General features: G+C 55.0%; 88 protein-coding genes, 5 tRNA genes and 3 rRNA genes (2 of these 96 cut by a window edge). 57 read left to right on the top strand and 39 right to left on the bottom strand.

Annotation, left to right across the window (positions count from 1 at the left end):
- The 7 genes from WN53_RS01930 to recD all read left to right on the top strand — a co-directional run.
- A protein-coding gene (locus WN53_RS01930) for a prepilin peptidase-dependent protein (RefSeq protein WP_024484284.1) crosses the window boundary here: on the top strand, positions 1-476 show its 3' portion. 97 nt of this gene lie to the left of the window's left edge; 476 of the gene's 573 nt are visible here — the last part of the coding sequence; its start codon lies off the left edge, out of view; it ends in the stop codon at positions 474-476.
- A gap of 2 nt (positions 477-478) precedes the next feature.
- Complete coding sequence (locus WN53_RS01925) at positions 479-925, top strand: YgdB family protein (protein ID WP_024484285.1); 447 nt, start codon at positions 479-481, stop codon at positions 923-925.
- Entirely contained in the window at positions 915-1,268 is a 354-nt protein-coding gene (locus tag WN53_RS01920; protein ID WP_024484286.1) for a prepilin-type N-terminal cleavage/methylation domain-containing protein, read from the top strand. The genes WN53_RS01925 and WN53_RS01920 overlap by 11 nt, the downstream gene beginning before the upstream one ends.
- 288 nt (positions 1,269-1,556) lie before the next feature.
- The gene (gene recC, locus WN53_RS01915; RefSeq protein ID WP_024484287.1) at positions 1,557-4,928 is read left to right on the top strand and encodes an exodeoxyribonuclease V subunit gamma; all 3,372 of its coding nucleotides are present in this window, start codon (positions 1,557-1,559) and stop codon (positions 4,926-4,928) included.
- Between the two features lie 290 nt (positions 4,929-5,218).
- A complete protein-coding gene (ptrA, locus tag WN53_RS01910; RefSeq protein ID WP_024484288.1) occupies positions 5,219-8,110 on the top strand; it encodes a pitrilysin in 2,892 nt (963 codons plus the stop codon).
- On the top strand, positions 8,107-11,658 hold the full coding sequence (recB, locus tag WN53_RS01905) for an exodeoxyribonuclease V subunit beta (RefSeq protein WP_024484289.1): 3,552 nt from the start codon (positions 8,107-8,109) through the stop codon (positions 11,656-11,658). The genes ptrA and recB overlap by 4 nt, the downstream gene beginning before the upstream one ends.
- Complete coding sequence (gene recD / locus WN53_RS01900; RefSeq protein WP_024484290.1) at positions 11,655-13,505, top strand: exodeoxyribonuclease V subunit alpha; 1,851 nt, start codon at positions 11,655-11,657, stop codon at positions 13,503-13,505. The genes recB and recD overlap by 4 nt, the downstream gene beginning before the upstream one ends.
- A gap of 156 nt (positions 13,506-13,661) precedes the next feature.
- Here the strand turns inward: recD and argA are convergent, their stop codons facing one another.
- Positions 13,662-14,987: an amino-acid N-acetyltransferase gene (gene argA / locus WN53_RS01895; protein ID WP_024484291.1), complete on the bottom strand. Its 1,326-nt coding sequence runs from the start codon at positions 14,985-14,987 to the stop codon at positions 13,662-13,664.
- 228 nt (positions 14,988-15,215) lie between these two features.
- Between argA and amiC the strand changes: the two genes are divergently transcribed.
- Positions 15,216-16,466 (top strand): N-acetylmuramoyl-L-alanine amidase AmiC, encoded by a 1,251-nt coding sequence (gene amiC / locus WN53_RS01890; protein WP_024484292.1) that lies wholly within the window; start codon positions 15,216-15,218, stop codon positions 16,464-16,466.
- A 104-nt stretch (positions 16,467-16,570) separates the two neighbouring features.
- On the opposite strand, the gene WN53_RS01885 is transcribed toward amiC, so the two are convergent.
- The 3 genes from WN53_RS01885 to WN53_RS01875 all read right to left on the bottom strand — a co-directional run bounded on the left by WN53_RS01885 (position 16,571) and on the right by WN53_RS01875 (position 16,929).
- Positions 16,571-16,647, bottom strand: a tRNA-Met gene (locus WN53_RS01885).
- A 63-nt stretch (positions 16,648-16,710) separates the two neighbouring features.
- Positions 16,711-16,787: transfer RNA gene (locus WN53_RS01880), tRNA-Met, on the bottom strand.
- A gap of 65 nt (positions 16,788-16,852) precedes the next feature.
- A tRNA-Met gene (locus tag WN53_RS01875) sits at positions 16,853-16,929 on the bottom strand.
- A gap of 237 nt (positions 16,930-17,166) precedes the next feature.
- Here WN53_RS01875 and mltA point away from each other — a divergent pair.
- Together mltA and tcdA are read left to right on the top strand one after the other, a co-directional pair.
- Positions 17,167-18,312, top strand: a complete 1,146-nt coding sequence (gene mltA / locus WN53_RS01870) for a murein transglycosylase A (protein ID WP_024484293.1) — start codon at positions 17,167-17,169, stop codon at positions 18,310-18,312.
- 136 nt (positions 18,313-18,448) lie between these two features.
- A complete protein-coding gene (tcdA, locus tag WN53_RS01865) occupies positions 18,449-19,255 on the top strand; it encodes a tRNA cyclic N6-threonylcarbamoyladenosine(37) synthase TcdA (RefSeq protein ID WP_024484294.1) in 807 nt (268 codons plus the stop codon).
- On the opposite strand, the gene csdE is transcribed toward tcdA, so the two are convergent.
- Complete coding sequence (gene csdE / locus WN53_RS01860; RefSeq protein WP_024484295.1) at positions 19,246-19,680, bottom strand: cysteine desulfurase sulfur acceptor subunit CsdE; 435 nt, start codon at positions 19,678-19,680, stop codon at positions 19,246-19,248. The genes tcdA and csdE overlap by 10 nt on opposite strands.
- Positions 19,681-19,699: 19 nt before the next feature.
- Positions 19,700-20,905, bottom strand: coding sequence for a cysteine desulfurase CsdA (gene csdA / locus WN53_RS01855; protein WP_024484296.1), 1,206 nt, complete (start codon positions 20,903-20,905; stop codon positions 19,700-19,702).
- A 193-nt stretch (positions 20,906-21,098) separates the two neighbouring features.
- Here csdA and WN53_RS01850 point away from each other — a divergent pair, with 193 nt between their 5' ends.
- The 4 genes from WN53_RS01850 (at position 21,099) to rlmM (ending at position 24,304) form a co-directional block, all read left to right on the top strand.
- The gene (locus WN53_RS01850; RefSeq protein WP_024484297.1) at positions 21,099-21,323 is read left to right on the top strand and encodes a YgdI/YgdR family lipoprotein; all 225 of its coding nucleotides are present in this window, start codon (positions 21,099-21,101) and stop codon (positions 21,321-21,323) included.
- 519 nt (positions 21,324-21,842) lie between these two features.
- Complete coding sequence (locus WN53_RS01845) at positions 21,843-22,760, top strand: transcriptional regulator GcvA (protein ID WP_024484298.1); 918 nt, start codon at positions 21,843-21,845, stop codon at positions 22,758-22,760.
- A 52-nt stretch (positions 22,761-22,812) separates the two neighbouring features.
- Positions 22,813-23,208, top strand: coding sequence for a DUF423 domain-containing protein (locus tag WN53_RS01840; RefSeq protein ID WP_024484299.1), 396 nt, complete (start codon positions 22,813-22,815; stop codon positions 23,206-23,208).
- Complete coding sequence (rlmM, locus tag WN53_RS01835; RefSeq protein ID WP_024484300.1) at positions 23,201-24,304, top strand: 23S rRNA (cytidine(2498)-2'-O)-methyltransferase RlmM; 1,104 nt, start codon at positions 23,201-23,203, stop codon at positions 24,302-24,304. Before WN53_RS01840 ends, rlmM begins: the two co-directional genes overlap by 8 nt.
- 30 nt (positions 24,305-24,334) lie before the next feature.
- Here rlmM and xni read toward each other — a convergent pair whose 3' ends face one another.
- The 3 genes from xni to queF form a co-directional block, all read right to left on the bottom strand.
- Positions 24,335-25,093 carry a flap endonuclease Xni gene (xni, locus tag WN53_RS01830; protein ID WP_024484301.1) on the bottom strand — a complete coding sequence of 253 codons (759 nt, stop codon included), beginning with the start codon at positions 25,091-25,093 and terminating at the stop codon, positions 24,335-24,337.
- A 58-nt stretch (positions 25,094-25,151) separates the two neighbouring features.
- A complete protein-coding gene (gene ppnN / locus WN53_RS01825; protein WP_024484302.1) occupies positions 25,152-26,516 on the bottom strand; it encodes a nucleotide 5'-monophosphate nucleosidase PpnN in 1,365 nt (454 codons plus the stop codon).
- A 183-nt stretch (positions 26,517-26,699) separates the two neighbouring features.
- Entirely contained in the window at positions 26,700-27,545 is an 846-nt protein-coding gene (gene queF / locus WN53_RS01820; protein ID WP_024484303.1) for an NADPH-dependent 7-cyano-7-deazaguanine reductase QueF, read from the bottom strand.
- A 63-nt stretch (positions 27,546-27,608) separates the two neighbouring features.
- On the opposite strand from queF, the gene syd reads away from it, so the two are divergent.
- The gene (gene syd / locus WN53_RS01815) at positions 27,609-28,157 is read left to right on the top strand and encodes a SecY-interacting protein (protein WP_024484304.1); all 549 of its coding nucleotides are present in this window, start codon (positions 27,609-27,611) and stop codon (positions 28,155-28,157) included.
- 619 nt (positions 28,158-28,776) lie between these two features.
- Here the strand turns inward: syd and WN53_RS01810 are convergent.
- Entirely contained in the window at positions 28,777-30,015 is a 1,239-nt protein-coding gene (locus tag WN53_RS01810) for an MFS transporter (protein WP_024484305.1), read from the bottom strand.
- Between the two features lie 208 nt (positions 30,016-30,223).
- On the opposite strand from WN53_RS01810, the gene WN53_RS01805 reads away from it, so the two are divergent.
- The 4 genes from WN53_RS01805 (at position 30,224) to pbpC (ending at position 39,714) form a co-directional block, all read left to right on the top strand.
- Entirely contained in the window at positions 30,224-30,550 is a 327-nt protein-coding gene (locus WN53_RS01805) for a YqcC family protein (protein WP_024484306.1), read from the top strand.
- 235 nt (positions 30,551-30,785) lie between these two features.
- Entirely contained in the window at positions 30,786-31,229 is a 444-nt protein-coding gene (locus tag WN53_RS01800; RefSeq protein WP_024484307.1) for a hypothetical protein, read from the top strand.
- Between the two features lie 69 nt (positions 31,230-31,298).
- On the top strand, positions 31,299-37,295 hold the full coding sequence (locus WN53_RS01795) for an alpha-2-macroglobulin (RefSeq protein WP_024484308.1): 5,997 nt from the start codon (positions 31,299-31,301) through the stop codon (positions 37,293-37,295).
- Positions 37,296-37,350: 55 nt separating this feature from the next.
- The gene (pbpC, locus tag WN53_RS01790) at positions 37,351-39,714 is read left to right on the top strand and encodes a penicillin-binding protein 1C (RefSeq protein WP_024484309.1); all 2,364 of its coding nucleotides are present in this window, start codon (positions 37,351-37,353) and stop codon (positions 39,712-39,714) included.
- A 175-nt stretch (positions 39,715-39,889) separates the two neighbouring features.
- Here pbpC and WN53_RS01785 read toward each other — a convergent pair whose 3' ends face one another.
- Both WN53_RS01785 and WN53_RS01780 read right to left on the bottom strand, forming a co-directional pair.
- The gene (locus WN53_RS01785; protein ID WP_024484310.1) at positions 39,890-41,209 is read right to left on the bottom strand and encodes an alpha/beta fold hydrolase; all 1,320 of its coding nucleotides are present in this window, start codon (positions 41,207-41,209) and stop codon (positions 39,890-39,892) included.
- Positions 41,210-41,494: 285 nt separating this feature from the next.
- Positions 41,495-42,529, bottom strand: coding sequence for a linear amide C-N hydrolase (locus tag WN53_RS01780; RefSeq protein ID WP_024484311.1), 1,035 nt, complete (start codon positions 42,527-42,529; stop codon positions 41,495-41,497).
- Positions 42,530-42,793: 264 nt separating this feature from the next.
- Between WN53_RS01780 and truC the strand changes: the two genes are divergently transcribed.
- Both truC and WN53_RS01770 read left to right on the top strand, forming a co-directional pair.
- A complete protein-coding gene (truC, locus tag WN53_RS01775) occupies positions 42,794-43,552 on the top strand; it encodes a tRNA pseudouridine(65) synthase TruC (protein ID WP_024484312.1) in 759 nt (252 codons plus the stop codon).
- Between the two features lie 33 nt (positions 43,553-43,585).
- Positions 43,586-44,035 carry a flavodoxin gene (locus tag WN53_RS01770; protein WP_024484313.1) on the top strand — a complete coding sequence of 150 codons (450 nt, stop codon included), beginning with the start codon at positions 43,586-43,588 and terminating at the stop codon, positions 44,033-44,035.
- A 409-nt stretch (positions 44,036-44,444) separates the two neighbouring features.
- Here the strand turns inward: WN53_RS01770 and WN53_RS01765 are convergent, their stop codons facing one another.
- From WN53_RS01765 to map, 4 genes are all read right to left on the bottom strand, one after another.
- Complete coding sequence (locus WN53_RS01765; protein ID WP_021179904.1) at positions 44,445-44,834, bottom strand: DUF3461 family protein; 390 nt, start codon at positions 44,832-44,834, stop codon at positions 44,445-44,447.
- 186 nt (positions 44,835-45,020) lie between these two features.
- Entirely contained in the window at positions 45,021-45,845 is an 825-nt protein-coding gene (gene dapD, locus WN53_RS01760; RefSeq protein ID WP_021179905.1) for a 2,3,4,5-tetrahydropyridine-2,6-dicarboxylate N-succinyltransferase, read from the bottom strand.
- A 42-nt stretch (positions 45,846-45,887) separates the two neighbouring features.
- Positions 45,888-48,551, bottom strand: coding sequence for a bifunctional uridylyltransferase/uridylyl-removing protein GlnD (gene glnD, locus WN53_RS01755; RefSeq protein WP_024484314.1), 2,664 nt, complete (start codon positions 48,549-48,551; stop codon positions 45,888-45,890).
- 60 nt (positions 48,552-48,611) lie between these two features.
- Positions 48,612-49,406 carry a type I methionyl aminopeptidase gene (gene map / locus WN53_RS01750; protein WP_021179907.1) on the bottom strand — a complete coding sequence of 265 codons (795 nt, stop codon included), beginning with the start codon at positions 49,404-49,406 and terminating at the stop codon, positions 48,612-48,614.
- A gap of 359 nt (positions 49,407-49,765) precedes the next feature.
- On the opposite strand from map, the gene rpsB reads away from it, so the two are divergent.
- From rpsB to WN53_RS01625, 25 genes are all read left to right on the top strand, one after another.
- Positions 49,766-50,491, top strand: a complete 726-nt coding sequence (rpsB, locus tag WN53_RS01745; RefSeq protein ID WP_021179908.1) for a 30S ribosomal protein S2 — start codon at positions 49,766-49,768, stop codon at positions 50,489-50,491.
- 117 nt (positions 50,492-50,608) lie between these two features.
- The gene (gene tsf / locus WN53_RS01740; protein ID WP_024484315.1) at positions 50,609-51,463 is read left to right on the top strand and encodes a translation elongation factor Ts; all 855 of its coding nucleotides are present in this window, start codon (positions 50,609-50,611) and stop codon (positions 51,461-51,463) included.
- Between the two features lie 134 nt (positions 51,464-51,597).
- A complete protein-coding gene (gene pyrH / locus WN53_RS01735; RefSeq protein ID WP_021179910.1) occupies positions 51,598-52,323 on the top strand; it encodes a UMP kinase in 726 nt (241 codons plus the stop codon).
- A 126-nt stretch (positions 52,324-52,449) separates the two neighbouring features.
- Positions 52,450-53,007, top strand: a complete 558-nt coding sequence (frr, locus tag WN53_RS01730; protein ID WP_024484316.1) for a ribosome recycling factor — start codon at positions 52,450-52,452, stop codon at positions 53,005-53,007.
- Between the two features lie 158 nt (positions 53,008-53,165).
- Positions 53,166-54,362: a 1-deoxy-D-xylulose-5-phosphate reductoisomerase gene (ispC, locus tag WN53_RS01725; protein ID WP_024484317.1), complete on the top strand. Its 1,197-nt coding sequence runs from the start codon at positions 53,166-53,168 to the stop codon at positions 54,360-54,362.
- 370 nt (positions 54,363-54,732) lie between these two features.
- A complete protein-coding gene (ispU, locus tag WN53_RS01720) occupies positions 54,733-55,491 on the top strand; it encodes a (2E,6E)-farnesyl-diphosphate-specific ditrans,polycis-undecaprenyl-diphosphate synthase (protein WP_021179913.1) in 759 nt (252 codons plus the stop codon).
- A gap of 9 nt (positions 55,492-55,500) precedes the next feature.
- A complete protein-coding gene (cdsA, locus tag WN53_RS01715; protein WP_021179914.1) occupies positions 55,501-56,349 on the top strand; it encodes a phosphatidate cytidylyltransferase in 849 nt (282 codons plus the stop codon).
- 32 nt (positions 56,350-56,381) lie between these two features.
- Positions 56,382-57,737 carry a sigma E protease regulator RseP gene (rseP, locus tag WN53_RS01710; RefSeq protein WP_024484318.1) on the top strand — a complete coding sequence of 452 codons (1,356 nt, stop codon included), beginning with the start codon at positions 56,382-56,384 and terminating at the stop codon, positions 57,735-57,737.
- A 35-nt stretch (positions 57,738-57,772) separates the two neighbouring features.
- Positions 57,773-60,196 carry an outer membrane protein assembly factor BamA gene (gene bamA / locus WN53_RS01705; RefSeq protein ID WP_024484319.1) on the top strand — a complete coding sequence of 808 codons (2,424 nt, stop codon included), beginning with the start codon at positions 57,773-57,775 and terminating at the stop codon, positions 60,194-60,196.
- A 163-nt stretch (positions 60,197-60,359) separates the two neighbouring features.
- Complete coding sequence (gene skp, locus WN53_RS01700) at positions 60,360-60,857, top strand: molecular chaperone Skp (RefSeq protein ID WP_024484320.1); 498 nt, start codon at positions 60,360-60,362, stop codon at positions 60,855-60,857.
- Positions 60,858-60,861: 4 nt separating this feature from the next.
- Complete coding sequence (gene lpxD, locus WN53_RS01695) at positions 60,862-61,884, top strand: UDP-3-O-(3-hydroxymyristoyl)glucosamine N-acyltransferase (RefSeq protein WP_024484321.1); 1,023 nt, start codon at positions 60,862-60,864, stop codon at positions 61,882-61,884.
- A 161-nt stretch (positions 61,885-62,045) separates the two neighbouring features.
- Positions 62,046-62,501, top strand: coding sequence for a 3-hydroxyacyl-ACP dehydratase FabZ (gene fabZ, locus WN53_RS01690; RefSeq protein ID WP_021179919.1), 456 nt, complete (start codon positions 62,046-62,048; stop codon positions 62,499-62,501).
- A gap of 3 nt (positions 62,502-62,504) precedes the next feature.
- Positions 62,505-63,293 (top strand): acyl-ACP--UDP-N-acetylglucosamine O-acyltransferase, encoded by a 789-nt coding sequence (gene lpxA, locus WN53_RS01685; RefSeq protein WP_024484322.1) that lies wholly within the window; start codon positions 62,505-62,507, stop codon positions 63,291-63,293.
- Positions 63,294-63,296: 3 nt separating this feature from the next.
- Entirely contained in the window at positions 63,297-64,445 is a 1,149-nt protein-coding gene (gene lpxB, locus WN53_RS01680) for a lipid-A-disaccharide synthase (protein ID WP_024484323.1), read from the top strand.
- Positions 64,442-65,050 carry a ribonuclease HII gene (rnhB, locus tag WN53_RS01675; protein WP_024484324.1) on the top strand — a complete coding sequence of 203 codons (609 nt, stop codon included), beginning with the start codon at positions 64,442-64,444 and terminating at the stop codon, positions 65,048-65,050. Before lpxB ends, rnhB begins: the two co-directional genes overlap by 4 nt.
- 152 nt (positions 65,051-65,202) lie before the next feature.
- A complete protein-coding gene (gene dnaE / locus WN53_RS01670; RefSeq protein ID WP_024485575.1) occupies positions 65,203-68,691 on the top strand; it encodes a DNA polymerase III subunit alpha in 3,489 nt (1,162 codons plus the stop codon).
- A gap of 12 nt (positions 68,692-68,703) precedes the next feature.
- Positions 68,704-69,663, top strand: a complete 960-nt coding sequence (gene accA, locus WN53_RS01665) for an acetyl-CoA carboxylase carboxyl transferase subunit alpha (protein WP_021806103.1) — start codon at positions 68,704-68,706, stop codon at positions 69,661-69,663.
- A gap of 163 nt (positions 69,664-69,826) precedes the next feature.
- A complete protein-coding gene (locus tag WN53_RS01660; RefSeq protein ID WP_024485574.1) occupies positions 69,827-71,977 on the top strand; it encodes a lysine decarboxylase LdcC in 2,151 nt (716 codons plus the stop codon).
- Positions 71,978-72,063: 86 nt separating this feature from the next.
- A complete protein-coding gene (locus tag WN53_RS01655; RefSeq protein ID WP_024485573.1) occupies positions 72,064-72,453 on the top strand; it encodes a VOC family protein in 390 nt (129 codons plus the stop codon).
- A gap of 89 nt (positions 72,454-72,542) precedes the next feature.
- The gene (cadC, locus tag WN53_RS01650) at positions 72,543-74,093 is read left to right on the top strand and encodes a lysine decarboxylation/transport transcriptional activator CadC (RefSeq protein ID WP_024485572.1); all 1,551 of its coding nucleotides are present in this window, start codon (positions 72,543-72,545) and stop codon (positions 74,091-74,093) included.
- A gap of 415 nt (positions 74,094-74,508) precedes the next feature.
- Complete coding sequence (cadB, locus tag WN53_RS01645; protein ID WP_024485571.1) at positions 74,509-75,855, top strand: cadaverine/lysine antiporter; 1,347 nt, start codon at positions 74,509-74,511, stop codon at positions 75,853-75,855.
- Between the two features lie 96 nt (positions 75,856-75,951).
- Positions 75,952-78,090, top strand: coding sequence for a lysine decarboxylase CadA (gene cadA, locus WN53_RS01640; RefSeq protein ID WP_024485570.1), 2,139 nt, complete (start codon positions 75,952-75,954; stop codon positions 78,088-78,090).
- 59 nt (positions 78,091-78,149) lie between these two features.
- Positions 78,150-79,610, top strand: a complete 1,461-nt coding sequence (gene dtpD / locus WN53_RS01635) for a dipeptide permease DtpD (RefSeq protein WP_024485569.1) — start codon at positions 78,150-78,152, stop codon at positions 79,608-79,610.
- A 56-nt stretch (positions 79,611-79,666) separates the two neighbouring features.
- Positions 79,667-80,992 (top strand): tRNA lysidine(34) synthetase TilS, encoded by a 1,326-nt coding sequence (tilS, locus tag WN53_RS01630; RefSeq protein WP_046807993.1) that lies wholly within the window; start codon positions 79,667-79,669, stop codon positions 80,990-80,992.
- Between the two features lie 10 nt (positions 80,993-81,002).
- Entirely contained in the window at positions 81,003-81,317 is a 315-nt protein-coding gene (locus WN53_RS01625) for a c-type cytochrome (RefSeq protein WP_021179932.1), read from the top strand.
- A gap of 51 nt (positions 81,318-81,368) precedes the next feature.
- Here the strand turns inward: WN53_RS01625 and rof are convergent, their stop codons facing one another.
- Both rof and WN53_RS27030 read right to left on the bottom strand, forming a co-directional pair.
- Positions 81,369-81,626 (bottom strand): Rho-binding antiterminator, encoded by a 258-nt coding sequence (rof, locus tag WN53_RS01620; RefSeq protein WP_223499701.1) that lies wholly within the window; start codon positions 81,624-81,626, stop codon positions 81,369-81,371.
- Positions 81,619-81,819 carry a YaeP family protein gene (locus tag WN53_RS27030; protein ID WP_024529521.1) on the bottom strand — a complete coding sequence of 67 codons (201 nt, stop codon included), beginning with the start codon at positions 81,817-81,819 and terminating at the stop codon, positions 81,619-81,621. Before WN53_RS27030 ends, rof begins: the two co-directional genes overlap by 8 nt.
- 214 nt (positions 81,820-82,033) lie before the next feature.
- Between WN53_RS27030 and WN53_RS01615 the strand changes: the two genes are divergently transcribed.
- The 3 genes from WN53_RS01615 to nlpE are packed head-to-tail and all read left to right on the top strand — an operon-like array spanning position 82,034 to position 83,727.
- Entirely contained in the window at positions 82,034-82,582 is a 549-nt protein-coding gene (locus WN53_RS01615) for a YaeQ family protein (protein ID WP_021179934.1), read from the top strand.
- A gap of 3 nt (positions 82,583-82,585) precedes the next feature.
- Entirely contained in the window at positions 82,586-82,999 is a 414-nt protein-coding gene (gene arfB, locus WN53_RS01610) for an alternative ribosome rescue aminoacyl-tRNA hydrolase ArfB (protein WP_024485567.1), read from the top strand.
- Positions 83,000-83,040: 41 nt separating this feature from the next.
- Complete coding sequence (gene nlpE / locus WN53_RS01605; protein WP_024485566.1) at positions 83,041-83,727, top strand: envelope stress response activation lipoprotein NlpE; 687 nt, start codon at positions 83,041-83,043, stop codon at positions 83,725-83,727.
- Between the two features lie 75 nt (positions 83,728-83,802).
- Here nlpE and WN53_RS01600 read toward each other — a convergent pair whose 3' ends face one another.
- The 7 genes from WN53_RS01600 to metN all read right to left on the bottom strand — a co-directional run bounded on the left by WN53_RS01600 (position 83,803) and on the right by metN (position 90,392).
- Positions 83,803-84,669: a YaeF family permuted papain-like enzyme gene (locus WN53_RS01600; protein WP_024485565.1), complete on the bottom strand. Its 867-nt coding sequence runs from the start codon at positions 84,667-84,669 to the stop codon at positions 83,803-83,805.
- A 65-nt stretch (positions 84,670-84,734) separates the two neighbouring features.
- Positions 84,735-86,453 (bottom strand): proline--tRNA ligase, encoded by a 1,719-nt coding sequence (proS, locus tag WN53_RS01595; RefSeq protein ID WP_024485564.1) that lies wholly within the window; start codon positions 86,451-86,453, stop codon positions 84,735-84,737.
- A 121-nt stretch (positions 86,454-86,574) separates the two neighbouring features.
- Positions 86,575-87,282 carry a tRNA (N6-threonylcarbamoyladenosine(37)-N6)-methyltransferase TrmO gene (gene tsaA / locus WN53_RS01590; protein ID WP_024485563.1) on the bottom strand — a complete coding sequence of 236 codons (708 nt, stop codon included), beginning with the start codon at positions 87,280-87,282 and terminating at the stop codon, positions 86,575-86,577.
- The gene (gene rcsF / locus WN53_RS01585; RefSeq protein WP_024485562.1) at positions 87,279-87,683 is read right to left on the bottom strand and encodes an Rcs stress response system protein RcsF; all 405 of its coding nucleotides are present in this window, start codon (positions 87,681-87,683) and stop codon (positions 87,279-87,281) included. The genes tsaA and rcsF overlap by 4 nt, the downstream gene beginning before the upstream one ends.
- A gap of 117 nt (positions 87,684-87,800) precedes the next feature.
- On the bottom strand, positions 87,801-88,616 hold the full coding sequence (locus tag WN53_RS01580; protein ID WP_024485561.1) for a MetQ/NlpA family lipoprotein: 816 nt from the start codon (positions 88,614-88,616) through the stop codon (positions 87,801-87,803).
- 98 nt (positions 88,617-88,714) lie between these two features.
- The gene (locus WN53_RS01575) at positions 88,715-89,368 is read right to left on the bottom strand and encodes a methionine ABC transporter permease MetI (RefSeq protein WP_021179942.1); all 654 of its coding nucleotides are present in this window, start codon (positions 89,366-89,368) and stop codon (positions 88,715-88,717) included.
- Positions 89,361-90,392, bottom strand: coding sequence for a methionine ABC transporter ATP-binding protein MetN (metN, locus tag WN53_RS01570; RefSeq protein WP_024485560.1), 1,032 nt, complete (start codon positions 90,390-90,392; stop codon positions 89,361-89,363). Before metN ends, WN53_RS01575 begins: the two co-directional genes overlap by 8 nt.
- A gap of 186 nt (positions 90,393-90,578) precedes the next feature.
- On the opposite strand from metN, the gene gmhB reads away from it, so the two are divergent.
- The 6 genes from gmhB (at position 90,579) to rrf (ending at position 96,767) form a co-directional block, all read left to right on the top strand.
- The gene (gmhB, locus tag WN53_RS01565) at positions 90,579-91,142 is read left to right on the top strand and encodes a D-glycero-beta-D-manno-heptose 1,7-bisphosphate 7-phosphatase (protein WP_024485559.1); all 564 of its coding nucleotides are present in this window, start codon (positions 90,579-90,581) and stop codon (positions 91,140-91,142) included.
- Between the two features lie 403 nt (positions 91,143-91,545).
- Positions 91,546-93,086 (top strand): 16S ribosomal RNA (locus tag WN53_RS01560).
- A 75-nt stretch (positions 93,087-93,161) separates the two neighbouring features.
- Positions 93,162-93,238, top strand: a tRNA-Ile gene (locus WN53_RS01555).
- Positions 93,239-93,346: 108 nt separating this feature from the next.
- Positions 93,347-93,422, top strand: a tRNA-Ala gene (locus WN53_RS01550).
- A gap of 220 nt (positions 93,423-93,642) precedes the next feature.
- A 23S ribosomal RNA gene (locus tag WN53_RS01545) occupies positions 93,643-96,550 on the top strand.
- Positions 96,551-96,651: 101 nt separating this feature from the next.
- Positions 96,652-96,767, top strand: a 5S ribosomal RNA gene (gene rrf / locus WN53_RS01540).
- Together the 16S, 23S and 5S rRNA genes with 2 tRNA genes alongside form the textbook arrangement of a ribosomal RNA operon.
- Positions 96,768-97,111: 344 nt before the next feature.
- Here the strand turns inward: rrf and WN53_RS01535 are convergent.
- The 5 genes from WN53_RS01535 to trxC all read right to left on the bottom strand — a co-directional run bounded on the left by WN53_RS01535 (position 97,112) and on the right by trxC (position 103,138).
- Positions 97,112-97,444, bottom strand: coding sequence for a YfiM family lipoprotein (locus tag WN53_RS01535; RefSeq protein WP_024484855.1), 333 nt, complete (start codon positions 97,442-97,444; stop codon positions 97,112-97,114).
- A 237-nt stretch (positions 97,445-97,681) separates the two neighbouring features.
- Entirely contained in the window at positions 97,682-99,037 is a 1,356-nt protein-coding gene (gene pssA, locus WN53_RS01530; RefSeq protein WP_024484854.1) for a CDP-diacylglycerol--serine O-phosphatidyltransferase, read from the bottom strand.
- A gap of 153 nt (positions 99,038-99,190) precedes the next feature.
- Entirely contained in the window at positions 99,191-101,842 is a 2,652-nt protein-coding gene (locus WN53_RS01525; RefSeq protein WP_024484853.1) for a bifunctional acetate--CoA ligase family protein/GNAT family N-acetyltransferase, read from the bottom strand.
- 55 nt (positions 101,843-101,897) lie between these two features.
- A complete protein-coding gene (locus tag WN53_RS01520) occupies positions 101,898-102,602 on the bottom strand; it encodes a tRNA-uridine aminocarboxypropyltransferase (protein WP_024484852.1) in 705 nt (234 codons plus the stop codon).
- A gap of 116 nt (positions 102,603-102,718) precedes the next feature.
- The gene (gene trxC, locus WN53_RS01515) at positions 102,719-103,138 is read right to left on the bottom strand and encodes a thioredoxin TrxC (protein ID WP_024484851.1); all 420 of its coding nucleotides are present in this window, start codon (positions 103,136-103,138) and stop codon (positions 102,719-102,721) included.
- A 196-nt stretch (positions 103,139-103,334) separates the two neighbouring features.
- Between trxC and WN53_RS01510 the strand changes: the two genes are divergently transcribed.
- Complete coding sequence (locus WN53_RS01510; protein WP_024484850.1) at positions 103,335-104,426, top strand: tRNA/rRNA methyltransferase; 1,092 nt, start codon at positions 103,335-103,337, stop codon at positions 104,424-104,426.
- Between the two features lie 96 nt (positions 104,427-104,522).
- On the opposite strand, the gene WN53_RS01505 is transcribed toward WN53_RS01510, so the two are convergent.
- The 6 genes from WN53_RS01505 to WN53_RS01480 all read right to left on the bottom strand — a co-directional run bounded on the left by WN53_RS01505 (position 104,523) and on the right by WN53_RS01480 (position 111,515).
- Positions 104,523-104,960 carry a hypothetical protein gene (locus tag WN53_RS01505; RefSeq protein WP_037412230.1) on the bottom strand — a complete coding sequence of 146 codons (438 nt, stop codon included), beginning with the start codon at positions 104,958-104,960 and terminating at the stop codon, positions 104,523-104,525.
- A gap of 219 nt (positions 104,961-105,179) precedes the next feature.
- Positions 105,180-106,676, bottom strand: a complete 1,497-nt coding sequence (gene emrB / locus WN53_RS01500; RefSeq protein ID WP_235166970.1) for a multidrug efflux MFS transporter permease subunit EmrB — start codon at positions 106,674-106,676, stop codon at positions 105,180-105,182.
- Positions 106,677-106,732: 56 nt separating this feature from the next.
- Positions 106,733-107,905 carry a multidrug efflux MFS transporter periplasmic adaptor subunit EmrA gene (gene emrA, locus WN53_RS01495; protein ID WP_024484847.1) on the bottom strand — a complete coding sequence of 391 codons (1,173 nt, stop codon included), beginning with the start codon at positions 107,903-107,905 and terminating at the stop codon, positions 106,733-106,735.
- A gap of 21 nt (positions 107,906-107,926) precedes the next feature.
- Positions 107,927-109,378, bottom strand: coding sequence for an efflux transporter outer membrane subunit (locus WN53_RS01490; protein ID WP_024484846.1), 1,452 nt, complete (start codon positions 109,376-109,378; stop codon positions 107,927-107,929).
- A gap of 22 nt (positions 109,379-109,400) precedes the next feature.
- Entirely contained in the window at positions 109,401-109,922 is a 522-nt protein-coding gene (gene mprA, locus WN53_RS01485) for a transcriptional repressor MprA (protein WP_021178983.1), read from the bottom strand.
- A gap of 393 nt (positions 109,923-110,315) precedes the next feature.
- A complete protein-coding gene (locus WN53_RS01480; RefSeq protein ID WP_024484845.1) occupies positions 110,316-111,515 on the bottom strand; it encodes an MFS transporter in 1,200 nt (399 codons plus the stop codon).
- Positions 111,516-111,618: 103 nt separating this feature from the next.
- Here WN53_RS01480 and WN53_RS01475 point away from each other — a divergent pair, with 103 nt between their 5' ends.
- Positions 111,619-112,497 carry a LysR family transcriptional regulator gene (locus WN53_RS01475; RefSeq protein WP_024484844.1) on the top strand — a complete coding sequence of 293 codons (879 nt, stop codon included), beginning with the start codon at positions 111,619-111,621 and terminating at the stop codon, positions 112,495-112,497.
- Positions 112,498-112,530: 33 nt separating this feature from the next.
- Here the strand turns inward: WN53_RS01475 and proX are convergent, their stop codons facing one another.
- The 3 genes from proX to proV form a co-directional block, all read right to left on the bottom strand.
- On the bottom strand, positions 112,531-113,532 hold the full coding sequence (proX, locus tag WN53_RS01470; protein WP_024484843.1) for a glycine betaine/L-proline ABC transporter substrate-binding protein ProX: 1,002 nt from the start codon (positions 113,530-113,532) through the stop codon (positions 112,531-112,533).
- A 72-nt stretch (positions 113,533-113,604) separates the two neighbouring features.
- Positions 113,605-114,714 carry a glycine betaine/L-proline ABC transporter permease ProW gene (gene proW, locus WN53_RS01465; protein WP_024484842.1) on the bottom strand — a complete coding sequence of 370 codons (1,110 nt, stop codon included), beginning with the start codon at positions 114,712-114,714 and terminating at the stop codon, positions 113,605-113,607.
- On the bottom strand, positions 114,707-115,343 hold the 3' portion of the coding sequence (proV, locus tag WN53_RS01460; protein ID WP_021807606.1) for a glycine betaine/L-proline ABC transporter ATP-binding protein ProV. The gene runs 566 nt beyond the window's last position; only the last 637 of its 1,203 coding nucleotides appear in the window; its start codon lies off the right edge, out of view; its stop codon occupies positions 114,707-114,709. Before proV ends, proW begins: the two co-directional genes overlap by 8 nt.

The following is a 115,343-nucleotide window of genomic DNA, read 5'->3' as shown; positions in this document are numbered from 1 at the left end:
TACTGCGTCAGCAGACGGTTGATATGGGCCGTCATTATCGGTTGGATCTGGTGTTACGCCAGCTGGCTTTCGGGATTGAAAAGGATCTGCGCCGCAGCGGGTTTTGTGCCGGGCAGTGTCAGGGGCGCTCGCTGCTGATTGGTCATGCGGCGGGGGAAGCACCGGGCAGCTGTGTGATCGTGGCCTACGATCTTAACCGCAATGGCAACTGGGAAAGCGGTGGCGATGCCGAGTATTTTGGTTACCGCCTGCGGGCCGGTGGGCTGGAGGGGCAAAGCGGCGTGACCCAGTGCCAGGGCAGCGGCTGGGAACGCTTGCTCGATCAGGAAGAGGTACGGATTGAGTCTTTTTCTGTCAGCCAGATTGCAGGGCGCGATGGCAAATCCTTGATGTTGTTTGCCCTAAGTGGCCGCTCAACGGTGCGGGCAAATATAGAACGCCGCCTGGAGTGGGCGGTCAGCATGGAGGCACCCTAGAGATGGATAGGCAGCAGGGGGGCAGCACATTGGCTGCGGTGATGTTGTTGCTGGTAATGGGGCTGATGCTGCTCACCGCCCAGCAGCGGCAATTGGACAGTGCGCTACTGCTGGCCGTCGATCAGCAGCGCTATCTGCGGGCTTACAACCAGGCGGCTTCGGCCCTAAGTTGGGGGCTGGCGCAGCCGTGGCCTCGGGAGTCTCTACAGGCGAGCCACTGGTCTTGTCAGCAGATAAGCGGCGAGGCGTTGCAAGCCTGCGCCCGGCTCTCGGCCCGTACCGGTTTGGTGATGGTGCGTGGGGCTGGGGATTTCGCGGGAGCGGAACCTTTGTGGCTATACCAACTGGCTACACAGCAAGGTGGGGCAGGTAGCCACCTGCTGAAAGCGCAAAAAGGCGGCTGGCTGGATTTTTGTCCGGAAAAGCGGGAAAGCGACTGTGCTGATTAAACCAGCTGGCCGGCATACTCAGCGGGGGTTCAGCCTGCCCGAAGTGTTGATTGCGGCATTGTTGTTCGCCGTCTCGCTGCTCGGGCTGTTACAATATCAGCAGGTGCTGTTGCAAGCTTTTCAACGGCAGTGGCAATATCGACAGGCCTGGTCGCTGGCGCACCAACAGCTGGAAATATTCAGTGCCGGTGCTGAAATAAATCATGCCGTATCGCTACCGCCAAATTGGCACTACCAGGTCGAAACCCACCAGGCGCAAGGCTCATGCCTGCGGCGCACGGTGAAGATACAAACGCCACTGCACCAACAGATTGAACTCAGCCGCTGGTATTGCGGTCAGTAGCGCGGGCGCAGCATGCCGCGCCCCTACGTAGTGAGCCGGTGAGGTTTGTCAGTCGTCTTGATCGGTATATTGGTCGAGGTGTTCTCGATCGGTTCCCTCTCCCTGTGGGAAAGGGTTAGGGTGAGGGCGGTCACTGAAATTACGGCCAGTAGCACGAGTGTTGTTGGGCTTGCCCTGGACTGTTTTGGCCGAAGTATTCTCGATCAGTCCCCTCTCCCTGTGGGAGAGGGTTAGGGTGAGGGGAAACTATGTCGTCGGTAATGCCCTTTTTCGCTTCCAAGGAGCCTCATGTTTACGGTTTATCATTCCAATCAGTTGGACTTGCTGAAAACGCTGACCAGCGCGCTGATAGCCAGAGAACCTTTGGCCGATCCGTTTCAACAGGAAGTGGTGCTGGTGCAAAGCCCCGGTATGGCACAGTGGTTGCAGATGCAGTTGGCCGAGCAGTTTGGCATTGCCGCAAATATCGTCTTCCCGCTCCCGGCGACCTTTATCTGGGACATGTTCACCAAGGTATTGCCAGGCATTCCCAAAGAGAGCGCCTTTAGCAAAGATGCCATGACCTGGAAGCTGATGTGGCTGCTGCCAGGCATGCTGACCCGGCCCGAGTTTGCTCCTCTACAGCATTACCTGACCGATGACGCCGACAAGCGCAAGATCCACCAGCTCGCCGGGCGCGTTGCCGATCTGTTTGACCAATATCTGGTTTATCGCCCGCAGTGGCTGGAAAGTTGGCAGCGTGGGGAGGCGGTAGAAGGGCTGGCGGAGGCGCAAAGCTGGCAGGCCCCCCTGTGGCATCGGCTGGTGGAATATACCCACGAGCTGGGTCAGCCTGAATGGCACCGTGCCAACTTATATCGCCGGTTTATCAGCGCGCTGGAGAATGCCACTCAATGTCCTGCGGGGTTGCCGCCACGGGTGTTTATCTGTGGGATTTCTGCCTTGCCGCCAATTTACCTGGAAGCACTGCAGGCCTTGGGTAAACATATTGATATCCATCTGATGTTTACCAACCCCTGCCGCTATTACTGGGGCGACATTCAGGACTACGCCTTTCTGGCCCGTTTGCAGAGCCGCAAACGCCGCCACTATCACCAGGCGCGGGAGCAAGGCCTGTTCCGCGAGCCGGAACAGGCAGCCCAACTATTTGATGCCGAGGGCGAACAACAGCTGAGTAACCCACTGTTAGCTTCCTGGGGCAAGCTTGGGCGCGACCATCTGTATTTACTGTCGCAGATGGAGGCGGTGCAGGAGGTGGACGCCTTTGTCGAGATCCCGGCTGATAGCTTGCTGCACGCCATTCAGCACGACATGCTGGAGCTGGAAGATCACGCACTGATCGGCACCACGCCGGAAACCCTGGAGCGCAGTGACAATAAACGCCAGCTCGATCCGCAGGATCGCTCCATCAGTCTGCATGCCTGCCACAGCCCGCAGCGCGAAGTCGAGGTGCTACACGATCGGTTGCTGACGATGCTGGCAGAAGATCCCCAACTTACCGCGCGCGACATCATCGTGATGGTGGCGGATATCGACAGCTACACCCCGTATATTCAGGCGGTGTTTGGCAATGCCCCGGCCGGGCGCTATCTACCGTTTGCCATTTCCGACCGCAAGGCCCGTCAGGCGCATCCTGCGCTACAAGCCTTTATTTCCCTGCTAGATTTGCCGCAAAGCCGTTTTACCTCAGAGCAGGTACTGGCGCTGTTGGACGTGCCCGCGCTAGCGGCACGTTTCTCAATTCAGGAAGAGGGCTTAAGCCTGTTACGCCACTGGACTGGTGAATCCGGGGTACGTTGGGGCTTGGATGATGACAACGTGCGTGAGCTGGATCTGCCCGCAACCGGGCAGCATACCTGGCGGTTTGGCCTGACGCGGATGCTGCTGGGCTACGCCATGGACAGCAACGCCGGAGATTGGCAGGGCGTATTACCTTACGATGAGTCGAGTGGATTAGTGGCCGAACTGGCCGGGCAATTGGCCGATCTGCTGGCACAACTCAGCCGTTGGCGGCAAATCCTCAGCGAAGAGCGGCCGTTAGCCGAATGGTTGCCGCTGTGCCGCCAACTGCTTAATAGCTTCTTTGAGACGGACAGCGAAACCGAAGAGGCGTTGGCGCTGATCGAAGAGCAGTGGCAGAAAGTGGCCAGCTTTGGCCTGGCGGCGCGCTATCCCGATGCCGTGCCGTTGACGCTGCTGCGCGATGAACTGGCCGCAAGGCTCGATCAGCAACGCATCAGCCAGCGTTTCCTGGCCGGTCAGATCAACTTCTGTACCCTGATGCCCATGCGTTCCATTCCGTTCAAGGTGGTCTGCCTGCTGGGCATGAACGACGGTGTCTACCCTCGTACTTTGCCGCCGCTGGGTTTTGACCTGATGGCGCAGCAGATTAAGCGGGGCGACCGCAGCCGCCGTGACGATGACCGCTACCTGTTCCTGGAGGCGATCCTCTCTGCCCAGCAGCAGTTGTACATCAGCTTTATTGGCCGTTCCATTCAGGACAACAGCGAGCGCTATCCTTCCGTATTGGTCACTGAACTGTTGGAATATCTGCAGCAAAGCTATTGCCTGCCCGGTGATGAAGGGCTGGATGCAGACGGCAGCGCACGCAGGGTCGGTGAGCACTTGCTTAAACGCCATGCCCGCATGCCGTTTGCTGCGGAAAACTTCCTGCCGGGAAGTGAAGATCAAAGCTATGCGGCAGAATGGTTGGCCGCTGCCGATGGTCGTGGCGCTGCACATCCGGAATTTAATCAACCGCTGGTGGTGGAAGAGAAAACTCAGGTTTCTCTTGATGAACTGCTCCGTTTTTACCGCCATCCGATCCGTGCCTTCTTCCAGCTACGTCTTGGCGTTAACTTCATTCTGGAAGAGACCGATCTGCCGGAAGACGAGCCTTTTACGCTCGATAACTTCAGCCGCTATCAGTTCAACAGCCAATTGCTGAACACGCTGATCGAAGGGGAGGACGCAGGCAAGTTGTACCAACGGGTGCGTGCATCGGGGGGATTACCTTACGGAGCTTTTGGTGAGATTTACTGGCAAAAGCAGCAGGAAGAAATGGCGGAGCTGGCCGAACGGGTGCGTGAACAGCGCCAGGAGAATGGCAGCCTGGAGCTGGATATCGACGTTGCGGGTATGCGCATTACCGGCTGGTTGCATCAAGTGCAACAGGATGGCTTGCTACGCTGGCGGCCAGCAACGCTTTCGGCCGTAGACGGCATCTTACTTTGGTTGGAACACCTGGTGTATTGCTGCGTTGGGGGGGCCGGGGAAAGCCGTATGTTTGGCAGCAAGAATTCCGCCTGGCGCTTCGCTGCGCTGACGAGCGAGGAGGCCCATGAGCAGTTGGCGGAGCTGGTGGCGGGCTACCGCCGTGGCCTGTCGCAGCCGCTGATGCTGCTCAATAAAAGCGGCTGGGCCTGGTTGAGCCAATGTTATCAGGCGCAAACGCAGCAGATAGACTGGGATGAAGAAGTCCAGGTCAAGGCGCGTGCCAAGCTGCTGCAAGCCTGGCAGGGCGATCAGCGGATCCCGGGCGAGGGGGCAGATCCTTATACTCAGCGCGTTTTCCGCCAAATGGATAATGTTCGCCTTGAACAAATCCTGAAAGAAACAGAGCGTTACCTGCTGCCCGTGGCCCGTAATAATCTTGGGTAACAATCCCTCGGTGGCACAGGCCGCAGTGAGGTGATAAAAATTTTACGCTTTTATACTCAACCATTGAGGTTAAGTCTGGTCTTACATAACGTATAGGCATATACGTTATAGAGTGGCGTACGCTGCGCCCCAACGATGTGGGCTATAGTGAGTTGAGTGTTTAAAACCGTAATGCTTTGAGTTAGAAATTGAATTTCATTGGGCATCGCTTTCGGTTGTGTCATTTTGCACCGTGCTGTCACCGTCAGGGAGTTGGCGTGACAGCCAGAGAACAGGGGTTTATTTTGGATATGCGCAGATTGTTGACCCGCATTACCGGGTTGATGTTATTGGTTATGTTTTGGGCGCCGTTAAGCTGGGCCGCACAAGGCTGGCAACCGCTGGCGGAAAAGATCAACAAAAGCGATCACGATCCGCGTGAATATCAGGCTATCAAGCTGGATAACGGCATGACCGTACTGCTGGTGTCTGACGCGTTGGCACCAAAGTCACTGGCTGCCCTGGCGCTGCCGGTAGGCTCACTGGAAGATCCCAACAGCCAACTTGGCTTGGCTCACTACCTGGAACATATGGTACTGATGGGCTCCAAGCGCTATCCAGAACCCGAGAACCTCTCCGAGTTTTTGAAAAAGCACGGTGGTAGCCACAATGCCAGCACCGCGTCTTACCGCACCGCATACTATCTGGAAGTGGAAAACGACGCTTTAGAACCCGCTGTCGACCGCATGGCCGATGCCATTGCCGAACCTATTCTGGATCCTGGCAACGCGGACCGTGAGCGTAATGCGGTGAATGCCGAGTTAACGATGGCGCGCTCCCGTGACGGTATGCGCATGGCACAGGTTGGGGCAGAAACCCTTAATCCGGCTCACCCTAGCGCACGTTTTTCTGGCGGCAACCTCGAGACTTTGCAGGACAAGCCAGGCAGCAAGCTGCATGAAGAACTCGTTGGTTTTTATCAGCGTTACTATTCTGCCAACCTGATGAAGGGCGTGCTGTATAGCAACCAATCCCTGCCTGAACTGAGAGCGCTGGCGGTCAAAACCTTCGGCCGCATTCCTAACCACGATGCGAAAGTGCCACCGATCACCGTTCCTGCGGTCACCTCGGAGCAGCAGGGCATCATTATTCATTATGTACCGGCGCAGCCGCGCAAACAGCTGAAGGTCGAATTCCGTATCGATAACAACAGCGCCGAGTTCCGCAGCAAAACCGATACCTATATCAGCTACCTGATTGGCAACCGCAGCACCAATACGCTTTCCGACTGGCTGCAGAAGCAGGGGCTGGCAGATGCCATCAATGCGGGTGCCGACCCGATGGTCGATCGCAACGGCGGTGTGTTCTCAATCAGCGTTTCCTTGACCGACAAGGGGCTGGCGGAGCGTGACCAGGTGGTGGCAGCGATCTTCAGCTATCTGAAAATGCTGCAGGGCGAAGGGATCAAACAAAGTTATTTTGACGAGATCGCCCATGTGCTGAATCTGGATTTCCGCTATCCGTCGATTACCCGCGACATGAATTACATCGAATGGCTGGTGGATACCATGCTGCGTGTACCGGTAGAGCATACGCTGGATGCGCCGTACCTGGCCGATCGCTACGATCCTAAAGCCATTGCTGAACGCCTGGGTCAGATGACGCCACAAAATGCGCGTATCTGGTTTGTCAGCCCTAATGAGCCGCACAATAAAACGGCTTACTTTGTTGAGGCACCTTATCAGGTCGAGAAAATCAGCGCGGAACGCTTCGCGAAATGGCAACAGTTGGGTAAAGATATCGCGCTTTCTCTGCCGGGGCTGAACCCTTATATTCCGGATGAGTTTACCCTGAACAAGCCTTCACATGAGTTCATCAAACCGGAAATGGTGGTGAATCAGCCAGGCTTGCGGGTGCTGTATATGCCAAGCCGCTATTTTGCCGATGAACCCAAGGCCGATGTGACGGTCGCTTTGCGTAACGCCAAAACCATGGATTCAGCGCGTAATCAGGTGCTGTTCTCGTTGATGGATTATCTGGCGGGGATTTCGCTCGATGAGTTGAGCTATCAGGCCTCGGTGGGCGGGATTAGCTTCTCTACCTCACCTAATAATGGCCTGATGTTTAGCGCCAATGGCTTTACCCAGCGCCTACCGCAGCTGTTGACCTCGCTGATTGAAGGCTACTCCAGCTTTACCCCAACGCAAGAGCAGTTGGAACAGGCGAAATCCTGGTATCTGGAACAGTTGGATTCTGCCGAGAAGGGCAAAGCCTTTGAGCTGGCGATCCAGCCGGTACAGATGCTGTCCCGCGTGCCTTATTCCGAGCGCAGCGAACGCCGTGAAGTGCTGAAAACCATAACGTTGCAGGACGTGCTGGCTTACCGCGACAGCCTGATGGCCGGGGCCACGCCGGAGTTGCTGGTAGTGGGTAATATGAGCAAGCAACAGGTGGACACGCTGGCCTCTTCACTGAAGAAGAACCTGGGTTGTACCGGTGTGGAATGGTGGCACGGTGAAAACGTCGTGATTGCCAAAAACCAGTTTGCCAACCTGCAGCGTCCTGGCAGCAGCACCGATTCGGCGCTGGCGGCGGTGTATGTTCCAACGGGGTATGACGAAGTGACCAGCATGGCCTATAGCTCATTGCTGGGGCAGATCATCCAACCGTGGTTCTACAGCCAATTGCGTACCCAAGAGCAGCTCGGCTATGCGGTGTTCTCCTTTGCGATGCCGGTTGGCCGCCAGTGGGGCATAGGTTTCCTGCTGCAAAGCAACAGTAAGCAGCCAGCCTATCTCTACCAGCGCTATCAAGATTTCTATCCGAAGACGGAAAAGCGTCTGCGTGAGTTGAGTGATGCCGATTTTGCCCAATACAAACAGGCCATGATCAATGAACTGCAACAGCGTCCACAAACCTTGGGTGAAGAAGCGGGCCGCTTCAGTAGCGATTTCGATCGCGGTAATTTCGCCTTCGATACCCGTGAAAAGCTGATCGCTCAGGTACAGACTCTAACGCCTGCCAAACTGGCGGATTACTTCCATCAGGCGGTGATTAAGCCACAGGGTCTGGCACTGTTGTCTCAGGTGAGTGGCAGCAGCCAGCAGAAAGCCGACTTTGCTGCGCCGGGTGAGGGTTGGGTGACCTATCCTAACGCCTCATCACTGCAAAAAACGCTGCCTCGTAAAGTGGCGACGCCATGACGAAAGGCGTTCCTCAGCGGCTTGATCCACTGACGTTGCCGCTGTTTGGTGAACGGCTGATCGAAGCCTCGGCAGGGACAGGGAAGACCTTCACTATCGGCGCTTTGTATCTGCGCTTGCTGCTTGGCTTAGGCCAGGCAGCGGCGTTTCCACGGCCGCTCACGGTAGAAGAGATCCTGGTGGTTACCTTTACCGAAGCGGCGACGGAGGAACTCCGGGGCCGCATTCGCAGCAATATCCACGCATTACGCATTGCCTGCGTACGCGGGCATAGCTCAGACCCGCTGTTTGCCGCGCTGATGGCGGAGATTGGCGATCTGCCAGAGGCCGCAGCGCAATTGCTGGCTGCTGAGCGCCAGATGGACGAAGCGGCGATCTACACTATCCACGGTTTTTGTCAGCGAATGCTTACTCACAACGCATTCGAGTCGGGCATTCTGTTTGAACAAACGCTGGTGCAGGACGAACTGCCGTTGCGCCGTCAGGCCTGCGCCGATTTTTGGCGGCGTCACTGCTACCCATTGCCACTGGGCGTTGCCCGGGCGGTTAGCCAGGAGTGGAGCGGCCCAGAGGCTTTGTTGAGCGATCTCTCGGGCTATCTGCATGGCGAAGCTCCTACTCTGCGTCAGCCACCGAAAGATGAAGAAACGGTGCTGATGCGCCATGAACAGATAGTTGCGCGGATCGATGCCCTCAAGGCGCAATGGCAGGCAGCGGCGGCCGATCTGGAGGCGCTCATCAGCCAGTCTGGCGTCGACAAACGTAGCTACAGCAGCAAGCATTTACCCAACTGGCTGAATAAGGTGGGCGAATGGGCGGGGCAGGAAACCGAAGATTACCAGTTACCTAAAGAGCTGGAGAAGTTCCGCCAATCGGTGCTGCTGGAGAAAACCAAGAAAGGTGAAGCTCCGCGGCATCCGCTGTTTGTGGCGGTTGATGAGCTATTTGCCGAACCCTTGACCCTGCGTGACTTGATCATGGCAAGGGCGTTGAGTGAAATACGCCTTTCTATTCAACAGGAAAAACGCCAGCGTGCCGAACTGGGTTTTGACGATCTGCTCAGCAGGCTGGATGCGGCACTGCAAAGCGCCGGTGGTGAACAATTGGCGCTGGCGATCCGCCAGCGTTATCCGGTGGCGATGATCGATGAGTTTCAGGATACCGACCCACAGCAGTACCGGATCTTCCAGAAACTGTATGTTGGCCGGGAAGAGTGTGGCCTGCTGCTGATCGGCGATCCTAAACAAGCGATTTACGCCTTCCGTGGGGCCGACATTTTTACCTATATGAAGGCTCGTTCAGAGGTAAGTGCCCACTACACCTTAGAGACCAACTGGCGCTCATCACCGGCGATGGTTGGCAGCGTTAACCGCCTGTTTGCTCAGGTGGAAAAGCCGTTCCTGTTTGGCCAAATCCCGTTTATCGAGGTGGCTGCCGCAGCGAAGAACCAGGAACTGGTCTTCGAGTGGCAGAATAAGCCGCAACCGGCCATGCAATTTTGGTTGCAACCCGGGGATGGGGCCGGAGTAAGTGATTACCAACAATTAATGGCGCGCTTGTGTGCAGCCCAGATCCGCGACTGGCTGAGTGCCGGGCAGGCCGGAGAAGCCTGGCTGGTCAAAGGGGATCAACGTCGCCACGTTCAGGCATCGGATATTACCATTCTGGTGCGTAGCCGCGCCGAAGCGGCGTTGGTGCGTGATGCACTCAGCGCGCTGGCCATCCCCTCGGTTTACCTTTCCAACCGTGACAGCGTGTTTGATACGCCGGAAGCCAAAGATTTACTGTGGCTGCTACAGGCGGTGCTGGCTCCCGAACAGGAGCGAACCCTGCGCTGCGCTTTGGCCACTGGGCTATTGGGGTTGGATGCTTTGACGCTGGATGGATTAAACCATAACGAGTCTGCTTGGGATGATTTGGTCAACGAGTTTGATGAATATCGTAGCCATTGGCTGCGCCGTGGCGTGTTACCAATGCTGCGTGAGGTGATGGCCAAGCGGCATCTGGCAGAAAACCTGCTGGCCAGCCCTGGGGGCGAACGCCGTTTGACCGATGTCATGCACCTGGGGGAGCTGTTGCAGGAAGCCACGGCGCAACTGGATGGTGAACACGCGCTGGTACGTTGGTTGGCGCAGCAGATCGCTCAGCCGAATCGCCAGTCGGACAATCAGCAACTGCGGCTGGAAAGCGACCGCCATCTGGTGCAGGTGATCACCATCCACAAGTCGAAAGGGTTGGAGTTCGATCTGGTGTGGCTGCCTTTTGTGGGGAATTTCCGCCAGCAGCAGCAGGTGCTGTACCACGATCGCCAGACCTTTAAAGCCCTGCTGGATCTCAATGCCAACGAAGAAAGCGTGGCCTGGGCGGAAGAAGAACGGTTGGCAGAGGATTTGCGCCTGCTGTACGTGGCGCTGACCCGTTCGGTGTATCACTGCAGCATCGGTATTGCGCCGTTGTTCCTCGGCACGCGCAAGAAACAGGGCGATACGGATTTGCACCGCAGCGCGCTGGGATATCTGGTACAGGCGGGGCAGGCGGGCGATGCGGCCTATCTGCAAACCTGCCTGCAACAGCTGGCAACCCAAGGCATCGCGCTGTCGCTGGTGGATGCGCCGGGTGAACAGAGCTGGCAGCCCCAGATGGCCGACGCTGCAGAACTGACGGCCAGGCAGTTTCCACGCAGGATGCAGGATTTCTGGCGAGTAACCAGCTATACCGGCTTGCAACAGCATGGCGCAAGCCGGATGCAGGAGCTGTTGCCGCGCCTGGACGTTGATGCTGTTGGTGAGGGCGATACGGCTACACCACCCGCATTTACTCCCCATACTTTTCCGCGTGGCGCGGCTCCTGGCACCTTCCTCCACAGCCTGTTTGAGGAGCTGGACTTTACCCAACCTCTAGATGAACAGTGGCTGTTGGAGCAGTTGCAACAGCAAGGGCTAGAGGAGCATTGGTTGCCGGTATTATCCGGCTGGATGCAGGTGCTGTTGAATGCGCCGCTTAATAGCAGCGGCGTCGCGCTATCCGCCTTACCGTCGGGGGCCAGGCAGGCAGAGTTACAGTTCTATCTGCCGATCGGCGGCCTGCTGCAAGCGCAGCAACTGGATGAGTTGGTAAAACGCTACGATCCCCTTTCTGCTGGCTGCCCGGCGCTGGATTTTCAACAGGTTCAGGGCATGCTGAAAGGCTTTATCGATCTGGTATTCTGCTGGCAGGGAAAATACTACCTGCTGGATTACAAATCCAACTGGCTGGGCGAAGACAGCAGCGCCTATACCCAAGAGGCGATGGCGCGGGCGATGGCGGAACACCGTTACGATCTGCAATACCAACTCTATACCTTGGCGCTGCACCGCTATCTGGGGCATCGTCTGGCGGATTACGATTACCAGCGCCATTTTGGCGGGGTGATTTATCTGTTTTTACGCGGGGTGGATGCCGAGCATGAAGGCAACGGTATTTTTGCCTGTCGCCCGGAGTTCGCTCTGGTTGAAGGAATGGATCGCCTGTTTAGCGGTGAAGCGGCCAACGTTGAGGATGGGCAATGATTGAGATTTTGCATCAGGCGTTGGCTCTGGGCGCCCTGCGACCGTTAGACGTGCAATTTGCCCAGGTGGTCGCCAACGATGATGAACCGGATATCCTGCTGGCCGCCGCCTGCCTGAGCTCGGAGGCCGGTGCGGGCCACGTTTGTCTGTTGCTCGAACAGCTATTGCCGGAGAATCTGTTTGGTGGCCGCCAGCCGGAGTTGGCCTTGGCCGCGTGGCAGGCTTGTGGGCAACCGGACGTGGCGAGTTGGCAACAGCGTCTGGCGGTCTCGCCAGCGATTAGCGATGGCAGTACGGCAACGCCGATGGTCCTGCAACAGCAGCGGCTGTATCTGCAACGCATGTGGCAGAGCGAAGGTGACGTCGCCACTTTTATCAGCAGCGACAGCGTGCCACAGGAACTTGAAGAGGCACAGCTACGCACTATTCTCGATCGGTTATTTGGCGCGGCCACGGACGAACCTGATTGGCAAAAAATTGCCGCAGCGGTAGCGGCCACGCGCCGCATCGCGATTATTTCCGGCGGCCCCGGTACTGGCAAAACGACCACCGTTGCCAAGCTGTTGGCGGCGCTGGTGCAGTTGGCGGCCGGGGAGCGTTTGCGTATCCAGCTTGCTGCGCCTACCGGTAAAGCAGCGGCTCGTCTAACCGAATCCTTGGGAAGCGCTAGCCGTCAGTTGGACTTAACCCCGGAGCAACGGGCCTTGTTTCCTACGGAAGCGGCGACGTTACACCGCTTGCTGGGGGCCCAGCCAAACAGCCAGCGCATGCGCTATCACCGGGGCAACCCGCTGCATCTGGATGTGCTGATAGTGGACGAGGCTTCGATGGTGGATTTGCCCATGATGGCAAGGTTGATTGCCGCCTTGCCCCCCAAGGCGCGAGTCATCTTCCTTGGCGATCGCGATCAACTGGCCTCAGTGGAGGCTGGCGCCGTGCTGGGGGATATCTGCCGGTTTGCCGAGCAGGGATATAGCGAAGCCCGTGCGGCGCAGTTGGCGCGCCTGACCGGTTGCCCTTTGCAAGGGCAGCCAGCGCAGGCCGAGGCAGCGGTGCGCGACAGCCTGTGTCTGCTGCGCAAGAGTTACCGGTTTGATGCCAAATCCGGCATTGGCCAGTTGGCTTTGGCGGTGAATGCTGGCGATAGCAAGCGCGCCCTGGCAGCGTTGAACGGCAGCTATTCTGACGTGGAGGGTTACCCACTGGCAGAAACCGAAGATTATCAACGGCTGCTGGATAGCTGCGTTGCCGGTTATCGCGACTATCTGCAGCTGGTAGCAGAAGGGGCAGGGGCCGTGACGATCCTGGATGCCTTTGGCCGCTTCCAGTTGCTCTGCGCCCTGCGCGAAGGGCCATTTGGCGTTGCTGGCTTGAATGAGCGTATCGAAAGCGGGCTGCAGCGTGCCGGTTTGATCCGGCGTAATCCTGGCCCCGCCGGGCGCTGGTATTTAGGGCGGCCGGTGATGATTGGCCGCAACGATAGCGCGCTGGGGCTGTTTAACGGCGATATAGGCATTGCCTTGCCCGGTGAGGGCGGCGAGCTGCGCGTGCATTTCCAATTACCGGACGGCAGCATCAAATCGGTACAGCCTAGCCGCTTACCGGCGCATGAAACCGCCTATGCGATGACGGTGCATAAATCACAGGGTTCGGAGTTCGACCATACGGCGCTAGTACTGCCGAATCATTTTCTGCCGGTACTGACCCGTGAGTTGGTTTATACCGCCATTACCCGCGCACGCCAGCGGTTGTCGCTGTATGCGGTAGACAAGGTGTTGGTAAGCGCTATCCGCACCCCCACGCAGCGCCGCAGCGGGTTAGCCGAACGCTTGCAGATTGGGAAATAACAACGGGTGGGTGTTTGCTAGTGCCGCCATACAATCAAACATAAAAAATGACAGGTGATGGGGTTTGATATCGTTGACAAACCCTCGCCGGGTTCAGCACGTAGGGGCGCAGCATGCTGCGCCCGTCTAGATAATCAATGGGTTAGCTAGGGGGAGTTAAAGATCGGCCAACAGGATCTTCGAGCGACGCTGGTAGTTATATAAAGCCTGTTTCTGCATCGGCAGCACGTCAACTTCCGCCGGAGTGAAGCCGCGCTCCTGGAACCAGTGGATGCTGCGTGTGGTCAACACAAACAGCTTCTGTAGCCCCATCTGGCGAGCCTGGCTTTCTACCCGCTGCAGCAGCATCTCGCCCCGTGACGAACTGCGGTAATCCGGATGCACCGCCACGCAGGCCATCTCACCAATCTTCTCTTCCAGGAACGGATAGAGCGCCGCGCAGGCAATGGTCAGGTTATCGCGTTCGATAATCGTGAACTTGTCGATCTCCATTTCCAACTGTTCGCGCGAACGGCGGACTAAAATCCCTTGTTGCTCCAATGGGCGGATCAGCTCGAGTATCCCACCGATATCATTGATGGTTGCCCGGCGTACCTGCTCGGCACTCTCCATAACGATTTGGGTACCGATACCGTCGCGTGAAAATAGCTCCTGTACCAGTGCACCATCCTCCTGATAGCTGATCAGGTGGCTGCGGCGTACCCCGCTGCGGCAGGCCTTTACCGCGCCGCGCAGGAAGCGCACGGTGCCGGAATGGTAGTCACCAGTCTCTTCCAACTGCTCAATGCGTTTTTGCGCATCATTGGGGAACAGTTCGGAAAGGATATTGCCTTCCGCATCGGTCACCCCTTGTGATGAACAGAAGCCGATCATTTTCTCGGCCTTCAGCTTGATTGCCAACTGGGTGGCGACTTCTTCCGAGGTCAGGTTAAAGCTTTCGCCGGTCACCGATACCGCCACCGGGCCAATCAGCACGATGGCCTTACTGTCGAGTTGGCGATGAATGGCTTCTTCATCAATACGGCGTATACGGCCGCTATGGCAATAATCGACGCCGTCATCCACGCCCAGCGGTTGAGCGATAATAAAGTTGCCGCTCACTACGTTGATGTGCGCTCCTTGCAATGGGGTGTTATTCAGGCTCATGGAAAGTCGTGCGGTAATATCCAGTTGTAACAAGCCGGCGGCCTGCTTGACCAACTCTAGCGTATGGGCGTCGGTCACCCGGGTATGCTTATGGTAAATCGGCTCGTAGTTATGCTGCGCCAGATTGGCGTCAATCTGCGGCCGCGCACCGTAGACCACCACCAAACGAATGCCCAGGCTATGTAACAGCCCGATATCGTTGACGATACTGGAAAAGTTTTCATGTTCAATAGCTTCGCCACCCAGCATGACGACAAAGGTCTTGCCACGGTGAGTATTGATATAGGGTACTGAGTGACGAAATCCTTGCACCAGCTCTGTACTACGTTCCTTCACGGCAAGACCTCATTTGCATATTTATACGGTATTTTTGTATTTTTATTCCTTTATCGCGTCAAAGGCAAGTAGGAAATGAGAGTGATTTTTCTGACAAATGTGCTAACTGATTAATAAATTGAAAGATCATAAAAAGATTTTCTGATGACAGCGGTGAATGGATTGGGTAAAGTTTTTGCCATTGTTTTTTTTTGCTGTTTTTTTAATCGTTATTTTTACCGGAGCCGCATGCCTAACTCTAATCACAATCCGGGTCGCCGTCGTTTGTTGCAGGGGGTTGCCGCAACCTGGTTGCTGAGTGTGAGTCGCGTTGGTTTCGCCGCTGCTTCTCATGTGATTGCTGTCCGTGTCTGGCCTTCCTCGACCTATACCCGAGTCACGCTGGAATCCAATGTTCCACTGAAATACAAACAGTTTGCCCTGACCAATCCAGAGCGCATCGTGGTGGATGTGGAAGGGGTACAGCTGAATAGCGTGCTTAAAGGGATTGCCGGGCAGGTGCGTAAAGAAGATCCCTATCTGAAGCAGGCGCGGGTCGGCCAGTTCGACAAGAATACCGTCAGGTTGGTGCTGGAACTCAAGCAAAGCGTCAGCCCAAATATGTTTACCCTGACACCCGTCTCCGAATACCGCAACCGCTTGGTGATGGATCTTTATCCAACCAAGGGGGGCAGCGGTGAAGAATATGATCCGCTGTTGGCGTTACTGGAAGATTACAACAAGGGCGATCTGGAGCGGACGTTACCGGCAGAAGCTCCGCAGGCCGGTAAGGCTGGGCGCGATCGGCCGATTGTGATCATGCTCGATCCTGGGCACGGCGGTGAAGATCCGGGGGCTATTGGCAAAAACAAAACCCGTGAAAAAGATATTGTGTTGCAGATTGCCCGTCGTCTCAGTGCGCTGATCAAACGCGAACCCAACATGAGAGTGTTTATGACGCGCAATGAAGACGTGTTTATCCCATTAAAAGTGCGCGTAGCCAAAGCTCGTAAGCAGCGGGCAGATCTGTTTGTCTCGATCCACGCCGATGCCTTCAGCAATCGTTCGGCACGTGGTTCCTCGGTGTTTGCGCTTTCTACCAAAGGGGCCACCAGTAACGCCGCCAAGTTTTTGGCGCAAACCCAGAACGCCGCCGACGACATCGGCGGGGTCAGCAAGAGTGGCGATCGCTACCTGGATCACACCATGTTCGATCTATTGCAGACCGCCACCGTCAATGACAGCCTGAAGTTCGGTAAGGAAGTGCTGAACCGGATGGGTAAAATTAACCGTCTGCATAAGAATCGTGTCGATCAGGCCGGCTTTGCCGTATTGAAGGCCCCGGATATTCCGTCGATTCTGGTGGAAACGGCGTTTATCAGCAATCTGGAAGAAGAGCGCAAGCTGCGCACCAGCCATTTTCAGCAGCAGGTGGCGCAATCTATTCTGGCCGGGATCAAAGCCTATTTCGCCAACGGTGGCGCATTGGCACGGCGGTAAACCAGGCGTAGCCCAAGGAGGGGCGGCGCGGTTAATTGGGAAGGTAGGGGAAATTCAGATACAAAAAAACACCCGTTAAGGTGCTTGTCTGATGTAATCAAGATTGGTTGCGGGGGCCAGATTTGAACTGACGACCTTCGGGTTATGAGCCCGACGAGCTACCGGGCTGCTCCACCCCGCGTCCGTCTTGATACTGATATTATCGAACCAACCCTTCATGTGATACCGCCATTGCCGTATCGGTTGGTTGCGGGGGCCGGATTTGAACCGACGACCTTCGGGTTATGAGCCCGACGAGCTACCAGGCTGCTCCACCCCGCGTCCGTATAATACCTTTTCTTTCATCGAATCCAACACATTTTTGATACCGTTATCACAGTATCGGTTGGTTGCGGGGGCCAGATTTGAACTGACGACCTTCGGGTTATGAGCCCGACGAGCTACCAGGCTGCTCCACCCCGCGTCCGATGGAAGCGCACTATACTCTCCAGGCATTTTGTTGCAAACCCTTTTTGCATATAATTCACCGAAAGCCATTTATATGCTGAATTAGTCCCCAATTTGCGTTTTTTTTCATCATAATCATCTGGCTGGGAATTTTTAGCGGTAGCGATTCCTTTATCTATAGCCGTTTGTTATCGTTCAGCCAGTTTACCCGTATCCATTGGGTATGGAACATATCAGTCTGAGAGAGTGTGCAATGAAAGGACGTTGGGGCAAATACCTGCTCGGTGGGTTAGTGGTTGCGGTACTGGCCGGTTGTTCGTCAAAACCGACCGACCGTGGGCAGCAGTATAAAGATGGTCATCTGGATCAGTCGCTGGAGTTGGTGAATCGTCCCAATGCCAGAGGCGCCCCGATCAACGGCCAGGATTACTCTAACCAGCTGATGGAGATTAAGTACGCTTCGCCGTCGCTGTTTAACCGCAATAACTCCACCTATCAGGCAGTGCAAAACTGGATGGCGGCGGGGGCGGATACGCGCCAACTGAACCAGTTCGGCCTCAGCGCCTATCAGATGGAAGGTGTAGATAGCTATGGCAACGTCCAGTTCACCGGCTATTACACCCCGGTGCTGCAGGCGCGTTATACCCAACAGGGCGAATTCCGCTACCCGCTGTACAGCATGCCAGCCAAAGGTAAGCGCCGCCTGCCGGATCGTGCCGGTATTTACTCAGGGGCGCTGGACAGCCGTTACATCATTGCTTACACCAACTCCCTGATGGATAACTTCATGATGGAAGTGCAGGGCAGCGGCTATGTCGATTTCGGCAATGGCCAGCCATTGGTGTTCTTTGGTTATAGCGGCAAGAACGGCCATGCTTACCGCAGTATCGGCAAGGTGCTGATCGATCGCGGTGAAGTGGCCAAGGCCGATATGTCCATGCAAGCCATTCGCCAGTGGGCGGATACCCACAGCGAAGCCGAGGTGCGCGAACTGCTGGAGCAAAACCCGTCGTTCGTGTTCTTCCACCCGGTGCCTTTCGCTCCGGTGAAAGGGGCCAGCGCGGTGCCGTTGATTGCCAAAGCCTCCGTGGCTTCCGATCGCTCCCTGATCCCGGCCGGTACCACGTTGCTGGCAGAAGTCCCGCTACTGGACAACAAGGGCAAGTTCACGGGAAAATATGAAATGCGCCTGATGGTTGCCCTCGATGTGGGCGGTGCCATCAAGGGCCAGCACTTTGATATGTACCAGGGGATTGGCCCAGAAGCCGGACACTCGGCAGGGTTCTATAATCACTATGGCCGGGTCTGGGTATTGAAAGGCGGTAATCCTGGGGCACAGCTGTTTAGTGCCAATCAACCGTTGACCACCTCAAGTGGTTCCCAGCTGGTTACCCGTTAAATTAGTTCGACCGTAGGGGCGCTGCATGCTGCGCCCGCAAAGCAGCGCCCAACGTTGTGATTCCGGTGGGTTTATGAGCGTCCTCAGGGCCGGATTTCCGGCCCTGACTATTTGCAACCAAGGTAAGTAAAGAGAAATGAGTACAGCCTATTCAGAGGCCTATCTACAGCGTTTTGGCGGTACGGCACGCCTGTACGGCCAATCGGCATTGGCACTGTTTGCCCAGGCGCACGTTTGTGTGATCGGCATTGGCGGGGTCGGCTCATGGGCGGCTGAAGCGTTGGCACGCACCGGCATTGGTGCGATCACCCTGATCGACATGGATGACGTCTGCGTCACCAACACCAATCGGCAGATCCATGCTTTGCGCCAGCATGTTGGCCAATCGAAAACCGAAGTGATGGCAGAGCGGATCCTGGCGATCAACCCGGAATGCCGGGTGACCTGCGTAGATGACTTTATTACCCCGGACAACGTCGCCGAGTTGTTGAACCATAATTTCAGCTATGTGATTGATGCGATCGACAGCGTGCGGCCCAAAGCGGCGTTGTTGGCCTATTGCCGCCGTTTCAAGATCCCGGTGGTCACTACCGGCGGTGCCGGTGGGCAGATTGATCCTACGCAGATCGCCGTGGCCGATCTGGCCAAAACTATCCAGGATCCACTGGCAGCAAAACTGCGCGAAAGGTTGAAGAACGACTTTAACGTGGTGAAAAACAGCAAAGGCAAGCTGGGGATCGACTGCGTCTTCTCCACCGAGCCGCTGGTATATCCGCAGCCGGATGGTTCAGTGTGTGCCTCACGCAGTACCGCAGAAGGGCCGAAGAGAATGGATTGCAGCGCGGGTTTTGGCGCGGCGACCATGGTCACCGCGACCTTTGGCTTTATTGCCGTCTCCCACGCGTTGAAGAAGATGGTGGCAAAGGCGGCACGTCAGGCATAGCTGGCAGCGATAGCGTGCACTCTGGCCGCCAAGGCTGCCAGGCCGCTGGCTCGGGTGGCGCTGAGCTGGGCACGCAGCGCCAAGCTATCAAACAGTGCCAAAGGATCGATAGCTAAGACCTGCTGCGGCGTTTTGCCTTCGACTGCGGTCAGCAGGATCGCCAGCAGGCCGCGCACAATGCGTCCTTCGCTGTCGCCATAAAAATGCAGTGTTCCATCAGCCAACCGCTGGTGCCCCAACCAGACCCGGTTTTCGCAACCGCTCAGTTCCATCTCCGTTTGCCGCAGATCGGCTGCCAGCGATGGCAAGCGTTTCGCCAGCATGATCAGTTGGCGGTAACGGTCTTCCCACTGTTTTAGCGCGCTGAAGGTTGTTATCAGCGTCTCGGCGGTGATTTCACGGCCAAAGGGGTGAGGGGCAAGCATCGGTTCTCCATTTTGCATCTTATTCCGCCAGTAATTCGATGGCATTAGTTAACGCCAGCACCAGAGCATCGACGTCTTGCGGCGTATTATAAGGCGCAAATGACGCACGTAACGTTCCGCTGACCCCTAATGCGGCGATCAAAGGTTGGGCGCAGTGTTGGCCCGCGCGTACCGCGATGTTCTGTTCGGCTAACAGGGTGACGATATCGCTGTGGTGGATCCCGGCGATATCAAAGGCCAGCAGGCTGGAGCCGGAACTGCGGAAGCTGCGAAATCCGGGTAACTGCTGCAAACGCTGTTCGGCATTTTGCGCCAGGGCGCGGCTGTATTGCTCGGCGGCGGCCATATCCTGCGTTTCCAGCCAGCTCAACGCGGCACCCAGCCCCAGCACTCCGGCAATATTCGGCGTACCGGCCTCAAAACAGTGCGGCGGTTTTTGTGGCGTAAAGCCGCTGAAAGAAGCCTGCGTCAGCATTTTCCCCCCGCCTTGCCATGGCCCCATTTGGGCCAGCAACGCGGTTTTGCCATACAACGCACCAATGCCAGTTGGGCCATAGAGTTTATGCGCTGAGAAGGCGTAGAAATCGATATCCAGCCGCTGAACGTCGGCAGGGCAATGCACAATGCCCTGTGCGCCGTCGATCATCACTACTGCGTTGACCGCATGAGCCAACTCAATAGCCAGCGCGATATCCGGGCAGCCTCCCGTGACGTTAGACATTTGTCCCAAGGCCAGAATGCGGGTTTTCTCGCACAACAGCGTAGGGAGCAGCGTCAAATCTGGCAGGCGATCGGGGCCAAGCGGCAGCTTCACCACTTCGGCACCGGTCTGTTCTGCCACCATCAACCACGGGATCAGGTTGGCATGATGCTCCGCCTCGCTAACCAGGATCTGATCCCCGGGCTGCAGGCGTGGGCGAGCATAGCTCTGCGCGACTAAATTGATGGCTTCTGTGGTGCCACGGGTCCAAACGATATCGTCCGCACCGGGGGCATTAATCAAGGTGGCGACCTGCTGGCGTGCCAGCTCAAAGCGCTGGGTCAAATCCTGAGCCGCACGATGTTGGCTACGGTGTACGGTGGCGGCATCTGCGCTGTAAAACTGCTGCGTGGCGTCGATCACCGCCTGCGGTTTTAGCGCGGTAGCGGCACTGTCCAGATAAATTCCCGCCTGTTGAAGGGCCGGGAACTGGCTGCGGAACAAGGTAGGCTCAAAAGGCTTCATCGGCTGATTATCAGTGGCTTTGTCAGCCATTGATCCTGTCCTATTTTGCCGTCAGAGACAAGTTATCCCGAACAATTGTCGCTGTTTCCTGGAAATCTGACGAAAGTTTGTTATGCTGAATATTGGCGTTCGAATGAGTCCCTTAAATAACAGAAATGAGTTTTACAGCATTTTTATCTACAAGGAGTCACAAATGAACAAGACAGCCGCAGTTATCTCTGCCCTGATGCTTACGTTTACCCTATCAGCCTGCTCAAGCAACTACGTCATGCATACCAGCGATGGGCGCACCATTGTCGCCGATGGAAAACCCAAGGTGGATGACGATACCGGGATGATCAGCTACAAAGATGCCAACGGCGTTGAGCAGCAGATTAACCGTGCCGATGTGAAAGAGATGGTGGAAGGTAACCAGTAAACATTGGGCAAAAAAAAGCACCGCGAAGTTGGCGGTGCTGCATAAAATCACTATGGACAGACAGGGTAAATGTACAGGAAGTGAAAAACAGTAGCCTAGCTACCATGTCCGAATTGGCGGACAAATTGCAAACACAACATCACAACCACAAGCCAAAAGTTCATCGGCGTCCTCGACACCCAATCCCTTTTCGTTCCGGCCCAGGAAGTGTCGCCACTATAGGTATTTACTGGCGCATGCTCAACGGACAATTTATAATGGCTCGGATTAAAAAAACTAATGGCAATAGTCCACGCGGATGGGCTAGTGGCGTTATGTATCGTGCAGCCTGATCTCGTTTGCGAAACCCGGCGGCCATTTGTTACATAAATGTAACTAAAGCCGATGAATTGCAGATTGGCCGCTTAGGCGCATCCTTGCGCTCGCGGCATTTGAACATCCCTGTTCGGCACAGCCTGGCGGCGTTAAAGGCGCATTCAGCCGACAACGCCGCAGTTTGCAATACAAAAGGGTTAATTCATGTCTAAACGTCTCCCTCCTCTTAATGCTCTGCGGGTTTTTGACGCGGCAGCCCGCCATTTGAGCTTTACCAAGGCGGCAGAGGAGCTGTTTGTTACCCAGGCCGCAGTCAGCCATCAGATCAAGTCTCTGGAAGATTTTCTGGGGCTGAAACTATTTCGACGGCGTAACCGTTCGCTGTTGCTGACGGAAGAGGGACAGAGTTATTACCTGGATATCAAAGAGATTTTCTCTTCGATCAATGAGGCAACACGCAAGCTTCAGGCACGCAGTGCCAAGGGGGCTTTGACCGTCAGCCTGCCGCCCAGTTTCGCCATTCAGTGGCTGGTGCCACGTCTTTCCAGCTTTAACTCAGCTTATCCGGGGATCGATGTGCGTATCCAGGCCATTGACCGCGAAGAAGAAAAGCTGGCGGATGACGTTGACGTGGCGATCTTTTATGGCCGTGGCAACTGGCCGGGAGTGCGCACCGAGCGTTTGTATGCGGAATATCTGCTGCCGGTTTGCTCTCCCAGCCTGTTAATGGGCGATCATGCACTGAAAGTGCCGGGCGATCTGGCTTATCATACGCTTCTGCATGATACTTCACGCCGCGACTGGTTGGCATACACCCGCCAACTGGGGTTACAGCATATCAACGTGCAGCAAGGGCCAATCTTTAGCCATAGCGCCATGGTGGTTCAGGCAGCCGTTCATGGTCAGGGGATTGCTCTGGTGAACAACGTGATGGCGCAAACCGAGATCGAAGCCGGTCGGCTGGTCTGCCCGTTTAACGATGTGCTGGTAAGTAAAAACGCTTTTTATCTGGTATGTCATGACAGCCAGGCAGAACTGGGTAAAATAGCCGCCTTTCGCCAATGGATCTTGGCGCGTGCGGCCAGCGAACAGGAGAAGTTCCGCTTTCGCTATGAACAATAAGGCCGGCTGCGGTGACGTTGTGGCTGGTGAGTCTCGATTAAGGTGAATAATGATGAGTAGCCGTTCTATGCTGATTTTTGCTGCTATCAGTGGTTTTGTCTATGTTGCTCTGGGCGCGTTTGGTGCGCACGTATTGAGTAGTGCGCTTGGGGTCAATGAAATGGCCTGGATCCGCACCGGGCTTGATTACCAGGGGTTCCATACTCTGGCGATCCTGGGGCTGGCCGTTGCCATGCAGCGTCGGGTCAGCCTGTGGTTTTACTGGAGCGGAGCGCTGTTGGCGCTCGGCACCGTGTTGTTCAGCGGCAGCCTTTACTGTCTGGCGCTGTCTCACCAAAAGGTTTGGGTTTATGTCACGCCAGTAGGCGGGACCTGCTTCCTGATCGGTTGGGCATTGATGTTGATTGGCGCTTTGCGTCTGAGGAAAAAGGCCGAGCGCCATGAATAAGATCGCGTTGTACTGCCGCCAAGGCTTTGAGAAAGAGTGCGCGGCGGAAATTACCGACAAGGCCGCCCAGTTGGAAGTATTTGGCTTTGCCAGGGTTAAAGACAACAGCGGCTATGTGCTGTTTGAATGCTATCAGCCGGACGATGCCGATCGCCTGGCGAAAGAAATCCCGTTCCGTGAGCTGATCTTTGCCCGCCAGATGTTGGTGGTGGGAGAACTGCTGCGTGATTTGCCGCCGGAAGATCGGGTTTCACCGATTGTCGGCATGCTGATGGGCGTGGTCGACCGCGGCGGTGAATTACGGGTCGAAGTGCCAGATACCAACGAAAGCAAAGAGCTGCTGAAGTTCTGCCGCAAGCTGACTGTGCCGCTGCGCGGCGCATTGCGTGAGCAGAAAGTGCTGATGGCGCGTGAGAATCCCTCTCGCCCGGTGGTACACGTGTTCTTTATCGCGCCGGGCTGTTGCTACGTGGGGTATTCCTACAGCAACAACAACTCCCCGTTCTATATGGGGATCCCTCGGCTGAAGTTCCCGTCTGATGCGCCAAGCCGCTCTACGCTGAAGCTGGAAGAGGCTTTCCACGTATTCATCCCGGCAGACGAATGGGATGAGCGTTTAGGCAGCGGAATGTTTGCGGTCGATCTGGGGGCTTGCCCTGGCGGCTGGACCTATCAGTTGGTCAAACGCAGCATGATGGTGCATTCGGTGGACAACGGCCCAATGGCCCAGAGCCTGATGGATACCGGGCAGGTGACCCATCACCGTGTCGACGGCTTCCGCTTTGAACCGACCACCAGCAAAAACTACTGGGTAGTGTGCGATATGGTGGAGAAACCGGCAAAAGTGACCAGCCTGATGATCCAATGGTTGCTCAAAGGCTGGTGCCGTGAGGCGATCTTTAACCTGAAGCTGCCGATGAAGAAGCGTTACGAAGAGGTGTCGCAGAACCTGCAAAGTATCCACGAAGCCTTGGCCAACGAGGGGATTAGCGCAGAGATCCACGCTAAGCAGTTGTACCACGATCGTGAAGAGATCACCGTACACGTGCGCCGCATGTGGTCGGCCATTCCCGGTCGCCGCGACGAGCGCGAGTAAGGCATAAGGGCGTTGCTGCTGGCAGCGCCCTTAGTTTATTGGCAAACGTAACTGTTGCAGATTGCCGTCCAGCGTCAAATCGGTACGCAAAGTGGCGACCTTTTTGCTGATATAGGCCAGCTCGCGGTGCTCTAACAGTTTGCTGTGCCACTTCTCCGGCACCTGCTCCAGGTGTTGATACAGACCATCCAGACTTCCCATCTGTTGCAGTAGCAATACCGCCGTTTTTGGCCCGATACCGGCAACGCCAGGGATCTTGCTGCTACCAATGCCTGCCAGCCCCCAATAATCTGTGAGCTGTTGCGGTAACACGCCAAACTCTTGTTGCACAAACGGCATATCCAACCAGCGTTTCTGGAAGTAGTCTCGGATCTGTACGCTGGGTGCCAGCAGCTGGCAGTAGCCTTTGTCGGTAGAGACAATCGTCACCTGGTGCCCGCCAGCGGCAATTTTGGCCGTCAGGGTCGCAGCCAGATCGTCCGCCTCATTGCCTGCAGAATGCCAACTGGCCACCCCAAGCTCGGCAAACGCTTCGCGCAGCTGCGGCATTTCCTGATGCAGGTTTTCCGGCATCGGCGAGCGTCCGGCTTTGTAATCGGGCAGAATTTGATGGCGCCAGCTCTCGCTACGGTCGTCTTCGTCGAACACCGCCACGGCATGGGTGGGCTGGCTGTGTTGAATCAACTGCTGTAGCGCATGTTTGCAAGCGTTGACACAAGGGGATCCCTGCACAGCATGAATGCGGCGGATTAAGTTCAGAGCATCGACAATCAGTAAATGTATAGGCATAGGCAAGACAACAACGTCAGAAAATAAGGGCGGCTATGACGCCGCCCAGAGGTGATGATCAGGCTACAATCTCGTAGCAAGGTACGTAGGCGGTACCCGGCAGTTTCATCCTGTGCTGGGCGACAAAGCCCTGCAACAGGCTGTCCATCTGCTTCATCATCAACGGATCGCCATGCAGCTTGTAAGGGCCGAACTGTTCGATGGCATGAATGCCGTTCTCCTTCACGTTGCCCGCCACGATCCCTGAGAATGCACGGCGCAGGGCCGCAGCCAACTGTTCTGCCGGTTGATTCGGGTACAGGTTGAGGTTGGCCATGTTTTCATGGCTTGGCTCGAAGGGGAGCTGCAGGTCCGGTGCAATACGCATCGACCAGTTAAAGCTGTAGGCATCACCGGTATTACGGCGGTTTTCTTTCACCAGCGGCATGGCCTTTTTCATCTGACGGGCCACTTCGGCTGGATCGTCAATGATGATGGTGTAATGACGGCGTGCTTCCTCGCCCAGCGTATTCATGATGAATTCGTCCAGCACGCGGAAGTAATCGGCACTCTCTTTTGGCCCGGTGAGGATCAGCGGCAGGACCTGTTCGCTGTTTTCCGGATTCATCAGAATGCCCAACAGATACAGCAGTTCTTCCGCCGTACCGACCCCACCAGGGAAAATGATGATGCCGTGTGCGATACGCACAAAGGCTTCCAGACGTTTTTCGATATCTGGCATGATCACCAGTTCGTTAACCAGCGGATTCGGCGGCTCGGCGGCAATGATGGAAGGTTCGGTCATACCGATAAAGCGGCTGTTGTGGTAACGCTGTTGAGCATGGCCGACGGCGGCCCCTTTCATTGGCGCTTCCATCGCCCCTGGCCCACAGCCGGTACAGATATTCAGCTCGCGCAGGCCCAACTGGCTACCGACTTTACGGGCATACAGATATTCGTTTTCATTGATCGAGTGGCCACCCCAGCACACCACCATATTCGGGTCTTCGTCGAGGTGCAGCGTGCGGGCATTACGCAGGATGGAGAACACCAGATTGGTGATATGAATGGAGTCTTCCGAATTCAGGTGTTGGAAACGCTCGGCGCTGTCAATTTGGCCGTGGACAAACAGGATATCGCGCAGCACCGCAAACAGGTTGGCCTGCAGTGAACGAATAATGCGGCCATCAACGAAAGCCTCTTCTGGCGGGTTCACCAGCTCCAGTTTTACGCCGCGTTCACGGCGCAGCACGTTGATATCAAAGTTTTCGTAACGCGACAGTAGCTGTTTGCTGTTGTCGGTCTGGCTACCGGAATTTAACACCGCCAGGGAGCAGTTGCGGAACAAACGGTACAGGTCGCTGCTGGCGGTACGCTTCAGCATGTCTACTTCCAGCTGCGACAACAAATCCATAGCGCCAAGTGGGCTGATATGTGTAATCAAGGTAACTCCTTTGCGCCCATAAACAGGGCGATAATAATCCTTACCTGTCTCTGTGCACTGCGGTAAGAATTTTGTATTGCCTACTGGAATGCCTGAGCAAAAAGCGGGCACTCTTGATTTAACCTTACCGCCGTCTCCGGATTTTTACCAATACAAACCGCCTGTTAGCTCAGTTGTTGAGCATTATTGGCGGGCTAGACGGCCATGCGACGGCTCGAACGCCACATTGCTGCGCCAAGGGTTGATATCCAGACCACCGCGCCGGGTATAGCGGGCATAAACGCTCAATTGTTGCGGCTGGCAGAAACGCAGCAGATCGTTAAAGATCCGCTCAACGCACTGTTCATGGAATTCGTTGTGATGGCGGAACGAAACCAGATAGCGCAGCAGGGCTTCACGGTTGATCTGCGGACCGCGATAGCGGATTTGCACCGAGCCCCAATCGGGCTGGTTGGTGATCAGGCAGTTGGACTTCAGCAGATGGCTGACCAGCGTTTCCTCAACGATTTGGCTACCGGCTGCGCCTTCCAGGTAGCCCGTATCGAACTCGTAGTTATCAATGCTGATGTCTTGCTGGTCGAGGCATTCGCCCTCCAACCGGGCGATTGGGCTGCCTTCAAGCCGATCGACGCTGAACAGGCTCACGCTGACATCCCCTTGCGCGCAGGCGGCGAGATCGCGTTGTAGCGTAGAGCGCACCGCTTCCCAGTCTGGGAAGTGGGTTTGGTTAAAGCTGTTGAGATAGAGCTTGAAGCTTTTGGACTCAATCAGGTTGATGCTGTTGGCATTCAGGCTGATTTCTCCCACCGCGACCTGCGGCAGCCCCTTGGCATTGAGCCAGGACAGTTCATACAGCGTCCAGATATCGGCACCGTGGAACGGCAGGCTATCGGGATAAAGCCCCAGCGGCTCCCGGTTCATGCTGCGAGGAACAGCTTGTAACAGTGAGGCATCGTAGTAGTCACGGTATGCGGTTGGCTTGCCCAGCGTCAGTGCCGCCAGAGCCTGATGATCTTGATAGGAGGACATGAGCTGTCACCTTGGTCTTAGATAGGTACAATAGGCACCAGTTTACCGTATGCGAGAAAAAATATGGACCATGATGTATCGCACGCCCTGCGTGAATTTACCCAGCGCTATGTCGACAAATGGCAGCAGCAGTATGGCCATGCCCCGGCTAGCCAGGAACTGTACGGCGTGGCTTCCCCCTGTATTGTCGAAAATCGCGATGATACGGTGCTGTGGCTGCCGCAGCCTTTTACGCCAACGGCCAGCCTGGAAAAGGTGGAGCAGGCGCTGGAACTGCAACTACAGCCGGATATCCACATCTTCTATACCCAACAGTATGCCGGTGATATGAGTGCGGAGTTTGGCGAGCATCCGTTGACGCTATTGCAGGTCTGGAGTGAAGACGACTTTATTCGGCTGCAGGAGAATCTGATTGGGCATCTGGTGACGCAAAAACGCCTTAAGCTCTCGCCTACGTTATTCCTGGCGACCACAGAATCGGAAATGACGGTGGTGTCGCTGTGTAATGTCAGCGGCAACGTGCTGCTTGAGCAATTTGGCAGCAAAAAACGCACGCTATTAGCTGCCTGTTTGGGGGATTTTCTCAATGCTTTACGCCCCAGAGTTAATTAATCGGCTAATTTGCCTTTAGTGCGTGTGCGAGATCTCTTACAAAAGCTGTGAGAGATCGCTTTTAATTTTTAACTATATTTAACCTTTTTTTAATTATTAACTATATATATCAATTTGTTATGTGTTTTCGCTGGTGTGGGTTAAGTCTGATTTACTGTAATCCGTCCTACATGCCCTTGTGAACGGAAAGGAAATAAGCGATCTTATGTCTACCGGAAGGAAGCCGGATGGAGCAGGAAAGCGTCAGGATGATGCAGCTTCAGGAAGAAGAAAGGGATGCACTCAGGAAGAGTGGAAAGGATTGGTATCAGGATGATACACAGGATGTTTCAGGATTGAAACCAAGGACACCTCCAGGACGGAGATAGAGAGCCAACACAGGATTGTTGGTGGGTCAGGAAGGCCGAGGAACCGCGTCAGGACGATGCTATAGGATTTTGCGAAGGATTGTTTTGGTCAGGATGGCCGAAAGGAAAAGTTTTCAGGGATTGAGCAGGGAGCACACTTGTAGCGGGATTAGCTATAAAACGAACCGGGGGCACTGTTAACGCAGTGCCCCCAACTTTTTGTCTGGAGCAAAGCCAGACAGCAAATTCTGCCTGACCTCCCCCCTCAAGGTTTACCCGATTGCCCCCAACGTATCGCCCGTGCTTTGTTTCTTCGGTAGCAGGAACAGCGTGGCGAAAATATCCAACAGGTAAATAGCGGCCAGCAGGCTGATCGCAGCGGTAAAGGAAACCTGAGTGACCAGCGCACCGATCACCAATGGCCCCAGCCCACCGACGCCACGGCCCAGGTTGAACAGGATATTCTGCGCCGTGGCGCGAGCCTGTACCGGGTAGGTGTCAGAAATCAGCGCGCCGTAGCCGCCAATCATTCCGTTAACGAACACCCCCATCAGAGCACCCGCAAACAGCATCAGCGTGGGATCGGTGAGCTGCGCATAGCTGATGACCATCACCACGGCACCAACCTGATAAATGACAAAGATGATCCAACGGGGAAAGCGGTCGGCCAATACGCCGAACAGCCAGATACCGAAGGTCATGCCGATCACCGTGACTCCCGTCCAGACGCCGGATTTGGTCAGCGAGAAGCCAAAGTTTTTGGCCAGATAGGTCGGCATCCAGATCATCAGCCCGTAATAGCCAAAGTTCTGCACCGAGCAGAGGATAAAGATCCCCAGGCTGGCCTTGCTGGTGGCGCGATCTTTAAATAGCAGCTTTAATCGTTGAGTAAAGGAGAGTTGCTGTTCGCTGGTTTTTTGCTGCGTAAACTCTTTAGGTTCGCCCATGGTTCGGCGAATAAGGAAGGAAACCAGCGCTGGCAGCAGGCCCACCAGGAACATGCCACGCCAGCCGATATAAGGCAGCAGCAGCGGGGTGAGGAAGGCCGCTGCAAGCACGCCAAGCTGCCAACCCATGCCCACATAGGCCGAGGCGCGGTTGCGCTTCTCTGCGGGCCAGGCTTCGGCGATCAACGCCATACCAATACCGAATTCGCCACCCAGCCCAATCCCGGCCAGGGTGCGATAGGCCAGCAAGTCCCAGTAGCCGACGGCAACGGCGCACAGGCCGGTAAACAGCGAAAACATCAGGATAGTGATGGTCAGCACGCGGATGCGGCCAAAACGGTCGCTGAGATGGCCAAAGATCACGCCGCCAATCACTGCGCCGATCAATGTCCAGGTCACCAGCGAACCGGCTTGTGATGAGGTAAGACCCAGTTCAGTGGTGATCACTGGCAGCATAAAGCCGAGTATCAACAGATCGAAGCCGTCCATAGCATAACCGGTAACCGAAGCCAGCATGGCTTTACCGGGCGTAGCGTGATTTTTATTGAGTGATGTTGCGGGCATGTCTTTTATCATGTGTGATTTTTGGGTGCGCGTATTGTGCCGTGCCAGGCGTGGCGCCACCAGATAAAATTGGGTGCTTTGGGCTTAAATGTTATGCTTTGCGGCTCTCAGCCATAGGCTGATTTTACATACCTATACCCTATAGATTTCAAGTTGTGGCCTAGCCACAGCTTGAAAGATGACGGGGATAAATTGTTCGGGAATGTTGATGAGTATATCCAACCAGGTTCGCCACAATTTACAGGCGATTGAACAGTCCATGCGGGATCTGGCGCTGTGGCAGTTGACGCCGCCGGAAGCCGAGGCTTTTGCCAGCACGGAACCTTTTTGCATCGACAGCATGCAAGCCGAAGAATGGTTGCAGTGGATACTGTTGCCAAGGATGCACGCGCTGCTCGATGCCAATGCGCCACTGCCAACGCGTTTTGCCATTACCCCCTATTTTGAAGAAGCGCTAAAGGATAAACAGCCGAACTGCCTGCCGCTGCTGTTGCTGCTACAACAGCTGGATTCACTGCTCAATATCGAGCTGTAATCGCGCTGTAAGTTAGACCTGCATGTTCGATCTGTATATTAGACCTGTATGTTCGACCGTAGGGGCGCTGCATGCTGCGCCCGCTTAGCCTCTCTGTTGTGGGCTTTACCAGCAATTTCCGATTTATGCGTAGCAATGCGCAATTCACGCGGTATGGCTAAAATAGAGTTTCCACCGCCGTGTGGAACTAGTGGATAATGTGCACATTACCGCGAGTCACCAAGGAGGGTTTCGCTTGCTCAGACAAAATATATTCGGTTGGTCGGGGATCGCGCTAGGCGGTTTGGCGCTGTTATTGGCGATGGTGCATTTCTATGCCGGGCCATTTGCCCCTCAGCAGACGTTGGAAAGCCTCGTTGCGGGCAAAGCAGTGGCTATCAAAGAATCACTGCTGGCCTCATTGGCTGGCCATCAAATCCCTGAAAAGGTCTCGCGGCCTCATTATGATGTGGATCGGATATTGAAGATCGTCACTGCCGTATTGGCGGTGGGTGCCGTGATCCTGGGCGCTATTGCTGGGGCGTGTAAGGAAAACCCGCGCGCGGTTTCTGCTGCGGTAATGCTCGGTATTGGCACGCTGGCTTTTCAAATTGCCATGTTTGCTTTTGGCGTGATCATGACCATTCTTCTTATTGTATTGGTATTGTCACTGATTTCTGGAATTGGTGCAGGCTGTTAGCTGCTTAGGTTCCGCCGTCGGGAACCTTGTCTCTGGGTGTCTTTCAAGGATTAATAAGGTGCTGCAATCATGGATTTGCTGAAGTTTATCCTCCGTTTGCCTTTTACGTTGATAAAAGGCCTGTTCCGCCTGTTGGCCGTGATTTTTGGCCTGTTGGGGCGGCTGTTCAAGCCGGTGGTGGGCAACCTGAACTGGAATGCACCTGCCTGGTGGGCAGAGGTATCCGGCGGGGTGAAGCGTGGCTTCCTGCGGCTGGAAGGTGGGGTAGATAAATATCCCAAAGCCATTAGCCTGTCGTTGCTGGTGCTGTTGTGCGCCGCGGGTGGCGCCTTCTACGGATGGCACTGGTGGCTGAATCGGCCACAGCCGATTGAACCGGCACCGATGGTGTATCAGGAAACCAGCGTGCGGGTATCCGATCCTGAACCGGTTAACTATGCCGTGCAGAAATCTGCGCCACAGCAGGTCATCCTCACTTTTAGAAACTCCGTGGCACCCTTGACCGATGCCGGCAAGGCCGTGGAAAAAGGTATCTCCATCAGCCCGGCCCTTGAAGGGCAGTGGAAGTGGAATAACGCCTGGACCCTGGTCTTCACGCCGAAAAACCCATTGCCGATGGGCAGCAAATATGAGGTTAAGCTCGAACCCGCCGTGTTGCTGGCCCCGCAGATTAAACTCGCCAATACCAACTACAGCTTTAGTGCTCCGGCTTTTGACTACCAACTTGGGCAAGCCGAGTATTATCAAGACCCACAAGATCCGCAAAAGCGCAGCGCTATCTTCAACGTCAAATTCAATGCGCCAGTAGACGTGGCCAGCTTTGAAAAGCAGATCGCCATGGGGTTGATCGAAGCCAACGCCAAATCTGAAAAGAAACTCAATTTCTCCCTGGTCTACGATGCCAAGAAGCTGAACGCCTGGGTGCATTCTGAACCGCTGAAAGCGCTGGATCACGGTGGTAAAGTGCATCTGGTACTGGGTAAGGGCATCAAGTCGGTGGTGTCTGCCAATGAGATCGCTCAATCAAAAGACGGCTGGGTATCGGTGCCAACCCTGTATAGCCTCACGGTGAAGGATGCCAGTGCTCAGGTGGTGGATAGCGATGGTACCAAAGGCCAACGTGCGCTGATCGTCGCCTTCAGCGATGCGATCAAAGACAAAGATGCCGGGCGTGCGGTCAAGGCCTGGTTATTGCCGCAGCATAACCCTAACGATTCCGAAGCCAGTAACGAACCGGATGATTTTTATCAGTGGGGCGGGACTGAGAGCATCGAAAATAGCGTGATGGCCCAGTCTACGCCGCTGACGCTGACCTTGAATGAAGCGGAAGAGACCTATCAACCACAGTTCAGCTTCAAGTTTGACGCACCGGCTCACCGCTTTATGCTGCTGGAGATCACCAACCTGATGACCTCTTCGGGCGGCTATAAAATGCCGGAGAAGGTCTATCGTATCGTCGAAGTACCCGATTTCCCGAAAACCTTGCAGTTTATGTCACAGGGTTCTCTGCTGTCGGTGAATGGTGACAAGCAAATCAGCGTGGCGGCGCGTAACGTGCCCGGCCTGCGTCTGGATATCAAGCGGGTGATCCCAAGCCAGCTGCAACATATCGTCTCATTCAAAAGCAGCGAATACTCTTCGGCCCAGTTCAACCAGCTCAACGATGAATATTTTACCGAACACTTTAAATATCAAACGGTCATCAACAACGATCAGCCGGGTGAAGTGAGCTACAAGGGCATCGATCTCTCACGTTACCTGTCCACCAGCACGGATTCCCATCGCGGTGTGTTCCTGCTGACGCTGTCGGAATGGCAGCCGGAAAAGAAAAAGACGCAGGCCGCAGAGGATGAAGGCTATCAGGGCGAGCAGGAAGGGGATGATTCACCAAGCGTGGGAGATTCACGCTTTGTTGTCGTGACCGATCTGGGGATTATTGCCAAACGTTCGCAGGATAAAACGCGCGATGTGTTTGTCCAATCTATCCACAGCGGTGCGCCAGTCGGTAACGCCAAAGTTTCGGTGATCGCCAAAAACGGTGTGACGCTGCTCAGCCAGGTGACCGATGCCAATGGTCACGTGCGTTTCCCATCGCTGGACGTGTATACCAACGAACGCCAGCCGGTGATGTTCCTGGTGGAAAAAGAGGGCGATGTCTCCTTCTTGCCGACCACCCGCTACAACGACCGCGGGCTGGATTTCTCCCGTTTTGATATTGAAGGGGAAGAGACCCCCATCGATCCACGCACTTTGAGCAGTTACCTGTTCTCCGATCGTGGTGTGTACCGTCCAGGCGATACCTTCAATATTGGTCTGATTACCCGTGCGGCCGATTGGGGCGTTGCCCTGGCTGGCGTACCAGTGCGTGCCGAGATCCGCGATCCGCGCGACAAACTGATGACGACGGTGCCGCTGACTCTCGGTGGCAGCGGTTTCAATGAATTGAGTTACACCACAGATGAGAACTCGCCAACGGGTGAGTGGAACGTCTACCTGTATCTGATTGGCAAAAATAACGACACTTCGACCTTGCTCGGCCATACCGCGGTCAACGTGAAAGAGTTTGAACCAGACCAACTGAAGGTGAAGCTGGAGTTGACGCCGAACCGGCAGCAAGGGTGGGTAAAACCTTCTGAGCTGCAGGCGAACATCGATGTGCAGAACCTGTTTGGCACACCTGCCCAGGATCGCCGAGTTACCTCGAAGCTGACGCTGCGGCCAATGTACCCAAGCTTTGATCGCTTCCCGGATTACGCCTTCTTTGAGAACCGCCAGAATAGCGACGGTTTTGAAACTGAACTGGAAGACCGCACTACCAACGAGCAGGGCGTTGCGAATATTCCGCTGGATCTGAAGTCCTATGCGGATGCTACCTATCAGCTGCAACTGCTGTCGGAAGCCTTTGTGGCCGGCGGTGGACGTTCCGTTGCCGCCACCGCTCGGGTGTTGGTATCGCCATATGACTATCTGGTGGGCGTTAAGCCAGACGGTGATTTAGGCTACATCAACCGGGGTTCGGCGCGAAATCTGAACGTGATTGCCGTCGATCCTGCTCTGAAACAGATTGCACTCGCCGATCTGAAGCAGGTGTTGATCGAGCAGAAATACATCTCGGTGCTGACCAAGCAGGATTCTGGCGTTTATAAATACCAGTCGAAAATGAAAGAGGTGCAGTTGTCCGAGCAGCCGTTGGCGCTGAGCGAGCAGGGCACCGATCTGACCTTGGCAACCGACACCCCGGGGGACTTCGTCCTGGTGATCGAAGATGCACAGGGCAAGGTGCTCAACCGTATCGCCTATAGCGTGGCGGGCAATGCCAACCTCAGCCGTTCGCTGGATCGCAATGCCGAACTGAAGCTGAAACTGAATCAGGCGGAATATCAGCCGGGTGAAGAAATTGAAGTGGCGATCAACGCGCCTTATACCGGCAGTGGTTTGATCACCATCGAAAAAGACCGTGTCTATGCTTGGCAGTGGTTCCACACCGACACTACCAGCTCAGTGCAGAAAATCCGGGTTCCGGCCGGGATGGAAGGCAACGGTTATATCAACGTGCAGTTTGTGCGTGACGTGAACTCCAGCGAGATCTTTATGAGCCCGCTGAGCTATGGCGTCATGCCGTTTAAAATCAGCACGAAAGCCCGGCAAAACGGCTTGGAAATAGTGACGCCTGAGGTGATTAAGCCGGGTGAAAACCTGACGATGACGGTGAAAACCGATGGTCCTCAGCAGGTGGCACTGTTTGCCGTAGATGAAGGGATCTTGCAGGTAGCGCGCTACCGTCTGAAAGATCCGCTGGAGTACTTCTTCCGTAAGCGTGAGCTGAGCGTGGAAAGCTCGCAGATCCTCGATCTGATCCTGCCGGAATTCAGCAAGCTGATGGCGCTTTCGGCGGCACCGGGCGGTGATGCGGGTGAAGGGCTGGATCTCAACCTGAACCCGTTCAAGCGCAAGCGCGACAAGCCGGTGGCCTACTGGTCTGGCATTACCGAAGTCAACGGCGAGAAGCAGTTTACCTATCCGGTGCCGGATTACTTCAACGGCAAGATCCGCGTGATGGCCATTTCGGTTACGCCAAGCAAAATTGGCAAGGCCCAAACCTCCGCGACGGTACGTGACAACTTCATCATGACGCCGAACGTGCCTTACATGGTGGCTCCGGGGGATGAGTTTGATGTCAGCGTCGGGGTTAGCAATAATCTCGAAGGGTTGAACGGTAAACCTGTGGCGATCGCCGTGCAGTTGACGCCACCGCCGCAGTTGGAAGTGGTGGGTAAGGCCGAGCAAAGTCTGTCATTGGCGGAGAAGCGTGAAGGCGTGATCAACTTCCGCCTGCGTGCCAAGGCGGCACTGGGTGATGCTCCGTTGGTGTTTGATGCGCGTTATGGTGATAAAACCAGCCGCCGTACCATTAGCACCTCGGTACGTCCGGCAATGCCTTACCGCACCCAGACGGTGATGGGCCGCATGAGCGGCAGTAGCCAGAATATTGATAATCTGCGGCAGATGTTTGATGCCTATGCGCAGCGTAGCGCGGCGGTCTCTCACTCCCCGTTGGTGCTGACCAACGGCCTGGCGCAGTATCTGGCGGATTATCCGTATTACTGTTCAGAGCAGATCGTCAGCCGTTCCATTCCGCTGATCATGCAAAGCCAGCATCCGGAAATGAAAAGCAGCCTGAGCCAGGCCGAAGTCAGCAAACAGCTGAAAAACCTGCTCGGCGTACTGCGTTCCCGCCAGAACGACAGCGGGGCCATTGGTGCCTGGCGTTCATCGCCGGAAACCGATCCTTTCGTCACACCATACGTGGTGCAATACCTGCTGGAAGCCAAAGCGGCGGGTTATGCCTTGCCGGTAGGGATGCTGGAAGATGCCAACGGCGCGCTGCGTGAGCTGGCAGCCAACCGTTATGATGATATGTATCATCTGCGTCTGCGTACCTGGGCGGTCTACCTGCTGACCTTGCAGGGCGAAATTACCACCAACTCGCTGGCCTCGGTGCAGGATACGTTGCAGAAACTGTATCCAGACAGCTGGAAAACCGATCTGAGCGCCCTGTATCTGGCATCGTCTTACCGTCTGCTGAAAATGGACGATGAGGCCAATGCCTTGCTGGAGCCTAGCTGGAAGCAACTGAGCAAAGCCTATGACAAAGGCTGGTGGACGCAGAATTACTTCGATCCGCTGGTGCAGGACGCAACACGTCTGTACCTGATCGCTCGCCACTTCCCGGAGAAGGTCTCTTCGATCCCTCCGCAGGTGCTGGAGAACATGGTCAAGGCGTTGAAAGAAGAGCGCTACACCACCTATTCTTCGGCGATGAGTATCCTGGCGCTGGAAAGCTACTCGGCTCAGGTGGCGGCGCAGGCCAATGCCACAGATTCGCTGACGATTGCGCAGCTCGGCAAGCAAGGTAACGTCGATCCGCAGGTGATTTCAGAGATGATAGGGCTGTTTGCCAAAGGTCAGTTTACCGCTGAGGCCAAGGCTATTTGCTTTACCAACAGCGCCGACGCTCCGGCCTGGTATGTGGTCACTCAGGCTGGTTACGATCTGGCTGCTCCACAGAAAGCCATTGCTCGCGGTTTGGAAATTACCCGTGATTACACCGATGAACAGGGTAAACCTGTCACTCAGGTGACGCTGGGGCAGAAGATCAACGTTCATCTGAAAATCCGCGCCAATTCGAAAGAAGGGCAGAGCAACCTGGCGATTGTCGATCTGCTGCCTGGCGGATTTGAAGTGGTGCAGCAAACGGCACCAGAGCCAGAATCGACCGGCGAAGACGGTGAAGCCAACGAGGATACGGACGCAGGGTGGCAGTCGCCACTGGCTGCCTCGGGTTCCACTTGGGCTCCTGATTACAGCGATATCCGTGAAGACCGAGTGATCATCTATGGTAGCGCCAGCACCGACGTGCAGGAGTTTGTCTACCAGATTAAAGCGACCAACACCGGTAGCTTTGTGATCCCTCCGGCTTATGGTGAAGCCATGTACGATCGTGAAGTGCAGGCCATGTCGGCCAGCAGCGGTAAACTGGTGGTTGTACCGGCGGAAAGTCAATAAGCCATCGCGATGCCCCGCAGCGTTGAGCTGCGGGGTTCGTGGGTACCGAGACTCCATGAGAATCCTTCCTGCATCTGCTGTGGCAAAACGCTGGCTGCAAAATATCTTGATGGCGGTATTTCTGCTGGCGCTGGGCCTGGTAGGAGCGCGGCTGTGGCCGCATCCTCCTCTTTCGCAGGGCGTGCCCTTCTCCACGGTTTACTACGATCGCCACGGGACGCTGATGCGCCTCACGTTAGCCAATGACGATCGCTATCGCCTGTGGACGCCGCTGGAAAAGATCTCGCCGCTGGCGGTGCAGGGTATTTTGCTGCATGAAGATCGCTGGTTCTATTACAACCCCGGATTTAACCCCGTCAGCCTGCTGCGTGGCTTTTGGCGCAGCTACGTAGCCGGTGGCAAAATGCAGGGCGGTTCGACCATCACCATGCAGTTGGCGCGCATGCATTGGCATCTGAATACCCGCACACCTGGTGGTAAACTGATGCAGGTACTGCGGGCCGTTCAGTTAGAACTCAGCTATTCCAAGCACGATATTCTGGAGGCCTATCTCAATTACGCCCCCTATGGCCGCAATATTGAAAGCATCGGTGCGGCCAGCCTGATCTATTTTGCCAAGGCACCGCAGGATCTCACCTTGCCGGAGGCGCTGACGCTCTCGGTGTTGCCGCAGTCACCCAGCTATCGTATCGACCCTAAAACCGGCGTGTTGGGGCAAGCCCTGACGCAGGCCCGTAACCGCCTGTTTCAACGCTGGCAAGGCGTGTATAGCACCGACAGCAGTCAGCGTGCCCTGTTTCAACTCCCTTTGGCACTGCGCCAGCCAGAACGGATGCCGTACATTGCTCCACACTTTATCGAACAGTTGCGCCAACAAACCCAGCAGTTAGTGCAGTTGGATACCCGTGTGGATACCACGTTGGATGCCGGGCTCCAGCGGCTGATCGAAAGGCAGGTGAACGCGTTTATCGTCCGTAACCAGAGCCGGGGGATCCATAATGCCTCGGTGCTGTTGGTGGACAGCCGTGATATGGGGATAAGGGCGCTGGTGGGCTCTGCCGATTATTACAATCGCGAGATCCAGGGGCAGGTGAACGGGACCAATGCCAAGCGTTCCCCTGGCTCGACCCTCAAGCCCTTTATTTATGCCTTGGGGATGGAGCAGGGCGTGTTGCATCCGATGACCATCCTCAAGGACGTGCCTTCATCCTTTGGTGCTTATGCGCCAGAAAACTTTGACCGACGTTTCCTGGGGCCGGTAACGGCGACAGACGCGTTGAATTTCAGCCGTAATATTCCAGCGGTGTACGTGGCCTCCCAGCTACGGCAGCCGACGTTTTATCAGTTTTTAAGCCTGTCCGGCATCGCCAACCTGGCCAGTGAAAACCATTATGGGCTGTCGCTGGTGTTGGGGGGCGGTGAAATCACTGCCCAGGAACTGGCGAAGCTGTATGCGCTGTTGGCCAACCGGGGCGCATTGCGCCCATTACGGATGCAAAAGAGTGATGCCTATCCGCCACCAATCCGTTTGATTAGTGAAGAAGCCAGCTTCACTACGCTGGATATGTTGCGTCAGCACCGCCGGCCTGGTGACACTTTGGCACAACGCTCATCATCGCTGCCGGTCTATTGGAAAACCGGGACCTCCTGGGGCTTCCGCGATGCCTGGAGCGTCGGGATCTTCGGGCCTTACGTGCTGGTGGTATGGGAAGGGAATTTCGACAGCAGAGGCAACAACGTGTTTGTGGGGGCCGATGCGGCAGCCCCGCTATTTTTCAATATTATCGACAGCATTAACGCCAGCTATCCGGCCTTGCAGGAGCCGAAACATCCCTTCCCGAAACAGTTGAAGCGGGTGGATATTTGCCTGGCCAGCGGCAACCTGCCGACGCAGTGGTGCCAGCAGAAAGGCAAAACCTGGTTTATCCCCGGCAAGTCGCCGATCAAGGTCGATACCGTCTATCGTCCGGTGGTGCTGGATATTAACAGCGGTGAGGTGGCCTGCCCGCCGTATGATAAAACACAAACCCGTACCGAAGTGTTTGAGTTCTGGCCTTCCGATCTGGCTAACGTGTTTGTGCAGGCTGGATTACCCAAGCGGGCTCCGCCGGTAAACCATTGCAAGGATAATGCGGTGGCGATCGGTGGCAGCCCGCCGCGCATTACCTCGCCGCTGAAAAATACCACCTATACCTTGCGGCAATCTCAACAGGGGCGTGACAAAATCTCCTTCAATGCGGTGACGGACGCGGACAGTAAAACGGTGTATTGGTTTGTCGATGATATTTATCTAGGCAGCAGCGCCAGTAAAACCGCCATCGATTGGCGGCCGGTCAACAATGGTCAGTATCGAATCCGGGCGGTGGACGATCATGGCCGGGCCGATAGCCGCCTGATCACCATTGAGTTGGTGAACTAAGATGCCTCTCCCCTCACCCTAACCCTCTCCTTTAGTGAGAGGGGACAGATCGAGCGTGTTTGAAATGGTAGTGACTTACCTTGGATAAAGAAGGTTATTGAGTTTGCTTCTACTTCCAAAACAGCTTTAGAGTTTGCTTGAGATTATCGCTTTACTTGCAAAAGAGCAGGGCCCATCAGCTCGCTATCCTTGCGAAAGAGGGTTGGGATGAGGGGGCGTAAATGCCCGCTTTCTGCGCCATCGTCTGCAAATGACCAAAAACATTACCAACGCGTAAGCCGTTATGCTCATACTCGTTGGTGATCCACGGCGTCAAATTACCCACCTGTTGCGCCGTCGCCAGCGAGAGCTTCAAATCGACATACATATCGCTGAAATAAATGGCGGCAAATACCGGTACCTGATTGTCGAGCAGGCGATCGCTGTCATACAGCGGTGACCACTCGCGGCGATCGGCCAGCAGCTTAGCGGGCTCATTGAAGGGGCGCAGAGCGGCGATCTCGGTGAACATCCAGGGATAGATCATTTCCCCAGTCAGGTAGAGCGGGCGCCGATCCTCGGCGAAAGCATTGAAGTTGCCCCGTTGCCGCTCGGCGGCCCAGTTGGTGGCCTTATCCTGCGCGTAAATACTTTCATGCAGCGCGGCAAACAGAGGATTCTCCGCGTAACTGGTCAACGCCATCACCTGCGACAGGAAGGTGTCGCTGAATTCACCGTCTGGGTTAAAGGCTTCGTCAAACAGCCAAAGTAGCCGCTCGTAACCTTCACTCATGCCAAGATCGATCCCCAGGCTTTGCAGGCGGCGTACGGTCAACCGGTCGCCATCGGGTAACAACACCTCTTCCTGCTCCAGCTTGTCGGCAATCTGGCCAAGCAGCGGCTCCAGATGTGGGTAACGCTGATAGAAGATGCGATTTTTGGCGATCACCTGCGGATAGGTATGAGCGTAGACTTCATCGGCATCAGGCTGCAGGCTGGCCAGGCCGCCGGTCATAAAGCAGCAGTGTAGACCTTCCGGAGCCTGAGAAAGATAGGTCAGCGTGATAAAGCCGCCATAGCTTTGCCCCAGCGTGCTCCACGGGCGATCGCCAAAGCAGTTTTTACGCAGATATTCGGCATCGCTCACTATCGAGTCGGCGCGGAAGCAGGCCAGGTAATCTGCTGCCTGCTGGGCGGTTAGCCCGGCCAGACTCTTGCCTTCAATTCGGCTACTGCGCCCGGTGCCACGCTGATCGAGCAGGATCACCCGATAACTTTTGAGGGCTTCGGCAATCCAACTGCTGCGTGCCGTAGGGCGTGGGCTTTTTCCTCCGGGACCACCTTGTAAAAACAGCAGGCAAGGGAGTTGTTCATCACGGCGTAACGGGTCAACCAACTCACGGGCAAAGATCTCAATGGTGCGGGTATCCTTGCTATTGAACCAATTCAGCGGGACCTGGACCAGGTGTTCACGTACCCAGATCGCTGGCAACAAATATTCTCGTTCAACGCTCATGTTTTCTCTCCCTATTATGGTGTTCTCTTTTTTCTGCCGGTTATTTTAATGCCATATCGGTGTTTACCTGGAGCGTTCAGATCTACTCTATTTTATCGATAAGCAACAATGGTCCGGAGTTTGAAGAGTGAACATCAGCGTAACAGGAGGAAGGAACTTAGCAAATGCACAAATGATTAAATTTTAGTCAAAATAGGCCAGAGTGTGACTGAATAAGTATTCTCATCTGAGAATTTAGAGGGTGTGCTGGTGGCCGTGGGAGCCACCAGTCATCATCGATCGGGCTCAGGCGTTATCTATGACGTCGGCAGCAAGGAACTCAAAGGGAGGGCTGATTTTAAACTCAGCGGAAACCTCACCGGTAAAATCTGCCATCTCATCTTTACCCAGCACCAGCTTTTTAACCGGAGCGCCAGCAGCAAAGTCGACCTGTTTCAGGTCTACCCAAAAAGTACTGCTGCCCAGTGCCGATTCAAAGTAGTACAGCTTGTTCTTTTGATCGGCCAAAGTACGCCAGCGAGTGGAAGAAATATTGGGTTCTTCAGGGGTCGTGATGCCAAAGGGCACAGAAACATTGCGCATAACGCTCAGCACGCTAGAGGCTGCCAGCCTGGCCTGATGATATTTCGGGATAGCGTTGATATAAAACTGTGCGCGTACAAAACGGTCGGCAGCACGGTTTGTGCCAGGCAGCATGACGTTACCACCGATCCCTTGCCAGTACTTGGTGATGGCCAACTGCTGCTCGAAGGTAGGGGAATTGGTCAGGACCTGATAGTCGCGGCTATGGTGAATCACTAATTTGCCGTTAATGTATTCGAAAATGGCACTGTCCCCACTGGCATCGGACAACGACAAATGAAGGGAGGCCAAACGTTCCTGGCCAGGCACACCGCCGGTTACTACGATAAAGGGGGATTTTTCCAGTGCGTTAACCGCTTCTTGCACCGTGGCGAAGTTATCCAATGCATACTGTGCCCATGCTGCCAATGATAAGGTTGGCTGCTGGCCATCGAATGCCGGGTATTGAGATTCAACCAACCACAGCATATTGGCTACCAGGCCTTTTTCATTCATCCCATCGGTGGTTGCAACACCATAGGCGGAAGTCACGACGCTGCCGTATTTGGATGTCCATTTGATTGAGTTGCTGCCTGCATTACCACTGCGCTCCATTCCTTGTGGGAAAATCCACAGGTCAGAGTGCAACTGTTCTTTCCAGTCCATAGTGCGGCCGGTGATCACCAGGTTATCTTCGCCGTGGTAGACCGCGCGAGTACAGGCCATTGCCAACTGGGGTGAAAACAGAATGCCGCACATAGACAGTAAAAGGGGGGCTATCAAAAGCGTTATATTCCAATTCACTGTTATTTCTCCTTGCTACTTTTTGTACAGTGTAGGCACTACTGACCCGTGGGGCAAAAACGAGAGCGCCAAACGGGATTTTCGTTTCGTCATTATTTATGTTTGACGATAGAATCAATCAATTACCTATTTTCTCCCCCCTGCAAACTGGCCAGCAGGCTGCAACTTGCAGGGGCAAGGAGATAAAATGCATGATTAATCTATGGAAAAAATCACTCTATGAAGGTGTTGTACCAGGACGAACATCTGATCGCCGTTAACAAACCCTCCGGTTGGCTGGTGCATCGTAGCTGGCTGGATCGTCACGAGACGAGGTTTGTCATGCAAACCGTGCGTGATCAGATTGGCCAGCACGTATTTACCGTACACCGTTTGGATCGTCCTACTTCCGGCGTATTGCTGATGGCGTTGTCCAGCGATGTGGCTCGGTTATTGTCGCAACAGTTTGAACTGCATCAGGTACAGAAAACCTATCACGCGGTGGTGCGGGGCTATGTTTTAGAGGGCGGCACCGTTGACTATGCGCTGACGGAAGAGCTGGATAAGCTGGCGGATAAACATGCCAACCCAGACAAAGGTCCAAAACCGGCGGTAAGCCATTATCAACCCTTGGCAACGGTAGAGATGCCGGTGTCGATTGGCCGCTATGACACCTCGCGCTATAGCCTGGTTGAGCTGAAACCAGAGACCGGGCGTAAGCATCAGCTGCGTCGTCATATGGTGCACCTGCGCCATCCGATTATTGGTGATACCGCTCACGGCGATCTGCGGCAAAACCGTGGGATGGCCGAACATTTTGGTTGTTCACGCCTGATGTTACACGCCAGCCATGTTCAACTTACTCATCCGGTGAGCGGCCAACCGCTGCATATTTCCGCGCCCTGGGAAGCGGATTGGCAAGGTGTCATGTCACAATTTGGCTGGCATAACGTGCTGCCAGAACTTGAGTTTCAGCAGGCTAGCGGTCAGGATAGCTAATCATTTTTTAACGGTCATAAGGGAGCAGCAACGATGGCTCAGGTCGGCATTTTCGTTGGAACGGTCTACGGTAACTCTTTGTTAGTGGCGGAAGAGGCAGAAAATATCCTGCAACAACAGGGCCATGAGGTCAAAGTGTTTGAGGAAGGGACGCTGGCAGAGTGGCAGTTTTACCGCCAGCATTATGCGCTGGTCGTGACTTCCACCACCGGGCAAGGGGACTTGCCTGACAGTATTGCACCGCTGTTCCAGGCTATCCGCGACCAGGTGGGTTATCAGCCGGAGCTGCGTTATGGCTTGATTGCACTGGGCGATAGCAGCTATGACAACTTCTGCGGTGCCGGGCGTACCTTTGATGCTTTGCTGCAAGAGCAGGGGGCAACGCGTGTAGGTGATGTGCTGGAGATCGATGCGATCGAGCAACCTGAACCGGAAGTGGCTTCCTGCCCGTGGGTAGAGCAGTGGGGCGCCTTGTTGAAATAACCTCTCGATGCCTGGTGGCGAGCAGCCAGGCACGACTTTATTCCTCCTATCTCCTGTGGTGATGATAAAGCAAAAAAAAACCTAATCCCTTAAGCACTCAAGGCCGCAGCCAGCAAGCGTTAAAGAATTAGGTTTTGCCTGCCGGAGCAGTAACAACCCTATCGATTACCGATTTACCCTATCACACAGAAAACCGGCAAAATGTGACCCCCCTCACCCTAACCCTCTCCCACAGGGAGAGGGGACTGAACGTGCCACAATTTACCACCTGTACCTGCCTGCGACTCCGGGCTCGCTCCCTCTCCCAATCTCTGTGTTTATGAGATCCCTGGACTCTACAGCGGGAGAGGGCAGGGGTGAGGGGTGACCAATCGTCCTAAACTGACAAGTATTAGGTCGATGGTGGTGGTTATTTACCGCGTGTCAGCTTTTCCAGATCGGATTCGATCTCGGCAATCTTGTTGGTGACCACGTTTTGCAGATGCTGCAGGTCATCGAGGATCTTGCGTTTCAGATCCACTTCCACCTGATCGCGCTGGCAGAGTTGATCCAGTTCATCGATCACGTAGCGCAGGTTAGGGTTGATCTCATGGATCTCTTTGTAACCCTGGCCGGCATTGTCTGCCACCACGGTTTTGCGCTGGCGTGGATACTTGAACTTCACGCTCTTGGCAAAGAACTCGCCCTTATCTTTGCGGAAGTAAATCTTGAGGATGTCGTTATTGGCCTCCTGACGCAGGCTATAGCGATCGATATCTTCCGGTTGATTGATACCCAAGCTTTTCAGGTTGTCATACATAATAGCGCCACCTTTTAATCAACTATATTTGCCTGATTAGCCAATATGCAGTGTTGTAAGCTGCAAATCGAAACACATCAGGAATATTCCACTGCCAGAGAGTATGGCGAAAACGCCCGTCACAGACTGTGACGGCCCGCGTATTGAAGGCAAAAAAATGGCGGGTAATGCACCCGCCGTTCAAGCTTAGTCGATAGTGCGCAATAACTCATTAATCCCGACTTTGCCACGGGTCTTGGCGTCCACTTTCTTGACGATCACAGCGCAATACAGGCTGTAGGAACCATCTTTGGAAGGCAGGTTGCCGGATACGACCACGGAGCCCGCAGGTACGCGGCCATAGTGCACTTCGCCGGTTTCACGATCGTAGATACGGGTGCTTTGGCCCAGGTACACGCCCATTGAGATCACCGAACCTTCTTCCACGATCACGCCTTCAACCACTTCTGAACGCGCGCCGATAAAGCAGTTGTCTTCGATGATGGTTGGGTTGGCCTGCAACGGTTCCAGCACGCCACCGATACCAACGCCGCCGGACAGGTGAACGTTTTTGCCGATCTGTGCACAAGAACCTACGGTGGCCCAGGTATCTACCATGGTGCCTTCGTCGACGTAGGCACCGATGTTGACATAAGAAGGCATCAGCACGGTGTTACGAGCGATAAATGCCCCCTGACGCACGGTAGCCGGTGGCACTACGCGGAAGCCTTCCTTCTGGAAGCGAGCTTCATCGTAGTCAGCGAATTTCATCGGCACTTTGTCGTAATAGCGGGTTTCTGCACCGTCCATTACCTTGTTGTCGTTGATACGGAAAGACAGCAGGACGGCTTTTTTCAGCCACTGATGGGTAACCCATTGCCCCTCGATCTTCTCGGCAACGCGCAGGGCGCCGCTGTCCAGCAGGGCGATCACCTGGTTTACCGCTTCACGCGTTACGGTGTCTACGTTGGCCGGGGTAATATCCGCACGGCGTTCGAAGGCGCTTTCAATAACGTTCTGTAATTGCTGCATGCTGTTCTCTGTCCTGATTTTATTTACGAAAGGTTACTTTTATCACATTTTATCGGTTGGATTGAGTGCCTCTGTCAACCGTTGTTCTAATTTTCTGCGTGTTTGCGGATCCAGCGCCCGGCGATCGGCATCGGCCAAAATAAACAAATCCTCGACCCGCTCGCCGATGGTGGAGATACGTGCACCGTGCAGCGACAGACCCAGATCGGCGAAAACTTCACCCACGCGCGCCAGCAGGCCGGGCTGATCGAGTGCGATCAGTTCCAGATAGCTGCGGCGATCGGTGTGGGTTGGCAGGAAGCTGACCTCGGTCGGCACGCTGAAATGGCGTAGCTTGGACGACGGACGCCGAGCGCGCGGCGGTTGATAATCTCGCTGGGTGATCGCTTGCTCCAACGCATGGCGGATCGCGGCATGACGATCCTGGGCCAGCGGGCTGCCATCCGGCTCCAGCACGATAAAGGTGTCCATGGCCATGCCGTCGCGGTTGGTGAAGATCTGGGCGTCATGCACGCTGAGATTGCGCCGATCCAGCTCACCGGCAACGGCGGCGAACAGGTAAGGGCGATCCGGGCTCCAGATAAAGATCTCGGTGCCGCCACGCGTGGCCTGGTGGCTGACCAGCACCAGTGGCTTGGTTGAGTCATGGGCCAGCAGGTGGCGGGCGTGCCAAGCGAGTTGATTCGGCGAGTGACGCAGGAAATAGTCGGCGCGGCAGCGGCTCCAGATATGGTGCAGCGCCTCTTCATCGATATTGTCCATGCGCAACAGTGCCAGCGCCTGTAAACGATGGTGACGCACCCGCTCGCGCAGATCCGGGCTGTTCTGCATGCCACGGCGCAGTTGCTTCTCGGTGGCGAAATACAGCTCGCGCAACAGGCTCTGCTTCCAACTGTTCCACAAGGTCTCGTTGGTGGCACAGATATCGGCGACCGTCAGGCAAACCAGGTAGCGCAGCCGGGTTTCGCTTTGCACTTCGCTGCTGAACTGCTGGATCACGGTCGGGTCCTGAATATCACGCCGTTGTGCGGTAACCGACATCAGCAGGTGGCAGCGTACCAGCCAGGCAACCAGCTGAGCTTCGCGTGAGTTCAAGCCATGCAATGCAGCGAACTCCAAGGCGTCTTGGGCGCCTAAAATGGAGTGATCGCCGCCGCGCCCTTTGGCGATATCGTGGAACAGCGCCGCCAGCAACAGCAATTCTGGGTGAGGCAGGCGAGGATAGAGCTCCACGCACAGCGGATGGCGTGGGCGAGTTTCCTCATCGGAGAAGCTTTCCAGCTTTTGCAGTACGCGCACGGTATGTTCATCGACGGTATAGGCATGGAACAGGTCGAACTGCATCTGGCCGACGATGCTGCCCCATTGCGGCATATAGGCCCACAGCACGCTGTGGCGATGCATTGGCACCAACGCCCGTGAGACCGCGCCTGGATGTCGCAGAATGGCCATAAACAGCTCTCTGGCCTCGGGAATGTTGCACAGTGGCTGTTTCAGGTGGCGGCGCGCATGGCGCAACTGGCGTACGGTGGTGGAGTAGATACCTTTGATTTCACGGTTGCGTACCATCAGGTAGAACATGCGCATGATGGCTTCGGGCTGGCGGATAAACAGCGTTTCGTCGCGCAAATCGATCAGATCGCCACGCAGTTGAAAATCATCGTTCAGCGGGCGCGGCTTCTCCGTGGCGTCCAATGCCAGGATCGCTTCATCGAACAGCTGTAGCAGCATGTGGTTCAGCTCGCCGACGCGGCGCGTCATGCGATAGAAATCCTTCATCATGTGCTCTACCGGTTCATTGCCTTCCCCCTCGTAGCGCAGCAATTGGGCCACGCTGAGCTGGCGATCGAACAGCAGGCGGTTGTCATAACGCGGTAGCGCCAGGTGCAGGGCAAAACGAATACGCCACAGGAAGCTTTGGCATTCGTTCAATTCGTTGCGCTCGGCCTGGGTCAGGAAGCCAAAACCGACCATCTCATCGAGCGAGGTGGCGCCGAAATGGCGGCGGGCCACCCACATCAGCGTATGAATATCACGCAGGCCACCGGGGCTGCTCTTGATATCCGGCTCCAGGTTGTAGCTGGTGCCGTGATAGCGCTGGTGGCGTTGTTGCTGCTCGATCAGCTTGGCGTCAAAGAATTTGGGCGAAGGCCAGAAGCCGTCGCTGAAAATGTGCTTCTGCAATTGCAGGAACAGGGCGACGTCGCCGCAGATCATGCGGGATTCGATCAGGTTGGTGGCAACGGTCAGGTCCGCCAAGCCTTCCAGCAGGCACTCTTCCAGCGTGCGCACGCTGTGGCCGACTTCCAGCTTGAGATCCCACAGCAGGGTAATGAATTCACCGACGCGAGCGGCCTGTTCATCGGTCAGGCGAGTCTGGCTGAGCACCAGCACGTCGATATCAGACAGCGGGTGCAGTTCACCACGGCCATAGCCGCCGACGGCCAGCAGCGCCGTTTCGGGGATAGTGTCAAAGCCGTAAAACAGCCACAGCCGCCGCAATAGCCGATCGATAAACTTGCTGCGCGCCGCTACCAGGCTTTCGGCACTGGCACCGGCATTGAAGGCCGCTGCCAGCCACTGCTGAAACTGCTCAAGCCGCTGTTTGAGGACTAGGCAATTGATCTCTTCATCGCCATAGGTGCTGGGAGCATCCGGCTTATTGGGTACGGCCGGGGTCTCTAGCTCACGATAATTTTCAGACATGTTTCGCCGCCCATAAAAAAAGCCGGCATAGGCCGGCTTGTCACAAGAACCCTGTGGTTCTTACATCTCGTGCGTAATGATGTTGGGGATGGTGTCATCCTTGCGCAACGTCATTATCTCGCAGCCGTTATCAGTCACCACAATAGTATGCTCATACTGTGCCGACAAGCTGCGATCTTTGGTTTTCACCGTCCAGCCGTCTTTCATGGTGCGGATGCGGTAATCACCGGCGTTGACCATGGGCTCAATGGTGAAGGCCATACCGGCCTGCAGCACCACGCCGCCGTCATCGGCATCGTAATGCAGTACCTGCGGCTCTTCGTGGAAACCTTCGCCGATGCCGTGGCCGCAATATTCGCGCACTACGGAGAACTTCTCTGCTTCAACAAACTGCTGGATGGCTTTACCCAGAGTGCGCAGGCGGATACCCGGCTTGACCATCTTCAACGCCAGATACAGGCTTTCCTGGGTGATGCGGCACAGGCGTTCGCCCAGAATGGTCGGTTTACCGACGATGAACATCTTGGAGGTGTCGCCGTGGAAGCCGTCTTTGATTACGGTCACGTCGATATTGACGATATCCCCGTCTTTCAGCACCTTGTCGTCACTTGGGATGCCGTGGCACACCACTTCGTTCACCGAGATACAGACCGATTTTGGGAAGCCGTGGTAGCCCAGGCAGGCCGAGATCGCCTGCTGTTCATTGGTGATATGCTCGTGACAGATCCTGTCCAGCTCGCCGGTGGTGACGCCGGGTTTAACGTGGGGCTCGATGATTTCCAGCACTTCTGCGGCCAGGCGGCCCGCAACGCGCATCTTTTGAATGTCATCAGGTGTTTTAATTGAAATTGCCATGAAAGTTAGTCCGCAGGTGTCGTTATGGTCGACAAGGTAGAAAGATAAGGCATTGAGTTATGGTATCAGCCCGGCTTGAGGCTGCCAAATTTCATTTGTGAAGGGCCAGGCCAACTGCAACAAAAGTTGGTGTCTGGGGCGGGTTTATGGTATAAAGCGCGCCGGCAGATCCGCATTCGGCCTTAAGTGCCAATGAGGAAATGACCGAAGTAGTTCAACTGCACTCACATTGTGTAAATAACACACACGTATCGACACATCCGCCGGGGTGCCTTGAGATGACTCACGTCATTGTCCGGGTCGGCGTTATGGGATACGTGGAGGCATAACCCCAATCAACTCTAATAGAGGTTTTAATCATGGCAACTGTTTCCATGCGCGACATGCTCCAGGCTGGTGTACACTTTGGTCACCAGACCCGTTACTGGAACCCGAAGATGAAGCCTTTCATCTTCGGCGCACGTAACAAGGTTCACATCATCAACCTGGAAAAAACCGTACCAATGGCCAACCTGGCTTTGGCTGAACTGACCAAGATCTCTTCCCGTAAAGGTAAGATCCTGTTCGTTGGTACCAAGCGCGCAGCAAGCGAAGCGGTAAAAGAATATGCTAACGGCTGCGATCAGTTCTTCGTGAACCATCGCTGGTTGGGCGGCATGCTGACTAACTGGAAAACCGTTCGTCAGTCAATCAAACGTTTGAAAGATCTGGAAATCCAGTCCCAAGACGGCACCTTCGACAAGCTGACCAAGAAAGAAGCGCTGATGCGCACTCGTGAACTGGCCAAGCTGGAAAACTCCCTGGGTGGTATCAAGGACATGGGTGGTCTGCCAGACGCTCTGTTTGTTATCGATGCCGATCACGAACACATCGCGATCAAAGAAGCCAACAACCTGGGTATCCCGGTATTCTCTATCGTTGATACCAACTCCGATCCAGACGGCGTTGACTTCATCATCCCTGGTAACGACGACGCAATCCGTGCAATCAAATTGTACCTGACCGCCGTTTCTGCCGCCATCCGTGAAGGTCGTTCTCAAGATCTGGCCGTTCAGGCGGAAGAAAGCTTCGTAGAAGCTGAATAATAAGGTCAAGCCCTTATTAACCAGGTATTGAATATGTTGGTTAGGGGGGCCTTTAAGGGCCCCCTTTGCTTATCTGAATGAGAACTATCTCCGAGCGAGATAACCGAGGAAAAAGAAATGGCTGATATTACCGCTGCCCTGGTAAAAGAACTGCGTGAGCGTACCAGCGCAGGTATGATGGATTGCAAAAAAGCGCTGATCGAATCTAACGGCGACATCGAGCTGGCAATCGAGAACATGCGTAAATCTGGCGCGATCAAAGCGGCGAAAAAAGCAGGCAACGTAGCTGCTGACGGCGTGATCAAAACCAAGATCGAAGGCAACTTCGGCATGATCGTGGAAGTTAACTGCCAGACCGACTTCGTTGCTAAAGACGGCGGTTTCCAGGCTTTCGCTGACAAAGTGTTGGATGCGGCTTTTGCTGGCAAAATCACTGACGTTGACGTGCTGAAAGCGCAGTTCGAAGAAGAGCGCGTTGCGCTGGTGGCAAAAATCGGTGAGAACATCAACATTCGCCGCATTGCTTCCCTGGAAGGCGACGTGTTGGGTAGCTACCTGCACGGTGCTCGCATCGGTGTTCTGGTTGCCGCTACCAAAGGCGCGGATGAAGAGCTGGTTAAGCAGCTGGCAATGCACGTTGCCGCTAGCAAGCCTGAATTCGTCAAGCCTGAAGACGTGTCTGCTGAAGTGGTAGAGAAAGAGTACCAAGTTCAGTTGGACATCGCCATGCAGTCTGGCAAGCCGAAAGAAATCGCAGAGAAGATGGTTGAAGGCCGCATGAAGAAATTCACCGGCGAAGTCTCTCTGACCGGTCAGCCTTTCGTGATCGAACCAAGCAAGAGCGTTGCTCAGGTGCTGAAAGAGCACAACACTGACGTAACCAATTTCATCCGCTTTGAAGTGGGTGAAGGCATCGAGAAAGTTGAAGCTGACTTTGCTGCTGAAGTTGCAGCAATGAGCAAACAGTCTTAATGCTGTTAATGGAGCCGCCGCGAGGCGGCTCCATTTTATCCAGCCAGAGAAACGCCGATGGTGGGCCCCGCGTGCCCAGGCTAATCGGTTGAAAACCCCAATACTATTACTACTGCTTCTTAGGACAGAACACCATGGCAACCAATGCAAAACCCGTTTATCAGCGTATCCTGCTCAAACTGAGTGGTGAAGCCCTGCAAGGTGCAGAAGGCTTTGGGATCGACGCTAGCGTTTTGGATCGCATGGCTCAGGAAGTAAAAGAGCTGGTCGAGCTGGGCATCCAGGTCGGTGTAGTTATTGGCGGTGGCAATCTTTTCCGTGGTGCAGGTCTGGCACAAGCCGGCATGAACCGCGTAGTGGGCGACCACATGGGAATGCTGGCTACCGTGATGAACGGCCTGGCTATGCGTGATGCACTGCACCGTGCCTATGTGAACGCCCGCCTGATGTCTGCCATTCCGTTGAATGGCGTATGTGACAACTACAGCTGGGCAGAGGCGATCAGCCTGCTGCGTAACAACCGCGTGGTGATTTTCTCCGCCGGTACGGGTAACCCGTTCTTTACCACGGATTCTGCGGCCTGCCTGCGCGGCATCGAAATTGAAGCTGATGTGGTATTGAAAGCGACTAAAGTGGATGGTGTATACTCCGCTGACCCGGTGAAAAACCCGGACGCAACGCTGTACGAACAGATCACCTACCAGGACGTGTTGGAGCGTGAGTTAAAAGTGATGGATCTGGCGGCGTTTACGCTGGCCCGCGATCATGGCTTGCCGATCCGCGTATTCAACATGAACAAGCCGGGCGCACTGCGTCGCGTGGTGATGGGTGAGAACGAAGGTACTCTGATCACCAAATAACGGCTGTTTGGCCAAATTTCGCAGGAGCGGGTAACGCCAGGCGTTGTGTGCTTCTGATAAGTAAAATTCACGGGCTATACTTTTCAGTACAGCCTGCCAAGTAACCAGCTTCCAAGGGTTCGCAACGTGATTAATGAAATCAGAAAAGATGCTGATTCACGCATGGAAAAAAGCGTCGAAGCATTCAAAAACCAAATCAGCAAGATCCGTACTGGCCGTGCTTCTCCAAGCATCCTGGACGGCATCATGGTGGAATACTACGGTGCAGCAACGCCGCTGCGCCAACTGGCCAACGTCACGGTAGAAGATTCCCGTACGCTGGCGATCAACCTGTTTGACCGTTCTCTGGGGTCGGCGGTAGAAAAAGCCATTATGTCTTCCGATCTGGGCCTGAACCCAAGCTCGGCTGGCACCGTGATCCGCGTTCCGCTTCCTCCACTGACGGAAGAGCGCCGTAAGGATCTGATCAAGGTCGTACGTGGCGAAGCCGAGCAGGGCCGTGTGGCCGTGCGTAACGTGCGCCGCGATGCCAACGATAAAGTGAAGGCACTGCTGAAAGACAAAGAAATCAGCGAAGATGAAGATCGCCGTTCACAAGACGACATCCAGAAAATGACCGATGCCTACATCAAACTGCTTGATGCGGCATTGGCCGATAAAGAAAAAGAACTGATGGATTTCTAATCTCCATCGCCTTGAAATAGAGCGTCGCCTTGGCGGCGCTTTATTTTTTGTGGTGCAGATCTCGTTTTATCGTACGCACAAAGCGTAAACCAGCCGTGATGCAAGTTACACTGTGGTGTACTTCCGATCTCATCACGCAGTAGATTCAGAGCGATCTCATGAAGCAACTGACAATTCTGGGTTCCACCGGTTCCGTGGGCACCAGCACCCTGGCCGTGGTCAGGGAAAATCCCGACCTTTTCGCGATCAAGGCACTGGTAGCTGGCCGTAATGTGGCGGTCATGGCGCAGCAGTGCATAGAGTTCCGCCCGAGCTATGCGGCAATGGCCGATGAGCAGGCCGCCAATGAGTTACGCGCCGTGCTGGCAGAAAACGGTGTGAAAACCGACGTGTTGGCAGGTGAAAAGGCAGCCTGCGAGCTGGCCGCATTAGACGATGTCGACCAGGTGACGGCCGCCATTGTCGGGGCCGCTGGGCTGTTGCCCACCCTGGCCGCTATTCGTGCCGGTAAGCAGGTGCTGCTGGCGAACAAAGAGTCTCTGGTCACCTGTGGCCGCTTGTTTATGGACGCGGTGCAAAAGAGCCAGGCACAGCTGCTGCCGTTGGACAGCGAGCACAACGCTATCTTCCAGAGCCTGCCAGAAAGCATCCAACGCCAACTGGGGTATAGCTCGCTGGAAGCCCACGGCGTTTCGCGCATCGTGCTGACCGGTTCCGGTGGCCCGTTCCGTACTACGCCGATGGAACAGTTCGCCACTATGACGCCGGATCAGGCCTGTGCGCATCCCAACTGGTCGATGGGGCGCAAAATCTCGGTAGATTCCGCCACCATGATGAACAAGGGGCTGGAGTATATCGAGGCTCGCTGGCTGTTCAACGCCTCGGCAGAGCAGATGGAAGTGATCCTCCACCCGCAGTCGGTGATCCACTCCATGGTGCGCTATGCCGATGGTAGCGTGCTGGCCCAACTGGGTACGCCGGATATGCGCACGCCTATCGCCCATGCCATGGCTTATCCGCAGAGGGTCCACTCCGGGGTGGCAGCGCTCGATTTCTGCCGTATCGGGGCGCTGACCTTCTCTGAGCCGGAACGTGAGCGCTATCCTTGCCTGTATTTGGCGATCGAAGCCTTCGACGCAGGCCAGGCGGCGACTACCGCACTCAACGCGGCCAATGAAATTGCCGTAGCGGCATTTTTGCAGCAACAAATTCGTTTTACTGATATTTCAGCCGTGAACCAAAAGGTTGTTGAATGTATGGCGCTAGCGGAGCCCACCAGCATTGAGATGGTGCTGGAGATCGATCGTCAGGCGCGTGAGGTGGCTGGCGGTCTGGTTCGTAACCTGCGGGTTTAATCACTTGAGCGGGTTATACCGTGGGTAAATTCGGCTCTGCTACATTGTCTGAATTTGCTGGTAAACTCGCCAGGCCGCCGTGTGGCCGTTTGTTCAGGCTTCACGGAGGTGTTATAGTCTGCGCCATAATCACCGGTTATACCGTTGAATAATGGCCGGATTGGCAGCCCTTTTTACCTGACAAACGCGGCCAATAGGGCAGTGCCAAGCCAGAAGACGGGGAAAACTTACGCCAATCTTTGCCGGGAGCTCCTTGGGGCATCAGGCAGGCAGACTGAAAAGCTGTGTCAGGCACACGGCTTTTTTTGCGCGTAAGGTCCGATATTCCGGCAAGGCTGTGGTGTTTCTACCGAGGAAATAAGTACGAGTTATGTCGTCCGCAAACCAACAAGAAGCTAATCTTTCTGCTCATGGGCCACGTCATGTCGCGATAATTATGGACGGCAATGGGCGTTGGGCTAAACGCCAGGGCAAGTTACGTGTCTTCGGTCATAAAGCAGGGGTGAAATCGGTACGCCGTGCGGTCAGTTTTGCCGCCAGTCACCATTTAGATGCACTCACGCTTTATGCCTTCAGCAGCGAAAACTGGAACCGCCCGGCGCAGGAAGTCTCCGCGTTGATGGAGCTTTTTGTCCGCGCACTGGACAGCGAAGTAAAAAGCCTGCATAAACATAATGTCAGGTTGCGTGTGATCGGCGATGTCAGCCGGTTCAGCGCACGTTTGCAAGAGCGTATCCGCCGCTCGGAGCAACTGACAGAAAATAACGATGGCCTGACGCTTAACGTTGCCGCCAATTACGGTGGTCGTTGGGATATTATTCAGGGAGTGAAGGATCTGGCCGAGCAAGTGCAGCAAGGTACGCTGTGCGTAGATCAGATCAGCGAAGAGTTACTGGGCGAGCGCGTCTGTATGAGCGATCTGTCTCCGGTGGATCTGGTGATCCGTACCGGTGGCGAACATCGCATCAGTAACTTTTTGTTGTGGCAAATTGCTTACGCCGAGCTTTACTTTACTGATGTACTCTGGCCAGATTTTGATGAACTTGTCTTTGAAGGTGCGCTGAATGCATTTGCACAACGCGAGCGTCGCTTCGGAGGAACAACACCTATCGACGCCAATGCGTCCTAGGGGGAACTTTTGCTGAAGTCTCGCATCATAACGGCTCTGATTTTAATTCCGATTGTTATCGCAGCGCTGTTCTTGCTGCCGCCGATGGGCTTTGCCCTGGTAACACTCGCTGTGTGCATGTTAGCCGCCTGGGAGTGGGGGCAGTTGGCTGGCTTTGCTGCCCGCCCCCAACGTATCTGGTTGGCGATATTGTGCGGTTTCCTATTGGCGCTGATGATGCTCAGCGTGCCTGCCTACCATCAGTCTGTTCACCAATTGCAGATCGCTGGCCCGCTGTGGTTATCGCTGGGATGGTGGCTGGTGGCTCTGCTTCTGGTGCTGTTCTATCCAGGCTCGGCGGCGCTGTGGCGTAATTCGCGCACCTTGCGGCTGGTCTTTGGCCTGTTGACCATCGTGCCGTTTTTCTGGGGCATGCTGGCACTGCGTCAGTTCGGCTATGAAGAGAATCATTTTACCGGTGCCTGGTGGTTGCTGTACGTTATGCTGCTGGTCTGGGGCGCAGATTCTGGCGCCTACATGTTCGGCAAGCTGTTTGGCAAACACAAGCTGGCCCCGAAGGTCTCCCCGGGCAAAACCTGGGAAGGGCTGGTCGGCGGGCTTGTCACGTCTGCCGTGATTTCGTGGCTGTTTGGCCGCTATGCGCCGCTAAACGTGGTGCCTATGACCCTATTGGTCTGTTCGGTGATTGCGGCCCTGGCTTCGGTGTTGGGCGATCTGACGGAAAGCATGTTCAAACGTGAAGCCGGTATCAAGGACAGTGGTCATCTGATCCCGGGGCACGGCGGCATTCTGGATCGTATCGATAGCCTGACCGCAGCGGTACCGGTATTTGCCTGCTTGATGCTGTTAGTGTTTTAATCCGTCATCGGCGGGGGGAGTAAAGGGATTCTATGGTCAGCGTACTCTGGAACTTGGTCGCGTTTATTATCGCTCTGGGTATATTGATCACCGTGCATGAGTTCGGGCACTTTTGGGTGGCCCGCCGCTGTGGCGTCCGTGTGGAGCGTTTCTCTATCGGCTTTGGCCGTGCACTATGGCGCCGCACCGATCGTCAGGGCACCGAATATGTCGTCGCCATGATCCCCCTTGGCGGCTATGTCAAAATGCTCGATGAGCGCGTCGAAACGGTAGCTCCCGAGCTACGTCATGAGGCGTTCAACAATAAAACCGTCTGGCAGCGCGCGGCGATTGTCAGCGCGGGCCCCATTGCCAATTTCCTGTTTGCCATTCTTGCCTATTGGATCGTCTTTATCATCGGCGTGCCGAGTTACCGCCCGGTCATCGGTGAAATTACTCCGCAATCCATTGCCGCCCATGCCGAAATTTCTCCGGGAATGGAACTTAAGTCCGTTGACGGTATCGAAACGCCTGATTGGGAATCTGTTCGTCTGGCGTTGGTGACCAAAATCGGTGATACGCAAACCGAGGTGGAAATTGCCCCGTTTGGTTCTTCACAAAAGGTGAGCAAGACCCTGGATTTGCGCCACTGGAGCTTTGAGCCGGACAAAGAAGATCCCGTGCGTTCTCTAGGCATGATCCCGCGTGGCCCGCAGATTGAATCCGTGCTGGCAGAAGTCCAGTCCGGGTCAGCTGCGCAAAAGGCAGGTTTACAAGCGGGGGACAGGATCGTTAAAGTCGATGGTCAGCCACTTGGCCGTTGGGTTACGTTGGTTAAACGTATCCACAACGCACCGGGGCAACCGCTGGTTTTAGAGATAGAAAGAAACGGCGCCCCCTTGTCTTTAACGCTGATACCAGATACAAAGCCGGTGGGAAAAGACAAAGCGGTGGGGTTTGCCGGGATTATACCTAAAGTTATCCCTCTGCCGGATGAGTACAAGACCATCCGTCAATATGGGCCGTTCTCTGCGCTGTATCAGGCGGGGGACAAAACCTGGCAGCTGATGCACCTTACGGTCAGCATGATAGGTAAATTGATTACCGGTGATGTGAAGCTGAACAACCTGAGTGGCCCGATTTCCATTGCACAGGGAGCAGGGGCATCAGCAGAGGTGGGTTTTGTGTATTATATGATGTTTCTGGCGTTGATTAGCGTCAACTTAGGGATCATCAACCTCTTCCCATTACCGGTATTAGATGGTGGGCATCTCCTCTTCCTGGCGATAGAAAAGCTGAAGGGGGGGCCAGTTTCTGAGCGAGTACAGGACTACAGCTACCGCATTGGTTCGATCTTGTTGGTACTGCTGATGGGTCTTGCACTTTTCAATGATTTTTCTCGTCTTTAGGGGCGGGGACAGGTTAGGAAGAACGCATAACAACGATGGCGATGAAAAAGTTGCTCATAGCGTCGCTGCTGTTTGGCAGCGCCACCGTATACGGTGCAGACGGGTTCGTAGTGAAGGATATTCATTTCGAAGGCCTGCAACGAGTCGCCGTCGGTGCGGCGTTACTCAACATGCCGGTTCGCGTAGGCGATACCGTCTCTGATGATGATATCGGTAATACCATCCGTGCCTTGTTTGCCACTGGCAACTTCGAGGACGTTCGCGTACTGCGCGATGGTGATACGCTGATTGTTCAGGTTAAGGAACGCCCTACCATTGCCAGCATCACTTTCTCCGGTAACAAATCGGTGAAAGATGACATGCTCAAGCAAAACCTGGAAGCCTCTGGCGTCCGGGTTGGTGAAGCACTCGACCGCACCACCTTATCCAGCATTGAAAAAGGGTTGGAAGACTTCTACTACAGCGTCGGTAAATACAGTGCCTCGGTGAAAGCCGTTGTCACGCCGTTGCCGCGTAACCGTGTTGACCTTAAACTGGTGTTCACGGAAGGGGTTTCCGCCAAGATTCAACAAATCAACATTGTCGGCAACCAGGCCTTCACCAACGATGAGCTGATCGCGCACTTCCAGTTGCGTGATGACGTGCCGTGGTGGAACGTAGTGGCCGATCGCAAATACCAGAAGCAAAAGCTGGCGGGGGACCTTGAGAGCCTGCGCAGCTTCTATCTGGATCGCGGCTATGCCCGTTTCAATATCGATTCGACGCAGGTCAGCCTGACGCCAGACAAAAAAGGCATCTATATCACCGTTAACATCACCGAAGGCGAGCAGTACAAGCTTTCCGGCGTGGTGGTGAATGGCAACCTGGCCGGTCATTCGGCAGAAGTGGCCCAGTTGACCAAGATTGAGCCGGGTGAGCTGTTTAACGGCACCAAAGTGACCAAAATGGAAGATAACATCAAGAAGATGTTTGGCCGTTATGGTTACGCCTATCCTCGCGTACAGACTCAACCTGAAATCAACGACGCGGATAAAACCGTGAAGCTGAACGTCAACATCGATGCGGGTAACCGTTTCTATGTGCGTCGTATCAAGTTCGAAGGCAACGACACCAGTAAAGATTCCGTTCTGCGTCGCGAAATGCGCCAGATGGAAGGGGCATGGCTGGGTAACGATCAGGTCGAGCAGGGTAAAGAACGTCTGAACCGTCTGGGCTACTTCGAGACGGTCGATGTTGAAACCCAGCGTGTCCCTGGCTCTGCCGATCAGGTTGATATCACCTATAAGGTGAAAGAACGTAACACCGGGACGCTGAACTTTGGTGTGGGTTACGGTACCGAAAGTGGCGTCAGCTTCCAGGCGGGTGTACAGCAGGATAACTGGCTGGGCACGGGCTACTCTGTTGGCATCAGCGGCACCAAGAACGACTACCAGACCTATACCGAGCTGTCGGTGACCAACCCGTACTTCACCGTTGACGGTGTGAGTCTGGGCGGCCGTATCTTCTATAACGACTTTAAAGCGGATAACGCCGATCTGTCCGACTATACCAACAGCAGTTACGGTATTGACGGCACGCTGGGCTTCCCGATCAACGAGAACAACTCGCTGCGCGCTGGCCTGGGTTACGTCCATAACTCCCTGTCAGAAATGCAGCCTCAGATCGCCATGTGGCGCTATCTGAACTCGATGGGGCAGGATCCTAACCTGATCGATCGTGCCAGCTTTACAGCCGATGACTTCACGCTCAACCTGGGCTGGACCTATAATAATCTGGACCGTGGCTACTTCCCTACCCAGGGTAACCGCACTACGTTCAACACCAAGGTGACCGTGCCGGGTTCCGACAACTCATACTACAAGATGACGTTGGACACCGCGCAGTATATGCCGCTTAACGATGACAAGACCTGGGTGTTGCTGGGTCGTGGCCGTCTAGGCTATGCCGATGGGTTGGGCGGTAAAGAAATGCCGTTCTATGAAAACTTCTATGCGGGTGGTTCAAGTACCGTACGTGGCTTCCAGTCCAACACCATTGGTCCAAAAGCCGTGTACTACAACTCCAACTCGTATTCTTGCCAGTACGCGCCGGGAACGACTACCTCTCAGCCGATTTGTAGCTCGAACGATGCGGTGGGCGGTAACGCCATGGCCGTGGCAAGTATGGAATTGATCACGCCTACGCCGTTCCTCAGCGAGAAATACGCCAACTCGGTGCGTACTTCGCTGTTTATCGATGCCGGTACCGTGTGGGATACCCACTGGGAAAACACCGATCAGACGCTGATGTACGGGGTGCCAGACTACAGCAAAGCGAGCAACATTCGCGTGTCTGCCGGTCTTGCGCTGCAGTGGATGTCTCCACTGGGGCCGTTGGTCTTCTCCTATGCGGATCCGATCAAGAAATACGACGGCGACAGGTCGGAGCAGTTCCAGTTTAACATCGGTAAAACCTGGTAATAACCGGTTTCACCCGTGGGCATAGCGGTACAAGAATCGCAAATGCCAGGCTTAAACAAGCTCATAGCGAGAGAAATCTCATTGTGTAATGTGATAAGTCTGGCAGATTGTGTACTTTCAAAAGTGTCATGTGACACAAATGGGTGATGGTAAGGAGTTTATAGTGAAAAAGTGGTTATGTGCCGCAGGCCTCGGTTTAGCAATGGCTGCTTCTGCAGGCGTTCAGGCAGCTGACAAGATTGCTGTTGTTAACGTTTCTAGCATTTTCCAACAGTTGCCAGCTCGTGAAACCGTAGCCAAGCAATTGGAAAGCGAATTCAAAGGCCGCGCAGGCGAACTCCAGAACATGGAACGCGATCTGCAAACCAAAATGCAGAAACTGCAGCGTGATGGTTCTACCATGAAAGCCAGCGATCGCACCAAGATGGAAAAAGACGTGATGGCTCAGCGTGAGAAGTTCTCTCAGAAAGCGCAGGCTTTCGAGCAGGACAATCGTCGTCGCCAGATGGAAGAGCGTAACAAGATCCTGAGCCGTATTCAGGATGCTGTGAAAGCCGTTGCCAGCAAAGAAGGCTATGACGTCGTGATCGACGCTAACGCAGTTGCTTATGCAGGCTCTTCAAAAGATATTACTGCAGACGTGCTGAAACAGGTTAAATAACGCCATGCCTTCAATTCGACTGGCTGATTTAGCGCAGCAGTTGGATGCACAATTGCACGGTGATGGCGATCTCGTCATCACCGGCATTGCTTCTATGCATTCCGCACAGCCTGGCCAAATCACGTTTTTGTCAAACAGCCGCTACCAACAGCAGCTGGCTTCCTGCCAGGCGAGTGCCGTGGTACTCACCGAAGCAGACCTACCACACTGCCGTAGCGCAGCGCTGGTAGTTAAAAACCCTTACCTGACCTATGCGCGTATGGCGCAGTTGATGGACACCACGCCAGCACCCGCAGCAGATATCGCGCCAAGCGCGGTGATCTCTCCTGAGGCCAAGCTGGGGCAGAACGTTGCTATTGGGGCGAACGCGGTTATCGAATCCGGTGTTGAACTGGGCGATAACGTGGTCATCGGCCCGGGCTGCTTTATCGGCAAGCAGGCACGCATTGGCGCAGGTACGCGTCTGTGGGCCAACGTGACGATTTATCATGAAGTGGAAATCGGCCAGCACTGCCTGATCCAATCGGGAACGGTAATTGGTGCGGACGGTTTCGGCTACGCCAACGAGCGTGGCAACTGGATCAAGATCCCGCAGCTTGGCACGGTGATTATTGGCGATCGCGTTGAGATTGGTGCCTGTACCACCATTGACCGTGGCGCGTTGGATAACACCCAGATTGGGAATGGTGTTATCATAGATAACCAGTGTCAGATTGCACACAACGTGGTGATTGGCGAGAATACCGCCGTCGCGGGCGGTGTGATCATGGCGGGTAGCCTGAAAATCGGGCGCTATTGCCAAATTGGCGGCGCCAGTGTGATCAATGGTCACATGGAGATTGCTGACCAGGTAGTTGTCACCGGGATGGGAATGGTTATGCGACCAATCACCGAACCTGGGGTATACTCCTCTGGCATTCCGTTACAACCCAACAAAGTTTGGCGTAAAACCGCGGCGTTGGTGATGAATATCGATGAGATTAGCAAGCGCTTGAAAGCTGTCGAACGAAAAGTCGGAAAAGACTAATCACCACGGCCCGGGATGCTGGGTATAAAACGAAACGCGTTGGCAATGATGCCAAAAGCGCAAAGAGTTGTTAATTTGCGGCCTGCCTGATGATCTCCTTTTTGGGGTCAACGCAGGCCGTGTTGTTGATGCCATCAGTTTTTAGAGACAGGAAGAGTATTTTGACTACTGACACTCATACTCTAGATATTGCAGAAATTCTGGAACTGCTTCCTCACCGTTATCCATTCTTGCTGGTTGACCGTGTATTGGATTTCGAAGAGCATAAATATCTGCGTGCAGTGAAGAACGTATCCGTTAATGAGCCGTTTTTCCAGGGGCATTTCCCTGGTAAACCGATTTTTCCAGGCGTGCTGATTTTGGAAGCTATGGCTCAGGCCACGGGTATCCTGGCATTTAAGAGCGTGGGTAAACTGGAACCGGGCGAGCTGTACTATTTCGCCGGTATTGACGAAGCTCGCTTCAAGCGCCCTGTGGTGCCTGGCGATCAGATGATTATGGAAGTCACTTTCGAGAAAACCCGTCGTGGTCTGACCCGCTTTAAAGGCGTGGCGACCGTCGATGGAAAAATTGTCTGCGAAGCAACCATGATGTGTGCCCGCAGCCGGGAGGCATAATCCGTGATTGATAAAACCGCCTTTATCCATCCAAGCGCGATCGTTGAAGAAGGCGCCGTTATCGGCGCTGGTGCGCATATAGGTCCCTTCTGCTACGTCGGCTCCCAGGTGGAAATCGGCGCGGGTACGGTCCTCAAATCGCATGTGGTGGTGAACGGTATCACCAAGATTGGCCGCGATAACGAGATCTATCAGTTTGCCTCTATCGGCGAAGTGAATCAGGATCTCAAATACGCTGGCGAACCGACTCGGGTTGAAGTTGGCGATCGTAACCGCATTCGTGAGAGCGTCACCATTCATCGCGGTACTGCACAGGGAACGGGCCTGACCAAAGTCGGTAATGACAACCTGCTGATGGTCAACGTGCACGTTGCTCATGACTGCGTGGTTGGCAATTCCTGCGTGTTGGCCAACAACGCTACGCTGGCTGGTCATGTGGAGATCGACGATTTCGCCATCATTGGCGGCATGACCGCGATCCACCAATTCTGTGTGATTGGTGCCCATGTGATGGTCGGTGGTTGCTCCGGTGTCGCTCAGGACGTACCGCCTTTTGTCATCGCGCAGGGTAACCACGCGACGCCATTTGGTATCAACGCCGTAGGTCTGAAACGCCGTGGTTTTGATAAGGATCAAATGCAGGCGATCCGTAATGCCTACAAGATCCTCTATCGCAGCGAGAAGACCTTCGACGAGGCTAAAGCAGAGATCGAAACCCTGGCGCAACAGCAGCCAGTGGTACAGCAGTTCCTCGATTTCTTTGCGCGTTCTACCCGTGGGATTATTCGCTGAGTTATGCCAAATCGTCCATTGACTATCGGATTGGTCGCCGGGGAAACCTCCGGTGATATTCTGGGTGCCGGATTAATTCGTGCGCTTAAGACGCACTACCCAAGCGCCCGCTTTGTCGGTGTCGCTGGCCCGCTGATGCAGGCCGAAGGGTGTGAAACCTGGTACGAAATGGAAGAGCTGGCGGTGATGGGCGTGGTAGAGGTGCTTGAGCGTCTGCCACGCCTGTTGAAGATCCGCAAGGATCTGACCCGCCGGTTCAGTGAGCTGAAGCCTGACGTGTTTGTCGGTATCGATGCGCCAGACTTCAACCTCACGCTGGAAGGCCGCCTGAAACAGCGCGGTATCCGCACTATTCACTATGTCAGCCCGTCCGTGTGGGCCTGGCGTCAGAAACGCGTTTTCAAAATAGGTAAAGCGACCGACCTGGTGTTGGCGTTCCTCCCTTTCGAAAAAGCGTTTTACGATCGTTTCAACGTCCCTTGCCGCTTTATCGGTCATACCATGGCCGATGCGATGCCACTGCAGGCGGATAAGCTGGCCGCACGCGCTACGCTGGGCATTGACCCGGGCGCTCGCTGTTTGGCATTGCTACCCGGCAGCCGTAATGCCGAAGTGGAAATGCTCAGTGGTGACTTCCTGCGTACCGCTCAACTGCTACGCGAGCATTATCCCGATCTGGAAGTGGTGGTGCCTTTGGTCAACGCCAAGCGCCGTGAGCAGTTTGAACGCATCAAGGCCGAGGTCGCGCCTGAGCTCAAGGTTCACCTGCTGGATGGCAAAGGGCGTGAGGCGATGGTGGCCAGCGATGCCGCTCTGTTGGCTTCCGGCACCGCAGCGCTGGAATGCATGTTGGCAAAATGCCCGATGGTGGTGGGTTACCGCATGAAGCCATTTACCTTCTGGCTGGCGGAGCGGCTGGTGAAAACCCCGTATGTCTCATTGCCTAACCTGCTGGCGGGGCGTGAAATTGTCACCGAACTGCTGCAACACGATTGTGTACCGGATAAGCTGGCCGCGGCGTTATTGCCGCTGCTGGAAGACAGCCCGCAGGCGGAGCTGTTGAAACAGACCTTCCTTGAACTGCATCAGAGCATTCGCTGTGGTGCCGATGAACAGGCCGCTCAGGCTGTGTTAGAGCTGGCAAAAGCATGATGGAACCCTTTGTTTACCCTGCCGCCCGGCTGTTTGCCGGTGTGGATGAAGTAGGGCGCGGGCCTTTGGTGGGTGCCGTTGTGACCGCTGCGGTGATCCTCGATCCTGCACGGCCGATTGTTGGCCTGGCGGATTCCAAAAAGCTCAGCGAGAAGCGCCGCCTGGCGTTATACGACGAGATCGTGGAAAAGGCGCTGTCCTGGAGCCTGGGGCGTGCTGAGCCGGTCGAGATCGACCAACTGAATATCCTGCATGCCACCATGCTGGCGATGCAGCGCGCGGTTGCGGGTTTGCATATCGCACCGGACATGGTGTTGATTGACGGCAACCGTTGCCCCAAATTGCCGATGCGCTCGTTAGCGGTGGTGAAAGGGGATAGCCGGGTTGCGGAGATCAGTGCCGCGTCAATTCTGGCGAAGGTAACCCGCGATCGCGAAATGACCGAGCTGGATGCGATTTTCCCGGATTATGGCTTTGCCCAACACAAGGGCTATCCCACCGCGTTCCATCTGGAAAAGCTGGCCGTGTTGGGGGCTACCGAGCATCATCGCCGCAGCTTTGCCCCGGTAAGACGGGCGCTGGAGTCTGGCTCGTCAGCTAAGTAACCAAGCCGCATAGTTCACACGATGCTTAATATTACGCCCCCTCTCCTTTTGGGAGAGGGTCGGGGTGAGGGGAAATGGCTACGGTGATCTTCCCCACACCCTAATGTAACCCCGGTTCAGCAAGCTGAACCCCAACACGTTGGTATCTGGATATGGCCGAACCTCGTTTTATTCATCTGCGCGTGCACAGTGACTACTCCATGATAGATGGATTAGCCAAGATCGGCCCGTTGGTGAAAAGAGCTGCCGCGTTAGCCATGCCAGCCTTGGCCGTCACCGACTTCACTAATATGTGTGGTCTGGTGAAGTTTTATGGCAGTGCGCACGGTGCCGGGATCAAACCGATCATCGGTGCGGATTTCCATGTGCAAAGCGAAGAGCTGGGCGATGAGCTGGCACAGCTTACCGTGCTGGCAGCCGATAACGTTGGCTATCAAAACCTCACCCTATTAATCTCCAGGGCGTATCAGCGCGGTTATGGCCCGGCAGGCCCGGTGATCGATCGCGACTGGCTGATAGAACATCGTAGCGGGTTGATCCTGCTTTCCGGTGCACGCATGGGCGACGTCGGCAAGTTTCTGCTGCGTGGCAACCAGGCCCTGGTCGATCAGTGCCTGGAGTTTTACCAGCAGCATTTCCCAGACAGCTATTATCTCGAACTGATCCGCACCGGCCGTGGGGATGAAGAAAACTATCTGCACGCCGCCGTAGCCCTGGCAACCGAACGTGGGTTGCCGGTAGTCGCCACCAACGACGTCCGTTTCCTGGTGGAAGATGACTTTGACGCCCATGAGATCCGCGTAGCGATCCATGATGGCTTCACGCTCGACGATCCCAAACGTCCGAAAAACTACAGCCCGCAACAGTACATGCGCAGTGAAGAGGAGATGTGCGAGCTGTTTGCCGACATCCCGGAAGCGTTGCTAAACAGCGTGGAAATTGCCAAGCGCTGTAACGTCACCATCCGTTTGGGCGAATATTTCCTGCCACAGTTCCCCACCGGCGATATGACCACCGAAGATTTCCTGGTGCTCAAGTCCAAAGAGGGGTTGGAAGAACGTCTGGAATTCCTGTTCCCGGACCCTGAAGTCCGTGCCGAACGACGTCCTGAATACGATGAGCGTCTGGATCTGGAACTGAAAGTGATCAACCAGATGGGATTCCCGGGCTACTTCCTGATCGTAATGGAATTCATCCAGTGGTCGAAAGATAACGATGTGCCGGTAGGCCCGGGGCGTGGCTCTGGTGCCGGTTCGCTGGTGGCCTATGCGCTGAAAATCACCGATCTCGACCCGCTGGAGTTTGACCTGCTGTTCGAACGCTTCCTGAACCCGGAACGTGTCTCGATGCCCGACTTCGACGTCGACTTCTGCATGGAAAAGCGTGACCTGGTCATCGAGCACGTGGCGGAGATGTATGGCCGTGAGGCGGTATCGCAAATCATCACCTTCGGAACCATGGCGGCGAAGGCGGTTATCCGCGACGTGGGGCGCGTGTTGGGACACCCTTATGGCTTCGTCGACCGTATCTCCAAGCTGGTGCCGCCCGATCCGGGCATGACGCTGGAAAAAGCCTTTGCGGCAGAGCCGCAACTGCCGGAAATCTATGAGGCAGACGAAGAGGTCAAAGCGCTGATCGACATGGCGCGCAAGCTGGAAGGCGTGACGCGTAACGCCGGTAAACACGCCGGGGGCGTGGTGATTGCGCCAACCAAGATCACCGACTTTGCACCGCTCTATTGCGATGCCGAAGGTAACCACCCGGTTACCCAGTTTGACAAGAACGATGTGGAATACGCCGGGCTGGTGAAGTTCGACTTCCTCGGCCTGCGTACGCTGACCATCATCGACTGGGCGTTGGAGATGATCAACGCCCGCCGTGCCAAGACCGGCTTGGAACCGATAGATATCGCGGCCATTCCGCTTGAGGACAAGAAAAGCTTCGACATGCTGCAACGCTCGGAAACCACTGCGGTATTCCAGCTTGAATCGCGCGGCATGAAGGATTTGATCAAACGCCTGAAGCCTGACTGCTTCGAAGACATGATCGCACTGGTGGCGTTGTTCCGCCCCGGCCCGTTACAGTCAGGCATGGTAGATAACTTTATCGACCGTAAGCACGGGCGCGAAGAGATCTCCTACCCTGATATCCAGTGGCAGCATGAATCGCTGAAGCCGGTGCTGGAGCCGACCTATGGCATCATCCTGTACCAGGAACAGGTAATGCAGATCGCTCAGGTACTGGCTGGCTATACGCTGGGCGGGGCGGACATGCTGCGTCGTGCCATGGGTAAAAAGAACCCGGTCGAGATGGCCAAGCAGCGCGGCGGTTTTGAAGATGGTGCCAAATCGCGCGGCATTGACGGCGAATTGTCGGTAAAAATCTTCGATCTGGTAGAGAAGTTCGCGGGTTACGGCTTTAACAAATCGCACTCCGCTGCCTATGCGTTGGTGTCTTACCAGACGCTGTGGCTGAAGGCCCACTATCCGGCCGAGTTTATGGCCGCGGTCATGACCGCCGATATGGATAACACCGATAAGGTGGTGGGGCTGGTGGATGAGTGCTGGCGCATGGGCCTGAAAATCCTGCCGCCGGACATCAACAGCGGGCAGTATCACTTCCACGTTAATGACGAGGGCGAGATCGTCTATGGCATTGGCGCCATCAAGGGAGTAGGGGAAGGGCCGATCGAAGCAATTATCGAAGCGCGTAATTCTGGCGAGCAGGGGTATTTTAAAGATCTGTTCGACCTGTGCGCCCGCTCCGATATTAAAAAGCTCAACCGCCGTATTCTGGAAAAGCTGATCATGTCCGGGGCGTTCGATCGCCTGGGGCCTCATCGCGCCGCGTTGATGAACTCCCTGGGGGATGCGCTTAAAGCGGCCGATCAGCACGCCAAAGCCGAAGCCATCGGTCAGGCGGATATGTTTGGCGTGCTGGCGGAAGCGCCGGAGCAGGTAGAGCAATCCTACGCCAACGTCCCCCCTTGGCAGGAACAGGTGGTGTTGGATGGTGAACGGGAAACGCTGGGGCTGTATCTAACCGGTCACCCGATCACCCAGTATCTCAAAGAAATCGAACGCTATGCCGGTGGCCAGCGTCTGAAAGATATGCACCCGACGGATCGCGGCAAGATGACTACCGCCGTCGGGTTGGTGATTGCCTCCAAGATCATGATGACCAAACGCGGCAACCGCATCGGCATTTGTACGCTGGATGACCGTTCTGGGCGTCTGGACATCATGTTATTCACCGATGCCTTGGAAAAATACCAGCATTTGTTGGAAAAAGACCGTATCCTGATCGCGACTGGACAGGTCAGCTTTGATGACTTTAACGGCGGGCTTAAAATGACCGCTCGTGAATTAATGGACATCAGTGAAGCACGTGAAAAATACGCTCGCGGGCTTGCTATCTCGCTGACGGACAGGCAAATTGATGACCAGCTTTTGAACCGTCTCCGTCAGTCTTTGGAACCCCATCGCTCGGGGACGATTCCAGTGCATCTCTACTATCAACGGGAAGATGCACGGGCAAGATTGCGCTTTGGTGCAACTTGGCGCGTGACGCCGACCGACCGCTTGTTGATAGATTTGCGGACCTTGGTAGGTAATGAGCAGGTGGAACTGGAATTTGACTAAAATAGGAATGCTATGAGTCTGAATTTTCTTGATTTTGAACAGCCGATTGCAGAGCTGGAAGCGAAAATTGACTCGCTGACCGCAGTCAGCCGTCAAGACGAAAAATTAGATATTAATCTGGACGAAGAGGTTCAGCGCCTGCGTGAGAAGAGCGTTGAGCTGACGCGCAAGATTTTTTCCGATCTTGGGGCCTGGCAGATTGCCCAATTGGCACGCCACCCGCGCCGTCCTTATACCCTGGATTATATCAAACACATCTTTACCGACTTTGAAGAGCTGGCAGGCGATCGCGCCTATGCCGATGACAAAGCCATTGTCGGTGGTATTGCGCGCCTCGATGGCCGCCCGGTGATGATCATTGGTCATCAGAAAGGGCGTGAAACCAAAGAGAAAATTCGCCGCAACTTCGGTATGCCAGCACCGGAAGGCTATCGCAAAGCGCTGCGCCTGATGGAAATGGCCTCCCGCTTCAAGATGCCGCTGATCACCTTCATCGACACCCCAGGTGCTTATCCTGGCGTGGGTGCGGAAGAGCGTGGCCAGTCTGAGGCGATCGCCCGCAACCTGCGTGAAATGTCTCGCCTGAATATCCCGGTGATCTGCACCGTGATCGGCGAAGGCGGCTCCGGCGGGGCATTGGCGATCGGCGTGGGCGATAAAGTGAATATGCTGCAGTACAGCACCTATTCGGTGATCTCGCCGGAAGGCTGCGCCTCGATCCTGTGGAAAAGTGCCGATAAGGCTCCGATTGCCGCAGAAGCGATGGGCATCACTGCACCGCGCCTGAAAGAGCTGAAGCTGATCGATTCTGTGATCCCTGAGCCGTTGGGCTCCGCTCACCGAGACGTACCGGCAATGGCGGCTTCGTTGAAAGCCCAACTGTTGGCGGACCTGGCGGATCTGGATGGCCTGAACAACGAAGAGTTGCTCAACCGTCGCTATCAACGGCTGATGAACTACGGTTATTGCTAAGTGGGCGCAGCATGCGGCGCCCCTACGGCGGAACATGCTAGCCCTTACAAACGTCCACTCAGCAATATGAAACCGCCTCCGGGCGGTTTTTTTATGCGCGTAAGACAGCTTCGGCTTTTTATGTTGTTATAAGCTATTGGTAGTTAACTAAAGGATAGCTGCGATGAATATCATTGCGATCATGAGCCCGATGGGCGTTTATTACAAAGACGAGCCTATCCGCGAGCTGCACGTGGCGCTGGCCTCAATGGGTTTCCAACTGGTTTTCCCGAAGAACAGCGGTGATCTGCTCAAGCTGATCGAACACAATGCGCGTATCTGTGGGGTGATCTTCGACTGGGACGAATACAGCCTGGAGCTGTGCAGCGAAATCAATGAGCTGAATGAATACCTGCCGCTGTATGCGTTTATCAACACCCACTCCACTTTCGACGTCCACCTGCACGAAATGCGTATGGTGCTCTATTTCTTCGAGTATGGTCTGAACGCTGCCGACGATATCGCCCAGCGCATTCGCCAGTATACCGATGAGTATATGGACACCATCACCCCCCCGCTGACCAAGGCGCTGTTCACCTATGTGAAGGAGGGGAAATATACCTTCTGTACGCCGGGCCATATGGCGGGCACCGCGTTCCAGAAAAGCCCGGTGGGCTGCCTGTTCTACGATTTCTTTGGTGCCAACACCCTGAAGGCGGATATTTCCATCTCGGTGACGGAGCTCGGCTCGCTGCTGGATCACACCGGCCCGCATCTGGAGGCGGAGGAGTACATTGCCCGCACGTTCAACGCGGAGCAGAGCTATCTGGTGACCAACGGCACCTCTACTGCCAACAAGATTGTCGGCATGTATTCGGCTCCTGCCGGTAGCACGGTATTGATTGACCGTAACTGCCATAAATCGCTGTGTCACCTGCTGATGATGTGTGACATCGTGCCGATTTACCTGCGCCCGCTGCGTAACGCGTACGGTATTTTAGGCGGTATTCCCCAGCGCGAATTTACCCGCGACAGCATTGCCAAGCGGGTGGCAGACACCGCCAACGCCAGCTGGCCGGTGCATGCGGTGATCACCAACTCTACCTATGACGGCCTGCTGTATAACACCGATTACATCAAGCAAACGCTGGACGTAGCGTCGATCCACTTCGATTCGGCTTGGGTGCCTTACACCAATTTCCACCCGATTTATGACGGCAAGAGCGGCATGAGTGGCGATCGCATCCCGGGCAAGGTGATCTATGAAACTCAGTCGACCCACAAGCTGTTGGCGGCGTTCTCTCAGGCTTCGATGATCCACATTAAAGGGGATTATGACGAGAACACCTTTAATGAAGCCTACATGATGCACACCACCACTTCGCCGCATTACGGCATTGTGGCTTCGATGGAAACCGCTGCGGCGATGCTGCGTGGTAATCCGGGGCGGCGCATGATTAATCGCTCCGTGGAGCGAGCCCTGCATTTTCGCCGTGAAGTGCAACGCCTGCGTGCCGAGAGTGACACCTGGTTCTTCGATATCTGGCAGCCGGAAGAGATTGACGAGGCACAGTGCTGGCCGCTGAACCCGGACGACAACTGGCATGGCTTCGGCCAGACCGACAGCGATCATATGTATCTGGATCCGATCAAGGTCACCATTTTGACGCCGGGGATGAACGAACTGGGTGAGCTGGAGGAAAGCGGGATCCCTGCCGCGCTGGTAGCAAAATACCTGGATGAGCGTGGGATCGTGGTGGAAAAAACCGGTCCTTACAACCTGCTATTCCTGTTTAGCATTGGCATCGACAAGACCAAGGCGATGAGCCTGCTGCGCAGCCTGACGGATTTCAAACGTGCTTACGATCTTAACCTGCGGGTGAAAAACATGCTGCCGGATCTGTATGCTGAAGATCCGGACTTCTACCGCCATATGCGCATTCAGGATCTGGCTGCCGGGATCCACCAACTGATCCGCCAGCACGATTTACCGGGCCTGATGCTGCGTGCGTTTGACGTCCTGCCGGAGATGAAGCTGACGCCTTATGAGATGTTCCAGCAGCAGGTGCGCGGTAATGTTGAAACCTGCGAGATTGACCAGTTGGTCGGCAAGGTAGCGGCGAACATGATCCTGCCTTATCCGCCGGGCGTGCCGGTCGTGATGCCGGGGGAGATGATCACCGAAGAGAGCCGTGCGGTGCTCGATTTCCTGTTGATGCTGTGCTCGATCGGCGAACACTATCCAGGTTTTGAAACCGATATCCACGGGGCCAAGTTGACCGAGGATGGGCGTTATCTGGTGAAGGTGCTGAAAACCTCACAGATTGACTCTTAAACCTGATTACGGCTCCGTATCAGCTCCCTCTCCCTGTGGGAGAGGGTTGGGGTGAGGGGTCACTAAATAACTTACGGAGTTCATCCATGTTGGCATTACGACAGGTTCACCATATAGCGGTGATTGGTTCTGATTACGCCGTCAGTAAGCACTTTTACTGCGATATCCTGGGGTTCACCCTGTTAGCGGAATATTACCGCGAAGAACGTGACTCCTGGAAAGCCGATCTGGCGCTGAATGGCCAATACGTCATTGAACTGTTTTCTTTCCCATCTCCTCCAGCCAGGCCGAGCCGCCCGGAAGCCTGTGGCCTGCGTCACCTGGCATTCAGCGTAGAGGATATCGAGGCATCGATAGCGCATTTACAGGCGGCCGGGGTCGTTTGCGAGCCAATTCGGGTCGATCCCTATACCCAATCCCGCTTTACCTTTTTCAGCGATCCTGACGGATTACCGCTCGAATTATATGAACTATGAATGCTTAATCTGCTGAGAACGGCCCAAGTTATGGGTCGTTATGCTATCATCGCGCCCTTGCCCTCAGTGTCCACAGAGTTATTTCCGCCATGCAAGAGCCTGTTTTCCGCGTCGGGGAGTGGCTGATCACCCCGGCCGACAACCGCATAAGCCGTGATGGGCGTCAACGGACGCTGGAACCGCGCCTGATCGATATGTTGCAGTACTTCGCTCAGCACCCGGACGTGGTGCTCAGCCGCGACGAGCTGATTGATAACATCTGGAAGCGCAATATCGTCACCAACCATGTGGTGACCCAGTGCATTTCCGAACTGCGCAAATATCTGAAAGACGGCGATCCGGACAGCCCCGAATACATCATCACCGTCCCCAAACGCGGCTATAAACTGACTGCACCGGTCATGTGGTGTGAAGAGGGGGAAGATGCGCCGCCGTTGGTACCCCAGGTAGCCGTGGTAATGCATGAACCGGAAGATGGCAGCGAAGAAGAGGCTCCCGCCTATATACCGCCGCGTCCGGCTACCAAGCCAAAGGCCCTGTTACCCACTGCGGCAGGTCGTTTTTATCAACGCTCACCCTTTTGGGTCTGGCTGACTTTCCTGGCGGCGCTGTCTGCCTGCGTCGCCTTTGTCGGCATTGCGACCCTGTCTCAGCGCATTCCGGTGTCCACTATGCCGGTGTTGCTCAACCCGCGTGATATCGACATTCGTATCCAGGGGGGTAACAGCTGCAGCAACTGGACGCCACAGCTCTCTTACGTGGTTGGCGTGAGTGAACTGGTCACCGACGCGCTGAATACCTATTCCACGTTCCTGGTACACGATCAGACCAACTACAATTTTGCCGGGCCGAGCAGCTCCGGCAAGTCGCTGTATATCGAGTTTGTTAACCAACGCCATTACCGTGCCCAGCAATGCTTCCTGTCGGTGCGGCTGGTGGATAATGCCGACAGCTCGATCATGCTGGATAAACGCTACTTTATTACCACCGATAATCAGCTAAAAATTCAGCAGGATTTCCTTACCAGCCTGTCGGCGGCGTTGAAACAGCCTTGGCCGCAGCAACTGGCACTGCGTTTGGCGCAGTTGCTGCCGCAAAATGGCCCGGCGCTGCAGCGTTTCTATCAGGCACATCAGTTGCTGGTACAGGGTGATGCGGACTCACTGACCCGCGCCAGCAGCCAATTGGAGGCGATAATCAAAGCCTCGCCGGACTTTGAGTATGCCGTTGCCGAAAAAGCGCTGGTGGATTTGCTGCGTAACTCCTACCAACCTCTTGATGCGGCCGAACTGGCACAGCTACGAACGGAAATTACCCGCCTGGGGACGTTACCAGCATTGGTAAATTCACCCATCTTGCAGCAGATAGTTACCGTCGATGCGCTTTCCCAAGGGAAAACCGATGAGGCTTACCGCGCCATTAATAAAGCTATCGATCTACAGATGTCATGGTTGAACTATGTATTACTAGGCAAAGTCTACGAAATGCAGGGCCATAACCATCAGGCTGCGGATTCTTATATTACCGCCTTCAACCTTCGCCCCGGTGAAAACACGCTGCATTGGATCCGTAATGGCGTATTCCAAACCTCAGTCACCGCAGTTGTTCCTTATTTAGACAATTACGACACGCAAAAATAACTCCATTGCCAACCGCTGGCACAAATACAGCGACACTAAAAGTCTAAGGCTGGTGGGAGTCATACGGTTACGACCGTTGAGCGCAGGGATGCGCGATTCGAGCCCCCAAGGATGGGTTTACGGCGTGTCGGCGTTCTGCATGGCTCCCATCTGTTGCACCATTATTTACAGCTACGCATAGAATTTATCTTATTGTTTCTAAACAAACTTTATCTTTTCTTTAGCTCATCCTGCGATCTTGATATGTGAGTTAAAAACCTCCGGATATCATTTGTAGGATCATGAGCGTAATTTCACCTTATCTTTAGGACTTTATTTTAGCCGACCGTTAGCATCCTGATTATCAAGTCTGTTCATTAATCTCGCCTCTTAATGCTCAGCACTTATCAGCATCGATAATCAGGAGAAACTGACCATGGCTTCATCCAAGAAAATAGGGCTTATTGCCTGCACCGGCGTCGTCGCCGGTAATATGATGGGGAGCGGGATTGCTTTATTACCGGCAAACCTGGCAAGTCTGGGATCTATCGCCATCTGGGGATGGGTGATTTCTATCGTCGGCGCGATGTCATTGGCTTATGTTTACGCCCGCCTGGCGACCAAAAACCCGCAGCAGGGTGGGCCAATTGCCTATGCTGGGGAAATCTCCCCGGCGTTCGGTTTCCAGACTGGCGTGCTTTACTACCATGCCAACTGGATCGGTAACCTGGCAATCGGTATTACCGCCGTTTCTTATCTCTCTACTTTCTTCCCCGCGTTGAATAATCCGGTTCCGGCCGGGATTGCCTGTATTGCCATCGTCTGGATATTCACCTTTGTCAATCTGCTGGGGGGCACCTGGGTCAGCCGCTTGACCACGCTGGGTTTGGTGCTGGTCTTGATCCCGATAGTGATCACCGCCGTGGCGGGGTGGCACTGGTTTGATGTTGCAACCTATCAAGCTAACTGGAATACCTCGGGTACCACCGACAGCCATGCCGTGGTGAAAAGTATCCTGCTCTGCCTGTGGGCGTTTATCGGCGTTGAATCCGCCGCCGTCAGCACCGGGATGGTAAAAAACCCTAAACGTACCGTACCACTGGCGACCATGCTCGGTACCGGCCTGGCAGGGATTATCTATATTGCTGCCACTCAGGTGATGAGCGGGATGTTCCCTGCGGCGCAAATGGCTGCCAGCGGTGCTCCCTTCGCCATCAGCGCCTCCGCCATTATGGGTAACTGGGCGGCCCCGATGGTATCCGCTTTCACCGCCTTTGCCTGCCTGACCTCGTTGGGTTCCTGGATGATGCTGGTAGGTCAGGCCGGGGTGCGTGCGGCTAACGACGGCAACTTCCCGAAAGTGTATGGCGAACTGGATAAAAACGGCATTCCGAAGAAGGGCCTGCTGTTGGCAAGCTGCAAAATGACTGCACTGATGGTGTTGATCACCGTGATGAACTCCAGCGGCGGCAAAGCTTCCGACCTGTTCGGCGAACTGACCGGGATTGCGGTGCTGCTGACCATGCTGCCTTACTTCTACTCCTGCGTTGACCTGATCCGCTTTGAAGGCGTCAACGTGCGTAACCTGCTGAGCCTGGTGGCGTCGGTACTGGGCTGTGGATTCTGCTTTATCGCCCTGATGGGTGCCAACTCCTTCGAGCTGTCCGGCACCTTTATCGTCAGCCTGATCATCCTGATGTTCTATGCCCGCAAAATGAATACCCGCCAGGTTGCCAAAGCAGCCGCAGCGGTCAACGACAGCGCCACGGCCAAAGCGCACTGAGATTGCGTGCTCTGACCCACTGAATTTACCCAGCCCCTTTCTTTCCGACCTGTCAGCCGCGACGGGAAGGGGCCCGCTTTGCCTGGAGAAATGATTATGAACGTTATCGCCATCATGAATCACATGGGTGTCTACTTCAAAGAAGAGCCGATCCGCGAACTGCATCAGGCGCTGGAAAGCCTGGACTTCCGCATCGTCTACCCTAATGACCGTGAAGATTTATTAAAGCTGATCGAAAACAATGCCCGCCTGTGCGGCGTGATTTTCGACTGGGACAAATACAATCTTGAGCTGTGTGAAGAGATCAGCCAGCTCAATGAATACATGCCGCTGTATGCCTTCGCCAACACCTATTCGACGCTCGATGTCAGCCTCAACGATCTGCGCATGCAGGTGCGCTTCTTCGAATACGCGCTGGGTGCGGCCAAAGATATCGCCGCCAAGATCAAACAGAACACCGACGAGTATATCGATGCCATCCTGCCGCCGCTGACCAAGGCGCTGTTCAAATACGTACGTGAAGGTAAATATACCTTCTGTACTCCAGGCCATATGGGCGGCACCGCCTTCCAGAAAAGCCCGGTAGGTAGCCTGTTCTATGACTTCTTCGGCCCGAATACCATGAAGTCTGACATCTCCATTTCGGTTTCCGAACTGGGTTCGCTGTTGGATCACTCCGGCCCGCACAAAGAGGCCGAAGAGTACATTTCCCGCGTATTCAATGCCGAACGCAGCTACATGGTGACCAACGGCACCTCCACCGCCAACAAGATTGTCGGTATGTATGCCGCTCCGGCAGGCAGCACCGTGCTGATCGACCGTAACTGCCACAAATCATTGACCCATCTGATGATGATGAGTGACATCACGCCGATCTACTTCCGGCCAACCCGTAATGCCTACGGTATTCTCGGCGGCATCCCGCAGAGCGAATTCAGCCGTGCCACCATCGCCAAGCGGGTGAAAGAAACGCCGAACGCCAGCTGGCCAGCGCACGCGGTGATCACCAACTCCACCTACGACGGCCTGCTGTACAACACCGATTTCATCAAAGAAACTCTGGACGTTAAATCGATCCACTTCGATTCTGCCTGGGTGCCTTACACCAACTTCCATCCGATCTACAAAGGCAAATGCGGTATGAGCGGGGGGCGGGTTGAAGGCAAGGTGATCTATGAAACCCAGTCGACCCACAAACTGTTGGCGGCGTTCTCGCAGGCTTCGATGATCCACGTTAAGGGTGACATCAACGAAGAGACCTTTAACGAAGCCTATATGATGCACACCACCACCTCGCCGCATTATGGCATCGTGGCGTCCACCGAAACCGCCGCTGCGATGATGAAGGGCAACGCCGGTAAGCGCATGATTAACGGTTCCATCGAGCGTGCCATCAAGTTCCGTAAAGAAATCAAACGGCTGAAAGTGGAATCTGAAGGCTGGTTCTTTGACGTCTGGCAGCCGGAGCATATCGATGAACCAGAATGCTGGCCGCTGCGTTCCGACAGCGCCTGGCACGGCTTCAAAAACATCGATAACGAACACATGTATCTCGACCCGATCAAGGTGACCATCCTCACCCCAGGGATGAGCAAAGAAGGCGAGATGCAACCGTTCGGTATCCCGGCCAGCCTGGTCGCCAAGTACCTGGATGAACGCGGCATCATCGTGGAGAAAACCGGCCCGTACAACCTGTTGTTCCTGTTCAGCATTGGTATCGATAAAACCAAAGCGTTGAGCCTGCTGCGCGCGATGACCGATTTCAAACGCTCGTTCGATTTGAACCTGCGGGTGAAAAACATGCTGCCATCGCTGTATCAGGAAGCGCCCGAGTTCTATGAAAACATGCGCATCCAGGATCTGGCGCAGAACATCCATCGCCTGGTCGAGCATCACAACCTGCCGGACCTGATGTACCGCGCCTTTGAAGTGCTGCCAACCATGGTGATGAACCCTTACCACGCCTTCCAGAAAGAGCTGCACGGCGAAGTGGAGGAAGTCTATCTGGAGGATATGGTCGGCAAGGTCAATGCCAATATGATCCTGCCTTATCCTCCAGGTGTACCGTTGGTGATGCCGGGGGAAATGCTGACCGAAGAAAGCCGCCCGGTGTTGGAGTTCCTGCAAATGCTGTGTGAAATCGGCGCGCATTATCCGGGCTTTGAGACCGATATTCACGGGGCTTACCGCCAGCCGGATGGCCGCTACACGGTGAAAGTGCTGAAAGCGGAATAATGGCATCACAGGGGAAAGCATAGACGCTTTCCCCTTGGTTATCCTGATGGGAGTACACCATGAAAACACCCTCACAGCCGCGCGCTATCTACTATGTCGTTGCGATCCAAATCTGGGAGTATTTTAGTTTTTACGGCATGCGCGCGTTACTGATCCTCTATCTGACCCACCAGTTAGGCTATTCCGATAGCCACGCCATCACCCTTTTCAGCGCTTATGCCTCTTTGGTTTATGTCACCCCCATTCTGGGCGGCCTGCTGGCCGATCGCCTGTTGGGCAACCGCGTCTCGGTGATTGCCGGGGCGGCCTTGATGACCTTGGGTCACATCGTTCTGGGGCTGGGGGCAGTCTCGGCCAACTCTCTTTACCTGGCGCTGGGCATCATCATCTGCGGCTACGGCCTGTTTAAATCCAATATCAGCTGCCTGCTGGGAGAGCTGTATCAGGCGCAGGACCCACGGCGGGAAGGCGGGTTTTCTCTGCTGTACGCTGCGGGGAACGTTGGCTCTATCCTGGCTCCTATCGCCTGTGGGTTGGCCGCTGAACGTTATGGCTGGCACGTCGGTTTTGCGCTGGCGGGAATAGGAATGTTTGCCGGGCTGATGATCTTCCTGTCGGGGAGTAAACATTTTCGGCATACGCGTGGGGTTAATATCCCGCTGATACAGGCCACTACGCTAAGCTTGCCACATTGGTTCTGGCTGGTGGCTGGGGTGTTGTCTGCTCCGCTGTTTTTCGCGCTGTTGTTCATTCACGATTGGGCTGGCTATTTGCTTGGCGTCGTGTGCGCCGCTGCGGTGGTGATCGTCATGCGTATTCTCTGGCAGGTGAGCGGTGAGCAACGGCGGGCGTTATGGCAAATCATCATCTTGATGCTGCTGGGAACGCTGTTTTGGGCCTTTGCCCAACAGGGCGGCAGCTCGATCAGCCTGTTTATCGATCACTTTGTTGACCGGCAATGGTTCTCCTGGTCGGTGCCTACGGCGCTGTTCCAGTCGGTAAACGCCTTTGCGGTCATGCTGGGCGGCGTGCTGCTGGCCTGGCTGATGCGTGGCAGCCAGGGGAACGCTCAGACCGTGCGCATCTGGTGCAAATTTGCCTTTGGCCTGCTGCTGATTGCCGTGGGCTTTATGCTGATGGCGCTAAATGCGCGCTGGGGGGAACTGCATGGCCAGGCCTCGATGGGGATGATGGTAGCCGGACTGGCGGTGATGGGATTTGCCGAACTGTTTATCGACCCGGTGGCGATGGCCCAAATCACCCGGTTGGATATTCCTGGCGTCACCGGCGTGTTGACCGGTATTTATATGCTGGCGACCGGCTCGGTGGCTAATTATCTCGCGGGCCTGATTGCCAACCAGACCACCGAAAGCCAATTGGGTAATGCGATGATTGAAGCTTACGGCAAGGTTTTCACCCAGATTGGCTGGGGAGCTGCAGGCAGTGCCGCCTTGGTGCTGGCGGCTCTGGTGCTGTGGTGGGGAATGACTCGGCGCAATGATAGCGCGGTTAATGCTTGATTGATGGCGATGGGCTGGTTAACGTGCAGCTATGTAGATGTCACTAAGCCCAATTGATGAAGACTCACCACCTCCTGACACAGATTGCCGACCATCTAGGGGCTGAACGCCAACTGCTGCTGGCGTTCAGCGGCGGCCTGGATTCCAGTGTGCTACTGCACCTGTTGGTGCTATTGCGCCAGCAGCAACCGGATATTTCCCTGCGCGCAGTGCATGTCCACCATGGCCTGAGCCGTTTTGCCGATGATTGGGTGGCACATTGCCAGCAGCAATGCGAACGCTGGCAGGTACCACTGGTGGTACAACATGTACAGCTTGAGGGACGGCCAGGGGGCATCGAGGCCGCGGCCCGTTCGGCCCGCTACGCCGCTTTTGCAGAAACGTTGGCCGTAGACGAGACTTTGCTGACGGCGCAGCATCTTGACGATCAATGTGAAACCTTCTTGCTGGCCTTAAAACGGGGCAGCGGCCCTGCGGGGCTGTCTGCCATGGCCGCACAAACCCGGTTGGGTAATAATCCCTTATTGCGCCCGCTGTTGGGAATATCTCGTCAACAGTTGGAAGACTACGCACAACAGCATCAACTGCAGTGGATCGAGGATGACAGCAATCAGGATCCCCGTTTCGATCGCAACTTCTTACGTCTGAACGTTCTGCCGATAGTGAATCAGCGTTGGCCGCATTTTGCTGCCGCCACCGCGCGCAGCGCTGAATTATGTGCCGAGCAGGAGCAACTGCTGGATGAGCTGCTGGCCGAGCAATTAACCCAATTGCTGGATGGCGAAAACGCACTCGCTATCGCCGAATTGGCTACCTGTTCTGCGGCCAGGCGCTATGCTTTGCTACGGCGCTGGATTGGGCTGTTTGGCGTCACCATGCCTGCGCGAGATGGTTTGCATCGGCTATGGCAGGAAGTGGCGTTAAGCCGGGAAGATGCCGAACCGCAGCTGCAACTCGGGAACTACCAGATCCGCCGTTTCCGCCAGCGCTTGTACCTGCTACCGCTGTTGGCTGATCTGAGCGGCACACAATTGCCTTGGCCTAATGAGGCTCCACTGGCGTTGCCGGACGGACTGGGTACTCTGTACGTGGGCGAAGGTGAATGCCAGATACGCGCCCCTTTAGATCATGAGTCGGTCAGCGTGCGTTTTACCGCCAAGGGCAGGGTGCGGATTGTTGGCCGTGCCGGTTCACGTCCGATCAAAAAACTGTGGCAAGAGTTGGCTATTCCACCGTGGCAGCGTGAACGTATCCCATTGGTCTATTATGATGAGCAGTTAATCGCTGCCGTGGGCGTATTTATTACTGAGGAAGGGCAAGCGTCTGCGGGGCAACCGGCCTGGCGGCTTGGCTGGAAAAAAAATAATAACAATCTGCTGTGAGGAGTGGGCAATGAAATTGGTGAGCGTAATGGTAGTGATGGCAAGCGTGCTGAGTTTTTCCGCCATGGCGGCGGGCGATGCGGCGGCAGGGAAGAATAAATCGGCCAGCTGCATGGCCTGCCACGGCGCGGAAGGCAAGGTTTCGGTACCCATGTACCCGAACCTGGCCGGGCAGAATCAAATGTATCTGGAGCACTCTTTGCAGGCTTACAAGAAAGGGGAGCGCTCTGGCGGGCAGGCGGAAGTAATGAAGGCCTATGTCTCGGGGTTGTCGGATGAGGATATTGCCGACCTGGCGGCCTATTACGCCAGCCTGAAACCTTAAATGACGAGGGCAGCCCTTGGGCTGCCCTGTGGAGATGGCGTTACCGCTATATCAGTCTGACAGGCTGACAACCACGGTACCGATTTCCGGATGACTGAAACTGAGGATGTGATCCAGACGCAAGCTGAGAGCGCTACCGGCCTGATCGACAATCAGGTACTCAACGCCCTTGGTAAATTTCAACTCGGTGGCAATGCCTTCGAACTTCTCTCCGTCGCGTAACTCTAGCTTCAGAATGTAGTTATGCTGACAGGCGAGTTCCAGGCTTTCATAGTCATCGCAATTGATGGATTGGTACTCATCATTCATCAACATGGTCGCTCACCAATAAGTTAGCGGCGGCAAATGCCGCCTGTTCCCTAACGGAGGACGGTAGCTCGCTATTCGCGGCAACCTCGTCCAATGCCTTTAACACACATGCTAGTGCATCCGGCACGTAGCCTAGATCTCCACTGCCGATCTGAGCGTAAAAACGTCGTACTAACTCACAGTATTGTTGCACAATGGCCTCCCTTTAGGATCTCTGCATTATCGCCACGCAGGCTGCAATAAGGCACAGACACTCGGGGTTAAATCCTATCTAAAGGACTATAGCACAGGTGTTAGTGAGTTATTAGTTCCTCTTTTTGGGCATTAGTCCACTTCTGGCGCTCCCCGTGCTGGCTGCGGGCTGCCCTGATCAAGTACAATGTGGCCTGTTAATAAAGAGGTTACCCATGGCGCTGAAAGCAACAATTTACAAAGCCACGCTCAATATCGCTGATATGGATCGTCACTTTTATCACGACACCACGCTTACCCTGGCCCAGCATCCTTCAGAAACCGAACAGCGCATGATGCTGCGCCTGCTGGCCTGGATCTGCCATGCCGATGAACGGTTGGTGTTTACCAAAGGCCTGAGTGCGGAAGACGAGCCGGAAATCTGGCGGCGCAACGACCATAACGGGCTGGAAATGTGGATAGAGCTGGGGCTGCCGGACGAGAAACGCATCAAGAAGGCCTGCAATCAGTCACCTCGGGTGGTGCTTTACGCCTATGGCGATCGCGCCGGGCATGTCTGGTGGCAATCTATGCAGAGCAAGGTGGCCAACCACAAGAACCTGAGCATCCGTTTTCTTGATGATGAACAACTGTCCCGCTTGACCGCGTTAGCCAGCCGCAATATGACGCTACAGGCCACGCTGCAGGAAGGTACCATTTGGCTGTCAGACCTTCAGAATAGTCTGGAAATTCAATTTGCCGAATGGCAGCAGGCGCAGGTATAACCGGTGCTGGAACTGTCAAGAAACGTAGCCATACCGGACAACGAAATAGAATTAACGGCGATCCGCGCGCAGGGTGCGGGTGGCCAGCATGTGAATAAAACCTCAACGGCGATCCATTTGCGCTTTGACATCCGGGCGTCCAGCCTGCCAGAGTACTATAAAGAACGGCTGCTGGCGCTTAATCATCATTTAGTGACCGGTGATGGGGTGGTGATTATCAAAGCGCAGGAATATCGCAGCCAGGAAATGAATCGTGAAGCGGCACTGGCCCGGCTGGTGGCGCTGATCCAGCAGGCGATGGTGGTCGAAAAGACGCGCAGGGCAACCAAACCCAGCAAAGGGGCCAAATTACGCCGTCTTGAAGGCAAGGTGCGCAAAGGTGCCACCAAGGCATTGCGCGGCAAGGTTCAGCCTTAGCCTACGCCGTGGATATCAATGGATGACAACAGGAGAATAACTTGAAGCAAATAACTATCGCCCTGTTTTTAGCGGCAGGAGCCCTTTCATTGCTGGGATGTAACAATCAATACCAGCCAAAAGAACAAGCGCTTCAGCCGATGCAGCAGAGCTATCAGGGCTTATTGCCTTGTGCGGACTGCACTGGGTTGGACACCTCGCTGTTCCTCGATGAGGACGGCACCTTTGTGTTGCAGGAAACCTATCGTGGCGCTAAAGGTGGCGATCAAACTTTTGCCAGCTACGGCACATGGGCGCGTACGGCGGATAAGCTGGTGCTGACCGAAAGCAACGGTGAAAAACGCTATTTCCACCCGGAAGGCAAGCAATTGAGAATGCTGGACCGCAGTGGGGCACCGATTGTCTCCCAGCTTAATTATGTGCTGACGCCGGTCACTAAAGCCTTGCCGAAAACGCCGATGCCATTGACCGGGCTATATACCTATATGGCTGATGCAGCGGTATTCCAGGATTGTGCCACCGGCAAAACCTTCCCAGTAGCGAATAATATCGCGCTGGAGCAGGGCTATCTGAAGGCTCAACGGGCGCCGGGCGAACCGGTATTCCTGATGTTGAACGGGCATTTCAGCGTGCAGCCTTCCATGGAGGAAGGGCAGATGCAAAAAGCGCTGATCCCGGAGCCCGGTGGCAAGATCGCTTTCGACAACAGCAAGAGCTGTGCTAACTGACCAACGGCGGCTAGCTCACTTTGTAGGGGCGCTGCATGCTGCGCCCGCTTAGCTTTGTTATCAATTTGAGCCTCTTCATTTTATGAGGGGGCTGCTAATTTGATCGGTTGATGAGGGCAGGTCTGTTGCGATTGGCTGGTTTTTTGCCAGCGCCCGCGAACGTAAATAGATCCCCGGCTTGATATGGCCAACGTAAACCAGCGCTTTGCTAGGTGCCAGCGTAGCAATATCCCCTTCACGCATATGCAGTAAATCGCCCGGGCTGACCCAGCCAGGGGCGGCCAACGTCAACGGATGCCCAGCGTTTTCAAACGCGGCAATCACAAACTCCGAGCAAAAATAGGACGACTCTGCGCCGGTCGGCGACTTGAGCTGGGCTGCGGCCAGGCCTTGTACACATTGCTGGCGGAAATCGGCAGAGAAGGGGTTCAGCGAACACAGCTGCTTGGTCATCATAAAGGGCACCATCTCGGCAATGCCCAGATAGTTATACCGGCTGCCGGCCTTCTGGCTGGCGAATTGGCGGATCTGGCTAGCCTGCTCCGGTGTCAGATCGGGGATGCGCAAAGCAAACATCTTGTCGCTATGGGTCAGCGCGTCTTTCAGGCTGATAATCTGCACGCCTTCCCCTACCGCTTCGGCAACCTGGCCTTCGCCAATATACACGGCCACATGGCTGACTGACGAAGTACTCAAGATACGGATCCCGAGTGATTTCAAACCAATCGTTGAGGAGAACAGCAGGTCTCCCTCTTGCAGGTCGGCCTGATTGATTTCGCGCAGCGTTTTTCCTGGGGCGGAGCTTAACGATTGGAACTGAACGTTGACGGGATTGATGGAGTGTTTTTCACGGTCGGATAAGCCTACGTCCATGGTGCAACCGGTCAAAAACACCGAAAGCAAAGCAAACAGGCGGGTAGCCGAGGGGCTGCGTAATGGCATAAGTTAATCCTTTAACAACAACATCCATTAATAAAGCCCCCCATCTGGGGGGCTTTGTCTAGCGATTAGCGTTGGATCTGGCCCAGCAGGAAATCAACGATTTCGCCGGTTTTGATCATCTGCTTCTCGCCAACACGGCGGTTTTTGTACTCAATTTCTTCGCTGTCGAGGTTACGATCGCCGATCACGATGGAGTGAGGTACGCCGATCAGTTCCATATCGGCAAACATCACGCCCGGACGTTCTTTACGATCGTCCAGGATCACATCGATGCCGTGTGAACGCAGGGTATCGTACAATTCCTCAGCCAGTGCCTGCACGCGGAATGACTTATGCATGTTCATTGGCAGAATAGCTACCTGGAACGGGGCAATCGCGTCCGGCCAGATAATGCCACGGTCATCGTGATTCTGTTCGATGGCCGCAGCCACCACGCGCGTCACGCCGATGCCGTAGCAACCCATGGTCAGCACTTGATTACGGCCATCTTCACCCTGTACGGTGGCTTTCATCGCTTCTGAATACTTGGTACCCAGTTGGAAGATGTGGCCCACTTCGATACCGCGCTTGATCAGCAGCGTACCTTTACCGTCTGGGCTGGCATCGCCTTCCACCACGTTACGGATATCGGCACTCTGTGGCAGCGGCAAATCACGCTCCCAGTTGATGCCAAAGTAGTGTTTGCCATCGATGTTGGCACCGGCGCCGAAGTCGCTCATAGCGGCTACGCTGCGATCGACAACCACTGGGATCGGCAGGTTGACTGGACCAAGGGATCCTGGGCCTGCGCCGACGATTGCACGGATTTCTTCTTCCGTGGCGAAAGTCAGTGGAACCGCGACCTGTGGCAGTTTCTCGGCCTTGATTTCATTCAGCTCGTGATCGCCGCGCACCAGCAGGGCAACCAGCTTGTGGCCACTCTCTTCACGGGCGTGCACCATCAAGGTTTTCACCGTTTTCTCTACTGGCAGTTGGAATTGCTCTACCAGTTCGGCGATGGTTTTGGCGTTCGGCGTATCGATGATGCGCAGTTCTTCCGTTGCCGCAGCACGTGGCTGAGCAGGGGCAACCGCTTCGGCCAACTCGATGTTGGCAGCATAGTCGGAACCGGTTGAGAACACGATATCGTCTTCACCGCTGTCTGCCAGCACCTGGAACTCATGTGAAGCGCTGCCGCCGATAGAACCGGTATCGGCCAGCACCGGACGGAAATCCAGACCCATGCGGTTAAAGATCTTGCTGTAGGCTTCGTACATCGCGTCGTAGGTGACCTGCAGGGATTCCTGGGTGGTGTGGAAGGAATAGGCATCCTTCATCAGGAATTCACGCGAGCGCATCACGCCAAAACGTGGACGAACCTCGTCACGGAATTTGGTCTGGATCTGGAAGAAGTTCAGCGGCAGCTGTTTGTAAGAGCTGATTTCGTTGCGGATCAGATCGGTGATCACTTCTTCATGGGTTGGACCAAGCACAAAGGGACGCTCGCCGCGATCGACAAAGCGCAGCAATTCCGGGCCATACTGCTCCCAGCGGCCGCTTTCCAGCCAGAGGTCTGCGGGCTGAACAACCGGCATGGAAACTTCGATCGCGTTAGCATTGTTCATTTCTTCGCGAACGATGTTTTCAACCTTCTTCAGAACGCGCAGGCCGGTCGGCAACCAGGTGTAAAGACCGGAGGCCAGCTTGCGGATCATCCCGGCGCGTAGCATCAGCTGGTGGCTGATCACTTCGGCGTCGGCAGGTGTCTCCTTCAGTGTGGAGAGCAGATATTGGCTTGTACGCATGGTGTTTTGGTTCCGTTAGAACTGCAAATTGCATCGGGCTGCCAGGGTTGGCCGCCAAAATTTTCAAAAGTGGTTTAGTTTACCAGCGCAAGCCGGTTGTCAAAAGAGAGCGGGCGGAATTTTAACGGGCGTCGAGCGACAACACTTCGCTTTGACTATCAACGATCCGCCAGCGCACGTTGAACTCCAACAACCATACCGCATATTCGCGCCCGCTGGCTTCTTCTTTTCGATAGGCGGGGCGAGGATCTTGCGCCAGAACCTGAGTGATAAAACGGCGCAGGTTGGGGTAGCGCCGCAAATGTTGCTGCAGCTGTTGTTCCGCTTCGGGTGAGAAATACACCGGCATATCACCAGCCGGAGCCGCCTGAGCAAAACCGGCTCGCGCTTGCGGATGGCTTTCGGCAAACGGCAAATAGGGTTTGATATCGACCACCGGCGTACCGTCAACCAAATCCAGGCTGCCCAACTCCAGTACCACCTCGCCCCCTTGAGTCCGTATGCCTTTCAGTTCGATCAAGGACATACCCAACGGGTTAGGGCGAAAGGTCGAACGGGTGGCGAACACGCCCATACGTGCATTACCGCCCAGACGAGGAGGCCGCACGGTAGGACGCCAGCCTCCTTCCATGGTTTGATGAAACACAAACATCACCCACAGATGGCTGAACTCGCTGAGGCCACGTACCGCTTCGGGCTGATTGTAAGGCGGCAACAGCAACAGTTCACCGCCGCCGTCTTCAACTAGCCCAGGCTGACGGGGAACCGCGAATTTCTCTTTATACGGAGAACGGATGGTGCCGATCTGCTCAAAAACAAATTCGGTCATTTGGCAGAGACGTTAAGCGCAGAGCCTTGACAGATGGCCTGCTGGTAACAACCGGCGACGCCGCTGACAATCTGACAGTCATGCAGTAGCACCGCATTGGCCTTCATGTAGGAAGCTCGGGTCTGCATACGCTTACGTGCGGTATTCAGATTAGGCGGAGAGTCCTGAACCGTGGTCTGACAGGATTCGCCAGAAACCTCACCTAAATCGCGGAAAGGCTTGCCGACCAGTTCTTCTGCACTCTTGTACAGTTTTACCGGGGCCGGGCGGGCTGCTGGGGTGGCTTTTACCGGAGCGGGAGCGGCCGTAGTTGTTGTGCTGTTTGTTGTGGATGGAGCCGTGTGCTGCGTTGAGCATCCAGTCAGCGCGAGCGCTAACAAACAGAGAGGTAAAACACGCATTGAGAGTCCCTGCCATTTTATAATCAAAGTGGCGCTATTGAAGCAATCTCTGGCGCAAATAACAAGACGGGCCTTAGCCCGTCTTGCAATTATCGGAATAAAATGGCTATTGAATGATTACCAGCCTTTTACTGCGCCACCGTTAAAGATCTTGTTGGCCGCTTCGTTGACTTCGTCAGACTGGTAAGCCTGAACGAATTTCTTCACGTTTTCCGCGTCTTTGTTATCTTCACGGGCAACCATGATGTTGACGTAAGGTGAGTCTTTATCTTCAACAAACAGACCGTCTTTGGCCGGCGTCAAACCAATCTGGCTGGCGTAAGTGGTGTTGATGATGGCCAGAGCGATTTGCTGATCGTCCAGTGAACGTGGCAGCTGTGGCGCTTCCAGTTCAACCAGCTTCAGGTTTTTCGGGTTCTCGGTCACGTCCAGCACGGTCGGCAGCAGGCCAACACCGTCTTTCAGCTTGATCAGACCCTGTTTTTCCAGCAGCAACAGTGAACGGCCCAGGTTGGTTGGATCGTTAGGCAGTGCTACCTGTGAACCTTCTTGCAGCTCATCAATGGATTTGATCTTTTTGGAGTAACCGGCGATCGGATACACGAAGGTGTTACCTACCGTAACCAGCTTATAACCACGATCCTTGATCTGCTGATCCAGATAAGGCTTGTGCTGGAAGGCGTTGACATCGATATCGCCTTTGCTCAAGGCTTCGTTCGGCAACACGTAGTCGTTGAAGGTGACCAGCTCAACGTCCAGGCCATACTTATCTTTTGCCACTTTTTGTGCCACTTCAGCCACTTGCTGTTCAGCACCGACAATAACACCCACTTTGATATGGTTTGGATCTTTTTCATCCTGGCCACAACCGGCCAGAGCCAGAGTACCGATCAGTGCGCCGATTGTTGCGATGGATTTAAATTTTAACGACATATCCCTTCCTCAATTAGACTCGCATATGAAATACGCCTTACTCTTTATCCTGCCAGATGCAGCAAAGCTATCGAGTAGATGTCAGCGCGTGGGTAAAGTTATTTGTGGGTAACGGCCTTCACGATACGGTCGCCACCAAACTGGATCAGATACACCAGCACCACCAGTAATATTAATACCGTATTCATCACGGTAGCGTTATAACCAATATATCCATACTGATAACCAATTTGACCTAAGCCACCGGCACCGACGGCACCGCCCATTGCAGAATAGCCCACCAGGGTGATCAGCGTGATGGTAGCGGCATTCACCAAACCTGGCAGCGCTTCAGGCAACAGCACTTTGGTGATGATTTGCATTGGGGTTGCCCCCATGGCACGAGCGGCTTCAACCAGACCTGACGGAATTTCCAACAGCGCGTTTTCTACCATACGGGCGATAAAGGGAGCCGCGCCCACGGTCAGTGGAACGATAGCCGCCTGCAAACCGATAGAGGTGCCAACGATCATGCGAGTGAACGGGATCATCCAGACCAGCAAGATGATGAACGGAATGGAACGGAAAATGTTCACCAACCCGGACAACACCTTATAGACGGTATTGTTGGCAATGATTTGCCCGGGGCGGGTCACATATAACAGTACGCCAACCGGTAAGCCAAGAACAAAGCCAAAGAAGCCGGAGACAAAGGTCATCGTAACGGTTTCCCACACGCCACGTGCCATTAACCACATCATTGCCTCAGACATAACCCAGAACCTCTACTTTTACCTGATTTTCTTGCAGGAACTCAATCGTTGCCTGTGCATCTTCATCGGAGCCGTGCAGCTCAGCCAGCATCACGCCGAACTTCACGCCGCCAGCGTAATCCATCTGTGCACTGATAATATTGTTGTTCACGTTAAAACGACGGGCCGCTTCTGACAGTAAAGGTGCATCGACCGAGCGTCCGGTAAACTCAAGGCGCAACAGTGGTTGACGGCCCCCGGTACGTTCAGGTACCAGACGTGCGGCATAATCATCCGGAATATCCAGATGCAGCGTAGCTTGGATAAACTGCTGTGCCAGCGGCGTCTTGGGATGGGAGAACACTTCGCTAACGCTGTCTTTCTCAATCAATTGACCTTGGCTGATAACCGCGACCTGATCGCAGATACGTTTCACCACGTCCATTTCATGGGTGATCAGCAGGATGGTCAGCCCCAAACGGCGGTTGATATCTTTCAGCAGTTCGAGAATGGAGCGCGTGGTGGCGGGATCCAGCGCACTGGTCGCTTCGTCGCACAGCAGCACTTTAGGATTGCTAGCCAGCGCACGGGCGATGGCCACACGCTGCTTTTGGCCACCTGACAGATTGGCAGGGTAGGCATCGTGCTTGTCAGACAGACCAACCAGCTCCAGCAGCTCGACCACGCGTTTTTTGATTTCCGCGCGTGGGGTGTTGTCCAACTCCAACGGTAGGGCAACGTTACCGAAGACCGTACGTGAAGAGAGTAGGTTAAAGTGTTGGAAGATCATGCCAATCTGGCGGCGTGCGCGTGTCAGCTCACCTTCAGACAGGGAAGTCAGATCCTGGCCATCAACCAGAACGGTACCTGACGTTGGACGCTCAAGCATGTTGGCGCAGCGGATCAGCGTACTCTTACCGGCGCCTGAGGCACCGATGACGCCATAAATCTGTCCGGCAGGAACGTGAAGAGTCACGTCGGAGAGTGCGCTAATGGAACGCGACCCCTGCTGGAACACTTTGGTGATGTTGGAAAGTTTAATCATATTCTTCTTATTTTTAGCTTGGTTGCCGTGGCCTAATAAAGAGAGACCTTGATCAGCGCCAAGGTCTGGATCAGATGTTAAGGCGTCTAGACGTCTAAGTCAACGTTAACGCTATTCTTCATCATTCTCAGTCTCGGCGAAAACATGCGATACTGTGGCGGTTTTCAGGCTTTCAGGAGCATACCGGTGACACAACGCGTTCCAGCAATTTTCTTAGATCGTGACGGCACGATTAATATCGATCATGGCTACGTCCATGAAATAGATGATTTCCAGTTTATTGATGGCGTGATTGACGCCTGTCGCGAACTGAAAAGCATGGGCTTCGCACTGGTGCTGGTCACCAACCAGTCTGGCATTGCCCGTGGCAAATTTAGCGAAGACCAGTTTATGCGTCTGACAGAATGGATGGACTGGTCGATGGCCGACCGCGATGTCGATCTGGACGGCATCTATTTCTGCCCACATCATCCTGAGGGAGTAATAGAAGAGTATCGCCAGGTTTGTGATTGTCGCAAACCTCAGCCGGGCATGTTGTTACAGGCGCAGAAAGAACTGAATATCGATTTGGCCGCTTCTTATATGGTTGGCGACAAAATCGAGGACATGCAGGCAGCCGCGGCGGCAGGGGTAGGCACTAAAGTATTGGTGCGTACCGGCAAGCCAGTCACTGAAGAAGGTGAGAAAGCGGCGGATTGGGTGCTAAACAGCCTGCAAGAGCTGCCTGCAGCGATTAAAAAGCGGGTTTAAGCAGCGTTATGCATGAATAGTGAGCGGTCGGAAGAAAAGTGCATATTATCCCTTGTCATTCTGAACCAGCTCCCTATAATGCGCCTCCATCGACACGGAACATGTGAACAACTTCACAGAGTCTCCGGGGGTCGCAGAGAAAAAACCTGAAATTAAGGTTGACTCTGAAAGAGGAAAGCGTAATATACGCCACCTCGAGTTAGCAAGCGAAAGCGCGTAACTCACTGCTCTTTAACAATTTATCAGACAATCTGTGTGGGCACTCACAAGACGATATCCAGCTACTTCGGTAGCAAAAAAATATCAAGTCTTGAAGAGTGACCAAGCAGTAATTCATGCGAATGAATTATTACGAAAGTTAATTTTCGAGCATCGCTGCACGAGTTGCAGCAAATCAAGCTTTTAATTGAAGAGTTTGATCATGGCTCAGATTGAACGCTGGCGGCAGGCCTAACACATGCAAGTCGAGCGGTAGCACAAGGAGCTTGCTCCTGGGTGACGAGCGGCGGACGGGTGAGTAATGTCTGGGAAACTGCCCGATGGAGGGGGATAACTACTGGAAACGGTAGCTAATACCGCATAACGTCTTCGGACCAAAGTGGGGGACCTTCGGGCCTCACACCATCGGATGTGCCCAGATGGGATTAGCTAGTAGGTGAGGTAATGGCTCACCTAGGCGACGATCCCTAGCTGGTCTGAGAGGATGACCAGCCACACTGGAACTGAGACACGGTCCAGACTCCTACGGGAGGCAGCAGTGGGGAATATTGCACAATGGGCGCAAGCCTGATGCAGCCATGCCGCGTGTGTGAAGAAGGCCTTCGGGTTGTAAAGCACTTTCAGCGAGGAGGAAGGGTTCAGTGTTAATAGCACTGTTCATTGACGTTACTCGCAGAAGAAGCACCGGCTAACTCCGTGCCAGCAGCCGCGGTAATACGGAGGGTGCAAGCGTTAATCGGAATTACTGGGCGTAAAGCGCACGCAGGCGGTTTGTTAAGTCAGATGTGAAATCCCCGAGCTTAACTTGGGAACTGCATTTGAAACTGGCAAGCTAGAGTCTTGTAGAGGGGGGTAGAATTCCAGGTGTAGCGGTGAAATGCGTAGAGATCTGGAGGAATACCGGTGGCGAAGGCGGCCCCCTGGACAAAGACTGACGCTCAGGTGCGAAAGCGTGGGGAGCAAACAGGATTAGATACCCTGGTAGTCCACGCTGTAAACGATGTCGACTTGGAGGTTGTGCCCTTGAGGCGTGGCTTCCGGAGCTAACGCGTTAAGTCGACCGCCTGGGGAGTACGGCCGCAAGGTTAAAACTCAAATGAATTGACGGGGGCCCGCACAAGCGGTGGAGCATGTGGTTTAATTCGATGCAACGCGAAGAACCTTACCTACTCTTGACATCCACAGAACTTTCCAGAGATGGATTGGTGCCTTCGGGAACTGTGAGACAGGTGCTGCATGGCTGTCGTCAGCTCGTGTTGTGAAATGTTGGGTTAAGTCCCGCAACGAGCGCAACCCTTATCCTTTGTTGCCAGCACGTAATGGTGGGAACTCAAAGGAGACTGCCGGTGATAAACCGGAGGAAGGTGGGGATGACGTCAAGTCATCATGGCCCTTACGAGTAGGGCTACACACGTGCTACAATGGCATATACAAAGAGAAGCGAACTCGCGAGAGCAAGCGGACCTCATAAAGTATGTCGTAGTCCGGATCGGAGTCTGCAACTCGACTCCGTGAAGTCGGAATCGCTAGTAATCGTAGATCAGAATGCTACGGTGAATACGTTCCCGGGCCTTGTACACACCGCCCGTCACACCATGGGAGTGGGTTGCAAAAGAAGTAGGTAGCTTAACCTTCGGGAGGGCGCTTACCACTTTGTGATTCATGACTGGGGTGAAGTCGTAACAAGGTAACCGTAGGGGAACCTGCGGTTGGATCACCTCCTTACCTAAAGATATGCAGTTGAGTGCAGTGTCCACACAGATTGTCTGATGAAAAAGTAACGAGCAGAAATACCTTTATAGGCTTGTAGCTCAGGTGGTTAGAGCGCACCCCTGATAAGGGTGAGGTCGGTGGTTCAAGTCCACTCAGGCCTACCAAATTCGCACTTGTGCTGCGTTGCACGCGATACGTTTACACCGTAAACGTCCAGTGAGCATGCCTTGCCTGAGCGAGTGGTAAATAAAGGTTTCTGCAAGTGACTGTATGGGGCTATAGCTCAGCTGGGAGAGCGCCTGCCTTGCACGCAGGAGGTCAGCGGTTCGATCCCGCTTAGCTCCACCATATCCATATGGTCCTTGATAATACTTCAGAGTGTACTGGCAACAGTATGCTGCGAAGTATTTTGCTCTTTAACAATCTGGAACAAGCTGAAAATTGAAACATGACAGCTGAAACTTATCCCTCCGTAGAACTATTGGGGTAAGGATTAACCTGTCATAGAGTCTCTCAAATAAACAGCACGACAGTGTTCTCTGTTTACAGAAACACCTTCGGGTTGTGAGGTTAAGTGACTAAGCGTACACGGTGGATGCCTAGGCAGTCAGAGGCGATGAAGGGCGTGCTAATCTGCGAAAAGTGTCGGTAAGGTGATATGAACCGTTATAACCGGCAATGCCCGAATGGGGAAACCCAGTGTGTTTCGACACACTATCGTATGGTGAATACATAGCCATACGAGGCGAACCGGGGGAACTGAAACATCTAAGTACCCCGAGGAAAAGAAATCAACCGAGATTCCCCTAGTAGCGGCGAGCGAACGGGGAACAGCCCAGAACCTGAATCAGTTCTTGTGTTAGTGGAAGCGTCTGGAAAGTCGCGCAGCAAAGGGTGATAGCCCCGTACACTAAAATGCATTAATTGTGAGTTCGATGAGTAGGGCGGGACACGTGACATCCTGTCTGAATATGGGGGGACCATCCTCCAAGGCTAAATACTCCTGACTGACCGATAGTGAACCAGTACCGTGAGGGAAAGGCGAAAAGAACCCCGGCGAGGGGAGTGAAATAGAACCTGAAACCGTGTACGTACAAGCAGTGGGAGCACCTTCGTGGTGTGACTGCGTACCTTTTGTATAATGGGTCAGCGACTTATATTTTGTAGCAAGGTTAACCGTATAGGGGAGCCGTAGGGAAACCGAGTCTTAACTGGGCGAATAGTTGCAAGGTATAGACCCGAAACCCGGTGATCTAGCCATGGGCAGGTTGAAGGTTGGGTAACACTAACTGGAGGACCGAACCGACTAATGTTGAAAAATTAGCGGATGACTTGTGGCTGGGGGTGAAAGGCCAATCAAACCGGGAGATAGCTGGTTCTCCCCGAAAGCTATTTAGGTAGCGCCTCGTGAACTCATCTTCGGGGGTAGAGCACTGTTTCGGCTAGGGGGCCATCCCGGCTTACCAAACCGATGCAAACTCCGAATACCGAAGAATGTTATCACGGGAGACACACGGCGGGTGCTAACGTCCGTCGTGAAGAGGGAAACAACCCAGACCGCCAGCTAAGGTCCCAAAGTCATGGTTAAGTGGGAAACGATGTGGGAAGGCATAGACAGCCAGGATGTTGGCTTAGAAGCAGCCATCATTTAAAGAAAGCGTAATAGCTCACTGGTCGAGTCGGCCTGCGCGGAAGATGTAACGGGGCTAAACCATGCACCGAAGCTGCGGCAGCGACGCTTAGGCGTTGTTGGGTAGGGGAGCGTTCTGTAAGCCGTTGAAGGTGAACTGTGAGGTTTGCTGGAGGTATCAGAAGTGCGAATGCTGACATAAGTAACGATAAAGCGGGTGAAAAACCCGCTCGCCGGAAGACCAAGGGTTCCTGTCCAACGTTAATCGGGGCAGGGTGAGTCGACCCCTAAGGCGAGGCCGAAAGGCGTAGTCGATGGGAAACAGGTTAATATTCCTGTACTCGGTGTTACTGCGAAGGGGGGACGGAGAAGGCTAGGCTAGCCGGGCGACGGTTGTCCCGGTTTAAGCGTGTAGGGGGGTGTTCCTGGTAAATCCGGAACGCTATCAACCCTGAGGCGTGATGACGATGCACTACGGTGCAGAAGTAGTTGATGCCCTGCTTCCAGGAAAAGCCTCTAAGCATCAGGTAACATCAAATCGTACCCCAAACCGACACAGGTGGTCAGGTAGAGAATACCAAGGCGCTTGAGAGAACTCGGGTGAAGGAACTAGGCAAAATGGTGCCGTAACTTCGGGAGAAGGCACGCTGGCGCGTAGGTGAAGAGACTTGCTCTCGGAGCTGAAGCCAGTCGCAGATACCAGCTGGCTGCAACTGTTTAATAAAAACACAGCACTGTGCAAACACGAAAGTGGACGTATACGGTGTGACGCCTGCCCGGTGCTGGAAGGTTAATTGATGGGGTCAGCCGCAAGGCGAAGCTCTTGATCGAAGCCCCAGTAAACGGCGGCCGTAACTATAACGGTCCTAAGGTAGCGAAATTCCTTGTCGGGTAAGTTCCGACCTGCACGAATGGCGTAATGATGGCCAGGCTGTCTCCACCCGAGACTCAGTGAAATTGAACTCGCTGTGAAGATGCAGTGTACCCGCGGCAAGACGGAAAGACCCCGTGAACCTTTACTATAGCTTGACACTGAACATTGAGCCTTGATGTGTAGGATAGGTGGGAGGCTTTGAAGTGTGGACGCCAGTCTGCATGGAGCCAACCTTGAAATACCACCCTTTAATGTTTGATGTTCTAACTCGGCCCCGTAATCCGGGGTGAGGACAGTGTCTGGTGGGTAGTTTGACTGGGGCGGTCTCCTCCCAAAGAGTAACGGAGGAGCACGAAGGTTAGCTAATCACGGTCGGACATCGTGAGGTTAGTGCAAAGGCATAAGCTAGCTTGACTGCGAGAGTGACGGCTCGAGCAGGTACGAAAGTAGGTCTTAGTGATCCGGTGGTTCTGAATGGAAGGGCCATCGCTCAACGGATAAAAGGTACTCCGGGGATAACAGGCTGATACCGCCCAAGAGTTCATATCGACGGCGGTGTTTGGCACCTCGATGTCGGCTCATCACATCCTGGGGCTGAAGTAGGTCCCAAGGGTATGGCTGTTCGCCATTTAAAGTGGTACGCGAGCTGGGTTTAGAACGTCGTGAGACAGTTCGGTCCCTATCTGCCGTGGGCGTTGGAAGATTGAGAGGGGTTGCTCCTAGTACGAGAGGACCGGAGTGAACGCACCACTGGTGTTCGGGTTGTCATGCCAATGGCACTGCCCGGTAGCTAAGTGCGGAAAAGATAAGCGCTGAAAGCATCTAAGCGCGAAACTTGCCTCGAGATGAGTCTTCCCTGGGCCTTTAAGGCCCCTGAAGGAACGTTTAAGACTAAGACGTTGATAGGCTGGGTGTGTAAGTGCAGCGATGCATTGAGCTAACCAGTACTAATGATCCGTGAGGCTTAACCTTACAACACCCAAGGTGTTTTGAAGAGATTGAAGTAGATTTTCAGCGAAGTTCCGAGATTGGTTTCAATGGCCCAAAAGGCGGTTGAAATGAAACAGAATTTGCCTGGCGGCAATAGCGCGGTGGTCCCACCTGACCCCATGCCGAACTCAGAAGTGAAACGCCGTAGCGCCGATGGTAGTGTGGGGTCTCCCCATGCGAGAGTAGGACACTGCCAGGCATCAATTAAGCCAAGAGGCCATCCGTAAGGATGGCCTTTTTGCTATACGCAGAAAACAGGAAATAACAGTGAAAACCCCTCACCCCAGCCCTCTCCCAGAGTACCCACCGAGAACATCCTGAACACTTGTGTAGGGGAGAGGGAGCTGTCCGGCATCGTGGGTGAGCCTGTGTGGCTTCGGAAAGTTGGAACCTTTGATTAGCCCATGCCGTTTCGGCAGTGATGAGTAAGCAGAAAGATGGGTATTTCTGAGGAATATCAGCGGACTCGATCGGTTCCCTCTCCCTGTGGGAGAGGGTTAGGGTGAGGGGTCATTACTCGATCTGGCTTAAATTAACTGACCCTCAACGGGCCAGATGATAAATACTGTACCCTGTCGCAGCCCCTGCCACATCCCAGGCAAAATCCTTCCAGCTCCAGCCCGTACCACCTTCCCGGCTGTCATACAGCTCTTTTGCCGCGCCCAAGCCAATCGAAAATAGCAGGCCAAAACTGCGGCTACGTGCCTCATTCCAGTTCTGGTGATCGCCATAGGCCGCGCCAGAGGCCGCAAATGCAGCGGAAGCGACAAAGTGTTGAGCCTTGTCTTTGCCGGTCCAGCTATCATTGGACATGTGGGTACAGCCACAGGAGAACAACAGTACCGGAAGGAGGAGAAGCGGGCGGAGTGGGCGCATAGTGAAAACATCCCGTCTCAAAATGTACAAAAAAGCCCGGCATTGCCATACCCGTCGCCTTTCAAGCTGCAGCGTTGTTACCTGCGTGCGTGAACCCCAGTCACTTACTAAAGTAAGCTCCTGGGGATACACGCACTTGTCGCCTAGCAGTGCTGTACAGGGATGTACGAATGCCACGAGCGCATGGATGCGCAAGAGCGGCCAACTTGAAATTCATAGGGTATCTGTGACATGAAATTACAATATACGGCTAATCAAGCGATCGATACGGATCCGACGCAGACGACGGATCAGCTTGCGCACCTTGACCGGATATTCCTGAATGCTTTGCAATTCGAGATAGTGGCCCACCACCGTGGTATGGGTGCGGATCGTTTCCAACTCTTTATGCCGCTGTTCCTGCATTTCGTGCTTGGGATCGTGGAACAGAATGGCGTTCTCCAGATCCAGCCGCCAGGCGCGCGGGTTGAGGTTGTTACCGGTGATCAACTGCCACTCGTCATCGACCCACATCCCTTTCAGGTGATAGCTGTTATCGCCGTCTTTCCACAGGCGCACAATCAGCTGGCCGGTATCAACATAGCGTTGCAGGCGGCTCAGGAAACGGCGCAGGTTGATTTCGTAAAGATAAGGCAGCGCACCGATAATCTTGAACGGCTGATCTTCAGGAATGTAGAAGTCATTGGCCGTCTTGTCACCCACGATGATCTCTACCTGTTTCCCCTGGCGCAGCAGATAAATGATATTGCGCACCAGCAAGGCTGGCAGGTTGAAGTAAGGCGTGCACAGCGTCAGTTTCTGATCGGTGCAGGACATTAGGTGGTGGATCGTTTTGTTCAGAATGCTCTGTTTACCCAGGCCGACTAATGGGGTGACGGCCAGCTCATCATTACTGGCATTCCCCTGAAATTGATAGGCGGCACGGCGTAGGGCAAAGCGGAACAGGCGGATTTCGTTTTTGATCTCGAGGCTTTTGGGTCTGTCATCACGATCAAGACGCTGCACGGCACCGGCGGTTAACAGATGCTGTTTGATGTAATCGCACAGAGTCACCGCCAACAGATTATTGGTGATCAACTGATAGCGATCGTAACGATACTTCTCATGCTGATGCAGATAGACATCATTAATGCTGGCACCGCTGTAGAACACCGTATCGTCAACGACAAAGCCCTTCAAATGCAGTACGCCCAGCGCTTCGCGAGTATTGACCGGAACGCCGTAAATCGGCACCGAAACCTGCGGGTGCTGTGCAGCCATAGCGCAGTACCAGTCGGCATTGGTATTGGCCGCTGCCGCACCGATACGCCCACGTTGAGCGCGATGCCAGTCAACCAATACGCAGATCTCCAGCTCAGGGCGCTGCTGCTTGGCTTGATAGAGCGCATTGAGGATATCGCGGCCCGCATCGTCATGCTCCAGATAGAGCGCTACCAGATAAATACGGGTTGTTGCGTTAGCGATCGATTCCAGCAGCGTTGCACGGAAATCTGCCGGCGTATAAAGGGTACGGACATCAGCAACCGTCTGGGGGAGTTTGGGCAGTTGTGCAAGGTGTTGTTGATGTTTGCTACGTTTAAATTTTGACAACATCACAGTGCGCTTCTTCTCTCATATTTGGATGGCCGGAACGCCACTTCCATGAATAAAATGCTTCGAACAATCGGGCGATAATACCACTAGTTGTCTCGATTGTGCGTATGTTTTGGCGTTAACTAGTGGATTCGTATTACATTGCGACAGCGGTCACGGCGTCGCCCCATCCTGTAGCGGCAGGGTTAAATTGACAATCCCCTCGTCAATTTGCACATCGACCTTGAACCCCAGCTTTTGTGCCAGCGTGACCATTCCGCGGTTATTCGGCATGGTAATGCCTGTCAGGCGGGTCAGGCCCTGCGCTCGCGCATAACCAATCATTTTCATCAAGAGCTGTCGGCCCAGACCCAGGCCTTTCAGATCGGAACGTACCAGTACGGCGAACTCGGCATCGGTGTTGTCCGGATCTGACAGGGCACGCGTCACGCCGATGATCTCTTCGCCATCGCGTACCGCGACGAAAGCCATTTCTCGATCGTAGTCGATTTGGGTCATGTTAGCCAAATCGTCGTGGCTAAACTCGTTGATCTCACTAAAGTAGCGGTAATAGAGATCTTCCTTGGTGACGCGGTCGATAAAGTGCTTCAGCGCCGGTTCATCCTCCGGCAGGATCGGGCGGAACAGGCATTGTGAACCGTCTTTTAATTCAATGGTTTCTTCCAGTTCATGGGGATAAGGGCGGATCGCCAACCGCGCCTGTGGATCGCCACTGAAAGGCGTTAACTGCATGGAAACGTCCAGCAGGGTAAATTCGCTGCCGGAGGCTAACACCGGATGAATATCGAGGCGTGAGATCTCCGGGCAGTCGAGGATCAGGTTGGAAACCTGCACCAACAGGCGGCTTAAGCCGGGGATATCAAGCGGCCGCAGTGCGCTGCGCCCACGGATTTTGCCTCCTTTCACTGCCTGCAACACCAGATAACGCGCCAGCGCCATATTCAGTGGCGGCAGGGCAACGGCGACCTGGTTTTCCTTGCGCCATTCGATGCCGCCTTCGCCGAGCATTATCAGTGGGCCGAAGGTAGCGTCCTGTTCAACGGCAATCCGCAATTCTTGTGCTCCGGCACGGTTGGCCATGCTTTGCACTAACAGACCGTGGATGCGCGCCTGCGGATAAGTACGCTTCACCCGATCGAGGATCGCTTCCGCCGCACGCTGCACCTCGGTGGCGGTACGTAAATAAAGCATGACCCCCTGAACTTCGGATTTATGCGAGATATCCGGAGAGCGCAGTTTCAGCGCCACCGGGTAGCCAATCTGTTCGGCAATGTGCACCGCTTCGGCGCTGTCACTGGCAATCCAGGTTGGCAGGGTGCTGAGGCCGTAAGCCTGCAGAATCGGCTGGACTTCATGGGTATCCAACTGGCTGGCCCCTTCGGCCAATGCCTGATGGATTAACTGGTGCGCGGCAGCGGTATTGGCCGTAAGCCCAATCGGTAGCGCCGGGGTTTCCTTCAGTTGCTTCTGGTTACGGCGGTATTCCACCATATGCATAAATGCGGTGACCGCGCCTTCTGGCGTGCGATAGGTTGGGATACCGGCCTCGGTAAACAGGCGCCGGGCCTCCTGAGAGGAGTATTCACCACACCAGTTGGTTAACAGCGTAATGCGTTTCCCACGGGGGTGCTGGCGGATGGCCTCGATCAGCCGTTCGGCGGTCTCAGTGCCCGGAGAGGCGGCGCTAGGGGCATGGATCAGCAGCAGGGCGTCATAGTCGTGGCTGTCGAGCAGCGGTTGCAGAGCGGCCAGATAGCGCTTGGGGGTTGCATCATCACGCAGATCGATAGGATTTCCTGGCCGGATAAACTCCGGCAGGGCAGCGCTCAGCTTCTCCTGAGTCTCATCTGTCAACGTTGCCAGCTTACCGTTGCGGGAGATCAATTGGTCCAGCGCCATGGCTGCGGGGGCCGCGCCATTGCTGATTATCATTAGCCGCTCACCGCGCAGCGGGTGCATATGGCTTAAGGTTTCCACGGCGGAAAACAGCTCGTGAGTATCCTGCACGCGCAGCAAACCGGCGCGTTGGATGGCGGCATCGTAGGCGGCGTCTAATCCCTGCTGGCTGTTGAGTAGCTGCTGTGCCTGTTGGCTACGGCCACTTTTGATCACCAGGATCGGTTTATTGCGTGAGGCACTGCGGGAGGCGGAAAGGAAACGCCGCGCGTCGTTAATGTTTTCCAGATACAACAGAATGGCGCTGGTTTTGCTGTCGCGGGCAAGGAAGTCGAGCAAATCGTCGACGTCGATATCCAGGCTATCCCCTAACGCGATGAAGTAGGAGAAGCCAACCTCCCGTTGTTGCGCCCAGTCCAGAATGGTGTTCGCCACGGCGGCAGACTGGGAGATAAACGCCAGCTTGCCTTTCTGAATGGGGACCGGCGAAAAGCTGGCGTTGATACCTTGCCAAGGTGCCAGCAAGCCCAGGCTGTTTGGCCCCAGCAGACGCATTGAGTAACGTTGTGCGGTGGCCTTCAGCTCGGCGAATTGTTCCACGGGGGAAGAAAGTACGATGGCGGTTTTGCAGCCGCGTTCACCCAAGGCTTCGATCAGTGCCAGGTTACGCTGGGCATTGGTACACAGCACGGCCAAGTCGGGAGTTAACGGCAGGCTGGCCACATCGGGATAGGCCATTACGCCGCAGACTGCCTTGTAGCGCGGTGTGACCGGCAGTATCGGGCCGGTAAACCCGCCAGCCAGCAGATTGCGCATCATCAGGTAGCCAGCCCGGCCGGGCTGTTGCGAAGCGCCGAGCACGGCAATCGATTTGGGACGTAATAGCGCTTCTAACCCTCTCTGGCTCATGTGCGGCTCCTGCTCCTGATCGGTTTGCCTGAAAGAGGCAAATTATCGTCTGATTCTAGGCGCTTTGTGGCAGATTTGCTGTGACCGGTGCCTCTGGGCGGTGAGGTTTCCCGGCCAGATACTGTTCACGGAAGTAATTGAAATGTTGGCTCAGCCCGGTCGCGGCCTGTTCATCCCCCGCCTGTTGCAGCAGGGCGGCAGCGACTTCTGCCGTACAGTGCTGTTCGGGGCGGCTGGCAACACGTAGCAAATAGTCCGATGAGGCCAACACGTTCAGTGAAAAGACCGGGAACTGATTCAGATAGGGGCTTTTACGGAACATTTTGCGCGCTTCCGACCAGGTACCGTCAAGCATGATAAATAAAGGCGGCTTGCCACCTGCGGGCAGGCTGCTAACCACCGGGCGATCCGCATCGGCATAAGAGGCTGGGAATACCACGTAGGGCTGACGAGTGGGATCGTTGATGGCTGCCAGCAGGCCCGGATCGATTTCGGTGCGTGACCAGGTAAACGCCTGGGTATCAGGCAGGATATCGGCGATCAGGCGGCCGGTATTGCTGGGCTTTAACGGCTCTGCGCCGAACATGATCAGGCAAAAGCGGCTGTTGGCCTGCTGCGGTTTGATGGTGGCACACAGGCAGTTTTGCTGCGGCAACAAACAACCCTGACAGCGTACGGCGCGGCTACCTCTGGCCAGAAACGGGCGTGTGGCGCGGTCTAAACGATCTTGGCGCAGACGAAGTACGGCGTTGTCAGTCATAGCTATCCTGAAAAACCGCCATTGTAGCGCAGAAAAAAGCCCGGCGGGAGAGGCGCACGGGCTATCTAGGCGATGTTATGCCGACAACAACTGGCGGCATAGTAAGCGCTTTTGCGTTAAACTAGCTCGTCAAGCCAGTTATCGAACGGCGCTTTCGGCATCGCGCCGTTGAGCATATCGACCATCTTGCCTTCACGGAACACCATGATGGTAGGGATGCTGCGAATGCGGAAGCGGGCGCTCAACTCGGGTTCGGCTTCGGTGTTGACCTTCACGAAACGCACCTTGCCAGCACGCTCCTGTGCCACGTCTTCAAAGATCGGCGCGAAGCTGCGGCACGGGCCACACCACGGGGCCCAAAAATCGACCACGATCGGCAAGTCGTCTTGCAGGAGCTGGTCCAGCGTGGCGGCGGTGGCGTTAATCACTTCACCGTCGAACAATTCATGGCCGCAGCGGCCACATTTAGCGCCGTCCGCCAGACGTTCTTCCGGCACGCGGTTGGTGGCATTACAAGCTGCACAAACTGTATTCATGGTTACCTCTGGGGCTGACGCAGCATGTTAGCCGCGTATATGTATCCTTAATGTTGCTTATTATCGGTAAAAGCGTGGCATTCGACCAAGTGATTTGTTCGATGAATTTGATAGATGCTAGCTTTTAGCGCAAGTTGGTGGCTTAGCGCACCAACATCAGGTAATCTTCGCGCCCTGCGCGTTGGTGGAGAAGACAATGAACGATTCATTTAGTGGCAAGAACGGTAAGGTTAAAGTGATGTTCGTCCGTAGTGACGACGATAGCGGCGACAACCGTAACAAGAATAAACGACCTGACGGCAAAGGCCGCCCGGCTGACAATGCACGCTCTGGCCGTGCCGGTCAGGATAAGGCGCGCGGTGGCGACCGTCGGGGTACCGATCCCCGTCGCAGCAGCAGTGAAAGCGATCGTCCTCGCCGTCCGGCGCGCACCGAAGACAGCGGTGGTTATGAATCACCGTGGAAAACCGTGTCCCGTGCTCCGCAAGAAGAACCGGCGTTCGATCATGGTGGCATCAGTGGCAAAAGCTTTATCGATCCCGAGCAGCTGCGCCGCCAACGTGCGGAAGAAACCCGTGTTTACGGCGAGAACGCCTGTAAAGCCCTGTTCGCCAGCCGTCCAGATGCCATCGTCCGTGCCTGGTTTGTGCAATCCGTAACCCCACGTTTCCGTGAGGCACTGCGTTGGATGGCGGCTAACCGCAAGGCTTACCATGTGGTGGATGAAGAGGAACTGGCCAAAGCGTCTGGTACCGAACATCACGGCGGCGTGTGCTTCCTGATTAAAAAGCGTCAAGGTCTGGATGCGCAGGCTTACCTGCAGAATGCTCCGGCCAAAGATTGCGTGCTGGCACTGGAAGAAGTGGGCAACCCACACAACCTGGGTGCGATCGTTCGTTCTTGTGCTCACTTTGGCGTGAACGGCGTATTGCTTCAGGATCCAGCTGTGCTGGAGTCTGGTGCCGCGGTGCGTACGGCTGAAGGCGGGGCGGAACACATCAAGGCAATCAATGCCGATGATTTCCTCTCCGTGCTGGATACGTTCCGCAAAGCGGGTTACACCATCGTCACCACCTCCAGCCATAAAGGCACGCCGTTGGCGCAGGCTAAACTGCCAACCAAGATGGTGCTGGTATTGGGCCAGGAGCGTGATGGCCTGAGTGACAGCGCTTGGCAACAGGGTGATATGAGCGTGTCTATCGGCGGGACCGGCAAAGTAGAAAGCCTGAACGTCTCGGTAGCTACCGGTATTCTGTTGGCCGACTGGTGGCGTCAGAATCAAGCGTAATACTTTACGCTATATAGAATCCGATTAATGACAAAGCCCTGGCCGTAAGGTCAGGGTTTTGATCTATGTGACTAAATATGTCTGCAACTCTAGCCCTTAAAAATCAGCTTTCCCAGTTTTCTCAACTTTCATGTTGTCGGAAAATTTCTTTTGTGTCGCATAAAAGCTGCCAAGGGTAAAAGCTTTCAGCTGTTGATCCGTATCAGCCCGGCACGAAGCGCTGTCGCAAGCAGCATTGATTATCCCAAAAGTTACGGCCTTTTGTTTCATATCAAATTTGGCTTCTTCAAGACTGTTTTTTCCCATAGCGATCACACATCCAGTCACAATGGCCTGAGCTTTTTGCTCGTTCATGCGCAGTATCGTGTCATTGACGAGCTTGCTGTACCCATCATTGTTATACACATCGACGGCGAACTCGCGGCATTCATCATAATACGGACTGGTTTTGACTTCTGCGTAGGCAGGTATTTTCATGGCAGCACAACCGACCATACCAAGGCTTAATGCTGCAATCAGCGTTTTTTTAATCATGCTTTAGCCCAGAGATTCCCTGTTAGAAAAGTTTATAAATTCAACTAATATCCATTCTGGCACTGCGGCATTATTGTTGTCTTTTATGTACCCAAAATCCACAAAAATAGGTCGATGGGGAAAGCATCATTCAATTCTATGAGGCGGTCCATCTTTGAACCGCCCCATATCACAGAAGATCTTTAGCCACTTCCATTGGAGTTTATGGGCGTGACTCGATCAGTGGGCTCCGCCCCCACCGCCCCCGGAACTGAACGGTGGTTTGGCGAACCAGACCAGCGCCAGCAATATCAGGAACACCCCCGCCGAAAGCCAGAATATCTCGTTGGCCGAGATGATTAGCCCCTGCGCGGTGATCTCGTTGGCGATATACGCCGAAGCCTGCTGCTTGCTCATGCCTAGCTGCTCCAGCTTGCTGTACATCTCCTGCGACTGCGGGTTGAACGGATTCACAAACTCGGTCAGGTGCGAGTGGTGCATCGCCTCTCTGCTGGTCCACAGGGTGGTGGTGATCGAGGTGCCGATAGAACCCGCCAAGGTACGGGTAAAGTTCGACAGGCTCGATGCTGCCGCTATGCGCTCCGGCGGCAACCCGGACAGGGTAATGGTCGTCAGCGGCATAAAGAAGCAGGCGATGGCAAAGCCCTGGAAGAATTGCGGCCAGGCGGAAGCACCAAAATCCATCCCCGGTTCAAACGTGTAGGCGCGCCAGTAGAAGCACACGGCATACATGATGAAGCTGAAGGTGACCAAACGGCGCATATCCAGCCGGTTACCGAAGCGGCCGATAATCGGTGACAAGATCACCGGCAGCAACCCGATCGGCGCAGACGCCAAGCCGGCCCAGGTGGCGGTGTAGCCATATACCTCCTGTAGCAACTGTGGCAACAGCACGATCGCCCCGAAATACAGCATGTAAGCCAGGCTGATACACAGACAGCCGATGGTAAAGTTGCGCGATTTGAACAGCGACAAATCCACCACCGGGTGATCGTCCGTCAGCTCCCACACCACCAGGAACACCAACGCCACCACAGCCACGACGGTCAGGACAATGATCTCGGTCGAGTTGAACCAGTCCAGCTCCTTGCCCTGATCGAGCATGATCTGCAGCGCACCGATGCCAACCACCAGCAGCACCAGCCCGACGGTATCGATAGGTTTGATCTCGGTTTTGGTCTCCCGGCCTTTCAGCGTCGACATTGCAATCAGGATCACGAACAGCCCAATCGGGATGTTGATAAAGAAGATCCAGCCCCAGTGATAGTTATCGCTGATATAACCGCCCAGGATCGGCCCGAAAATCGGCGCGACGATCACGGTCATCGACCATAGCGCCAGGGCCATCGATCGTTTGGCGGGGGGATAGTTATTCAGCAACAAGCTCTGCGACAACGGGATCAGCGGCCCGGCGACGATGCCCTGGATCACGCGGAAGAAGATCAGCATGCCCAGACTGTTGGAGATACCGCACAGCCAGGAGGCCAGGGCGAACAGCGCCGTGGACCACAGGAACAGGCGAACTTCACCCACGCGTTTCGCCAACCAGCCGGTGATCGGAATGGAGATGGCGTTGGCCACCCCAAACGAGGTGATCACCCAGGTGCCCTGCGAGTTGGAAGACCCGAGGTTACCCGAAATGGTCGGTATCGCCACGTTGGCAATGGTGGAGTCCAGCACCTGCATAAAGGTCGCCATGGCGAGCGCGACCGTCATCCAGGCGAGCTGGGCACCTTCAAGCGGTTTCTGTGCCAAGGTAGCCTCCCGCTCGCTTAACCGGCGTTTGCATGGATCACATCGGCGATCATCTGATTCACCGGCGCCAGATCCAGCGTCAGCGCGTTGGTTTCAAACAGCGGTTTTTGACGTACCGTATCGGAGAGCACCAGGCCGTCCAGATTGGTGGTGTCGACTTTGACCAGCGTAGAAAGACCGATACGCAGAGGATGCTCAGCAACCTGTTGCGCATCCAGTTCGATACGCACGGGTAAACGCTGCACCACTTTGATCCAGTTGCCGGTAGCGTTCTGTGCAGGCAGCAATGAGAACGCGCTGCCGGTACCCATATCGATACCCACAACCTTGCCTTTGAACACCACGTCGCTACCGTACAGGTCACTCACCACGGTGGCTTCTTGGCCGATACGCATGTTGGCTATCTGCGTTTCTTTAAAGTTGGCATCCACCCAGACATGGTCTGGTGCCACTATGGCCATCAGAGGCGTCCCAGGGGAGATCTGTGCCCCCACCTGAACGCTACGGCGTGAAACGAAGCCGGTGATTGGGCTGACGATACGGGTACGCTGCAGCGCCATCCAGGCGTCGCGCATCTGTGCGGCGGCTTGCAGCACGGCGGGCTGTTTATCCAACGGGGTATTCAGCACCATCGCCTGATTGGCATTGTATTGTTGCACCGCGACTTCCAGTGCCGCTTTGGCATTGTCTACCGCGTCACGCGCATGTTGCAGCTCTTCGCGGCCAATGGCATCGGCGTTGCCCAGCACGATACGACGCTTGAGATCGTTTTCTACCTTGCTCAGCTCGGATTTGCGCAGCGCAATGTTAGCCTGATACTGCTTACCGTTGATCACCAACTGATGCGTTTGGCGCACGCTGTTGGCCAGCGCGGTTTTGGCCCGCTCAAACGCCTGTTCGGCGTCGGTAGGATCCAGCGTTAACAGCACATCGCCTTTGCGGACAAAGTCGGTGTTATCGAAGGTAACGCTGTTCACGCTACCGGAAACCTGGGCCATGATCTGCACCTGATTACCGGCCACGTAGGCATCGTCGGTTTCTTGGTGATGACGCAGCACCAGGAACCAATAGACTAAATAGGCCACCCCAATAATCACAAAAATAAACGTCAACAGCAGCAGCCAGAATTTACGCTGCCGTTTTTTGCCAGCCGGTTGCTGCGGGGTTTGAGTTTCCGCGCTTGCACTCATGGTATTCTCCACGCTCTAAAATTATGCTTTTGGTTCCGCTGCCGCCGGGGCCTGGTAGCCACCCCCCAACGCGCGTACCAATGCTATCTTCGCCTGCATCAAGTTGCTGCTGGCATTCAGTTGTGCCTGTTGCTGCTGTAATAGCTGCGTCTGGCTGGTCAACAGTTCATCACGCCCAATAATCCCTGCCTGGTATTTGGCGTTGGCGACCCGGTACACATCCTGCATGGATTGGGAGGCAGAGGTTGCCTGCAGCAACTGCTTGCTACTGCTCTGTTGAATGGTGATGGCGTCGGCCGTTTCCTGTAACGCATTGACGAGCGTTTGGTTATAGGAACCCACCGCCTGATCGTAGAGTGCGGACTCTTCACCCAGCTTGCTGCGTAGCGCACCGGCATGGAAGATAGGCAGGGAAATGGCTGGAACCACGCCCCACGCCTGGCTGGCGGCTTCAAACAGATTCGGGCTGGTACCGCCGACGTTGGTAGTGGTCAAGCCAGCAAAGGCCGAGATCGACAGGCTAGGGTAGAACTCTTTGCGTGCCGCACTGACCCGTTGGTTATAGGACTCCACCAGTTGGCGCTGTGCCACGATATCCGGGCGTTTGCCCAGCAAATCCGCGGTGAGTTCGCCTTTGGGGGCTAACTGTTCTTCGCTTGGCATGGCCACCGGATGCAGAGACTGCATCGCATTCGGGCCAAGACCGGCCAGGGCGGCCAACTGGTGTTTCAGTTGTTCAATCTGTGACTGTAGCTGGATGATCTGCTGCTTGGCACTGTCGGCTTGTGCCTGGGTCTGTTGCGGGATTTCCACGCCGTAGATCCCGGCTTTATATTGCTTTTGGCGCAGGTCGGCCAGGCGTTGATTGTTATCCACCTCTTGTTGCAGCACATTCTCAAGCGCGTAATTCGCCTGTAACTGGTAATAAGCAGAGGCAACCGAACTGGTTAGCGTCAGAGCGGCCTGTGCCTGCTCGGCACGAGCGGCATCGATCTGCGCTTTTGCCGCATTGACCTGATTGCGATATTTGCCCCACCAGTCAAACTCATAAGCCAGATTCAAACCCAGCGAGTTGGTGGATTCATACACCGGGTTGGGCAGATAGCCAAAGCCCAGGTTGGTGTTTTGCGCCAGACGCTGACGGTTGATGCTGGCATTCAGATCCAGATTAGGGCCGTTGGCAGCACTGGCTTCCCCCGCCACGCTTTGGGCTTCACGCACGCGAGCGCCCGCCTGTTGCAGCGAAGGCGAGTTTTGCAGCGTCTGGGTCATCAGGCTATCAAGCTGGGGATCGTTAAGCGTGCGCCACCATTGCGGGCTGATGGCAAGCGAGCTGACTTTCGGCTGGGCAAGCTGCAGCTGTTGCGGATCCATCATCTTGGATTGCGGGGCAATATTATCGGTAGATGCGCACCCCGCCAGCAACAGAACGGCGAACAGCGGGGTGAATCTCCAGTTTAACGGGGATCGCATAAAATGATTACCTGAACAGGAATTATTGGGATAACTGTTCTGAAACTTCCATCTGATCCAAACGGGTCAACAATTTGCGCGTCAGCATTTCAAGCTGCTGCTGCTCCTCGTCGTTCAGCGTAGACCACAGAAAGTGCAGACATTTATGCTGCGGTGGCAGCAATTGTTCGAGAAACGCTTCCCCAGCCTGGGTCATATGCAGATGCAGGCAGCGGCGATCGTGATCGCTTTCCCGGCGCTCAATCCACCCGCGTTTCTCTAGTTCATCGGCAATGCGGGTGGCATTGGTGCGTGACGAACCTAGGGCCGAGCTTAGCTCAGAAGGCTGAATACTGTGGTTTTCCTGCGCATCCAGCGTAATGAGAGCCATAAACAAGGTTTCGTTGATTCCCTGTGCTTTCAGCATTTTATTGCGATTTTCCAACAGCTTGCCTTGCATATGCATGCATAGGCGGGTCAGCAGGATTTCCTGATATGGGAAGTCTTTCTGACGTTTGGCGCGGAAATTCAGCATTTGCTCTATGGGGGTAAACGAGCTTTCCATAATTTAGTGCCTCATTAATTTCGTTCGGTATAGTAACGATAGTGATTAATAATGTAAATCTTCAGCAAGGGGAATAATTTAGCAATTCGTGTCATTTGTAAGTTGTTTGTAAATGCTTAACGCCACAGACCCTAAGGTCTTGTGATTGAAGGCACAAATTCTGCCGTTCCGCAGGCTGAGATAGGTAAGGTTTGTTTATGTAACTGGGCGGGGCACTACGGCATCCTGCGGAGGGGATAGAAAGAAAACTTACCTGAGTAAGGTCGTTCATGGTGGTCCGGGGCGCAGGGTGCATAGGTCGCCAATAATTTACCGCGACAATATTACCAGAGTGTAAGTAATTTTCACACCCTGCGGCCTAATAAATTTCCTGGGTTATTATTTTCTTGCTAACTAGATCGAGGCCGGACCCTGCGGGTCATAGCGCTTGCCACGCCACCAGGTCAGCAGATTCAGCACGCACAATACGCCACCAATCGCCGCTACGCCGTTCCAACCAGCATGTTGATAAGCGGCGGCGGAAAGCACTGAACCCACGGCCCCCCCGATAAAATAGCTGGTCATGTAACCGGCGGTCAGGCGATTACGCGCCTCCGGCATGATGCGGTAAATCACGCTTTGGTTGGTGACATGCACCCCCTGCACTGCCAGATCCAGCACCAGAATGCCGATAATCAGCGCCCAGAGAGAGTACGGTGCCAACGCAATCGGGATCCAGGACAGCAACAGCAGTACCAGCCCGACGCTGGTGGTTAGCCCTGCTTTGCCCTTATCGGCCAGATGACCGGCGCGTGAGGCAGCCAAGGCGCCAGCAGCACCCACCAGGCCAAATAACCCAATCACGCCCTCGGAATAGTTGAAAGGTGGGGAAGCCAGCAGGAAAGCCATTGAGGTCCACAGCACGCTGAAGTTGGCGAACGACAAAGCGCCGATGATCGCGCGGGTACGCAGCAACGGGGTGAAGCAGAACAGGGAAAAGATGGACTTCAGCAACTGCGGGTAATTCAGGCCAGAATGCAGCTTATAGCGCGGCAAGGCACGCCACAGCAGAAGGGCCATCAGGATCATTAACACGCTGGCCACCCAGTAGATGGTACGCCAGCCGCCGAGGGCCGCCAAAGCACCGGCGACGGTACGTGCCAGCAGAATGCCGAGCAGCAGGCCGCTCATGATCACGCCGACGGTTTTACCGCGTTTTGCCGGGTGTGCCAAGGTGGCGGCGAGTGGTACTAAAAGCTGGGCCACGACGGAGAACAAGCCGGTGAGAGCCGTACCGAGGATCATCATCGATAAGGTGCTGGAAGAGGCGGTGATCAGCATGCCTCCGGCGGCTAACAGCGTCATAAAGACGATCAGCCCACGGCGTTCAAACATATCGCCCAACGGCACCAGAAATAGCAGGCCAACCGCATAGCCTAGCTGGGCCGCGGTGACGATAAATCCGGCCTGGTTAACCGATAGATTAAAGTTTTGTGCGATGGTTTCCAGCAGCGGCTGGGCGTAGTAGTTGCTGGCAACCGCCAGGCCGGTGGCCATCGCGATTAACAGCGTCAGTGCAGGGCTAAGGCCCGGGTGTTCGGTTGGTTGGTTCATAGGTCTTCAATAATGGAAATCTGTGATCGAAGTATCAGGCAGAACAGAATGTTAAACCAATGTATAATTTTCATCTGATCCATCTCATTTCGCGATAGATAGTATGAATCTGAAACAGATCCGTTATGCCCTGGCGGTGGCCGAGGAGCAGAGCTTTACCCGTGCTGCCCAGCGCTGCCATACGGTGCAGTCAGCCCTGAGTCATCAGGTCGCCAAACTGGAAGAAGAACTCGGTTGTACGCTGTTTGAGCGAACTTCGCGTCGCGTTGAGCTGACCACCGCTGGCCGGGCTTTCATTCAACCGGCGCAGCGGTTGTTGGCCGCCAAGCAGACGTTGGTGGAGGAAGTGGTGGCGGCCGCTGGTACGGTATCCGGTACGTTAACGATTGGCACCATTTCAACCATCAACGCGATTGACCTCACCGAAAAGCTGGGGGAATTCCACCGTCATCATCCGGCGGTGAATATCCGGCTGTACGTTGGCATTAGTGAGGTGTTGCTGGAGGATATTCGCCAGCAGAAGACCGATGTGGCATTTGTTGGCATCTGGCCGGGCGATAAAGACATGCTGCCAGAGTCGCATCGCCAGTTGACCGATGAGCCGCTGGTTGCGTTGGTGGCCGCAGAACATGCGCTGGCGGGGCATCAACGCATCAATCTGCAAACGCTGTCAGAAGTGCCGCTGGTGGATTTCTATAGCGGAACCGGAGCGCGGCGGCAGACCGACCGAGCCTTTCAGGCGGCAGGGATCAAACGCCATGTGAGCTTTGAGATCGACCATATCGAATGGTTGGAGAATCTGGTACGGCGAGGCCTGGCTGCGGGGATCGTGCCGATTTCCACGGCCCAGCGTTTGAGTTCGCTGGTGGCTATTCCGATCGTCGATGGTCCACGTCGTCAGGTGTATTGCGTGTGGAACCCACCTCTGTCGAAGACGGCAGAACGATTTTTACAGTTTACCGAGATGATGTTGCCGGAATGAGGGCGCAGCGTATAAGCCGCGCCCATGGGGATATTATGATTTGGCGGCTTCGGCGGCGGTTTTCACCCAACCGTCAAACGTGGCCTGGTGAGCCTTGATCCAGCCGTTGACATGGTTTTGGATGTCGGCTTCGGAAGCCTGGCCTGCATGCATCCGCAGGTTCTGCGCGTTGACGTCGGCAATCGGCAGTTTCATTATGGCAAACAGCTTGGCGGCGGCAGGGTTGGCCTGCGCCCACTGCTTATTGGCGGCAATATGCATGGTGTTGACCGGGAAGCCATAGTTGGCCCCGTTCGGCAGCTTGGTATCGACATCTTTCATCTCGCCCGGCAGGGAAGAGAACGGCACCTGCAGCCAGACAACGTCACGCCCAGGCACCATCACATCGCTGACCCAGTACGGCGTCCAGGTGTAATACAGCACCGGTTTGCCTTCTTTGAAGCGGGTGATGGTATCGGAGATCATGGCGGCGTAGTTGCCCTGATTGTGCTCCACGGTTTTGCCCAAGCCATAGGCTTCGATATGGTGATTAATCACCGTTTCACAGCCCCAGCCCGGGGTACAGCCGGTCAAGTCGGCCTTGCCGTCACCGTTGGTATCAAACAGCTTGGCAATTTTCGGATCTTTTAGCTGTTCAACGTTGGTGATGTGATACTGGTCGGCGGTTTTTTTGTCGATCAGGTAGCCCTGAGCAGCGCCGCTGACGTAAGCCCCTTCACGATAGAATTTTTTATCGCCCCCGGCGGCCTGATACTGATCGGCGTGCAACTGATCCCAGTTCACTGCCAGAAAAGTGGCATCCCCTGCGGCGATGGAAGTGTAGGCCACGTTGTAGTCCACCTCACGCGGCTCTTTGACGTCATAACCGAGTTTTTCCAATGCCTTGCTGACCAGCAGCGTTTGGAAGGTCTCCTCGGAGATGGTGCTCTGTATCGGTTGTACCGAAATACCTTTTCCTGGCAAATCAGCAGCGGAAGCAACCTGTGAACCAAGCAGTGTGGTAAGGGCAATCGCCCAGATCCCTGTAGTGCGCATAGTTTTTCCTCTGTTATTGATGTTGTTTGGAGATAGCCCGCCAGGGCAGTAAGCCGCTGGCGGGTAGAACGATCAGGCTTTTTTGATAAACGGGCGAGCGATCAACCCGATTGGGCCGTGGGTATACCAGCGGCCTAGCCCTTTACTGCGGCGATCGCGCCCCAGCGACTGGGTGAGACGATCGAGAATAATGGCCAGAATAACGATACCGACGCCACCTACGGCGGCCAGCCCCATATCCAGGCGGCCGATGCCACGCAGCACCATCTGGCCCAGACCGCCTACGGCGATCATCGAGGCGATAACCACCATCGACAGCGCCAGCATCAGCGTTTGGTTAACCCCGGCCATGATGGTTGGCATGGCCAGCGGCAGCTGCACTTTAAACAGCAACTGGCGCGGGCTGGAGCCGAAGGATTCGGCGGCTTCGATCAGATCTTCCGGCACCTGTTTGATGCCCAGGATCGTCAGACGTACGATGGGCGGCAGGGCGAAGATGATTGTTACCACCACCCCCGGCACGTTACCGATACCGAAAAGCATGACGATCGGCACCAGATAGACGAAGGCTGGCGTGGTCTGCATGGCGTCAAGCAGTGGCCGGATCACCTTGGCGGCATGTTTGCTGCGGGCCAACCATATGCCCAACGGCAGACCTATCAAGATGCAGAAGAACAGGGCGGTGAGCACCAGCGCCAGCGTGACCATCGCCTGTGACCAGGCCCCGATAGCGCCGATGGCGACTAACGACAGCAGCGTAGCGGCCCCCATGCCGAGGCTGGATATCTGCCAGGCGATCAGCGAGAACAGCAAAATGGCGACTGGAGCAGGCATACCCAGCAAAAACTGCTGGAAACCGCTGAGGATGAAATCTACCGGCACGCGAATGCCCTGGAACAGCGGACGGAAGTGCAGCACCAGCCAATCAATGGCGTGGGTGACCCAGCTGTCAAACGGCACCCAAGCCTTGTGGAACGGATCCAGCAGGCTAAAGTGCTCGGGCTCCACTGGGGCGCTGTTAAGCCAGTCAGCGCTCGATGCGGCCTGATTAGCGGCATCATGGGGCACACTGTCTGCAGGTGCGCCGGTTGCCCAGGGATCGCTGCTGGTGGCAGCCTGGGTTGCCGGGGCGTCGTTAGGGGATGTGGCAGCCGTTGCCCATGGATCCTGATTATCACTCATTCGTAGGGCCCTCTTTATCTAAAGCCTGCAGCAGCATGCCTTTGGAAATAATACCGATATAGTTGTTGTCTTCCCCGACCACCGGCACGGCGCAAGGGGCCTGTGCTACCAGTGAGATCAGCTCGCTCAGCGGCATATCCGCCGGAACGGGCAGTGGGGCATCCAGCAAGGCGTCGTCCAGCGTTTGATTGGCCGCCAGCGCCTGCTTGAGAGAGTCTATCGATACCACGCCGATAAATTTCTGGCCGCGTTCAAGCACGTAGCCATAGTCACGGTCTTCATCACGCAGGATCTGCAACGCAGAGCGCGGACCAAAACCGGGGGTCTTACGGATCAGGGTCACCGGGCGACGTTTGGCGATATCTTTGGCACTGAATACGTGGCTGATATCGACGCCGCGGAAGAAGGTACGCACATAATCGTTGGCCGGATTATTTAATATCTCATCCGGGGTACCCACCTGGATCACTTCGCCGCCCTGCATAATGGCAATACGATCGCCAATACGCATTGCTTCATCCAGATCGTGGGAAATAAAGACGATGGTGCGCTGATGTTTCGCCTGTAATTTGACGAGCTCATCCTGCATCTCGGCACGAATTAATGGGTCCAGCGCAGAGAAGGCTTCA

It is taken from the genome of Serratia fonticola, from assembly GCF_001006005.1.
Classification (GTDB): domain Bacteria; phylum Pseudomonadota; class Gammaproteobacteria; order Enterobacterales; family Enterobacteriaceae; genus Chania; species Chania fonticola.
Note: the sequence above shows the minus strand (reverse complement) of the source record. Positions and strands in the feature narration are given on the sequence as shown.

Excerpts from the sequence above, each read along its gene's own strand:
- WN53_RS01535 (WP_024484855.1), bottom strand. The coding sequence starts at position 97,444 with ATGCGCCCACTCCGCCCGCTTCTCCTCCTTCCGGTACTGTTGTTCTCC.
- proS (WP_024485564.1), bottom strand. The coding sequence starts at position 86,453 with ATGCGTACAAGCCAATATCTGCTCTCCACACTGAAGGAGACACCTGCC.
- WN53_RS01510 (WP_024484850.1), top strand. The coding sequence starts at position 103,335 with ATGAACGATTCATTTAGTGGCAAGAACGGTAAGGTTAAAGTGATGTTC.
- rof (WP_223499701.1), bottom strand. The coding sequence starts at position 81,626 with ATGAATGATGAGTACCAATCCATCAATTGCGATGACTATGAAAGCCTG.
- emrB (WP_235166970.1), bottom strand. The coding sequence starts at position 106,676 with ATGACGGTCGCGCTCGCCATGGCGACCTTTATGCAGGTGCTGGACTCC.
- WN53_RS01655 (WP_024485573.1), top strand. The coding sequence starts at position 72,064 with ATGTTGGCATTACGACAGGTTCACCATATAGCGGTGATTGGTTCTGAT.
- WN53_RS01850 (WP_024484297.1), top strand. The coding sequence starts at position 21,099 with ATGAACAAGACAGCCGCAGTTATCTCTGCCCTGATGCTTACGTTTACC.
- WN53_RS01480 (WP_024484845.1), bottom strand. The coding sequence starts at position 111,515 with ATGAACCAACCAACCGAACACCCGGGCCTTAGCCCTGCACTGACGCTG.
- lpxB (WP_024484323.1), top strand. The coding sequence starts at position 63,297 with ATGCCAAATCGTCCATTGACTATCGGATTGGTCGCCGGGGAAACCTCC.
- WN53_RS01505 (WP_037412230.1), bottom strand. The coding sequence starts at position 104,960 with ATGATTAAAAAAACGCTGATTGCAGCATTAAGCCTTGGTATGGTCGGT.
- mprA (WP_021178983.1), bottom strand. The coding sequence starts at position 109,922 with ATGGAAAGCTCGTTTACCCCCATAGAGCAAATGCTGAATTTCCGCGCC.
- map (WP_021179907.1), bottom strand. The coding sequence starts at position 49,406 with ATGGCAATTTCAATTAAAACACCTGATGACATTCAAAAGATGCGCGTT.
- tsf (WP_024484315.1), top strand. The coding sequence starts at position 50,609 with ATGGCTGATATTACCGCTGCCCTGGTAAAAGAACTGCGTGAGCGTACC.
- WN53_RS01765 (WP_021179904.1), bottom strand. The coding sequence starts at position 44,834 with ATGTATGACAACCTGAAAAGCTTGGGTATCAATCAACCGGAAGATATC.
- rlmM (WP_024484300.1), top strand. The coding sequence starts at position 23,201 with ATGAATAAGATCGCGTTGTACTGCCGCCAAGGCTTTGAGAAAGAGTGC.
- WN53_RS01475 (WP_024484844.1), top strand. The coding sequence starts at position 111,619 with ATGAATCTGAAACAGATCCGTTATGCCCTGGCGGTGGCCGAGGAGCAG.
- xni (WP_024484301.1), bottom strand. The coding sequence starts at position 25,093 with ATGCCTATACATTTACTGATTGTCGATGCTCTGAACTTAATCCGCCGC.
- csdA (WP_024484296.1), bottom strand. The coding sequence starts at position 20,905 with ATGAAGCCTTTTGAGCCTACCTTGTTCCGCAGCCAGTTCCCGGCCCTT.
- ptrA (WP_024484288.1), top strand. The coding sequence starts at position 5,219 with ATGCGCAGATTGTTGACCCGCATTACCGGGTTGATGTTATTGGTTATG.
- WN53_RS01600 (WP_024485565.1), bottom strand. The coding sequence starts at position 84,669 with ATGCCATTACGCAGCCCCTCGGCTACCCGCCTGTTTGCTTTGCTTTCG.
- tsaA (WP_024485563.1), bottom strand. The coding sequence starts at position 87,282 with ATGACCGAATTTGTTTTTGAGCAGATCGGCACCATCCGTTCTCCGTAT.
- WN53_RS01805 (WP_024484306.1), top strand. The coding sequence starts at position 30,224 with ATGAGTATATCCAACCAGGTTCGCCACAATTTACAGGCGATTGAACAG.
- csdE (WP_024484295.1), bottom strand. The coding sequence starts at position 19,680 with ATGCTTGCCCCTCACCCCTTTGGCCGTGAAATCACCGCCGAGACGCTG.
- WN53_RS01785 (WP_024484310.1), bottom strand. The coding sequence starts at position 41,209 with ATGAGCGTTGAACGAGAATATTTGTTGCCAGCGATCTGGGTACGTGAA.
- pyrH (WP_021179910.1), top strand. The coding sequence starts at position 51,598 with ATGGCAACCAATGCAAAACCCGTTTATCAGCGTATCCTGCTCAAACTG.
- WN53_RS01580 (WP_024485561.1), bottom strand. The coding sequence starts at position 88,616 with ATGTCGTTAAAATTTAAATCCATCGCAACAATCGGCGCACTGATCGGT.
- recD (WP_024484290.1), top strand. The coding sequence starts at position 11,655 with ATGATTGAGATTTTGCATCAGGCGTTGGCTCTGGGCGCCCTGCGACCG.
- truC (WP_024484312.1), top strand. The coding sequence starts at position 42,794 with ATGAAGGTGTTGTACCAGGACGAACATCTGATCGCCGTTAACAAACCC.
- amiC (WP_024484292.1), top strand. The coding sequence starts at position 15,216 with ATGCCTAACTCTAATCACAATCCGGGTCGCCGTCGTTTGTTGCAGGGG.
- metN (WP_024485560.1), bottom strand. The coding sequence starts at position 90,392 with ATGATTAAACTTTCCAACATCACCAAAGTGTTCCAGCAGGGGTCGCGT.
- rseP (WP_024484318.1), top strand. The coding sequence starts at position 56,382 with ATGGTCAGCGTACTCTGGAACTTGGTCGCGTTTATTATCGCTCTGGGT.
- tcdA (WP_024484294.1), top strand. The coding sequence starts at position 18,449 with ATGAGTACAGCCTATTCAGAGGCCTATCTACAGCGTTTTGGCGGTACG.
- WN53_RS01780 (WP_024484311.1), bottom strand. The coding sequence starts at position 42,529 with ATGTGCGGCATTCTGTTTTCACCCCAGTTGGCAATGGCCTGTACTCGC.
- WN53_RS01845 (WP_024484298.1), top strand. The coding sequence starts at position 21,843 with ATGTCTAAACGTCTCCCTCCTCTTAATGCTCTGCGGGTTTTTGACGCG.
- glnD (WP_024484314.1), bottom strand. The coding sequence starts at position 48,551 with ATGTCTGAAAATTATCGTGAGCTAGAGACCCCGGCCGTACCCAATAAG.
- WN53_RS01840 (WP_024484299.1), top strand. The coding sequence starts at position 22,813 with ATGAGTAGCCGTTCTATGCTGATTTTTGCTGCTATCAGTGGTTTTGTC.
- WN53_RS01795 (WP_024484308.1), top strand. The coding sequence starts at position 31,299 with ATGGATTTGCTGAAGTTTATCCTCCGTTTGCCTTTTACGTTGATAAAA.
- rpsB (WP_021179908.1), top strand. The coding sequence starts at position 49,766 with ATGGCAACTGTTTCCATGCGCGACATGCTCCAGGCTGGTGTACACTTT.
- WN53_RS01525 (WP_024484853.1), bottom strand. The coding sequence starts at position 101,842 with ATGAGCCAGAGAGGGTTAGAAGCGCTATTACGTCCCAAATCGATTGCC.
- ispU (WP_021179913.1), top strand. The coding sequence starts at position 54,733 with ATGTCGTCCGCAAACCAACAAGAAGCTAATCTTTCTGCTCATGGGCCA.
- WN53_RS01925 (WP_024484285.1), top strand. The coding sequence starts at position 479 with ATGGATAGGCAGCAGGGGGGCAGCACATTGGCTGCGGTGATGTTGTTG.
- syd (WP_024484304.1), top strand. The coding sequence starts at position 27,609 with ATGGACCATGATGTATCGCACGCCCTGCGTGAATTTACCCAGCGCTAT.
- cadB (WP_024485571.1), top strand. The coding sequence starts at position 74,509 with ATGGCTTCATCCAAGAAAATAGGGCTTATTGCCTGCACCGGCGTCGTC.
- ispC (WP_024484317.1), top strand. The coding sequence starts at position 53,166 with ATGAAGCAACTGACAATTCTGGGTTCCACCGGTTCCGTGGGCACCAGC.
- rnhB (WP_024484324.1), top strand. The coding sequence starts at position 64,442 with ATGATGGAACCCTTTGTTTACCCTGCCGCCCGGCTGTTTGCCGGTGTG.
- cadC (WP_024485572.1), top strand. The coding sequence starts at position 72,543 with ATGCAAGAGCCTGTTTTCCGCGTCGGGGAGTGGCTGATCACCCCGGCC.
- WN53_RS01770 (WP_024484313.1), top strand. The coding sequence starts at position 43,586 with ATGGCTCAGGTCGGCATTTTCGTTGGAACGGTCTACGGTAACTCTTTG.
- WN53_RS01625 (WP_021179932.1), top strand. The coding sequence starts at position 81,003 with ATGAAATTGGTGAGCGTAATGGTAGTGATGGCAAGCGTGCTGAGTTTT.
- bamA (WP_024484319.1), top strand. The coding sequence starts at position 57,773 with ATGGCGATGAAAAAGTTGCTCATAGCGTCGCTGCTGTTTGGCAGCGCC.
- cadA (WP_024485570.1), top strand. The coding sequence starts at position 75,952 with ATGAACGTTATCGCCATCATGAATCACATGGGTGTCTACTTCAAAGAA.
- accA (WP_021806103.1), top strand. The coding sequence starts at position 68,704 with ATGAGTCTGAATTTTCTTGATTTTGAACAGCCGATTGCAGAGCTGGAA.
- WN53_RS01660 (WP_024485574.1), top strand. The coding sequence starts at position 69,827 with ATGAATATCATTGCGATCATGAGCCCGATGGGCGTTTATTACAAAGAC.
- dnaE (WP_024485575.1), top strand. The coding sequence starts at position 65,203 with ATGGCCGAACCTCGTTTTATTCATCTGCGCGTGCACAGTGACTACTCC.
- lpxD (WP_024484321.1), top strand. The coding sequence starts at position 60,862 with ATGCCTTCAATTCGACTGGCTGATTTAGCGCAGCAGTTGGATGCACAA.
- trxC (WP_024484851.1), bottom strand. The coding sequence starts at position 103,138 with ATGAATACAGTTTGTGCAGCTTGTAATGCCACCAACCGCGTGCCGGAA.
- mltA (WP_024484293.1), top strand. The coding sequence starts at position 17,167 with ATGAAAGGACGTTGGGGCAAATACCTGCTCGGTGGGTTAGTGGTTGCG.
- WN53_RS01575 (WP_021179942.1), bottom strand. The coding sequence starts at position 89,368 with ATGTCTGAGGCAATGATGTGGTTAATGGCACGTGGCGTGTGGGAAACC.
- recB (WP_024484289.1), top strand. The coding sequence starts at position 8,107 with ATGACGAAAGGCGTTCCTCAGCGGCTTGATCCACTGACGTTGCCGCTG.
- rcsF (WP_024485562.1), bottom strand. The coding sequence starts at position 87,683 with ATGCGTGTTTTACCTCTCTGTTTGTTAGCGCTCGCGCTGACTGGATGC.
- emrA (WP_024484847.1), bottom strand. The coding sequence starts at position 107,905 with ATGAGTGCAAGCGCGGAAACTCAAACCCCGCAGCAACCGGCTGGCAAA.
- tilS (WP_046807993.1), top strand. The coding sequence starts at position 79,667 with ATGAAGACTCACCACCTCCTGACACAGATTGCCGACCATCTAGGGGCT.
- recC (WP_024484287.1), top strand. The coding sequence starts at position 1,557 with ATGTTTACGGTTTATCATTCCAATCAGTTGGACTTGCTGAAAACGCTG.
- WN53_RS01810 (WP_024484305.1), bottom strand. The coding sequence starts at position 30,015 with ATGCCCGCAACATCACTCAATAAAAATCACGCTACGCCCGGTAAAGCC.
- proW (WP_024484842.1), bottom strand. The coding sequence starts at position 114,714 with ATGAGTGATAATCAGGATCCATGGGCAACGGCTGCCACATCCCCTAAC.
- WN53_RS01615 (WP_021179934.1), top strand. The coding sequence starts at position 82,034 with ATGGCGCTGAAAGCAACAATTTACAAAGCCACGCTCAATATCGCTGAT.
- pssA (WP_024484854.1), bottom strand. The coding sequence starts at position 99,037 with ATGTTGTCAAAATTTAAACGTAGCAAACATCAACAACACCTTGCACAA.
- WN53_RS01520 (WP_024484852.1), bottom strand. The coding sequence starts at position 102,602 with ATGACTGACAACGCCGTACTTCGTCTGCGCCAAGATCGTTTAGACCGC.
- pbpC (WP_024484309.1), top strand. The coding sequence starts at position 37,351 with ATGAGAATCCTTCCTGCATCTGCTGTGGCAAAACGCTGGCTGCAAAAT.
- proX (WP_024484843.1), bottom strand. The coding sequence starts at position 113,532 with ATGCGCACTACAGGGATCTGGGCGATTGCCCTTACCACACTGCTTGGT.
- WN53_RS01490 (WP_024484846.1), bottom strand. The coding sequence starts at position 109,378 with ATGCGATCCCCGTTAAACTGGAGATTCACCCCGCTGTTCGCCGTTCTG.
- queF (WP_024484303.1), bottom strand. The coding sequence starts at position 27,545 with ATGTCCTCCTATCAAGATCATCAGGCTCTGGCGGCACTGACGCTGGGC.
- dtpD (WP_024485569.1), top strand. The coding sequence starts at position 78,150 with ATGAAAACACCCTCACAGCCGCGCGCTATCTACTATGTCGTTGCGATC.
- dapD (WP_021179905.1), bottom strand. The coding sequence starts at position 45,845 with ATGCAGCAATTACAGAACGTTATTGAAAGCGCCTTCGAACGCCGTGCG.